General features: G+C 54.3%; 111 protein-coding genes, 5 tRNA genes and 2 pseudogenes (1 of these 118 only partly in view). 59 read left to right on the forward strand and 59 right to left on the reverse strand.

Annotated elements, in window-relative coordinates; translation table 11 throughout:
* Positions 1–221 (reverse strand): flagellin N-terminal helical domain-containing protein (locus AB3U87_RS03385; protein WP_477181473.1); only part of this gene is annotated, 221 nt, incomplete at its 3' end.
* Between the two features lie 361 nt (positions 222–582).
* On the opposite strand from AB3U87_RS03385, the gene fliD reads away from it, so the two are divergent.
* From fliD to amyA, 4 genes are all read left to right on the forward strand, one after another.
* Complete coding sequence (fliD, locus tag AB3U87_RS03390; RefSeq protein ID WP_394148415.1) at positions 583–2028, forward strand: flagellar filament capping protein FliD; 1446 nt, start codon at positions 583–585, stop codon at positions 2026–2028.
* A 16-nt stretch (positions 2029–2044) separates the two neighbouring features.
* Complete coding sequence (gene fliS, locus AB3U87_RS03395) at positions 2045–2452, forward strand: flagellar export chaperone FliS (RefSeq protein ID WP_125287994.1); 408 nt, start codon at positions 2045–2047, stop codon at positions 2450–2452.
* Complete coding sequence (gene fliT / locus AB3U87_RS03400; RefSeq protein WP_369895712.1) at positions 2452–2820, forward strand: flagella biosynthesis regulatory protein FliT; 369 nt, start codon at positions 2452–2454, stop codon at positions 2818–2820. Before fliS ends, fliT begins: the two co-directional genes overlap by 1 nt.
* A 127-nt stretch (positions 2821–2947) precedes the next feature.
* Complete coding sequence (gene amyA, locus AB3U87_RS03405; protein ID WP_253460503.1) at positions 2948–4429, forward strand: alpha-amylase; 1482 nt, start codon at positions 2948–2950, stop codon at positions 4427–4429.
* A gap of 41 nt (positions 4430–4470) precedes the next feature.
* Here the strand turns inward: amyA and yedD are convergent, their stop codons facing one another.
* Complete coding sequence (gene yedD / locus AB3U87_RS03410; RefSeq protein ID WP_253460501.1) at positions 4471–4950, reverse strand: lipoprotein YedD; 480 nt, start codon at positions 4948–4950, stop codon at positions 4471–4473.
* A gap of 155 nt (positions 4951–5105) precedes the next feature.
* On the opposite strand from yedD, the gene AB3U87_RS03415 reads away from it, so the two are divergent.
* Positions 5106–5429: a DUF6388 family protein gene (locus tag AB3U87_RS03415; protein ID WP_253460498.1), complete on the forward strand. Its 324-nt coding sequence runs from the start codon at positions 5106–5108 to the stop codon at positions 5427–5429.
* Positions 5430–5854: 425 nt separating this feature from the next.
* Positions 5855–7234: a GGDEF domain-containing protein gene (locus AB3U87_RS03420; RefSeq protein ID WP_253460495.1), complete on the forward strand. Its 1380-nt coding sequence runs from the start codon at positions 5855–5857 to the stop codon at positions 7232–7234.
* 40 nt (positions 7235–7274) lie between these two features.
* Here the strand turns inward: AB3U87_RS03420 and AB3U87_RS03425 are convergent, their stop codons facing one another.
* The 5 genes from AB3U87_RS03425 to AB3U87_RS03445 all read right to left on the reverse strand — a co-directional run bounded on the left by AB3U87_RS03425 (position 7275) and on the right by AB3U87_RS03445 (position 12245).
* Complete coding sequence (locus AB3U87_RS03425; protein ID WP_253460491.1) at positions 7275–9023, reverse strand: amylovoran biosynthesis protein AmsF; 1749 nt, start codon at positions 9021–9023, stop codon at positions 7275–7277.
* Between the two features lie 257 nt (positions 9024–9280).
* A complete protein-coding gene (locus AB3U87_RS03430) occupies positions 9281–9580 on the reverse strand; it encodes a hypothetical protein (protein WP_253460489.1) in 300 nt (99 codons plus the stop codon).
* Positions 9577–11178, reverse strand: coding sequence for a DUF7940 domain-containing protein (locus tag AB3U87_RS03435; protein ID WP_394148417.1), 1602 nt, complete (start codon positions 11176–11178; stop codon positions 9577–9579). Before AB3U87_RS03435 ends, AB3U87_RS03430 begins: the two co-directional genes overlap by 4 nt.
* Positions 11175–11642, reverse strand: coding sequence for a glycoside hydrolase family protein (locus tag AB3U87_RS03440; protein WP_125288002.1), 468 nt, complete (start codon positions 11640–11642; stop codon positions 11175–11177). The genes AB3U87_RS03435 and AB3U87_RS03440 overlap by 4 nt, the downstream gene beginning before the upstream one ends.
* 237 nt (positions 11643–11879) lie before the next feature.
* Positions 11880–12245: an antiterminator Q family protein gene (locus AB3U87_RS03445; RefSeq protein ID WP_253460486.1), complete on the reverse strand. Its 366-nt coding sequence runs from the start codon at positions 12243–12245 to the stop codon at positions 11880–11882.
* Between the two features lie 287 nt (positions 12246–12532).
* Here AB3U87_RS03445 and AB3U87_RS03450 point away from each other — a divergent pair, with 287 nt between their 5' ends.
* Entirely contained in the window at positions 12533–13171 is a 639-nt protein-coding gene (locus tag AB3U87_RS03450; RefSeq protein ID WP_253460483.1) for a LexA family transcriptional regulator, read from the forward strand.
* Between the two features lie 399 nt (positions 13172–13570).
* Complete coding sequence (locus AB3U87_RS03455; protein ID WP_253460480.1) at positions 13571–13744, forward strand: hypothetical protein; 174 nt, start codon at positions 13571–13573, stop codon at positions 13742–13744.
* A 254-nt stretch (positions 13745–13998) separates the two neighbouring features.
* Here AB3U87_RS03455 and ymcF read toward each other — a convergent pair whose 3' ends face one another.
* Both ymcF and AB3U87_RS03460 read right to left on the reverse strand, forming a co-directional pair.
* Entirely contained in the window at positions 13999–14190 is a 192-nt protein-coding gene (gene ymcF / locus AB3U87_RS22595; RefSeq protein ID WP_367317858.1) for a cold shock small protein YmcF, read from the reverse strand.
* 405 nt (positions 14191–14595) lie between these two features.
* Positions 14596–14793: a hypothetical protein gene (locus tag AB3U87_RS03460; protein WP_394148419.1), complete on the reverse strand. Its 198-nt coding sequence runs from the start codon at positions 14791–14793 to the stop codon at positions 14596–14598.
* Positions 14794–15148: 355 nt separating this feature from the next.
* Between AB3U87_RS03460 and AB3U87_RS03465 the strand changes: the two genes are divergently transcribed.
* Entirely contained in the window at positions 15149–15337 is a 189-nt protein-coding gene (locus AB3U87_RS03465) for a hypothetical protein (protein WP_301730382.1), read from the forward strand.
* Positions 15338–15508: 171 nt separating this feature from the next.
* Here the strand turns inward: AB3U87_RS03465 and fliE are convergent, their stop codons facing one another.
* Positions 15509–15820 carry a flagellar hook-basal body complex protein FliE gene (fliE, locus tag AB3U87_RS03470; RefSeq protein WP_253460474.1) on the reverse strand — a complete coding sequence of 104 codons (312 nt, stop codon included), beginning with the start codon at positions 15818–15820 and terminating at the stop codon, positions 15509–15511.
* A 244-nt stretch (positions 15821–16064) separates the two neighbouring features.
* Between fliE and fliF the strand changes: the two genes are divergently transcribed.
* The 15 genes from fliF to AB3U87_RS03545 all read left to right on the forward strand — a co-directional run bounded on the left by fliF (position 16065) and on the right by AB3U87_RS03545 (position 30083).
* A complete protein-coding gene (gene fliF / locus AB3U87_RS03475; RefSeq protein ID WP_369895703.1) occupies positions 16065–17774 on the forward strand; it encodes a flagellar basal-body MS-ring/collar protein FliF in 1710 nt (569 codons plus the stop codon).
* Entirely contained in the window at positions 17771–18763 is a 993-nt protein-coding gene (fliG, locus tag AB3U87_RS03480; RefSeq protein WP_253460469.1) for a flagellar motor switch protein FliG, read from the forward strand. The genes fliF and fliG overlap by 4 nt, the downstream gene beginning before the upstream one ends.
* Positions 18756–19460 carry a flagellar assembly protein FliH gene (gene fliH, locus AB3U87_RS03485; RefSeq protein ID WP_253460466.1) on the forward strand — a complete coding sequence of 235 codons (705 nt, stop codon included), beginning with the start codon at positions 18756–18758 and terminating at the stop codon, positions 19458–19460. The genes fliG and fliH overlap by 8 nt, the downstream gene beginning before the upstream one ends.
* Complete coding sequence (gene fliI, locus AB3U87_RS03490; RefSeq protein ID WP_125288010.1) at positions 19460–20824, forward strand: flagellar protein export ATPase FliI; 1365 nt, start codon at positions 19460–19462, stop codon at positions 20822–20824. The genes fliH and fliI overlap by 1 nt, the downstream gene beginning before the upstream one ends.
* A gap of 10 nt (positions 20825–20834) precedes the next feature.
* Positions 20835–21281, forward strand: a complete 447-nt coding sequence (fliJ, locus tag AB3U87_RS03495) for a flagellar export protein FliJ (RefSeq protein WP_394148423.1) — start codon at positions 20835–20837, stop codon at positions 21279–21281.
* The gene (locus tag AB3U87_RS03500) at positions 21278–22588 is read left to right on the forward strand and encodes a flagellar hook-length control protein FliK (protein ID WP_394148425.1); all 1311 of its coding nucleotides are present in this window, start codon (positions 21278–21280) and stop codon (positions 22586–22588) included. Before fliJ ends, AB3U87_RS03500 begins: the two co-directional genes overlap by 4 nt.
* 144 nt (positions 22589–22732) lie before the next feature.
* Positions 22733–23212, forward strand: a complete 480-nt coding sequence (gene fliL / locus AB3U87_RS03505; RefSeq protein ID WP_125288013.1) for a flagellar basal body-associated protein FliL — start codon at positions 22733–22735, stop codon at positions 23210–23212.
* 6 nt (positions 23213–23218) lie between these two features.
* Complete coding sequence (gene fliM / locus AB3U87_RS03510; protein ID WP_253460461.1) at positions 23219–24226, forward strand: flagellar motor switch protein FliM; 1008 nt, start codon at positions 23219–23221, stop codon at positions 24224–24226.
* Positions 24219–24626, forward strand: a complete 408-nt coding sequence (gene fliN / locus AB3U87_RS03515) for a flagellar motor switch protein FliN (RefSeq protein WP_125288015.1) — start codon at positions 24219–24221, stop codon at positions 24624–24626. Before fliM ends, fliN begins: the two co-directional genes overlap by 8 nt.
* 38 nt (positions 24627–24664) lie before the next feature.
* Entirely contained in the window at positions 24665–25096 is a 432-nt protein-coding gene (gene fliO, locus AB3U87_RS03520; RefSeq protein WP_125288318.1) for a flagellar biosynthetic protein FliO, read from the forward strand.
* Positions 25093–25827: a flagellar type III secretion system pore protein FliP gene (gene fliP, locus AB3U87_RS03525; RefSeq protein ID WP_125288016.1), complete on the forward strand. Its 735-nt coding sequence runs from the start codon at positions 25093–25095 to the stop codon at positions 25825–25827. The genes fliO and fliP overlap by 4 nt, the downstream gene beginning before the upstream one ends.
* A gap of 83 nt (positions 25828–25910) precedes the next feature.
* Positions 25911–26180 carry a flagellar biosynthesis protein FliQ gene (fliQ, locus tag AB3U87_RS03530; protein WP_125288017.1) on the forward strand — a complete coding sequence of 90 codons (270 nt, stop codon included), beginning with the start codon at positions 25911–25913 and terminating at the stop codon, positions 26178–26180.
* Positions 26181–26966, forward strand: a complete 786-nt coding sequence (fliR, locus tag AB3U87_RS03535) for a flagellar biosynthetic protein FliR (protein WP_253460458.1) — start codon at positions 26181–26183, stop codon at positions 26964–26966.
* A gap of 643 nt (positions 26967–27609) precedes the next feature.
* The gene (gene rcsA / locus AB3U87_RS03540; protein ID WP_253460455.1) at positions 27610–28245 is read left to right on the forward strand and encodes a transcriptional regulator RcsA; all 636 of its coding nucleotides are present in this window, start codon (positions 27610–27612) and stop codon (positions 28243–28245) included.
* A 152-nt stretch (positions 28246–28397) separates the two neighbouring features.
* Positions 28398–30083, forward strand: coding sequence for a methyl-accepting chemotaxis protein (locus tag AB3U87_RS03545; protein ID WP_301730388.1), 1686 nt, complete (start codon positions 28398–28400; stop codon positions 30081–30083).
* A gap of 50 nt (positions 30084–30133) precedes the next feature.
* Here AB3U87_RS03545 and dsrB read toward each other — a convergent pair whose 3' ends face one another.
* Both dsrB and AB3U87_RS03555 read right to left on the reverse strand, forming a co-directional pair.
* Positions 30134–30325, reverse strand: a complete 192-nt coding sequence (gene dsrB / locus AB3U87_RS03550) for a protein DsrB (protein ID WP_253460447.1) — start codon at positions 30323–30325, stop codon at positions 30134–30136.
* Positions 30326–30387: 62 nt separating this feature from the next.
* Positions 30388–30546, reverse strand: coding sequence for a YqaE/Pmp3 family membrane protein (locus AB3U87_RS03555; protein WP_039385165.1), 159 nt, complete (start codon positions 30544–30546; stop codon positions 30388–30390).
* 606 nt (positions 30547–31152) lie between these two features.
* Here AB3U87_RS03555 and AB3U87_RS03560 point away from each other — a divergent pair.
* Both AB3U87_RS03560 and AB3U87_RS03565 read left to right on the forward strand, forming a co-directional pair.
* Positions 31153–31947 carry a mannosyl-3-phosphoglycerate phosphatase-related protein gene (locus AB3U87_RS03560; RefSeq protein ID WP_394148427.1) on the forward strand — a complete coding sequence of 265 codons (795 nt, stop codon included), beginning with the start codon at positions 31153–31155 and terminating at the stop codon, positions 31945–31947.
* A 51-nt stretch (positions 31948–31998) separates the two neighbouring features.
* A complete protein-coding gene (locus AB3U87_RS03565; protein WP_253460442.1) occupies positions 31999–33219 on the forward strand; it encodes a glycosyltransferase family protein in 1221 nt (406 codons plus the stop codon).
* Here the strand turns inward: AB3U87_RS03565 and dgcQ are convergent.
* From dgcQ to AB3U87_RS03590, 5 genes are all read right to left on the reverse strand, one after another.
* Positions 33216–34850: a cellulose biosynthesis regulator diguanylate cyclase DgcQ gene (gene dgcQ, locus AB3U87_RS03570; protein ID WP_394148429.1), complete on the reverse strand. Its 1635-nt coding sequence runs from the start codon at positions 34848–34850 to the stop codon at positions 33216–33218. The two genes, AB3U87_RS03565 and dgcQ, sit on opposite strands and share 4 nt — an antisense overlap.
* Before the next feature lie 126 nt (positions 34851–34976).
* Positions 34977–35156 (reverse strand): YodC family protein, encoded by a 180-nt coding sequence (locus tag AB3U87_RS03575; protein ID WP_125288024.1) that lies wholly within the window; start codon positions 35154–35156, stop codon positions 34977–34979.
* A 168-nt stretch (positions 35157–35324) separates the two neighbouring features.
* Positions 35325–35456, reverse strand: coding sequence for a hypothetical protein (locus tag AB3U87_RS03580; protein WP_255416512.1), 132 nt, complete (start codon positions 35454–35456; stop codon positions 35325–35327).
* 39 nt (positions 35457–35495) lie between these two features.
* Positions 35496–36395, reverse strand: a complete 900-nt coding sequence (locus AB3U87_RS03585; protein ID WP_253460436.1) for a DUF808 family protein — start codon at positions 36393–36395, stop codon at positions 35496–35498.
* A gap of 15 nt (positions 36396–36410) precedes the next feature.
* Positions 36411–36683: a hypothetical protein gene (locus AB3U87_RS03590; protein WP_125288026.1), complete on the reverse strand. Its 273-nt coding sequence runs from the start codon at positions 36681–36683 to the stop codon at positions 36411–36413.
* A 170-nt stretch (positions 36684–36853) separates the two neighbouring features.
* Between AB3U87_RS03590 and yedA the strand changes: the two genes are divergently transcribed.
* The gene (gene yedA, locus AB3U87_RS03595) at positions 36854–37771 is read left to right on the forward strand and encodes a drug/metabolite exporter YedA (protein ID WP_394148430.1); all 918 of its coding nucleotides are present in this window, start codon (positions 36854–36856) and stop codon (positions 37769–37771) included.
* A gap of 59 nt (positions 37772–37830) precedes the next feature.
* On the opposite strand, the gene AB3U87_RS03600 is transcribed toward yedA, so the two are convergent.
* Positions 37831–38313, reverse strand: coding sequence for a very short patch repair endonuclease (locus tag AB3U87_RS03600; protein ID WP_253460429.1), 483 nt, complete (start codon positions 38311–38313; stop codon positions 37831–37833).
* 42 nt (positions 38314–38355) lie between these two features.
* Positions 38356–39732, reverse strand: coding sequence for a DNA cytosine methyltransferase (locus AB3U87_RS03605; protein ID WP_394148432.1), 1377 nt, complete (start codon positions 39730–39732; stop codon positions 38356–38358).
* 146 nt (positions 39733–39878) lie between these two features.
* Here AB3U87_RS03605 and AB3U87_RS03610 point away from each other — a divergent pair, with 146 nt between their 5' ends.
* A complete protein-coding gene (locus AB3U87_RS03610; protein ID WP_301251156.1) occupies positions 39879–40535 on the forward strand; it encodes an epoxyqueuosine reductase QueH in 657 nt (218 codons plus the stop codon).
* A 48-nt stretch (positions 40536–40583) separates the two neighbouring features.
* Here the strand turns inward: AB3U87_RS03610 and AB3U87_RS03615 are convergent, their stop codons facing one another.
* Together AB3U87_RS03615 and AB3U87_RS03620 are read right to left on the reverse strand one after the other, a co-directional pair.
* Positions 40584–40832 (reverse strand): hypothetical protein, encoded by a 249-nt coding sequence (locus tag AB3U87_RS03615; RefSeq protein ID WP_125288030.1) that lies wholly within the window; start codon positions 40830–40832, stop codon positions 40584–40586.
* Positions 40833–40905: 73 nt separating this feature from the next.
* The gene (locus AB3U87_RS03620) at positions 40906–41610 is read right to left on the reverse strand and encodes a phosphohydrolase (protein WP_253460422.1); all 705 of its coding nucleotides are present in this window, start codon (positions 41608–41610) and stop codon (positions 40906–40908) included.
* Positions 41611–42191: 581 nt separating this feature from the next.
* On the opposite strand from AB3U87_RS03620, the gene AB3U87_RS03625 reads away from it, so the two are divergent.
* From AB3U87_RS03625 to AB3U87_RS03640, 4 genes are all read left to right on the forward strand, one after another.
* Entirely contained in the window at positions 42192–42851 is a 660-nt protein-coding gene (locus AB3U87_RS03625; protein ID WP_253460419.1) for a hypothetical protein, read from the forward strand.
* 197 nt (positions 42852–43048) lie between these two features.
* A complete protein-coding gene (mtfA, locus tag AB3U87_RS03630) occupies positions 43049–43816 on the forward strand; it encodes a DgsA anti-repressor MtfA (RefSeq protein ID WP_253460415.1) in 768 nt (255 codons plus the stop codon).
* A 101-nt stretch (positions 43817–43917) separates the two neighbouring features.
* A tRNA-Asn gene (locus AB3U87_RS03635) sits at positions 43918–43993 on the forward strand.
* Positions 43994–44382: 389 nt separating this feature from the next.
* Positions 44383–44937 (forward strand): UPF0149 family protein, encoded by a 555-nt coding sequence (locus AB3U87_RS03640; RefSeq protein ID WP_253460397.1) that lies wholly within the window; start codon positions 44383–44385, stop codon positions 44935–44937.
* 90 nt (positions 44938–45027) lie between these two features.
* On the opposite strand, the gene AB3U87_RS03645 is transcribed toward AB3U87_RS03640, so the two are convergent.
* Positions 45028–45198, reverse strand: a complete 171-nt coding sequence (locus AB3U87_RS03645) for a hypothetical protein (protein WP_253460394.1) — start codon at positions 45196–45198, stop codon at positions 45028–45030.
* Between the two features lie 171 nt (positions 45199–45369).
* Here AB3U87_RS03645 and AB3U87_RS03650 point away from each other — a divergent pair, with 171 nt between their 5' ends.
* The 3 genes from AB3U87_RS03650 (at position 45370) to AB3U87_RS03660 (ending at position 48368) form a co-directional block, all read left to right on the forward strand.
* Entirely contained in the window at positions 45370–46011 is a 642-nt protein-coding gene (locus tag AB3U87_RS03650) for a TetR/AcrR family transcriptional regulator (protein ID WP_253460391.1), read from the forward strand.
* 146 nt (positions 46012–46157) lie between these two features.
* Positions 46158–47534, forward strand: a complete 1377-nt coding sequence (locus tag AB3U87_RS03655; RefSeq protein ID WP_301730398.1) for a D-arabinono-1,4-lactone oxidase — start codon at positions 46158–46160, stop codon at positions 47532–47534.
* Between the two features lie 15 nt (positions 47535–47549).
* Positions 47550–48368 carry a glycosyltransferase family 8 protein gene (locus tag AB3U87_RS03660; protein WP_301251006.1) on the forward strand — a complete coding sequence of 273 codons (819 nt, stop codon included), beginning with the start codon at positions 47550–47552 and terminating at the stop codon, positions 48366–48368.
* Here the strand turns inward: AB3U87_RS03660 and phnH are convergent.
* The 4 genes from phnH to AB3U87_RS03680 all read right to left on the reverse strand — a co-directional run bounded on the left by phnH (position 48365) and on the right by AB3U87_RS03680 (position 54655).
* Positions 48365–48922, reverse strand: coding sequence for a phosphonate C-P lyase system protein PhnH (phnH, locus tag AB3U87_RS03665; RefSeq protein WP_253460383.1), 558 nt, complete (start codon positions 48920–48922; stop codon positions 48365–48367). The two genes, AB3U87_RS03660 and phnH, sit on opposite strands and share 4 nt — an antisense overlap.
* Positions 48923–49079: 157 nt before the next feature.
* Positions 49080–49532 carry a lysozyme gene (locus AB3U87_RS03670; RefSeq protein WP_253460380.1) on the reverse strand — a complete coding sequence of 151 codons (453 nt, stop codon included), beginning with the start codon at positions 49530–49532 and terminating at the stop codon, positions 49080–49082.
* 226 nt (positions 49533–49758) lie between these two features.
* Positions 49759–52410, reverse strand: a complete 2652-nt coding sequence (locus tag AB3U87_RS03675; protein WP_394148434.1) for a lytic polysaccharide monooxygenase — start codon at positions 52408–52410, stop codon at positions 49759–49761.
* Between the two features lie 505 nt (positions 52411–52915).
* The gene (locus AB3U87_RS03680; RefSeq protein WP_394148435.1) at positions 52916–54655 is read right to left on the reverse strand and encodes a hypothetical protein; all 1740 of its coding nucleotides are present in this window, start codon (positions 54653–54655) and stop codon (positions 52916–52918) included.
* A 497-nt stretch (positions 54656–55152) separates the two neighbouring features.
* On the opposite strand from AB3U87_RS03680, the gene AB3U87_RS03685 reads away from it, so the two are divergent.
* Positions 55153–56031 carry a LysR family transcriptional regulator gene (locus AB3U87_RS03685; protein WP_253460371.1) on the forward strand — a complete coding sequence of 293 codons (879 nt, stop codon included), beginning with the start codon at positions 55153–55155 and terminating at the stop codon, positions 56029–56031.
* Positions 56032–56265: 234 nt separating this feature from the next.
* On the opposite strand, the gene AB3U87_RS03690 is transcribed toward AB3U87_RS03685, so the two are convergent.
* From AB3U87_RS03690 to AB3U87_RS03730, 9 genes are all read right to left on the reverse strand, one after another.
* The gene (locus AB3U87_RS03690; protein ID WP_253460368.1) at positions 56266–56775 is read right to left on the reverse strand and encodes an Lrp/AsnC family transcriptional regulator; all 510 of its coding nucleotides are present in this window, start codon (positions 56773–56775) and stop codon (positions 56266–56268) included.
* Between the two features lie 74 nt (positions 56776–56849).
* A complete protein-coding gene (locus AB3U87_RS03695; protein ID WP_301730401.1) occupies positions 56850–57683 on the reverse strand; it encodes a GNAT family N-acetyltransferase in 834 nt (277 codons plus the stop codon).
* Between the two features lie 10 nt (positions 57684–57693).
* The gene (locus AB3U87_RS03700) at positions 57694–57879 is read right to left on the reverse strand and encodes a hypothetical protein (protein ID WP_370734470.1); all 186 of its coding nucleotides are present in this window, start codon (positions 57877–57879) and stop codon (positions 57694–57696) included.
* Between the two features lie 418 nt (positions 57880–58297).
* Complete coding sequence (locus AB3U87_RS03705) at positions 58298–58957, reverse strand: DUF3313 domain-containing protein (protein WP_253460361.1); 660 nt, start codon at positions 58955–58957, stop codon at positions 58298–58300.
* A 309-nt stretch (positions 58958–59266) separates the two neighbouring features.
* Positions 59267–60226 carry an HTH-type transcriptional regulator Cbl gene (cbl, locus tag AB3U87_RS03710; RefSeq protein WP_253460357.1) on the reverse strand — a complete coding sequence of 320 codons (960 nt, stop codon included), beginning with the start codon at positions 60224–60226 and terminating at the stop codon, positions 59267–59269.
* Positions 60227–60366: 140 nt separating this feature from the next.
* Positions 60367–61284 (reverse strand): nitrogen assimilation transcriptional regulator NAC, encoded by a 918-nt coding sequence (nac, locus tag AB3U87_RS03715; protein WP_394148437.1) that lies wholly within the window; start codon positions 61282–61284, stop codon positions 60367–60369.
* Positions 61285–61601: 317 nt separating this feature from the next.
* Positions 61602–62615 (reverse strand): ABC transporter permease, encoded by a 1014-nt coding sequence (locus tag AB3U87_RS03720; RefSeq protein WP_370734459.1) that lies wholly within the window; start codon positions 62613–62615, stop codon positions 61602–61604.
* A gap of 26 nt (positions 62616–62641) precedes the next feature.
* Positions 62642–64126 (reverse strand): sugar ABC transporter ATP-binding protein, encoded by a 1485-nt coding sequence (locus AB3U87_RS03725; protein WP_301251014.1) that lies wholly within the window; start codon positions 64124–64126, stop codon positions 62642–62644.
* A gap of 12 nt (positions 64127–64138) precedes the next feature.
* Positions 64139–65056, reverse strand: coding sequence for a sugar ABC transporter substrate-binding protein (locus AB3U87_RS03730; RefSeq protein ID WP_253460345.1), 918 nt, complete (start codon positions 65054–65056; stop codon positions 64139–64141).
* A 497-nt stretch (positions 65057–65553) separates the two neighbouring features.
* Between AB3U87_RS03730 and AB3U87_RS03735 the strand changes: the two genes are divergently transcribed.
* Positions 65554–65629: transfer RNA gene (locus tag AB3U87_RS03735), tRNA-Asn, on the forward strand.
* A 381-nt stretch (positions 65630–66010) separates the two neighbouring features.
* Here the strand turns inward: AB3U87_RS03735 and AB3U87_RS03740 are convergent.
* From AB3U87_RS03740 to AB3U87_RS03755, 4 genes and pseudogenes are all read right to left on the reverse strand, one after another.
* Entirely contained in the window at positions 66011–66343 is a 333-nt protein-coding gene (locus AB3U87_RS03740; RefSeq protein ID WP_301251018.1) for a type II toxin-antitoxin system PemK/MazF family toxin, read from the reverse strand.
* Positions 66344–66601 (reverse strand): AbrB/MazE/SpoVT family DNA-binding domain-containing protein, encoded by a 258-nt coding sequence (locus tag AB3U87_RS03745; protein ID WP_253460339.1) that lies wholly within the window; start codon positions 66599–66601, stop codon positions 66344–66346. It abuts the gene before it with no gap.
* Positions 66602–66937: 336 nt separating this feature from the next.
* Positions 66938–67110, reverse strand: a pseudogene (locus AB3U87_RS03750) (helix-turn-helix domain-containing protein).
* Positions 67111–67324: 214 nt separating this feature from the next.
* Positions 67325–67945, reverse strand: coding sequence for a hypothetical protein (locus AB3U87_RS03755; protein ID WP_253460336.1), 621 nt, complete (start codon positions 67943–67945; stop codon positions 67325–67327).
* A gap of 288 nt (positions 67946–68233) precedes the next feature.
* Between AB3U87_RS03755 and AB3U87_RS03760 the strand changes: the two genes are divergently transcribed.
* From AB3U87_RS03760 to AB3U87_RS03810, 11 genes are all read left to right on the forward strand, one after another.
* A tRNA-Asn gene (locus AB3U87_RS03760) sits at positions 68234–68309 on the forward strand.
* Positions 68310–68736: 427 nt separating this feature from the next.
* A complete protein-coding gene (locus AB3U87_RS03765) occupies positions 68737–69171 on the forward strand; it encodes a CesT family type III secretion system chaperone (RefSeq protein ID WP_394148439.1) in 435 nt (144 codons plus the stop codon).
* On the forward strand, positions 69168–70127 hold the full coding sequence (locus AB3U87_RS03770) for a hypothetical protein (RefSeq protein ID WP_301730409.1): 960 nt from the start codon (positions 69168–69170) through the stop codon (positions 70125–70127). The genes AB3U87_RS03765 and AB3U87_RS03770 overlap by 4 nt, the downstream gene beginning before the upstream one ends.
* A gap of 692 nt (positions 70128–70819) precedes the next feature.
* Positions 70820–70966, forward strand: a complete 147-nt coding sequence (locus tag AB3U87_RS03775) for a hypothetical protein (protein ID WP_153810780.1) — start codon at positions 70820–70822, stop codon at positions 70964–70966.
* 65 nt (positions 70967–71031) lie between these two features.
* Entirely contained in the window at positions 71032–71967 is a 936-nt protein-coding gene (locus AB3U87_RS03780) for a cupin-like domain-containing protein (RefSeq protein WP_253460326.1), read from the forward strand.
* Between the two features lie 18 nt (positions 71968–71985).
* A complete protein-coding gene (locus AB3U87_RS03785; RefSeq protein WP_370734259.1) occupies positions 71986–73326 on the forward strand; it encodes an ABC transporter substrate-binding protein in 1341 nt (446 codons plus the stop codon).
* Entirely contained in the window at positions 73316–74284 is a 969-nt protein-coding gene (locus tag AB3U87_RS03790) for a ThiF family adenylyltransferase (RefSeq protein WP_253460320.1), read from the forward strand. Before AB3U87_RS03785 ends, AB3U87_RS03790 begins: the two co-directional genes overlap by 11 nt.
* Positions 74271–75107, forward strand: a complete 837-nt coding sequence (locus AB3U87_RS03795) for an aKG-HExxH-type peptide beta-hydroxylase (protein WP_253460317.1) — start codon at positions 74271–74273, stop codon at positions 75105–75107. Before AB3U87_RS03790 ends, AB3U87_RS03795 begins: the two co-directional genes overlap by 14 nt.
* Complete coding sequence (locus AB3U87_RS03800; RefSeq protein WP_253460314.1) at positions 75094–75900, forward strand: JmjC domain-containing protein; 807 nt, start codon at positions 75094–75096, stop codon at positions 75898–75900. The genes AB3U87_RS03795 and AB3U87_RS03800 overlap by 14 nt, the downstream gene beginning before the upstream one ends.
* The gene (locus AB3U87_RS03805) at positions 75878–77125 is read left to right on the forward strand and encodes an MFS transporter (RefSeq protein ID WP_253460311.1); all 1248 of its coding nucleotides are present in this window, start codon (positions 75878–75880) and stop codon (positions 77123–77125) included. The genes AB3U87_RS03800 and AB3U87_RS03805 overlap by 23 nt, the downstream gene beginning before the upstream one ends.
* On the forward strand, positions 77115–78686 hold the full coding sequence (locus AB3U87_RS03810; protein ID WP_253460308.1) for an ABC-F family ATP-binding cassette domain-containing protein: 1572 nt from the start codon (positions 77115–77117) through the stop codon (positions 78684–78686). Before AB3U87_RS03805 ends, AB3U87_RS03810 begins: the two co-directional genes overlap by 11 nt.
* Positions 78687–78787: 101 nt before the next feature.
* Here the strand turns inward: AB3U87_RS03810 and AB3U87_RS03815 are convergent.
* Positions 78788–79162: pseudogene (locus AB3U87_RS03815) on the reverse strand (Gfo/Idh/MocA family protein); the annotation flags it as partial.
* A 290-nt stretch (positions 79163–79452) separates the two neighbouring features.
* Between AB3U87_RS03815 and AB3U87_RS03820 the strand changes: the two are divergent.
* Positions 79453–79528 (forward strand) — tRNA-Asn (locus AB3U87_RS03820).
* A 104-nt stretch (positions 79529–79632) separates the two neighbouring features.
* On the opposite strand, the gene AB3U87_RS03825 is transcribed toward AB3U87_RS03820, so the two are convergent.
* Positions 79633–80667: an NADP-dependent oxidoreductase gene (locus tag AB3U87_RS03825; RefSeq protein WP_394148563.1), complete on the reverse strand. Its 1035-nt coding sequence runs from the start codon at positions 80665–80667 to the stop codon at positions 79633–79635.
* A gap of 189 nt (positions 80668–80856) precedes the next feature.
* On the reverse strand, positions 80857–81639 hold the full coding sequence (locus tag AB3U87_RS03830; protein ID WP_394148442.1) for an SDR family NAD(P)-dependent oxidoreductase: 783 nt from the start codon (positions 81637–81639) through the stop codon (positions 80857–80859).
* Positions 81640–81897: 258 nt separating this feature from the next.
* On the opposite strand from AB3U87_RS03830, the gene AB3U87_RS03835 reads away from it, so the two are divergent.
* Positions 81898–82458 (forward strand): TetR/AcrR family transcriptional regulator, encoded by a 561-nt coding sequence (locus AB3U87_RS03835; RefSeq protein ID WP_394148565.1) that lies wholly within the window; start codon positions 81898–81900, stop codon positions 82456–82458.
* Between the two features lie 70 nt (positions 82459–82528).
* On the opposite strand, the gene AB3U87_RS03840 is transcribed toward AB3U87_RS03835, so the two are convergent.
* The 4 genes from AB3U87_RS03840 to xylA form a co-directional block, all read right to left on the reverse strand.
* Positions 82529–84322 (reverse strand): DNA/RNA non-specific endonuclease, encoded by a 1794-nt coding sequence (locus AB3U87_RS03840; RefSeq protein ID WP_301251030.1) that lies wholly within the window; start codon positions 84320–84322, stop codon positions 82529–82531.
* A gap of 72 nt (positions 84323–84394) precedes the next feature.
* Positions 84395–85591 (reverse strand): XylR family transcriptional regulator, encoded by a 1197-nt coding sequence (locus AB3U87_RS03845; RefSeq protein WP_301251031.1) that lies wholly within the window; start codon positions 85589–85591, stop codon positions 84395–84397.
* A gap of 217 nt (positions 85592–85808) precedes the next feature.
* On the reverse strand, positions 85809–87260 hold the full coding sequence (gene xylB, locus AB3U87_RS03850; RefSeq protein ID WP_394148444.1) for a xylulokinase: 1452 nt from the start codon (positions 87258–87260) through the stop codon (positions 85809–85811).
* A 33-nt stretch (positions 87261–87293) separates the two neighbouring features.
* A complete protein-coding gene (gene xylA, locus AB3U87_RS03855; RefSeq protein ID WP_394148446.1) occupies positions 87294–88613 on the reverse strand; it encodes a xylose isomerase in 1320 nt (439 codons plus the stop codon).
* Between the two features lie 360 nt (positions 88614–88973).
* Between xylA and xylE the strand changes: the two genes are divergently transcribed.
* Positions 88974–90464: a D-xylose transporter XylE gene (gene xylE, locus AB3U87_RS03860; RefSeq protein WP_253460290.1), complete on the forward strand. Its 1491-nt coding sequence runs from the start codon at positions 88974–88976 to the stop codon at positions 90462–90464.
* 198 nt (positions 90465–90662) lie between these two features.
* On the opposite strand, the gene AB3U87_RS03865 is transcribed toward xylE, so the two are convergent.
* The 3 genes from AB3U87_RS03865 to AB3U87_RS03875 form a co-directional block, all read right to left on the reverse strand.
* Positions 90663–91895, reverse strand: coding sequence for an MFS transporter (locus AB3U87_RS03865; protein WP_394148448.1), 1233 nt, complete (start codon positions 91893–91895; stop codon positions 90663–90665).
* Positions 91896–92132: 237 nt separating this feature from the next.
* Positions 92133–92432 (reverse strand): helix-turn-helix domain-containing protein, encoded by a 300-nt coding sequence (locus AB3U87_RS03870; RefSeq protein WP_253460284.1) that lies wholly within the window; start codon positions 92430–92432, stop codon positions 92133–92135.
* Complete coding sequence (locus AB3U87_RS03875; protein ID WP_253460281.1) at positions 92420–92782, reverse strand: type II toxin-antitoxin system RelE/ParE family toxin; 363 nt, start codon at positions 92780–92782, stop codon at positions 92420–92422. The genes AB3U87_RS03870 and AB3U87_RS03875 overlap by 13 nt, the downstream gene beginning before the upstream one ends.
* A gap of 302 nt (positions 92783–93084) precedes the next feature.
* On the opposite strand from AB3U87_RS03875, the gene AB3U87_RS03880 reads away from it, so the two are divergent.
* The 4 genes from AB3U87_RS03880 to AB3U87_RS03895 all read left to right on the forward strand — a co-directional run bounded on the left by AB3U87_RS03880 (position 93085) and on the right by AB3U87_RS03895 (position 97497).
* On the forward strand, positions 93085–93528 hold the full coding sequence (locus tag AB3U87_RS03880; RefSeq protein WP_253460278.1) for a type II toxin-antitoxin system RatA family toxin: 444 nt from the start codon (positions 93085–93087) through the stop codon (positions 93526–93528).
* 203 nt (positions 93529–93731) lie between these two features.
* Positions 93732–94223 (forward strand): (2Fe-2S)-binding protein, encoded by a 492-nt coding sequence (locus AB3U87_RS03885; protein WP_369895666.1) that lies wholly within the window; start codon positions 93732–93734, stop codon positions 94221–94223.
* Positions 94220–95218, forward strand: coding sequence for an FAD binding domain-containing protein (locus AB3U87_RS03890; RefSeq protein ID WP_253460275.1), 999 nt, complete (start codon positions 94220–94222; stop codon positions 95216–95218). Before AB3U87_RS03885 ends, AB3U87_RS03890 begins: the two co-directional genes overlap by 4 nt.
* A complete protein-coding gene (locus tag AB3U87_RS03895; RefSeq protein ID WP_394148449.1) occupies positions 95215–97497 on the forward strand; it encodes a xanthine dehydrogenase family protein molybdopterin-binding subunit in 2283 nt (760 codons plus the stop codon). The genes AB3U87_RS03890 and AB3U87_RS03895 overlap by 4 nt, the downstream gene beginning before the upstream one ends.
* A 32-nt stretch (positions 97498–97529) precedes the next feature.
* Here the strand turns inward: AB3U87_RS03895 and AB3U87_RS03900 are convergent, their stop codons facing one another.
* Positions 97530–97715, reverse strand: a complete 186-nt coding sequence (locus AB3U87_RS03900) for an XdhC family protein (RefSeq protein WP_253460269.1) — start codon at positions 97713–97715, stop codon at positions 97530–97532.
* Positions 97690–98349 carry a nucleotidyltransferase family protein gene (locus AB3U87_RS03905; protein ID WP_301251039.1) on the reverse strand — a complete coding sequence of 220 codons (660 nt, stop codon included), beginning with the start codon at positions 98347–98349 and terminating at the stop codon, positions 97690–97692. Before AB3U87_RS03905 ends, AB3U87_RS03900 begins: the two co-directional genes overlap by 26 nt.
* 145 nt (positions 98350–98494) lie before the next feature.
* On the opposite strand from AB3U87_RS03905, the gene AB3U87_RS03910 reads away from it, so the two are divergent.
* Positions 98495–99949 carry an AMP nucleosidase gene (locus AB3U87_RS03910; RefSeq protein ID WP_301251040.1) on the forward strand — a complete coding sequence of 485 codons (1455 nt, stop codon included), beginning with the start codon at positions 98495–98497 and terminating at the stop codon, positions 99947–99949.
* A 117-nt stretch (positions 99950–100066) separates the two neighbouring features.
* Here the strand turns inward: AB3U87_RS03910 and AB3U87_RS03915 are convergent, their stop codons facing one another.
* Entirely contained in the window at positions 100067–101206 is a 1140-nt protein-coding gene (locus AB3U87_RS03915; protein WP_394148451.1) for a Gfo/Idh/MocA family protein, read from the reverse strand.
* A 290-nt stretch (positions 101207–101496) separates the two neighbouring features.
* Between AB3U87_RS03915 and AB3U87_RS03920 the strand changes: the two genes are divergently transcribed.
* Positions 101497–101572: transfer RNA gene (locus AB3U87_RS03920), tRNA-Asn, on the forward strand.
* A 64-nt stretch (positions 101573–101636) separates the two neighbouring features.
* On the opposite strand, the gene AB3U87_RS03925 is transcribed toward AB3U87_RS03920, so the two are convergent.
* Positions 101637–104048: a glycoside hydrolase family 31 protein gene (locus AB3U87_RS03925; RefSeq protein ID WP_394148453.1), complete on the reverse strand. Its 2412-nt coding sequence runs from the start codon at positions 104046–104048 to the stop codon at positions 101637–101639.
* 13 nt (positions 104049–104061) lie between these two features.
* The gene (locus tag AB3U87_RS03930; protein ID WP_301251059.1) at positions 104062–105363 is read right to left on the reverse strand and encodes an MFS transporter; all 1302 of its coding nucleotides are present in this window, start codon (positions 105361–105363) and stop codon (positions 104062–104064) included.
* 398 nt (positions 105364–105761) lie between these two features.
* On the opposite strand from AB3U87_RS03930, the gene uxuA reads away from it, so the two are divergent.
* Together uxuA and uxuR are read left to right on the forward strand one after the other, a co-directional pair.
* Positions 105762–106940, forward strand: a complete 1179-nt coding sequence (uxuA, locus tag AB3U87_RS03935) for a mannonate dehydratase (RefSeq protein ID WP_394148455.1) — start codon at positions 105762–105764, stop codon at positions 106938–106940.
* Between the two features lie 231 nt (positions 106941–107171).
* The gene (uxuR, locus tag AB3U87_RS03940; RefSeq protein ID WP_394148567.1) at positions 107172–107960 is read left to right on the forward strand and encodes a Uxu operon transcriptional regulator; all 789 of its coding nucleotides are present in this window, start codon (positions 107172–107174) and stop codon (positions 107958–107960) included.
* Here the strand turns inward: uxuR and AB3U87_RS03945 are convergent.
* From AB3U87_RS03945 to AB3U87_RS03965, 5 genes are all read right to left on the reverse strand, one after another.
* Positions 107953–109386 carry a glycoside hydrolase family 1 protein gene (locus AB3U87_RS03945; protein ID WP_394148457.1) on the reverse strand — a complete coding sequence of 478 codons (1434 nt, stop codon included), beginning with the start codon at positions 109384–109386 and terminating at the stop codon, positions 107953–107955. The two genes, uxuR and AB3U87_RS03945, sit on opposite strands and share 8 nt — an antisense overlap.
* A 108-nt stretch (positions 109387–109494) precedes the next feature.
* A complete protein-coding gene (locus AB3U87_RS03950) occupies positions 109495–110160 on the reverse strand; it encodes an RES family NAD+ phosphorylase (protein ID WP_253460248.1) in 666 nt (221 codons plus the stop codon).
* Entirely contained in the window at positions 110153–110827 is a 675-nt protein-coding gene (locus AB3U87_RS03955; protein ID WP_253460245.1) for an antitoxin Xre/MbcA/ParS toxin-binding domain-containing protein, read from the reverse strand. The genes AB3U87_RS03950 and AB3U87_RS03955 overlap by 8 nt, the downstream gene beginning before the upstream one ends.
* A 120-nt stretch (positions 110828–110947) precedes the next feature.
* Positions 110948–111994 carry a 7-bladed beta-propeller protein YncE gene (gene yncE / locus AB3U87_RS03960; protein WP_301251063.1) on the reverse strand — a complete coding sequence of 349 codons (1047 nt, stop codon included), beginning with the start codon at positions 111992–111994 and terminating at the stop codon, positions 110948–110950.
* Positions 111995–112066: 72 nt separating this feature from the next.
* Positions 112067–112350: the 3' portion of a hotdog fold thioesterase gene (locus tag AB3U87_RS03965; protein WP_253460240.1), read on the reverse strand. Its footprint extends 139 nt past the window's final position; only the last 284 of its 423 coding nucleotides appear in the window; its start codon lies beyond the right edge, outside the window; it ends in the stop codon at positions 112067–112069.

Genomic DNA, 112350 nt, shown 5'->3' on the forward strand with positions numbered 1-112350 from the left:
GTCAGAGAGATACCGTCGTTGGCGTTACGTGCCGCCTGAGTCAGACCTTTGATCTGAGAGTTCATGCGGTTAGCAATAGCTTCACCCGCGGCGTCGTCTTTTGCGCTGTTGATACGCAGACCGGAAGAAAGACGCTCGATAGCGGTGCTCAGAGAAGCCTGTGATTTGTTCAGGTTGTTCTGAGTAGTCAGCGACATGATGTTAGTGTTAATAACGGACATAATAGTTTCCTTCAAAATCAGTTAGTTTGTTAGGCTGAGCTTTTAACGCTCACGGCGTCTGCCACCGTTACTGAAGTTATCGGTTGGGTTAATCTGAACTTTAGAAAAAAAGTGAAAAACCCATTAGCCCGTTGAATCAACATTAAAAATCGTGACTATTCTACCCTTCCCGACCGCCGTTTCACGGCCGATGCGTACTCTGCAACTCTCATTATAGTAACCCCGGCCTGAAGAAACGATCTGGCTAATTACCTGCGGATACCCCTCTTATTCTGCCCATTAAATTTTTTTCTGCGGCGTAAACTTTTTATCTCTGCGGCCGATATGTGTTTTGCACCTATCTCATTCTTAAGGATCTCTCATGGCAAGTGTAAGCTCGCTCGGAGTCGGTACCAGCCTTGATCTGGATACCCTTTACACCAGTTTAGAAACCGCTGAGAAGACAAAACTGACCGCGATTACTAAACAACAGACGACCTATAATTCCCAGCTCAGCTCTTATAGCAAGCTGCAGAGTTCTATGGCCGCGCTGCAAACGGCGGCGGCGGCGCTGACCAAGACGTCTGCTTTCAGCGCGACGGCCGTAACCAGCACCAATACTTCCTTTACCGCTACTACCGACGCAACGGCCTCAACCGGCGATTACAGCGTTGACGTTGATCAAATAGCGAAAGCGCAGACGCTGATGTCCGGCTCGTTTAGCAGCAACAGCACGGCGCTGGGCGGCACCACCAGCGGCAACAGCCGTACGCTGACCATCGCCCAGGGCGGCAGCACTACGCCGCTGACGATTACGCTGACCGACAGCCAGACGTCGCTGTCCGGCATTGCCGACGCCATTAACAAAAGCGCCGGCAACGTCAGCGCCAGCATTATTAAAGCCAGCAGCGGCGATTACCGTCTGATGCTCAGCTCGAAGACCACCGGCACCGACAGTGATATGACCGTCAGCGTGACCGGCGACGATACGCTGCAAAGCGCGATTGGCTATAGCGCCAGCGCGACCGGCACGCAAAATATGTCGGTGCAGACCGCCTCTCAGAACGCCAAACTCAGTATTAACGGCGTGGCGATTGAGCGCAGCAGCAACAATATTACCGATGCGTTAACCGGCGTTACGCTGAACCTGAACGCTGCCAGCACCGACGCCTCCGGCGAGAAGCTGACGGTTTCACGCTCTATTGATGACAGCAAAAAAACCATCAATGCTTTTGTGACGGCCTATAACTCGCTGAAGTCGACTATTGCTTCGGTTACCAAGTATACCGCCGTTTCAGCTGGCGAAACGCAGTCAAGCAGCAACGGCGCGCTGCTGGGCGACAGTACGGTTCGTGCGGTAGAAAACAGCATGAACTCGATCCTGACCACCGTGCAGGGCGGTTCCTACTCGATTCTGGCGCAGCTGGGCATCACTATCGATCCGGCCGTGCAGAGCGACGGTTCTACCGGCGCGCTGACCGTAGACGACACCAAGCTGACCGCCGCGCTGACCAATAACCCGCAGGCTGTCAGCCAGTTCTTTATCGGCGATGGTACCACCACCGGTTTCGCGACCAAGATGAACAGCACCTTAACCGCGATGCTGAGCACCACGGTCGGTAAAGAAGGCATCATCAAGAACGCAGAGGATGGTATCAATACCACGCTGAAGACGCTGAGCGATCGCTATGATCAAATGAGCGATTCGATTGACGCGACGATGGCCCGGTACAAGACGCAGTTTACGAACCTGAGTACGCTCGTAAACTCCCTGACCAACACGTCGACCTACCTGACGTCGCAGTTCACTTCAACTTCATCCAGCTAATTAAGCCGGGGACGATATGTATAAAGATTCAGGAGCACAGCTCTACCGCAAAGTAGGTTTGGAAAGCAGCGTGCTGGGCGCCAGCCAGCAGCAGCTGACCACGCTGTTGTTCGACGGGGCGCTTAGCGCCCTGGTTCGCGCACGGTTGTTTATGCTGGATGGCCAGATTGAAGGCAAAGGCAACGCCATCTCCAAAGCCATCAACATTATTGAAAATGGGTTAAAAGTGGGCCTGGTGGATGAAAGCGGCGACGAGCTGGCTGCCAATCTGCTCGCGCTCTATGACTACATGATAAGACGCCTTCTCCAGGGTAATTTGCAGAATGATGTCGCTGCCGTTCAGGAAGTAGAAGATCTGCTGCGCAACATTGCCGATGCCTGGAAAGAAGTTACTGTTAATACTGTTCTTCAGGACGCCGTTTAATGAATATTGCACCGCATCTGCTCTCGATTTACCAACAGCTTTTAGTGCTTAGCCAGTCAATGTTGCGTCTGGCAACAGAAGGCGAGTGGGATAAATTGATCGAAATGGAAGTCGATTATGTCAGTGCGGTGGGAAAACTGGCGGAGTGTACGCAGCAAACACCCGTCCCGGCTCAGACTCAGGACCAGTTACGTCCTGTACTGCGCCATATCCTTGCCAACGAAGCGGAAGTGAAAAACCTGCTGCAGGCGCGCAAGGCAGAGCTGGCGCAGCTGATTAGCCAGACCAGCCGTCAGAAAACCGTCAATAAAGCCTATGGCGGCATGGCGGGCGTGATCCTGTTCCCGCAAAACGCCCAGGGCGTTTAATTCCACTCGGGCAATCGTCCCGAATGAAGCCAGTAAGCGCAGCGGAAAATATTTCTGCGCTTACCGCGCTTTTCCCGCCGCCTCTTCCATACTTCAGTTTCCCGCTGATGACTATTGGAGCAATGGCATGCGTAACCCCACATTATTACAGTTCTTTCACTGGTATTACCCCGAAGGAAGCAGGCTGTGGCCAGAAGTGGCTGAACGCGCCGAATGGCTGGCGCAGGCGGGGATCACCGATGTCTGGCTGCCACCAGCCTATAAAAGCTCTGAAGGCGCAACAGGCGTAGGCTACGCCACTTACGATCTTTTTGACCTTGGGGAATTTGAACAGAAAGGCAGCCGCGCCACCAAATATGGCGATAAAGAGCAGCTGATCGCGGCGGCAAACGCGCTGAGAGAGCATGAGGTCGGCGTCATTATGGACGTGGTCTTCAACCATAAAATGGGCGCGGACGAAAAAGAGAAGGTGCAGGTCAATCGCGTTAACCCTGAAAACCGGGAAGAGATCGATGACGAGGTGATTGAGGCGGAAGCCTGGACCCGTTTTACGTTTCCGGGCCGTGGCGGCCAGTACTCAAAATTTACCTGGGATTATAAATGCTTTAACGGCGTGGACTGCATTGATAACCCGGAGGAGTACGGCGTCTTTAAGATCATCAATGCCTATACCGGCGACGGCTGGAACGAACAGGTTGACGACGAGCTGGGCAATTTTGATTATCTTATGGGCGCCAATATCGATTTCCGCAATCGCGCGGTTACCGAAGAACTGAAGTTCTGGGCGCGCTGGATGATGCAGCAGCTGCCCTGCACCGGCTTTCGTCTGGATGCCGTCAAGCACATTCCCGCCTGGTTCTATAAGCAGTGGATCGATCATATTCAGGAAGTGGCAGAGCAGCCGATGTTTATCGTGGCGGAATACTGGTCGCACGAGGTCGAGAAGCTGCAAAACTATATTCATCAGGTCGAAGGCAAAACCATGCTGTTCGACGCGCCGCTCCAGATGAGATTCCACAACGCCTCCCGCGAGGGCGCCAACTTCGACCTCAGCCAGATTTTCAGCGGGACGCTGGTCGAACACGATCACTGGCATGCTGTAACTATTGTCGCTAACCATGATACCCAGCCGCTCCAGTCGCTGGAGGCGCCGGTAGAGCCCTGGTTTAAACCGCTGGCCTATGCGCTGATCCTGCTGCGCGAACAGGGCGTACCCTGCGTCTTCTATCCCGACCTGTTTGGTACCAGCTACAAAGACACGGGCGGCGATGGCGAAGAGTATCAGATTGATATGCCGGCAATCCCGGAGCTGCCTGCATTGCTGCGCGCGCGCCAGGAACATGCGCACGGCATCCAGACCGAATGGTTCGATCATCCGAACTGTGTGGCTTTCGCGCGCAGTGGCACGGATGAACACGCGGGCTGCGTGGTGATTATGTCAAACGGCGAACAGGGCGAGAAAACGCTGCCGCTGGGCATGGATTTTGCCGGTAAAACATGGCACGACTACCTGGGCCATCGTGAAGAACAGGTGACCTCGGACGAAGAAGGCAACGCGACCTTCTTCTGCAATGCGGGCAGCGTCAGCGTTTGGGTGCTGGATATTTAAAAAAATGCGCGCGCGGCAGGCCGCGCGCGGCTTGTACAGGATCAGGATTTCCCGTTTTTCATCATCACTTTATGATGCGACCGGCCGTTGCTATGTGCTTTGGCGACTTTTTGCGCCTGCGCCTGCTCTGTAGCCTGTTTTAACGCTTCCTGACACTCGGCGGTTGGCTGCTGCACCTTCTGCATCACCAGCTTGTCGTAGTGCAGCGCCTGTCCTTCCAGCACCAGCGGCATGACGCGCACTTCATTATTTACATTCACCCAGTCGCCGGAGAACAGGGTGATCTTGCCCGGCTTGGCGATAACGCGCTGCCACTGGCGACAGTCCAGCGTATCGCCTTCGGCGGTAACGATCAGGCTGGCTTTTGCCTCTTTGCTGACCAGCCCCTTCTGCGGCCCCATCGTCTGCCAGTTACCAACCAGGTTTGCAGGCGGCGGCGTTTTAATCGCGCTCTGGTAATTAGGTATTTGCGCACAGCCAGTCATCGCGACGGCAGCGGCCGCTAAAATCCACTTTTTCATGTTCAGTTCCTGATTCTTCAGCCAGGCGCTACGTTATAATTTTTTACCCGTACAATTCAAGCTGTCTCGCCCTGCCCTACGCGCTTTTCAACAGCAGATGCTGAAAAGACGCCGGACGTGTAAACTGGCGCATCATTTTTTTGCCGGACCCCGCTATGAAAACCATTGAAGAGTATTACGCCGCCGCCACCGCGCTTTTTCTGGAAGCGCACCCGGAAATCAAAGCCGGTATCGCCGCGCTGAGCCAGCAGGACGCAGAGACGCTCGGCATGTCGTTACCGGCCTTACAGCGTATGCAAACCGATCGCGCCTATGCTGCGTTTACGCGTGAAAAAAAGCTGGATGGCATGTTGTTCGCCATCCAGCTGGCCGAGCCGGATAAAGCCGTAGCGGCTCAGGCTATCGAAGCCTACCTGCGCCAGCACGCCGAAGCGCTCGGCATGAGCTGGGAAGAATTCTGCATCAAAAACGAGCTGTAGCCGTTTATCCTGCTTTTTTCCGGCGTAATCCCTCTGTTGCGCCGGATAAACGCAACTTCAGGACCGACCCCGGTGAGAATGCTCTCAAACAGAAAAGCGCAGTGAATAATAATGCGTAAAGCGCACTTTTTTACGGTATATATAGCCTTAACGCCTGTATCTCGTGATAGATCGCGACAGGATGATTAATTTTTCAGGAGATTGAAAACAGCAAATTATAAGGATATTCTTTACGCGCTTTTCCGCCTGGATAAATAAGCCTGACTTTATTGCCTTGTCGCGACCAGGGGCATTATCTGCTTTACCTGTTTGAATCATAAGAAATTATTAAGAATACTAAAGTCAGAAAACCAACTGTGATAGCTGGAAGTATAAGCGCAGGCCACGTTTGCGGCATTGCCTTAAATAAAATTTGAGCCACCGAAATGCCATTAAGTAAATATAAAATCAACCTGGTTATTCTGCTATTTTTTATCACTCTTTGTATGGCAATGCTGGGGCTTTACTGCCGCACTAACGCCGCGCTTTCTCTTTTCTGGCCCTGCAACGCGATGCTGCTGGGTCTGCTGGTCCGTTTTCCCCAGCTTAGCTCGGCCCTGACTTTTCCGGCTATTTACGTTGGGCTGGTGACTGCGGATATCGCTTTTGGCACGCATGTCGCTGCCTCAATGGGCATGGACGCGGCCAACCTCTCTTTTATCGTCACCGGCCTTGGCGTCCTGCTAACCGGCAGCACTACGTCACGCCGCCTGCAGGCGCTGAACCGCGTTTTTCCGGCTTCTGTCGTGGGCGCAGCGGTATGCGCGGTTATCGGCTCGGTCGCCAGCCAGCACTATTTTCATGACGATTTGGTGCAGGGCTGGATTTCCTGGTTTTGCGAGCAGGTATCCACTTCTATTCTGCTGTTGCCGGTCATGATTACCTTGCCCCGCAGCGATGAAATCAACGAGCTGCTGAGGGAGTGCCGTCAGGTTTCGCCGCTGCCGCTGATTTCGCTGGGCGTATCCATCGCCGCCGGCATTAGCGTGGGCGGCGGCGGCAGCCTGATTTTTCCCCTCCCGGCGCTGATGTGGTGCGCGGTCAGCTATCCGCTTTTTATCACCTGTCTGCTGACGCTTATCACGGGCATCACTGAAATTATCCTGGTCGCCAGCAACGTATTAACGATTCAGGGCAGAGACGATTTCTTTCTGATCGATAGTCTTGCTTCGGCGCGGCTGGGCGTAGCGGCGATGACGGTCAGTCCGCTGATCGTCGCCCTTAGCGCTACCGCCAATAAAAAGCTGGTGGCGCGCATTACCCGACGGGCCGATTACGATCTGCTTACCGGCGCGCTGACCCGCAGCGGTCTGGCCGCCAGGCTCGACGCTTTGATGGCGCGCAGGGATCATAACTTTAACGGCGCGGCTTTTGTGGTGGATATCGATCGCTTTAAAAATATCAACGACACTTTTGGACATGCGGCGGGAGATTATGTGCTGGCGCAAACCGTCGAGCGTATTCGTCAGACGCTACAGCAAACGGCGATTATCAGTCGGATGGGGGGTGAGGAGTTTTTAATTTTAATTGAGGATATTTCGCTGCCTCGCGCTTTTCTGCTCGCCAACCGGCTGCGGCAGAGCATTGAGCAGCATACGATTATTCTTAACGACGACGATTTAAGCGTGACGATCAGCATCGGTATCAGCTCGCTGGAGCGGGTTGATGCTAAAACGCTGGATGAAGCGATTAAGAGCGCGGATAAACAGCTCTATCTGGCCAAAAGCAGCGGCCGCAATCGGGTCTGTCCGGAAGTTGTGCTGTAAAAAAAAAGGCCGCCATCACTGGCGGCCAAAGCCTTAACGGCTAATAGTAAGCAATTTTACGGTCTGTACCGTTAATATTGACCGTGACATAGCCTGCTACTGTCGTGGTCGAAGGTGCTGTAGCGGTAGCGGTAGCTATCGTCAGCACGCCTTTTTCATTGGCGCCAATCCCTGCCAGTCCGTTGTGCAGGCTCATCCTGGCGTTAACCACCGTTGTCCCTACGACGCTGGCATCGGCTTCTGCCAGACTGGGTCGGTAGTAACAGCACTCGCCGGAATCAAAGCGGCTTGGGCCCGTCGCCCGCAGGCTGAACGAGGTATCGCCGCTGTTGGCTTTCACCTTGATAAAGACTTCCGCAACGGTCATCCCAACACGGTTGATTTTGGCCTCCAGCACGGACGGCAAGCCTTTGTGCTGCATATCGCCATAAATACCGTTCCAGCAGCGCGAAATATTCAGCCAGGTCATACAGGAGTTGGTTGAGGTGATCGGATTGCCCAGCGTTTTATCCAACGCTTCCGTACTTAGCTTGCCGATAATCTCAAAAACCCATTGCAGGTTATCTTTCGGGAAGTTAATTAATCCCAGATTGAACCACTTATCGGTGCTGGTATTGTTCGTCACCCGATAGCCGGAGTACCAGCCGGGACGAATCGAACCGTTGAGCGAGATACCGTAGTTTTCATCGCGGCGCCAGCCGTACTCAAAGGCGGACAGCCAGCGGCTTTTATCATCAAAGGTCAGGTCCAGCGCGCTGCCGCTTTGCAGGTTAAGCTGACGCATCTGCACGCGGCTGTTGGTCATATTCAGCTTGTTGGCGCAATCCTCCACGCTCAGCGCATCGACAATCCACTGCCCGTCACTTAAGTTGCCGGGGAAGCGGGTATGTTCGATCCAGACGTTGTTGATCAACCCCTGGGTCACGCGCGGCATCCACAGCGTCGCTTCGCCATAGCCGTACTGGAAGTTCGCATTCGTCAGCTCAATTGCCGTTGAGTGATCCCACGAACCCGCCGCCGTGCCGGAATAGTTGACGTCAAAAATCCGGCCGTAGGTGGTGGTGGTATAAACCTGGTTAAACTTGGTATCCAGGGTATCCAGCAGCTTGATAACCGTACCGCCGCAGTACTGCGCGCGGAAACCGTCAATCAGTACGGATTCGCCCGCCACGATGGTATTTTCAAAGAACGGCTGCGTGTTGGAACACATCGCCGCCGTAATCGCCCCCGTATTGGTTTTAACATCAGCCGCCGTCTGACCATCCCAGCAGATACCTTCAATGGTGACACGCCGCGATTTAACCTTGAATACCGGCGATGATGACTTATCGGAAATAATGGTGGTACGGGGGATGGCGCCGTGCGGGTTATGATCCCCGTAGAGATAGAAGAACGCCGTCTCACTTGCTGAAATATCAATGGGCTTAACCAGAAATTTACCCGCCGGGAAGCGCACGGCGATATCACGCATACTGGTGTTATACGTCTGTGCCCAGTTCAGCATGTTTTTAACCGGCGTAGTATCGTCGTTAGCGCCATCACCGCGTGCGCCGAAATGGAACAGGTTTACCTCATCCGGATCGTCCACCACGCGGCGCCAGTAGAAGCCGTTTCCGACCGCAATGGTACCGCCATTATCTGCCGGCAAAGAGGTGGTAACGTAGCCCACGAAATTACCGCCGCCGCGATAGTAGTTGTCGTTATTATAATAACGACGCAGGATAGCCAGCTCGCCGGTTTTGGATGGCGCAGTTGTTTTCAGTTCAGCAAAAGAGTTAACTTCAATCATAATAACCTCCGCGACAATAAGCAGGTGCAAATTGCCTGTAGTGAATAAAAGAATAGTTAAACAGATTTAGCCTTTATTATTTCCCGCCTGCTCCTTCCCCTGGAGGACGATTAGTGTCCGTTTTATTTGTGCAGAGTTTATTCCACATATCATTGTGCACATTTATTTCCTTCACTGTCCTGATGTCCATGAGTTTCCAGTCTTCCCCGTATGTTTTAATAGGTGAGAAAAACGTACAGGATGAATCCACAATTAGCCTAGGGCTGTTTGTCGTTGTATTGCGACTCGCGCAGCTTGCGACGAGCGTCGTCGTCATTAAGAGCATTATTAGCGGCCTGAACATTTTTGGCTTCCTCGCTATTTTTTGCCTGCTTTTCAGCAACGGCGGAAATTTGCGCGCTTTCAACCTTTGCGGCCTGAACGTCCGCTTTCGCTTTCTCCTGCACCTTGCCGGTTTTTTTACCGCCGAACCAGCTGGCCACGACTGCCGCGATTACTACGCCGATCCCGGCAAGGACATGCCAGCTCCCGTTAAATAAGGCGAGGAAACTTGTCATGATTTCTCTCCCGGTTTAGGCTGCGTTTCCGGTGCCACAGGGGCTGAAGCAGGTGCTGCCGCCGTATGCGAACCGCCTGGCCTGCCGGCTACGGCAGTTTGATCCGACGTTACTACCGAAACTTCAGGCGCTACGGGCGTTGATACCGGCGCTACGGGCGTTGCGTCAGAGTCCGCAGGTGCCGGGTCAGATGGCGTCGTTGCGTCAGAGTCCGCAGGTGCCGGGTCAGATGGCGTCGTTGCGTCAGGTGCCGTCGTTTCCGGCGTGACCGGCCTGCCGGGTACCGCGGTTTGCTCCGACGTCACGACTGACACCTCAGGCGCCACGGGCGTTGATACTGGTGCCGCAGGCGTTGAGTCAGATTCCGCAGGTGTCGGATCGGGCGGCGTTGTCGTTTCTGACATGGTCGGCCTGCCGGGTACCGCGGTTTGCTCTGACGTCACGACCGACACCTCAGGCGCCACGGGCGTTGATACCGGCGCTGCGGGCGTTGAGTCAGATTCCGCAGGCGCTGCGTCAGGCGGCGTCGTTGTGTCAGATTCCGCAGGTGCTGCGTCAGGCGTCGTTGTCGTTTCCGGCGTAACCGGTCTGCCGGGCACCGGAGTTTGCTCCGATGTCACGACTGAAACCTCAGGTGCCACGGGCGTTGATATCGGCGCGGCGGGCGCTGAATCAGAGTCCGCAGGCGCTGCGTCAGGCGGCGTCGTTGCGTCAGGCTGCGTCGTTGCGTCAGGCGGCGTCGTTTCCGGCGTAACCGGCCTGCCGGGCACCGGGGTTTGCTCTGATGTCACGACTGAAACCTCAGGCGCCACGGGCGTTGATACCGGTGCCGCAGGCGTTGAATCAGATTCCGCAGGTGCTGCGTCAGACGGCGTCATTGCGTCAGGCTGCGTCGTTTCCGGCGTAACCGGCCTGCCGGGCACCGGAGTTTGCTCTGATGTCACGACTGACACCTCAGGTGCCACGGGCGTTGATACCGGTGCCGCAGGCGTTGAATCAGATGCCGCAGGTGCTGCGTCAGACGGCGTCGTTGCGTCAGGCGGCATCGTCGTTTCCGGCGTAACCGGCCTGCCGGGCACGGGGGTTTGCTCTGACGTCACGACCGACATCATGGCCGAGGAGGATCCCATCCCCGATGCTGCTGCCATTGGCATTGCTAATATCTCTGGCATCACCGAGCCGGAAGCCATAGCCGGCGCCGTAACCGCGGTTAGCGGGTTAGCGACCGGCACCCGAATTGGCCTTATTTCCGCCGTTGGCCCGGCGGCCAGCTGCCCTTTTTCCGCCGCTAATTTTTTCTGTCTGATAAACTGGGCGATTACCGCCATCGCGACCATAAAAGAGGCCAGGAAGCCCAGAAAATGCTGCGGAATAACCGTTTTTACATCCTCAGGCAGGCCGTTCCACGCGCTGGAAGCGGAATCCGGGAAGGACTGCACCCAGGCGCCGATGGCCGAGCCGGCGGAGGCCAGCCAGACAGACCAGGTTTTGAACAGGAGCTTAGCGTGGGCTACCAGCTGGATGTTGCCGTGTTTACTGCTCCACCAGACGATAAACCCGATCGCCATCACAATAAGAATAAAGAGGATAAATTTCATAACGCCCCCTGCCACGCATCATAAGTTCCGCTGCGCATAGCCTCTGCATGACGCTTCGCTCGGGCAGGCGTCTGTTTTGCCCAGAGGCTGCTCAGCATTCCTTCCGCCGCGCCTGAAAAGTTTTTATTGGAAATCATGACCAGCGTATTTTTAAACGCGGCCAGCCCGTCGATGCCAAGCTGATAAGCCATACTGTAAAGCACATCAGCGCGAGCTTCGTTGCACTCTTTGAGCGCGGCTACTAATACCGGTCTGTTATTCATTTCCTTTATTTTGTCGTTAATTATTTTTTGCATCCATACATCGCCGACCTCACGCGGAACGGTGAATGAATAATATTTCAGCGGCGCCTCTTTGGGGCCAATGAGAATACCGCAACCCACCGTTGGGTAGCCTTCAGTATCGATATATGGCTTCTCTTTATAGCCTTCTTCATAGGCCAAAATTTGAATTATCTTACTCATTTTTCACCCCTTCATCGAATAAGCCGCCGTAGCGGAATGGATAAGGACCTTTCCCCGGTGAAAATGAATTTTATATTTATGCAGGCGGTTTAAATTGCCTTTCTAACACACTAGAACCGAAATTGCGTACGCAACCAATTTTTCTTAAAAAAATTTTCAAGCTATAGGAAAAGATATTTAAAGTTAAAGGAATTTTTTAAAGGAAATAAAATATTTAGGCCCGTAACGAGGCGAAAATTATTTTTCGCACTCCAGCTCTACCTCCAGCGCGCTCAGCACGCCTTCAACAAAGCCCTCGGCGGTTTGCAGCTGTTTACGAATGGTGCCGTCCGCACAGCGACGACGGCGCGCAATAGAGCGCAGTGAGATCCGATAGTGATAGTGCGCCACCAGCAGCGCATGTTCGTCAGGATGATTAATTTTCAGTCTGCTGATGCAGCTATCAAGGATCATGCCGTCGTTATCACTACAGGTAGGACGATCGGAAGGCGCGGCGGTAATCAATCCGCGGAATCCGGCGGCGATGTGTGAATAGCTGACGCCGCTCTGTTCCGTCGCCGCCCAGCCTCCCCATTTTTCCAGCAAGCGTTTCATGTCTCGCATCTTGACCCCCTCAGAGTGAGTAAAGCAGAAGAAAAAATGAAGTTTCCCACACTTTCTCTTAACACCTGCTAATTTCAAAACGGTACTGTTTTTTTGCGTGCGGCGCTGCCGCTTCGCTTGTTTTCCCTGGGTCAAATGGGTTGCCAGCGGTTAGGCTGGACGGCCTGATTGTCAAAGAGCGGGCGTGCTGAAACTGATAGCCTGAAGGAAGAACTTTTATCCGCTTAAGTATCAACACACCTTAATTAATAGCATAGGTTATTAAACCTGCCAATAGCAAAGCGTGTTTGACGAAAAATACGCGTCGCTATAAATTCTGGTATATGAAACCGAATACACTCGCCTACCGACTGAACATGGCTATGACCATGATGGGGATCACCCAGGGTGCTTTAGCTAAAGCATCGGGCGTATCACAACCTACGATCTGGCGTCTGACCAAGGGAGAGGCCGAAGGGTCGCGCAAACTGGTCGATATTGCCAGAGCGCTGGATGTTAATGTGCAATGGCTGGCCAGCGGCGAAGGAGAGATGCGCGGCAACGCTGGGCTGAGCGCTATTGATAAAGTAAAAAGTGGATCGACGATTCCGGTCTGGGGACCGGAAGGGAAAACAGGGGAAATAGTCTCTTCGCCCAATGGAGTAAAGGCGAAGAAGACCTGGCGCGCCTACATTCTTGACAGGAACAGTGGCTGCGCGGAAGCCACTACCGGCAGCATCGTTATTGTCGATACCGACGTACCACCCGAATCTGGAGATTTGGTCATGGCCAGGGTGAGTTCACGCATCTCGGTTTATCGCTATCTGGAAGGCCCCTCCAATGGTTTTTTAACCGTGGACGATCCCCGATTGCCCGCCGTAGAACTCTCCGATGAGTCAGAACTGATTGGCGTAGCGATCTTTCTAATCCGTGATTTAAGGCGATAGTTACTGACATCCTGCCCTGGCAGAATGGTTTCTTTGTAACGCCCCCCAGACACTCTGTGCAGCACAGATATCATCAGCTTATCCTCGCGAAAACCCATCCTCTGTAACAGTTAATCTGCGCAGAGGCTTTGGCGCATTGATTCAACTGAATAGATTAGTAAAGCTTTTAATAACATCGCCAGAATAATACGTAAAAAAAGCGTTAAGAAAATAATTAAGCAAACAAAAACAACAACTTAAGCCAATAACAAAAGTTATACTTGCAATACCTATTGATATTAATAATAACTATGGCTATTGTTTTTTAAGGTGGACAAATTCCCCCCACTTAACATTCCTCATCGCCTTGTTTAAGTCGCTGGGAAATCGACTAATTTGCCCGTAACCGGAGGGTTGTTTATGACCATTATCATCTGGAAAAAGTCCCGTCCTGCCGGCACCAGCAAGAGCCGTTATAAGGCCAGACGTGCCGAGATGCAGAAGGTGTTGGCGCAGGAAGAACAGCTTGCCCGGCGGATAACGCGAACGTTGGCGGGCTGCAGTTTGAGGGTGCTGAAGGCGGTACACAAGTGACACAATGGCCTGCTCCTGTAATTTATACTGGTTTTATATACAGTATTATTTCTTTTACCGGGCAGGCAAGTTTTTTTCATAGCGGCTGGTACGGTTTTAAAGGTCGTTCTCCCCTTCCCACCGTTCCCCCGTACTGTCGCAGGGCGCAACAGTGCAGGTCTGCGCAGTAAAATGCGCGCAGGCCGACGGAAAATCAGGCCCGATCGGCGTTAGCAGCGTGACAGGCCGGAAAAAAACTTTTTTGGGGCGATAGACTAGCTGGCGAAAGCTTTGTAGCTAACCGTCATGGTGGCTTTGCAGAAGATGCAGTTAGCGCCGTGAGGATTTTTAGGCGTGATACTGTGGAGCGAGAAGCGGTACTGACATCCGTGGCATGTCGGACATCTGAATTTGATAGGAGGAATAAGTAGCCTTAGTTTTACGAAATTGAAGCTCCAGCCTAACACTCCCTGCCGTCTCTGTCGAATCTAACACCCGTTCCACATCGATAAATGCGATTATTTATTCCGTCAGACTGCTTCGTTGACGTTGGTTAAGTTCTTAAAGCCTCTCCTGATATGGATATGCCTGCTAAAACGCCATCACAGCGCCGTTACAGCATTTTTATCCATGAACGTCCTGTCACCCTGGTAGCGTGCCGTAACGGTGTCAGTCGCTCGACAGCGGCTCTGAAGCGGGCTGCCGTCATAGCAGCCCGGATCCTGCGGATCCTTGATATATTCACGGCCTTTAAGGCCTTTTGCCGACATTAAGACTAAACTCAAGAGGCATTTACCCCGGTAGACATAATCCGGATAGCGTAGTCGTACCACCCCCTTGTCAAGCCTTACGCCTTTCACACTCAGAAACAGTCAAATCTTGTTTATCAATTCTTTGCGGGGGATTTTACCGTGGTGTTTTTTGCGACCCGTTTCCGGCTGCCGTACGTAACCAGAAGCAGGGTAAAAAAAATCAGAGCTGAGCCAATCAACGTTTCCATTAAAAGCCTGCCTTAATGATTTGATGAAGTCCCTATTTTTGCCCGGCGCCGCTAAACGCTTTGCCAACATGCTGCATAAATGTCCTGTTCTGCCCTTCTGGTAAGCGCTATCTGACGCCGCTATAACGATTTTTTGCTCCCGTTTTGCGAAGGGTTATGCATTCTTCTGCAAGTCGGCTGTAAGAGATTTTATTTTTTGGAATAAACGTCAGATCTGAAAGAAGTTGTCGGTGACAGCCTTTCGGCAACAGGCTTAGGATACAAAACGAAGTCAGAGAAAAGTCAGGACAGACCGTTACAACGGATGCCAAAAGCAGTATGGCAAGGGAGCGTAACTTATGCGAAGGCAAGTAAAGAAAACAGTCAGCTTGCCGTTCCCGGCGTTAAACCAGCCTCATGACGGCCAGATCAGCGGAGAAGAAAGGATGCTTAACCGAATCAAAAAACTGGAAGAAGATATGTACATCGTCCGGACAGACGTGGCGGTCATCAAGGCCAGCTATGCCACACGGACAGACGTCAGCGAAGCGAAACAAAGCATTATTTTATGGGTGGTAAGTGCCATTTTTCTGGTGCAGCTTTTACCTGCTTTTATTCACTACTTCAGCCCTTAAGCCGGCAGGCCACGGCATTCGCCCGGCAAAGCTGCTGCTGGCATCCGTAAGCCAGCCAGATGCGCAATGGCGCGATGGCCCTACCCCAGAAACGTTGGCGCCCAGGCCTGCGTATGGCCCTGGCGCGAAATACGGCGGTAATAAGCGGTTTTAAACCAGAAGGCTGGCGGACTATACCTGCATATTCATCACTTCGGAGTAGGCATTGACCAGCTTGTTGCGCACCTGAATGCCCATCTGCATAGAAAGCGATGCCTTCTGCATATCGATCATAACGTCATTCAGGTTCACGCCGGGTTTACCCAACTCAAAATCCTGCGCCTGCGTACGTGCTTCAGTTTGCGTATCGCTGATTTTGTTCAGCGCAACTTTCATCGCGTCTGCGAAATCTGCGTGGCTGACCGCATCGGTCTGCTTACCGCTTGCCTGAATCGCTGCGGTCTGCAGCTGCTGCATTACGCTCTCAATACCCTGAATTGCCATGACTTACCTCGGTTAGAAAAGGGAGAAGATTTTTGCTGTGTGAAAACTTACCACAATGTCAATAAGACAAAGCCCGTAAATAAGAGCAAAAGTCATAGCTTATCCAGCCATCGAATTTTTCATTTCAGAAAATAATGGCACCCCATAAGAGGTGGATTAATTTGTTTAGCCAGCACATCAGGGAGTCAGATTTGTTACGACACTACACGAAACAGTCCGGTCAACTGTCAGGCGGGAAAGAGTCATGAATGCAACTGTCACGCAGGATCAACCAGAGAAGAAAGGTTTGAACGACCTTTTTGCTCGTTTAAAGGCAAATCCTCGCATCCCGATTATCATCGCTGCGGCGGCTGCCGTTGCCATTGTAATCGCCATGGTGCTGTGGGCCAAACAGCCTGAGTACCGTGTGCTTTACAACAACCTCAGCGATGAAGATGGCGGCGCCATCGTCACTCAGCTGACCCAGATGAACATTCCTTATCAGTTCGATGATAAGGGCGGCGCGCTGATGGTGCCCGCTGAGAAAGTGCACGAGCTGCGTCTGCGCCTGGCCCAACAGGGCCTACCGAAAGGCGGTGCGGTCGGCTTCGAACTGCTGGATCAGGAAAAGTTCGGCATCAGCCAGTTTAGCGAGCAGGTTAACTACCAGCGCGCGCTGGAAGGCGAACTGTCCCGTACTATCGAAACGTTAGGCCCGGTCAAGAACGTACGCGTACATCTTGCCATGCCAAAACCGTCGCTGTTTGTGCGTGAACAGAAAGCGCCAACCGCATCGGTTACCCTGACGCTGCAGCCCGGCCGTGCGCTGGACCAGGGTCAAATCAGCGCCATCGTGCATATGGTATCCAGCAGCGTTGCCGGCCTGCCGCCGGGCAACGTGACCGTGGTCGACCAGGCCGGTCATCTGCTGACGCAGTCCGATAATGCCGACCGCGATCTGAATGACGCGCAGCTGAAATACGCCAGCGATGTGGAAACCCGCTACCAGCAGCGTATCGAAGCGATCCTGAACCCGATTTTGGGTAACGGTAACGTACACGCTCAGGTAACGGCGCAGATTGATTTTAATGCTCGTGAGCAGACCGACGAGAAGTATCAGCCCAACACCGATCCTTCTAAACAGGCGATCCGCTCACGGCAGAGCAGCAACAGCGAGCAGTCCGGCGGTCAGTCCGGCGGCGTGCCCGGCGCACTCTCTAACCAGCCTGCGCCTGCCAACAGCGCGCCGGTGACGACGCCAGCTAATGGCGCAAACGGTGCGAACGGTGCGAACAGCACCACGGCGAACAACGCCACGGCAAACCAGAACAGCAGCACGACAAAAACCGGGCCGTTAAGTAGCCGTAATGATGACACCACGAACTACGAAGTAGACCGCACCATCCTGCATACCAAGATGAATGTAGGTGAAGTACAGCGTCTTTCTGTAGCCGTAGTGGTGAACTACAAAACCGACGCGGCCGGCAAGCCGATAGCGCTGACCGATGCGCAGCTGAAGCAGATTGACAACCTGACGCGTGAAGCGATGGGCTATTCAGAGCAGCGCGGCGATACGCTGAACGTGGTGAACTCCCAGTTCAACGATACGCAGGAAATCGGTGGCGACCTGCCATTCTGGCAGCAGCAGTCCTTTATCGACCAGATAATGGAAGCCGGACGCTGGTTGCTGGTACTGATTGTGGCCTGGATCCTTTACCGCAAGCTGGTTCGTCCACAGCTGCAGCGTAAAGCGCTTCAGGAGAAAGCGATGGTGGATGCCGCGACCCAGGCAAGAGCGGGCAGCGATGACGATGCCGTCTCCGTGAAGCTGTCGAAAGACGAGCTTGATCAAGAACGTAAGTCTCAGCACCGCATGAGTGCTGAGGTAATGAGCCAGCGTATTCGTGAGATGTCGGAAAACGACCCACGCGTGGTGGCTCTGGTCATTCGCCAGTGGATGAAGGACGAACTATGAGTCTCACCGGTACCGAAAAAAGCGCCATTCTGATGATGACGATTGGCGAAGACCGCGCGGCCGAGGTGTTCAAACACCTTGGCGCCCGCGAGGTGCAGCACCTGAGCGCCGCGATTTCAAATATGCGTCAGGTTTCTCACAAGCAGCTGACCGAAGTACTGCATGAGTTTGAAAACGATGCCGAACAGTTTGCGGCGCTGAGCGTTAACTCTAACGACTACCTGCGCTCCGTACTGACTAAAGCGCTGGGTGAAGAGCGCGCAGCCAGCCTGCTGGAAGATATTCTGGAAACCCGCGAAACCACTACGGGCATGGAAACGCTCAACTTTATGGAGCCACAGGCGGCGGCAGACCTGATCCGCGACGAGCATCCGCAGATCATTGCTACCATTATGGTACACCTGAAGCGTTCGCAGGCGGCCGATATCCTGGCCCAGTTCGACGAGCGTCTGCGTCACGACGTGATGCTGCGTATCGCCACCTTCGGCGGCGTGCAGCCAGCGGCGCTGGCCGAGCTGACCGAAGTACTGAACGGCCTGCTCGATGGTCAGAACCTCAAGCGTGCGAAGATGGGCGGCGTGAGAACCGCAGCGGAAATCATCAACCTGATGAAGACGCAGCAGGAAGAAGCGGTTATCGAAGCGGTACGCGACTTCGACGGCGAACTGGCGCAGAAAATTATCGACGAAATGTTCCTGTTCGAAAACCTGGTGGAGGTCGACGACCGCAGCATCCAGCGTCTGTTGCAGGAAGTGGAATCGGAATCGCTGCTGGTGGCGCTGAAAGGCTCCGAACAGCCGCTGCGCGAGAAGTTCCTGCGCAACATGTCGCAGCGTGCGGCAGATATTCTGCGCGACGACCTGGCGAACCGTGGCCCGATGCGTATGTCGGCAGTGGAAAGCGAACAGAAAGCCATCCTGCTTATCGTTCGTCGTCTGGCGGAAAGCGGCGAGATGGTGATTGGCGGCGGCGAGGAACAGTATGTCTGATAAATCTTCACTTCCCTGGCAGCGCTGGCAGCCCAACGATCTTGGGCAGCCGAATAAGCCGCTGATGGCCTCGTTCGACGAGCCGGAAGCGCCGCTGGCGGATCTGACAGACGATCCGTTCAGCCAGCAGCAGTCTGAGCTGGAGCAGATGCAAAACCAGGCGCGCAGCGAAGCGCAGGGCCAGGGCTATGCCGAAGGGCATCAGCAGGGGTTCAGTGAAGGACAGAAAGCAGGCTATGAAGCCGGCTTTCAGCAGGGGCTGGCCGAGGCGCAGCAGCAGCAGGCGCCGCTTCAGGCCCGTATGCAGCAGCTGGTCTCTGAGTTTTCCCACACGCTGGAAGCGTTGGACAGCGTGATCGCCGCCCGTCTGATGCAGCTGGCGCTGGAGGCCGCTCGCCAGGTGATTGGCCAGGCGCCGCACGTCGACGGCACCGCCCTGCTTCGTCAAATCCAGGGCATGATCCAGCAGGAGCCGATGTTCAGCGGTAAACCCACGCTGCGCGTGCATCCGGATGATTTACAGCGTATTGAGCAGTCGCTGGGCGCCACGCTCAGCCTGCACGGCTGGCGCCTGATGGCGGACAGCACTATCCATCCCGGCGGCTGTAAAGTCAGCGCCGAAGATGGCGACCTTGACGCCAGCATCGCTACCCGCTGGCACGAACTCTGCCGCCTTGCCGCGCCGGGAGAACTGTAATGACCACCTCTCGCCTGTCGCGCTGGCTTGGCGCGCTTGACTCTTTCGAACAGCGTCTGGCCAATGTGCCGGACGTTCGCCGCTATGGTCGCCTGACCCGCGCCACCGGCCTGGTGCTGGAGGCGACCGGCCTGCAGCTGCCGCTGGGCGCGACCTGCGTGATCGAGCGCATGGACGGCAACGGCGTCAGCGAAGTCGAGAGCGAAGTCGTCGGTTTTAACGGCCAGAGGCTGTTTTTGATGCCGCTGGAAGAAGTAGAAGGCATTTTGCCCGGCGCGCGCGTGTATGCCCGCGTGGCCGGCGACAGCCAGCACAGCGGCAAACAGCTGATGCTCGGCCCGGAGCTGCTGGGGCGCGTACTCGATGGCAGCGGTCGGCCGCTGGACGGGCTGCCTTCGCCGGAAACCGGCTATCGCGCGCCCTTGATTACGCCGCCGTTTAACCCGCTGCAGCGTACGCCGATTACCGATGTGCTGGACACCGGCGTGCGGGCCATTAACGCCCTGCTGACCGTGGGTCGCGGCCAGCGTATGGGCCTGTTCGCCGGGTCCGGCGTGGGTAAAAGCGTGCTGCTGGGCATGATGGCGCGCTATACCAAAGCCGACGTAATTGTGGTTGGGCTGATTGGCGAGCGTGGCCGTGAAGTAAAAGACTTTATTGAAAATATTCTGGGCGCCGAGGGCCGCGCGCGCTCTGTAGTAATCGCGGCGCCAGCGGATGTTTCTCCGCTGCTGCGTATGCAGGGCGCGGCCTACGCCACGCGCATCGCGGAAGATTTTCGCGATCGCGGCCAGCACGTGCTGTTGATTATGGATTCCCTGACTCGTTACGCCATGGCCCAGCGTGAAATCGCCCTGGCTATCGGTGAGCCGCCTGCCACCAAAGGCTATCCGCCTTCCGTTTTCGCCAAGCTGCCCGCGCTGGTGGAACGTGCCGGTAACGGCATTGACGGCGGCGGCTCCATCACCGCTTTTTATACGGTGCTGACCGAAGGCGATGACCAGCAGGATCCCATTGCGGACTCCGCGCGCGCCATTCTTGACGGTCACATCGTGCTGTCGCGTCGCCTGGCGGAGTCGGGCCACTATCCGGCCATTGATATTGAAGCGTCGATCAGCCGCGTGATGTCGCATCTGATCGACGATACGCACTATGCGCGGGTTCGCCAGTTCAAACAGCTGCTTTCCAGCTATCAGCGCAACCGCGATCTGGTAAGCGTAGGCGCCTATGCCGCCGGCAGCGATCCGACGCTGGATAAAGCGATCAAGCTCTATCCGGAGCTGGAAACCTTCTTACAGCAGGGCATGTTTGAGCGCAGTACGTTTGACGACGCCTGTCTGCATCTGCAGGCAATTTTTGGTTAAGGGCTGACTGATGGCAAAACACGCATCGCCAATTGAAACCTTGTGCGGCCTGGCGCAGAAAGATCTGGAAAAGGCCGCCATCCAGCTGGGCGACGTTCGTCGCGGTCAGAAACAGGCTGATGAGCAGCTACATATGCTGCTGAACTATCAGGACGAATATCGCAAAACGCTGAACACCACCATGACGGAAGGGATTAACAGCACCCGCTGGTACAACTACCACCAGTTTATCGAGACGCTGGAAAAAGCGATCGAACAGCATCGCCAGCAGCTGGCGAACTGGAACGGCCGGGTAGAAAACGCATTGCGCCTGTGGCGCGACAAGCAGCAGCGGCTTCATGCTTATGAAACCCTACAGGCTCGCGCGGCAGCAACCGCACTATTACAGGAAAACCGTCTCGATCAGAAACGGATGGATGAATTTGCCCAACGGGCATCATTGAGGAAAGGCGAATGATGACTTTGCCACTGGTTAACATGGCGGCGAAAACCGCGACCGCTTCCACTAACGGCGCGGCGGCGGATGCTACCGATATCGGCACGGATATTGGCGGTGCGGCTACGGCCGACGGCGCGCAAACCGGCAACGCGGGCTTTCTGTCGCTGCTTGGCAATAAGCTGCTGACGCTGGCGCAGCAGGGGCAAACAGCCCTGCCCGCCTCGGCGACGGCGGCCGTTGCCGCTGCCGACGATAAAAATGCCGCCTCGCCGAAGGCGAAACTGAACGCGCTGCTGGCCGCGCTGGATAAACCGGAAACGCTGAACTCGCTGCTACAGCCCGCGAAAACGCCGTTGGAAGACAACGCGATCGCGCTGACTAAAAGCCAGGACGACAGCGAAACCGCCGCCGCCGCGACGCCCCTGAGCAGCAGCGATATGCAGGCGCTTCAGGCGCTGTTCGCCATGCTGCCGCAGGCGCAGCAGCAGCCGACCGCAGCCCTTGCCAAAGGCGGCGATAGCCTGACCGAAGGCAATATCAAAGGCAGCAACGCTAACGCTACCCTTGCCTCGCTGTTAGCCAGCGCGGGCGGCGCTAAGACGACAGCCGTCGACGGCGATGAAACCGCAAAAGACAGCGACAGCAGCATGCCGCTGAGCAGCACTAACACCCTGAGCGCAGCGGCCGGCACGCAGAAAGGCGATATCGCTACGCTGAACAGCGCCTTCCAGCAGGTGCTGGGCCAGGTGACTAAAGACAGCGATAAAGACAGTGCCGCCAGCCAGACAACGATTACACCTGGTGTTATCAGCGCTGCTTCCGCCGCCGTGACGCCAGCTACAACCTCGCTGGTTAGCGCACCGGCTACGCCGCAGCTGAGCTCTCAGCTGGGCAGCCCGGAATGGCAGCAGGCGCTGGGCCAGCAGATTGTGATGTTCAGCCGCAACGGTCAGCAGACCGCCGAGCTGCATCTGCATCCGCTGGATCTGGGCAGCATCCAGATTAGCCTGAAGCTGGACAGCGATCAGGCGCAGCTGAGCATGGTGTCGAACCACAGCCAGGTGCGCGCCGCGCTGGAGGCCGCCATGCCGCAGCTGAAGGAAGCGCTGGCGCAGAGCGGCATCAACCTTGGGCAGACCAACGTCAGCAGCGACGCCCAGGCGCAGAGCCAGAGCTTTAGCGGCCAGCAGGAGCAGCGTAATAACAGCCGTGGCAACACCTTTAGTCTTGCTGCCGACGCCGACAGCGAGATCACCCCTATCGCCGTTCCTGCCTCCCTCCAGGCGCGCGCTTCGGGCAGTAATGCCGTTGATATCTTCGCCTGACGATCACAAACGCCAAAGCTAACGGCAAAACCCGCGTCTTTTCGCCCTATTGTTTAGCGAGCGATGCGGGATAATCTGCCCATAACGTCGTCAGAGAGCAGGCACTCCCGGCTCTTGAACATACTCACAGGAATTATCGCCCGTATGACTGAGAAGAAAGCCAAAAGCGGCAAACGTAAACTCTTGATTATCCTGATAGCGCTGGTGGTTCTGGCCGCTTGTGGCGCAGGAGGCTATCTGGTCTGGCATAAAATGCACGGGTCTGCCGACACGGCAAAAGCTGAAAAGCCTGCGCCGCCGCCTGCACCGGTATTCCTGGCGCTGGATACGTTTACCGTTAACCTGATCAACCCGGATAACGATCCCGATCGCGTGCTTTACGTTGGCTTCACGCTGCGTCTGCCCGATCAGGAAACGCTGCAGCGCGTAAATGATTATCTGCCGGAAGTTCGCAGCCGCCTGCTGCTGCTGCTCTCTAACCAGAACGCCGCGTCGCTGGGCAACGAACAGGGCAAGCAAGAGCTGGTCAAACAGATTAAAGCCACGCTTGCGCCGCCGCTGGTACCGGGACAACCTCCGCAAAAGGTGACGGACGTTCTGTTCACCGCCTTTATCCTGAGGTAGGGCAAAATGGCCGACAGCATTCTCTCACAAGCGGAAATTGACGCGCTGCTTAACGGCGACAGCGACAGCGCGGCGGAAGAAAACGTCAGCAGCGCGGGCGACAGTGATATTCGTCCTTACGATCCCAATACCCAGCGTCGCATGGTTCGCGAACGTCTGCAGGCGCTGGAGATCATTAACGAACGCTTTGCGCGTTCATACAGGATGGCGCTGTTTAACCTGCTGCGTCGTAGCCCGGATATCACGGTAGGCGCGATTAAAATTCAGCCGTATCATGAATTTGCTCGCAACCTGCCGGTGCCGACGAACCTGAACCTGATCCACCTGAAGCCGCTGCGCGGTACGGCGCTGGTGGTGTTTTCGCCAAGCCTGGTGTTTATCGCCGTGGATAACCTGTTTGGCGGAGACGGTCGCTTCCCTACTAAAGTAGAAGGACGCGAGTTTACGGCAACCGAACAGCGCGTCATTCGCAAGATGCTAAAACTGGCGCTGGAAGGCTACAGCGAAGCGTGGAAACCGATTTATCCGCTGGACGTGGAGTATGTTCGCTCCGAAATGCAGGTAAAGTTTACTAATATTACTACTTCACCTAACGATATCGTGATTACCACGCCGTTCCAGGTGGAGATTGGCAACCTGATTGGCGAGTTCAATATCTGCATTCCGTTCAGCATGATTGAACCGCTGCGTGAAACCCTGGTCAACCCGCCGCTGGAGAACTCGCGTCAGGAAGATCACAACTGGCGCGAGACGCTGGTGAAGCAGGTTCAGCACTCCGAACTGGAGCTGATTGCGAACTTTGCCGACGTCTCGATGCGGATTTCACGCCTGCTGGCCCTGAAGCCCGGCGATGTATTACCGATAGAAAAACCGGATCGCATTATCGCTCATGTCGATGGCGTGCCGGTCTTAACCAGCCAGTACGGCACCCTGAATGGGCAGTACGCGCTGCGTGTGGAACATCTGATTAACCCGATTTTGAACTCGATGAATGAGGAACAGCCCCATGAGTGACACCAATAAGCCGTCCGTTGACGACCTCTCTGCGGACGACCTTTGGGCTGACGCGCTGAACGAGCAGTCAAACTCAACCAGCACCGCGTCCGAAGGGGTGTTTAAATCTCTGGAAAGTAATGATATCGCCGGTTCGCTCCAGGATATCGACCTGATTATGGATATCCCGGTCAAGCTGACCGTGGAACTGGGCCGCACCAAGATGACCATTAAAGAGCTGCTGCGTCTGACGCAGGGTTCCGTGGTGGCGCTGGAAGGCCTGGCCGGCGAGCCGCTGGATATTCTGATCAACGGTTATCTGATTGCCCAGGGCGAAGTCGTGGTGGTTGCCGATAAATACGGCGTGCGCATCACCGACATCATTACGCCATCTGAACGTATGCGTCGACTGAGCCGTTAATGACGACCGCCAGCCAAACGCAGCAGGAGCAAGCGCCAATGAGCACGGGCCAGCAGCAACCGGCGGCGCATTCGCCGGTCAACGTCGGACAAACGCAACAACCGCCAGGCCAGCCGGCCGCTTCCACCGGTTCAGTGTTGACGCAGGTCAGCAGCGTGTTGGCCGTGATTATTCTGTTGATTCTGGCCTGCGCCTGGCTGGCGAAACGATTTGGCTTCGCGCCCAAAACGGGCAAGCGCGGCCAGCGGGATATCTCGATCAGCGCCAGCTGCCAGGTTGGGCAGCGCGAGCGCGTGGTTATCGTTGACGTGCAGGATGCCCGGCTGGTGCTGGGCGTGACCGCACAGCAGATCACCCATCTGCATACCCTGCCGCCCTCACCGGTGCAGGAAAATCCGGAAGAGCCGCAGCCCGCTGGCGATTTCCGTCAGGTGTTAGAGCTTATTAAACGCGCCGGAAAACCAAAATGAAACGCATTCTTCCTTTCTTAGCGCTGCTGCTGCTGCTGGCGCCTGAAGTTCACGCCCAGTTGCCGGGCCTGGTCAGCCGTCCGACGGCTAACGGCGGTCAGAGCTGGTCGCTGCCGGTGCAGACGCTGGTGTTTATCACCTCGCTGACTTTCCTGCCCGCTATTTTGCTGATGATGACCAGCTTTACGCGCATCATCATTGTTTTCGGCCTGCTGCGTAACGCGCTGGGCACGCCGTCCGCGCCGCCAAACCAGGTGCTGCTCGGCCTGGCGCTGTTTCTGACCTTCTTTATTATGAGTCCGGTATTGGACAAGATTTATCAGAACGCCTATCTGCCGTTCAGCGAAGACAAGATCAGTATGCAGGACGCGCTGGATAAAGGCGCGCAGCCGCTGCGTGAATTTATGCTGCGGCAGACTCGCGAAGCGGATCTGGCCCTGTTTGCTCGCCTGGCCAACTCCCCGCCTTTGCAAGGCCCGGAAGCGGTGCCGATGCGCATTCTGCTGCCGGCCTACGTGACCAGCGAGCTGAAAACGGCGTTCCAGATTGGCTTTACCGTGTTTATCCCGTTTCTGATTATCGACCTTGTCGTCGCCAGCGTGCTGATGGCGCTGGGGATGATGATGGTGCCGCCCGCGACCATCGCGCTGCCCTTTAAGCTGATGCTGTTCGTGCTGGTAGACGGCTGGCAGCTGCTGATTAGTTCGCTGGCGCAAAGCTTCTATTCATAATAATCGGGCGACGACGTCGCCCGGCAAAAATCGCGGCGCTGCCTGTCGCGACGATATAGGCCCTCAATTTTCCCGGAGTCGTGATGACACCAGAATCGGTTATGTCAATTGGTCATGATGCGCTGCACGTTGGGCTGATCCTGGCTGCACCTCTGCTGCTGGCGGCGCTGGTCAGCGGTCTACTGATTAGCCTGCTGCAGGCGGCGACGCAAATCAACGAACAAACGCTCTCTTTTATTCCAAAAATCCTCGCCGTCGTTGCGACCATCGTCGTGGCTGGCCCGTGGATGCTGAGCCTGGTGCTGGACTATATGCGCACCCTGTTTACCAACCTGCCTAATATGATCGGTTAAATGATTAACTTCGACAGCAGCCAGCTGATGTTATGGATGGGGCAACTTTTTTGGCCCCTCGCCCGCGTGCTGGCGTTAATCATGACCGCCCCGATCCTCAGTGAAAAATCGATTAGCAAAAAGGTTAAGCTCGGCTTAGGCCTGATGATTACCTGGGTTTTGATCCCCACGCTGCCGCCGGTTAATGTGACCTTATTCTCAATTGGCGGCTTCTGGCTGCTGATTCAGCAGATTCTGATTGGCGTGGCTATCGGTTTTACGATGCAATTTGCCTTTGCGGCAGTCAGAACCGCAGGTGAAGTCATTGGTTTGCAGATGGGTATCTCTTTTGCCACCTTTTTCGATCCTTCAAGCCGACTGAATATGCCGGTGCTGGCCCGCTTTATGGATATGCTGGCCATGCTGCTGTTTTTATCTTTTAACGGTCACCTGTGGTTAATTTCTATGGTCGCCGACAGCTTTCATACGCTGCCTGTTGGCGGAGAGCTGATTAACGGCAACGCGTTTCTGGCGTTAACGAAAGCAGCCAGTCTGATTTTCCTTAATGGAATGCGATTAGCGTTACCCCTGATAACGCTGCTGCTCATCATTAACCTGGCACTGGGTTTGTTAAACCGTGTTTCACCTCAGCTGTCGGTTTTTGCCATCGGCTTTCCTATCACCTTATCAATCGGTCTTATCTTCCTGAGCCTGATGATGCCGCTCCTGGCCCCGTTTTGTGAGCATTTATTCAGCGAAGTATTTGATTTACTCTCACAGATCCTTAGCGAACTTCCTGCCAAATAAACTTAAGTATTCAGAACCACCTTAAGAGAGGCCCTGGGTGCATTGTTAAGCGTGTAGAATGTTTTTGCACATTTTTCAAACCACCGACACCAGAAAATTCTTAAGGAAAATCTGATTAATCGCTTCACCCAATGAAAATTATTCTTATTAAATGCCAGTTAGCGTATTTTGTTTAACGAAACGGATGCAATGTTGCTTAAATGTTAAGCATCGGAGTGAATAAAAACGTCTGTTTTTACTGGAAATTTTATTTTTTGCCGTTATTCTTGTAGCAAATCGTATTTCACAGCAGGTTTAGTGCCCTATACAGCGGCACACATTCGCGTGATGAATGTTTTTTAGGATTCGTCCTATCAGATTTCTCTGCGTTCTGCGCGATAGTGGCGAAGTTCACAAAGCAGTGCGGCAAACTTCTGTCAGATCCTCCATCTGTCTACGGATGTTTTACCGCGTTGGTAGTGGGTGGTTTGCCTAAACTAAACGGTTACATCGAGCATGGACAGGTTTGTTCAGCGTCCGCTAACAGACTTAATGCTGAGTACAAATAATAAAATTGAAAACAGAACATATTACTCTCGTAACTTACACAACGCGTAATTCATCGTTAGTTTAAACGAATAACAATTTGGTGAGGGTCGCAGTTATGCCAACAATTATAATGGATTCATGCAGCTACACACGCTTAGGTCTTACTGATTATATGTCCGTCAAGGGAGTTAAAAAGAAAAACATAACTTCCGTTACCGACATCGATCAGCTTCAAATTAAATGCCAGCAGCTCCAACCGGGCGTTGTATTTATTAACGAAGATTGTTTTATTTATGAAGCAGATGCCAGCCAGCGTATAAGAGACATTATTACGCAGCATCCTGACACGCTGTTTTTCATCTTTATGGCTATCTCTAACATCCATTTTGAGGAATACCTCTACGTTCGTAAGAACCTGATTATTACGTCAAAATCGATTAAGCCTGCTACACTCGATAACTTACTTCTGTCCTATTTCCAGAAGAAACTCAACGTGTCGCCTCGCTATTCCGCTGGCTTCGATGTTCATCCATTGACGCTAAGCCAAACCGAGTCGAACATGCTTAAAATGTGGATGTCCGGTCACGATACCATTCAGATCTCGGACAAAATGCAAATTAAAGCCAAAACGGTTTCTTCGCATAAAGGCAATATTAAACGCAAGATTAAGACTCATAATAAACAGGTCATCTATCATGTTGTGCGCCTGACTGATAACGTCACCAGCGGTATCTACGTCAACGTACGCTAAGCGTTAAAGAAGCCGGCTTATGCCGGCTTTATTTTATCCACTAATGTTAACAGGATCACACTTTTCCGTTAACCTTTCGCCTCTCTCTGCCGATGAGTTGTAAACAAAGCGAAGCCTGTCGCTTCGTTTACCCAGACAGAGAGCACAAGGACATGACACCACTCCCCCAACCCGAAGGTTCTTCTCACTTAAGTTTCTGGCAGCATCTGCGCCTCGTTCCCCTGTTCACCACTATTCTCGGTGCCATCCTGTTTCTGTTCGCCCTGTGCATCGGCCTGGCGAGCTATTATCTGATCCAGAGTAATCAGTCGCTCAAGGACGTTACCGAAGAGATCCAGGTACGTATGGCTATCTCTAACAGCTCCAATCACCTGCGTACGGCCCGGCTGAATATTATTCACGCGGGCGCGGCGGTGCGCATTGGCGATATGGATCTGTTTAACGAGAATCTTAAACAGGCGGAAAAGCGTATTCAGCTGGCTGGCGAGAATTTTAAAGCCTACACGCAACGGCGCATTAAAACCCCGGCGGACGAAGCGCTGGATGGTGAATTGACCACCCGCTTTACGGCCTATGTCAGCGAGGGCCTGCTGCCAATGGTAAAAAGCGCCAAAGACGGCAGCTTTGAAAATGTGATAACGCGAGAAACAGATTTCACGCGCGGCCTGGATAATGACTATAACGCCGTACTGCTGAAAGCCATCGCCATTCGTACCCAGCGCGCCACCGCCATTAACGCGGGCGCGGAGGCGCAAACCCGCATGGGCTTTATTATGATGGCCGGCGCTTTCGCCGCCGCGCTGCTGCTGACGCTGGCTACCTTTATCTTCCTGCGTCGCGTGATCATTGCCCCGCTACGCCAGGCGGTGCAGCGAATTGAGCGTATTTCGCATGGCGATCTGACCGCGCCGCCGCAGGCCTGGGGCCGCAGTGAAATCGGCGCGTTGGGCAGCAATCTGCAAACGATGCAGCAGGCGCTGGTGAAAACGGTCGGCACAGTGCGTGAAGGTGCGGTAGCTATCTATCAGGGCTCGACCGAAATTTCGGCGGGCAATACCGATCTATCCTCCCGTACCGAGCAGCAGGCGGCGGCGCTGGAAGAAACGGCGGCCAGCATGGAACAGCTGACCGCAACCGTGAAGCAGAATGCGGAAAATGCGCACCATGCCAGCCAGCTGGCGGGCGACGCCTCCGGGAAAGCCCGCCAGGGCGGGGATATCGTTTCCGGCGTGATCGGCACCATGAATAATATTTCCGCCAGCTCAAAGAAAATTGCTGAAATTACCACGGTTATCAACAGCATCGCATTCCAGACCAATATTCTGGCGCTGAATGCCGCCGTTGAAGCGGCGCGGGCGGGCGAACAGGGTCGCGGTTTCGCCGTGGTGGCCAGCGAGGTGCGGAATCTGGCGCAGCGCAGTGCGGGCGCGGCGAAGGAAATTGAAGGGTTGATTGCCGAATCGGTCAGCCTGATCGATCGGGGATCGACTCAGGTCAGCCATGCAGGCGAGAGAATGACGGATATCGTCCAGGCCGTACACAGCGTTACGGAGATTATGGCCGAGATTGCTTCTGCTTCTGATGAACAAAGCCGGGGCATCCAGCAGGTGAGCCAGGCCGTATCGGAAATGGATAACGTTACCCAGCAGAACGCCTCGCTGGTGGAACAGGCCTCCGCCGCCGCCTCATCGCTGGAAGAGCAGGCCTCGCGTCTGACGCAGGCCGTAGCGGCCTTTAATCTTAGCGGCACGCCACAGCCGACTGCGCCAGTGCTGAAAACCAAAGCGGCGCCGTTGCGTCCGGCGCTGGCGGACGGCGATAACTGGGAAAAATTTTAGAACGGGCGTAAAAAAGGGCGAATTGCTTCGCCCTTTTTCATCCTGCGCGGCTATTCGGTATGCGGTTCTACAAAAATGCCGTCCCGCTGCCCCAGCTCGTTAAAAAACCAGATCCCCTGCGGATAATCCTCCAGCGAGACCAGATACATGGTGCCTTCGCTAAAGTCCTCTACCGCCAGTACCGTGCCGGCGCGGCGCGGCCCGCCGTCGGTCTTTACCGTGACCCGATCGTTTACCTTCATTTTTTTCTCCTGGTAGGTGCGCTACAAATAAGATAGCGCATCTTACCCGGAAACCGGCGCGCTTAACGACGCGCAATGACCCAAACGGCGTGCACAATACCCGGAATGTAGCCGCAGAGCGTCAGCAGGATATTCAGCCAGAAGGCGCCGCCAAAACCGACCTGCATAAAAACACCCAGCGGGGGCAGAAGAATAGCAATAATAATACGTAAAAGATCCATGTCGCCTCCATAGCGCGGATAACAGCTTGTTTTGTAATCGTTTGTTCAGTATAGCCCGAATCTGCCGTTGCGCCTGCCGCCGCATGTAAAACAACGTAATGAACGTATATTTTTCACTTTTTTAACGTTTTACGGTGAGACTTCTGACAACGGCCCGGCATACACTGTTCCCACTGCACCAACCCCAAAGGCGCAGTCAACCTAAAAAGTAACAAGGATTTTTGCCCGCGCAGCGCGGGCTTTTTTTTGCCTTTTTTTCAGGCATTGCGTCGGTTATGCGCAAAAAAAACCCGGCCAGCGGCCGGGAAAAAATTAAAATTCGCTACAGAGAAAAATCTCTGACCCGCGTAGCCTACCGATTGGCCTTATTAAGAATTTTCTTAACTTCATAGCACATTATTTTTTTTCCTGTGAATTTATCCACCTTTTTTGTCTGAAGCCCTGTCGCCTCGCCTGCTCGCCTGTAAGTAGTTACTTACGTGAGTTATTGCTGTTTTTTAAGAGAATTCCTGGGCGAACCGCTTCGTTTGTTTGCCTGCCTTTTCTGCGCCTTCGATGGATACCGCTATACTTGAGTCACTTGCCTCAGGCTATGGAGAAACAACGATGCCGGCGCTGCATGATCCCCTGATGATAGTTACGGATTTAGATGGTTCCCTGCTGGATCATCATACCTACAGCTGGGAGGCTGCCGAGGCCTGGCTGGCGCGTCTGAAGGCGGCCGATATTCCCATCGTGATCTGTTCAAGCAAGACGGCGGCGGAAATTGAGCCTCTGCAGCGGGCGCTGGATATCGTCGGCGCGCCTTTTATTGCGGAAAACGGGGCCATCGTGAAATGGCAGCAGCAAACGCCTGCCGCTGCCGATCGGCCTTCCGCAAAGGATTATGCGGCGATCTGCAAGACGCTGCGGCAATTGCGTGAGCAGGATGGCTTTAAATTTACCGGGTTCGCCGACGTGACGGAAAAAGAGGTGGCGGACTGGACAGGCCTGACGCCGCGCGACGCCGCCCTGGCGAAAACGCGGGAAGGGTCGGAAAGTTTGATCTGGCGAGATACCAGCGAGCAGTTTACCGCTTTCCAACAGGCGCTGGCGGCGCAACAGCTGGAGCTGGTTCAGGGCGGGCGTTTCTGGCACGTCATGAATCAGGGACGCGGTAAGGGCGCGGCGCTTGACTGGCTGCTGACGCACTACCCGCCTCCCGGCAGCGGCCGCTGGATCACTATCGGTCTGGGCGACGGTCCCAACGATGCGCCCATGCTGGAGAAAGTAGATTATGCCGTCGTGACCAAAGGCTATAGCAAAACCGGCGTGACGCTGAAGCGTCAGCAACATGTTTTTTACAGCGCAGGCTTTGGCCCGGAGGGCTGGAGCGAGGGCCTGACGCACTACATTACCTGATAACAGATTTCCCATGCAGCCCAACTACGGGCCCGGCTTAAGGAACACGCGATGAGTGATTTTTTCCAGAACGGCGTTATCACCAACTTTCATAATCTCACCGCACGTCCAGTTGAGGAACTGGAGCAGGAGCTGGTGCAGTTCGCCACGCGGCGCAAGATGGGACTGATCCTGCCTTCGCTTTTTTCCGAACTGGAAGGCCCGGCGCTCGGCCATATCGTTGACGAGCTGGCTAAGGTGCCCTATCTCGAAGAGATAGTTATCGGCCTGGATCGCGCCGATCGCGAGCAGTTTCTTTACGCCCGCGACTTTTTTTCCCGCCTGCCGCAGCGCCATCGTATTTTGTGGAACGACGGGCCGCGCCTGAAGGCGATTGATGCCGAGCTGGATAAAGAAGGGCTTTCCCCTTCTCAACCGGGCAAGGGTCGTAACGTCTGGTTCTGTACCGGCTATACGCTCTCTTCGGAAAGTACCAGCTGCGTGGCGCTGCACGACTGCGATATCGTAACTTATGAACGCGGCATGCTGGCAAGGCTGCTCTATCCGCTGGCGAACCCGTCTTTTCAGTATGAGTTCTGTAAGGGTTTTTACGCCCGCGTGGCCGACAACAAGCTGAACGGTCGCGTTGGCCGCCTGCTGGTTGGGCCGCTGCTGCGTTCGCTGCAGAAAGTGTACGGCCATTCGGAATACCTGGACTATCTGACCAGCTTCCGCTATCCGCTTTCCGGCGAGTTCGCAATGCGCACGCACGTGCTGAACAATATAAAGATCCCCGGCGACTGGGGGCTGGAAATCGGCGTGCTGTCTGAAATCTATCGCAACTACACCACGCGCCAGAGCTGCCAGGTTGAGATCGCGCATAATTACGATCATAAACACCAGCCGCTGTCGGAAGAGGACGGCACCGGCGGCCTGCGCCGGATGAGTAACGATATCGTCCAGTCTTTGCTGCGCAAGATGGCGACAATGGGCGTGGATTTGACCAGCGACTCGTTCCGCGTGTTGAAAGCGACCTATTACCGCAACGCGCTGGATATGATGGAGATCTACAGCCATGAAGCGGCGATGAACGGGCTGAAGTTCGATCAGCACGCGGAAGAGGCGGCGGTGGAAATGTTTACTCAGTCGATTCTGGAAGCCGGACAATCCTTTATCGAGCGGCCGAACGAAAAACCGTTTATTCCAAGCTGGAGCCGCGTGCAGTCCGCTTTCCCTGACATTATGCAGCGTATCTATCAGGCGGTGGAAGAGGATAACAAGGGCAACGTTTAGTCCCGGTCGCAGACGCGATTGCGTCCTGACGTTTTGGCTATATAGAGCCTGCGGTCGGCAATCGAGCGCAGGCTTTTAAAATGATAGTCGCCCGACGCCTCGCTGGAGGCGACTCCCAGCGAGGCCGTTACCCTCAGCCATGCTGAATTCCCGGCAAACACCTGCTTTTGCGCCAGCGCGACGCGAACTTTCTCCGCTATTGCCACGGCCTCGTCGGCAGTAACGGCCAGCGCAATGCAAAACTCCTCACCGCCAACGCGCCCGGCGATCGCCGACGGGTCAATGGTGTCATCTATCACGGCGGCGGCATAGGCCAGCACGCGATCGCCTGCCTCATGACCATAGCTGTCGTTTACCTGTTTAAAGCGGTCGAGATCCAGCTGGATCACCGAAAAAGGCCTCTGCCTGAGCTGGCTCTCGTACGCCAGCGCGTTAGCCCGTTCGAAAAACGCGCTGCGGTTCAGCATCTTCGTCAGCCCGTCATGGCTGGCGCGCCAGCGGAGTTTTTCCTGCATCGCCAGCAGGCGCCTGACCAGACGAATAATGAGCTGGTGCGACAGCAGCAGCGCCAGCGTAAACAGCAGCCACATCCCCAGCAACGCCAGCGCTACCTGACCGGTGCTGCCAGTCAGGCTCTGCCGCAGCGTATCCACATTAATCAATACGCCTCGGGCATAACGGGTTTTGACCCAGCTGATATAGCGCGTATCAAGCCGCAACGCGCCGCGATCGCTGTGGGCGATGGCCCGTTGCAGCCGGGCGATCTGCTCAGCGGTAAAATGTGCGGTCGCTGGCCCGTCTACGGCGCTGGCCAGCGGCCTCAGGTTGATATCATAAAAAAGTATGCTGCCCATTGGCCGTTCAGGCAGCGACAGCAGAAGCTGTTGGCGAATGTTGGCGGCCGAAAAATCCATTGCCAGCACGCCATACCAGTAGCCGTCCAGATCGACAGGCAGACTGAGCGTCAACGCGCTGCGGCCTGCGGCAGTCGCGTCCGGGCCGCTCCAGCGCGGCTGCCTGGACAGATTGCTTTCAGGCCGCATAGCGGTAAACCAGGGCGCGTTCACCACGCGGGTAAGATAGCGCAGCGTATCCTCGCCCTGCGGCAACGGCGTGGAGCTGAGCCAGAATCCCGCCCGCGAGAGGTACCAGAGCCGCGAATGAAAATCTCTGTTGGCGTCGTTAAGCTGCAAAATCAGGCTCATCATCAGCGTTGCCGCCAGCTCCGGCTTTAGCCTGGCGTCGTCGCGCCTGAGCAGCGGATAGGCGGCAACCGCGTCGTCGGCAATACCGGATAGCGGCAGGCTGTGGGTCATGCTGGCGTAGAGATGCCAGACCGGCTGGCTACGCAGCAGCGAAAAATAGTCCAGCTGTCGCCGCATCTGGCTGTTTTCGGCAGGCGCGCGCATAACCTGTTGCAGCATATTGCGGCAGAACAACAGCTGGTCAAGGCTGAACTGAAACTGGCGATCGAGATCGTCGGCAATATCTTTCAGGCTGGCGCGCTGGCTAAGCTCATAGGTTGCTTTTAACACGCTGCCTTCTCGCCAGGTCAGTACCGAGGAGAAAAGAAAGACCAGCAGAAAACAGACATGAATAACCGCCTCAGGATGGGAATGGGCCAGCTTCACACGGCAACGCTCCTGCCAGCGGGAAAGAGCTTTTCAGTTTAGCTGCGGCAGGAAGGTTGCGCCAGCAGCGGCGCGGCGGGAAGTAAATGATAACAGGACGAAATTTCTCGTCCCGTTCGTTCAACGCTAGCTGGCAAGCCGGTTTTGCCCCGCGCTCAGCGCGCAAAGCTCCTCTTCCCGAAACGCTTCGCGCCGCACGCTGTAGCCGTCATACCAGCGACACTCCACCATACCGCTGGCATAGCCGGTAACCACCATTGCCGGACCGCCTTCTTTAAGCTGCACTGCCTCACTGACCATGATCATGCCGTTTCTCCTGAGCTGGAAACTTCGGGGGAAATTCAGGTATAGCAGGCAATCGCGCGGCGCGCCGTTAACGGTAGGTAAAAGTTTTGTTAAAAAGGAATAAGCAGTTAAAAAGGCGAAAATTAAAAAAAGCGAGTAAGGATTACTCGCTTCAAAGAAGGGTCGAACTCAGATTTTGCAGCCTTCGCAGTCCGCTTCGTCGCTCAGGTCAGTCGGGACTTCGCTGGCTTTTTTCTCGGCGTTGGCTTCTGCCTGTTCCAGCTCGGCATCAATATCAAATTCAAAAATATCGTCTTTCATCGTCGCTCCCGGTTTGGTGAAGGGGTGTCTTTATACTGATTATGCCCGCAGTTTGCCAGCCAGATTTACCCCGCACAGCACGATCGATCCGACGATAAAACCAATCACCAGATTTGCGCCGTTGCTGATAAGCGAGCTGATAAAACCGCTGTGGCCCGCGGCCAGATGCTCAATAAAGTGATGGATGAAGGGCACGCCGTGCGCAATGATGCCGCCGCCGACCAGAAACATCGCTATTGTGCCGACTACCGTCAGCACCTTCATCATTTTTGGCGCCAGGGTCAGCAGCACGCTGCCGATACCTTTGGCCAGCGATGAGGTTTTCTGTTGCAGCCACAGGCCCAGATCGTCGATTTTCACGATACAGGCGACAATGCCGTACACGCCGACGGTAACCAGAATGGCGATACCCGCCAGGATCATCACCTGGCTCAGCAGCGGCGCTTCGGAAACGATACCCAGCGTAATGGCCACAATTTCTGCCGACAGAATAAAGTCCGTGCGCACTGCGCCTTTGACCTTTTTCTTCTCGAAGGCGGCGGCTTCCTGCTGCGAGAGATTGCGCAGCCGCTGTTCTCGCGCCGCATCGCTGTTTTTCTCTTTGCCGTGCAGGCTATGCAGCACCTTTTCCACGCCTTCATAGCTAAGGTAAGCACCGCCCAGCATCAGCAGCGGCGTGATCGCCCAGGGGATCCACGCGCTGATGGCCAGCGCCAGCGGCACCAGGATCAGCTTGTTAAGAAAAGAGCCTTTCGCCACGCCCCAGACCACAGGCAGTTCCCGGTTGGCTTTGACGCCGCTGACCTGCTGCGCGTTCAGCGACAGATCGTCGCCCAGCACGCCGACGGTCTTCTTTGCCGCCACCTTGCCCATGATTGAGATATCGTCCATCAACGTGGCGATATCATCCAGTAAAGTCAGTAAGCTACTACCCGCCAAAATTTCCTTCCTTATTTAATGTTCATCATGCTGACAGCAGGGACAGACGTTGACTTCCGCTACCGTCATATCGGCTATGCCTTCGCAATCCCACTCAACCCTCACCGGCTGGCCCGCGTCCAGGTTGTGATGCACAAATTTGCTGACCGGGCTTTCGGTCATCCCGGCGATCTCCTCCGTCGCCACCAGCTGCTCGCCTACAAAAATGCGCGCGGTAGCCTGCGTGTTGACCATGCGCTCGCCGCTGATTTTGTACAGCCGTCTGACTGTGAGTTTGATACTGGCCATCGTCTGTCCTGCTACAGGATGTTAAAGAGTGTGATCTAAGCAAGTATGCACGAGAGATGCAAATTATGTGGACTGAATCGCTTTCCGGCCGTTAAAAAGACGCTATTTCATCTGGTTGAAATCTTTTTTTAACGGTAACTTAACGACCCCAACCCGCTGTGAGAAACCTTATGTTACGTCGTGCGCCCGCTCTGCTTCCGCTTCTGGCCGCTTTGTTCGCCCTTTACTTTATCTGGGGATCGACCTATTTCGTTATTCGTATTGGGGTAGAAAGCTGGCCGCCGATGATGCTGGCTGGCGTGCGCTTCGTGCTGGCGGGCGTCGTCCTGCTGGTGTTTCTGCTGCTGCGCGGCGAGCGGCTTCCCGGCTGGCGAGCGGCAGGTAACGCCGCGCTGGTGGGGATTATGCTGCTGACCATTGGCAACGGCGCGGTGACGATTGCCGAGCATCAGCAGGTGCCTTCCGGTATCGCTGCCGTGATGGTCGCTACCGTCCCGCTGTTTGCAATGTGCTTCAGCCGCCTGTTCGGCATGGCAACCCGCTGGATAGAGTGGCTGGGCATTGCGGTTGGCCTGGTCGGCATTATTCTGCTGAACAGCGGCGGCCACCTGGGCGGTAATCCCTGGGGCGCATTGATCATTCTGATCGGCTCGATCAGCTGGGCGTTTGGCTCGGTATGGGGATCGCGCATCACGCTCCCGACAGGCATGATGGCGGGCGCAATAGAAATGCTGGCGGCGGGTGTGGTTCTGCTGGCGGTCAGCCAGCTTAGTGGCGAAAAGCTGGCTGCCGCGCCGGGCCTGTCCGGCCTGCTGGCGCTGGGCTACCTGACGCTGTTCGGTTCGATTATCGCCATCAACGCCTATATGTTTTTGATCCGCAACGTCAGCCCGGCGGTCGCCACCAGCTACGCCTACGTTAATCCGGTGGTGGCGGTGCTGCTGGGGATTAGCTTCGCCGGTGAAAGCCTGTCGCCGCGCGAATGGCTGGCGCTGGGGGTGATCCTTTTTGCAGTGGTGCTGGTCACACTGGGCAAATATCTTTTTCCCGGCAGGCCGGTGATTAAATCGGTATCTCGTCCAGACTAAGGCGCTATGCGGGGCTTTTATCCATTAGTGGATGCCCTCAGTCATCAATGGCCAGAGCACTATGCAGGGCGTTCGCGCATCAGGTGAATGCCCTGCCAGTCGATTTCGGCGTTACCCTCGCCGGCAAAAAGCCACTCTTCCAGCCTGGCGCTTATCGCCTCGTCCGCCAGCTTGTGCTTACCGCGCAGCGCGCATTCCCAAACCACCAGCACCCGCCAGCCGCTGGCGCTCAGCTGATCGATAAAACGCTTATCGCGCGTCACGTTGCCGCTGATTTTATTCATCCAGAATTCGGTGCGGGTTGCCGGCACTTTAAACAGATAGCAGTCGTGATGATGCCAGAAGCAGCCGTGCACAAAAATAATGGCCTGAGGGTTCTCCAGCACGAAGTCCGGCTTTCCCGGCAGCGTCTTATCCTGCACGCGATAGCTGAACCCGCGCTCGGCCAACAGCTCGGCCAGGCGGGTTTCAATGGCGGTATCCTGGGTACGGATAGCGCGCATATTTTTACTGCGAATTGCGGAAGTGTGAACATCAGCCATAGCATCCTCCTTGAGGTGGCTTAAGTATAGACGCCTCCGGGCCTACTTCTCCGCCTGCTTAACCGCCTGCGCTATCCAGGGCTGCAACAGTCTGGCGACGGCGGCAAAGGCGGGCACCACCACTGAATTGCCAAACTGGCGATAGGCCTGACTGTCTGAAACCGGAATGCGGAAACGCGTTTCGCCCGGCGCCTCAAAGCCCATCAGGCGGGCGCACTCTCTTGGCGTCAGGCGGCGCGGACGGCGCTGCTGGTTTTGCGGATGGTCGAAATCCACCTCGCCCTGCTCTTTGTCCCAGCCGCGATCGATCAGGATTTCCGAGCCGTCTTTGTAGTAGCGCGCGGAGAGCGTGCGCACCACGCCGTGCTCTTTATCCGGGTCGACCAGCCCGTAGCCAAAGCCGTTGCCCTTCGCCTGATGCTTTTTCGCGTAGTTATAGAGATATTTCCACAGCGACGGCGTCAGAATATATTTGGCCTCGACCTGGCTGTCCAGCAGCTGGCGCAGCGGGATCCTTTGCTGCGGATAGTGCTGAGCGAGCGCGGAAAGCGTGAATTTGGGCAGGTTTAAATCGCGCCGAAACCCGACCAGCACGATACGTTCACGGTGCTGCGGCAGAAAATGCCTGCCGTCGACGATTTTCGGATCGGCGGCGCCGTTGAGATCCGCATCGGCCACGTCGTAGCCCAGCTCGTCCAGCGTTTCCATAATGATGCGGAAGGTTTTGCCTTTGTCGTGGCTCTTCAGGTTTTTGACGTTTTCCAGCACGAAGATCGCCGGTTTCTTCGCGGTGATAATGCGCGCCACGTCGAAAAACAGCGTGCCCTGCGCTTCGCACTCAAAGCCATGAGCGCGGCCCAGCGCATTTTTTTTCGATACGCCCGCCAGCGAAAACGGCTGGCAGGGAAAACCGGCCAGCAGCACGTCGTGCTCCGGTACCTGCTGGTCAATATGCCGATAGGCTTCCTGCTCGCTGACCGGCTGCGCGCTTAGCGTCACGTCGCGGATATCCTGATTGAAAACGTGCGCCTGCGGATCGCAGTACCAGTTCGCCTTATAGGTTCTGACCGAGTATTTATTCCATTCGCTGGTAAACACGCACTGCCCGCCAATCGCCTCAAAGCCGCTGCGGATACCGCCGATACCGGCAAACAGATCGATAAAGCGGAAAGCGTAGTGCGGATGGTGCGCGGGCGGCTGAGGCAGCAGGCGCGCCAGCGCGTCCGCTTCCGCCTGGCTTAACGTCCCGCCCGTGCCTTTCAGCCAGCGGCTTAACGATTCCCGCGTCCACTTAGCGTGACCAACCTGCTGCAGCGTAGCCAGAAGGGTTTTGATATCGTAAACGGCCTGCAGGCGGGCGGCCAGCTGGCGATCTTCCAGTCCAGGCTGCGCCTCTGCAATAGTGTCGAACTCGCTCATAGTCTCTCCGGAAATAAACGCCTGCCAGTCTACCACTTCATCACGCTAAAACCAGGGGCAACCGCCTTTTACTGCGGGCCACGATCCGTGACATCGGGCGGCCATCAGCCTAAACTTGCCGTGTTTAAAACAATGGAGCTGAAATGATGAGCGATATTACGCGACCGCCGTTAACTCTGCCGAACGGCGCGAACAAACTGCTGCTGCACTCCTGCTGCGCGCCCTGCTCTGGCGAGGTTATGGAAGCCATCGCGGCGGCCGGCATCGATTACACCATCTTTTTCTATAACCCCAACATTCATCCACAAAAAGAGTATCTGCTGCGCAAAGAGGAGAATATTCGCTTTGCCGAGAAGCACGGCGTGCCTTTTATCGATGCCGATTACGATACCGATAACTGGTTTGAGCGGGCTAAGGGCATGGAATGGGAGCCGGAGCGCGGCGCGCGCTGCACGATGTGTTTTGATATGCGTTTTGAACGCACCGCGCTTTATGCGCACGAAAACGGCTTTCCCGTTATCACCAGCTGCCTGGGCATCTCGCGCTGGAAAAATATGCAGCAAATTAACGAGTGCGGCGAGCGGGCCGCGGCGCCCTATCCGGGGCTGGTCTATTGGGATTACAACTGGCGGAAAAAAGGCGGATCGGCGCGCATGATTGAAATCAGCAAGCGCGAACGTTTTTATCAGCAGGAATATTGCGGCTGCGTTTATTCACTGCGCGACAGCAACCTGCATCGTAAAAGCCAGGGGCGTCCGTTGATTAAGCTTGGCGTACTCTATTATGGTGATGAAGACGAGTAGCGGCTGACAGGCGTCCCTGACCAGGCAGTCAGGGACGGAAAGGCCTTTTTACTTCTTCTTTTTCGTTTTTTTCAGCAAGGCGCGTACCTGTTTCAGCTCGCTGGCGTTCAGCTGGGGATCGACGTCTTCGAGCACGCTCTGGTTGTCCACGGCCGGATGCTGCTGGGTGGTCAGACTGAGCTGTAAACGCTGGCTGACTTCCTGGCTGAGCGAAATCTGGTTTTCCTGCGCCAGGTTTTTCAGCGTTTCTTTCAAAGCGGGGTCAATTTTTAACGTTAAGCTAACAGCGTCGGTCATGCCTGAATCTCCTGATAAATGTTAGCAACACGGTAGCCTGAAAAGATCTGCTTAACCATACTGTCACAAAAATTTAATATTTCCCCCGCGCCGCGACAAATTCACGCAGCACATCCGGATCCAGCTCGCAAAACTCCCCTTTCAGTTCGGCGCAGAGTTTGGCCATATAGGTAATCAGGAAATCCGCATTATGCTCGGCAAGCCGACGCCCTTCCGCCGTCTGCATGGTTTGCGGCAGCTTAAGCAGCTTCTTCTGGAAGTGATCGAGCGCCCATTCAGCATCATTTAGCGGGCGATCGCGACCCAGCGGATCGGCGCTGTCGAACAGCGAGCGGCCCAGCGCGCCGGAAACATAAAACACCCGAGCCAGCCCGATCGCGCCCAGCGATTCCAACCGGTCGGCGTCCTGAACAATTTTTGCCTCCAGCGTTTCCGCCGTTACGTTGGCGCTAAAGCTGTGGGCATGTACCGCATGCGCTACCGCCTCACGCTTATCGGCAGGAAAATCAGGAAACACTTCCGACAAAATTCGCCGCGTTTCAACCGCCGCCTTTGCTGAAGCCAGGTGTCTTTCGGGATGGTTCTTAGGCAGGTTGACGATATCGTGGAAATAACAGCTGGTGAGCACAACCAGTTCATCCACCGCCATCCCTTTCATAATACGCTGTGCAGTCAGCCAGACGCGCCGTAAATGGGCGATGTCGTGCGCTTTATCATCCTGCGGCCAGGTCTCAAACAGCCAGCTTTCAAAGCGGGTTTGCCAGTGGGTTAGTGTCATAGCCTTCTCCCTGTAATGTAAAATTGCAGAGACGTCAGCGGCCTTGCTTCACCGCGGCGCCACCGGCGATAAAAATGCGATCTACTTCATGTTTATAACGTTTGTCTTAACACTTCCACAACCCCTTTCCCGTTACCTTCGTCGCCCGCCATTATCAGGTGGCGCGTTTTTAACCAAAAAGATAAACGCTTATAATGTTGTTTTTGCAATAAGTTACCAGCATTTTGTTGCACAGTAAGTTAGAATCAATGCCGGTCGGTCGTTGTTTTTAGCTCATGCCATCATCAGAAAGCTCCGATAATACACCCTTGCGGCTACTGTAAGGGATTGTAAAGGCGGCATATGTCAAATTTATGATGGCCCGGATAATCCGGCGCTAACCGGCCTTCCGAACCCGATCCTGGCCACCCGTCGCACACAGAAAGCGAGAGCGCAGAACGGGTTCAAAAATAAACAAGCACGGCTAATGATTGCATACTTTTTGTATACACTTTTCACTACAGGCTAACAGCATATGCCGGATCCCTTTTCGCCTGACGGCGGCGAGCGGGTCTTAACTAATAAGAAACAGGGGTCAAACCATGAAAGAACGCCCGATTTTGTTTAGCGATCAACGGGTGCGAGCACTGCTCTCAGGCCAGCAGCGCCAGACCCGACGCATTATGAAGTCACAACTTTTTGGTCCAGGCCAGGATAACCATGAAGGATGCTACGGGATTGATGTTCTGAACAATCACTTGCAGGGCAACCGCGTGATGGGCATGGAGAACTTGAGCTACCACTGCCCTTACGGTCAGCCTGGCGATCGCCTGTGGGTAAGAGAGACCTGGCGCGGCCCGGTGGTTCCCGTAGAAGAGATGGCTAACTACGAGCGCAATCCGGCCCAGTTTAAATCTTCCGCCTGGTGCCGCTATCGTGCCGATACCAGCGAGTTCTCCAGCGCAGGCGAAGAAGACGAGCATTTTGGCTGGCAGGCCGGCATCCATATGCCACGCTGGGCAAGCCGCATTGATTTAATGGTGACCGCCGTTCGGGCAGAGAAAATTCAGGATATCAGCGACGATGATGTGCTGGCCGAAGGCGTGCAGACAGACTCCCATTTTCTGAATAACTTCTTCACCATGCATAACGAGGTCGTTTCGCCTAAGGATGCCTACCGCAAGCAGTGGGCATTGCAGTATGGCGGCACCAGCTGGGAAGTGAACCCCTGGGTGTGGGTTATTGAATTCGAGCGTATATAACGCTGCCCGCAGGCTCCGGCTGGTCTGGGCCGCCGGGGCCTGAATATCTCGCTTCGTCACAGAAAATCGCTGAAAAGCTTGCTTAAGTTCGCTCTGCTGTTCCATGCTGCTGTGCCCTTTTATATGGCCTGCTCGCCGGAGACTGCGCCAAGCGATCCGCCGAGGCAGGGTGAGGTTTTTCTGCTGTGGGTTGCATCATGATTAAATGGTTCCGGAAATCCAACGATGCTGTGTTCGACGCGCTGCCCTGGCAGCAGGCGTTAGCTATTCCGCTGCTTGGCGCGCTGAATGACGCCGAGCGGCAACAGCTTATCCAGCTGGCCACGCGCTTCCTACAGCAGAAACGGCTGGTGGCGCTACAGGATTTCGCGCTGGATGAGCTGAAGTCGGCCCGGCTGGCCCTGCTGTTCTGTCTGCCGGTACTTAATCTGGGTTACGACTGGCTGGACGGGTTTCACGAGGTGCTAATCTATCCCGCGCCTTTTATCGTTGACGACGAATGGCAGGATGAGTTTGGCCTGGTGCATCGCGAGAGTATGGTGCAGTCGGGCCAAAGCTGGCAGCAGGGTCCGGTGGTGCTCAACTGGCTGGACGTGCAGGATTCGTTCGATCTTTCCGGCTATAACCTGATCGTTCACGAGGTTGCCCACAAGCTCGACAGCCGGGGCAGCGACCATGCCAACGGCGTGCCGGCTATGCCGCTGCGTCACGTCGCGGCGTGGGAGCACGAGCTGAATGCCGCGATGACCAGTATTGCAGAAGAAATCGAACTGGTCGGCGAAAATGCCGCAACGATTGATGCCTATGCGGCCAGCGATCCGGCGGAGTGCTTTGCGGTCCTGTCGGAATATTTCTTCAGCGCTCCTGAGCTGCTGAACGATCGCTTTCCTGCGCTTTATCCGCATTTTTGCCGCTTCTATCGCCAGGATCCGCTTTTGCGCAACGGCGCGGGCGCAGTACATTAGCTGCGCGCCCTGTTTTAAAGATAGCCAGTTGAAAGGGCTGGACTTTTTTCCTGTTGACACGCCGGTCCGCCCTCGCTACTATGCGCCCCATCGAAACCGATTCCTCTGTAGTTCAGTCGGTAGAACGGCGGACTGTTAATCCGTATGTCACTGGTTCGAGTCCAGTCAGAGGAGCCATATTAAAGAAGCCCGCTCAAGGAAACTTGAGCGGGCTTTTTGCTTTTTGGCCCAGGCTGCTTTTAGCATTACGCCTGTCCCCACCCGTTTTAAGCGTATAGTCAGCCCTCATTTTATTTTGCTATGCCATAAAATTACACCAGGCACGGGGTAGCGACATTGCCAGGTCTCTACCATCTGAACACCTGCTATTTGCTGCTTTAACCATTGAGCAGGTAATAAATTCAGCCACGCATACTCAGCAAAAGAGCCATAATTGCTGTCAGAGCACGGCCAGCTTCACCAGCCGCCGTTTTTTTAGCGGCAGCGGGCTGACAGGATGGCTTTTTGCGCCCCTGGCATCGAGAATAGCGCCCACGCGGTAATCCACGGAAAAAAGAGGTTATAACATGCAACAAGGACCCTTAACGGCTGAAGAGCTGGAATGGCTCGATAATATTCTGGCGCAGTACGGCACCGATGACGCGGTGCTTGATGCCTCAGAACTGGATGGATTGTTAACCGCCCTGCTCTCTTCGCCGGAACCTGTCTCCGACGAGCGTTTGCAGGCCATTATTTGGGGCGGCGAAAACAATCTTCCGCTTTGGAATGAAACAGACCAGCAGCGTTTCACCGAACTGGTGACGCAGCATCAGAACGATATCGCCGAGCGGCTGAAAGAGTATCCCGAGCAGTTCGAGCCGCTGTTCGGCACCAGCAGCGAGGAAGATCTGGAAGTCACTATCGTGGAAGAGTGGTGCATTGGCTATATGAAAGGCGTAGCGTTAAGCGACTGGTCGGCGCTGCCGGATCACCTTAAGCCTGCGCTCCATGCCATTGCGCTACATGGCAAGGAAGAGCACTTTAGCGAGCTGGAAAAAATGACGGCGGAAGAGTTTGAGCAAAGCGTGGAGGCTATTAGTCACGCCGCGCTGGAGCTGGCCGGCAACTGGCCGCTGCACTAAAAGCGAAGACGTGCCGCGTTGCTGAAGACGCGGCACGCTAAAGCGCACAGTTCATTCCAGTAGCTGTAGCGCAGCGTCAGGCGGTAGCGATTATTTTTCACCGTAGCCCCTTGCGCGCAGCCAGCTCATCTCAAAGCCGTACAGCTGGCCGATCGGCAGCAGCGATTCACTCAGCCTTGACGGATCGATGCTCTCTTCGGGTGTAACCGATGGCGTAAACCAGCCGGAAAAGGCGGCAAAATACTTTTTCAGACGAGACATAAATTTCTCCTGCAAAGCGGATAGATGCGTTAAGCGGATTTAACCGCAGGTGCGCCTGGCAGGGAAATATCCACTTCTTCCAACCTTTCCCAAAAATCAGCTTAGGGTTTTTATGGTATTCTTGTCCGCTTCAGCCGCTAAGGCTCTGGATCACGGATTAACTGATTTGCTATGCCCGCACTTGCCAAACGAAAAAACGACCCGGAAGGGTTAAAGAAACGTATTCTTGCCGGCGCGCTGGCTACTTTTGCCGAATTTGGTTTACAGGGCGCGCGCATGGAGCAGATCGCCGACCACGCCGACACCACTAAACGTATGGTGGTCTACCACTTTACCAATAAAGAAAACCTGTACATGGCGGTGCTGGAACAGGTCTACCAGGCTATTCGCCAGCACGAAACCGAGCTGAACCTGACCGAACTGCCGCCGCAGCTGGCGATGCAAAGGCTGGCGGAAGCGAGTTTTGACTATCATCTCTCCCATCCCGACTTTATGCGCCTGGTATGCAGCGAGAACCTGATGCGCGGCCGCTATATCAGCCAGTCTGCGCGCATTAAGACGTTAAATCAGAGCGCGCTTAACGTGCTGGAAGAGATCTTAACGCGGGGCAAAGCCGACGGCGTTTTCGACCCCAACGTCAATACGGTGGACGTGCACCGCCTGATTAGCAGCATCTGTACGCATAATGTCTCTAACCGCTACACCTTCAATACGCTGTTTGGCGATAACGAAAGCGAACAGCAAAGTATTGCCCGCAATCGCCAGCTGGTAGTGGATGCCACGCTGCGCTATCTGCGGCCCGGTGCCGCATAAGGTTGTACAACTTACAAATATGTTGTACAACTTTTTTACCCTGAACCGCTGTTGTTCCAGGGTGATTCAGCTACGCTTACTGAGGTTAACCCCTTTAGTTCGTCCCGCATTTTATCTTTTGAAAGGCCTCACGCCAGGAGTTGCCAATGGCAAGCGAAAATTCCGGTTACCCACGCCGTAAGCCGGATGCCGAAGAAGGCAAAATAATGAACTGGGCGCAGAACGCGACGCTGGCAGACAGCCACGCCGTCAGCGCCCCCAAAACGGAAGAAGAGCTGTGCCGCCTGATTGCTGCCAGCCGCGGTAAAATCCGCGTAATGGGCAATAAAATGTCGCCTGGCCGCGTGCTGAAACTGGCCGCCGCAGGCGATACGCTGCTGGATCTGCGTCATCTGCGAGGATTAATCGCGATGGATGAGCACAGCGCGACCTTTGCGGGCAGCACGCCTATGCATGAGATTTATGAAATACTGAGCGCCGAAGGTAAAATGCTGCCCGCGTCCCCTGGCGTTATCGCCGCGCAAACGCTGGCGGGCGCACTGGCGACCGGTACGCACGGTCAGGGTCTGCAGCAAAGCTCTATCGCCGACGAGGCGCTGAGCATCCGCATGGTGCTGGCCGACGGCACGGTGGCGGATTTCGATCGCGATCATCCTTTCTTTCACGCCGTGCAGCTGGGCGTGGGCGCGCTGGGCATTGTGACCCAGGTAACGTTGCGCACGCGATCTTCGCTGATCTACACCTGTTATAAAAATGCGGTCAGCGGCGATACCCTGGAGCAGGATATCTATGACTGGAACCATAACTATGCGCTGAGCAAAGCCTGGTGGTTCCCTAACGAAAATCAGGTGCACGTCTGGACGGCTCGCGAAGCCGATAGCGAAGAGATTGCGCAGTATCGCGCCAATAATAACGATCTGGTGAAGCAGGAACAAACCAGCGATGCGATGAATGAAACCATCGACCAGACGCTGGAACATATGCGCAGCGATACCAAAATCGTGGATGAAAACGGCAAGCCGTTCCGCACCGTCACGCGTTTTAAAGATTTCTCCGACGTAACCGGCGACGTTTACCAGGTGTTCTGTCGCGGTATCGCTACGCCGCAGATCAACGTTGAAATCGGTATTCCCATGTCGCGCGTGGGCGAGGTCATCCGTAAGATTAAAGACTGGCACAGCGAAACGCAGCCGCATATGCACTACCCGATTATCTTGCGCTGTACCGGCCCTTCCGCCAGCTGGCTCAGCCCGGCTTACGGCGTAGATACCTGTTTCTTTGGCTTTGTGGTTTATTACGCCGAAGACGGCTCGCTTTCTGAAGAGGGCGTCAGCTTTTTGCAGGCCATCGAGCGGGTGCTGGCGGCGGAAGGCGGCAGACCGCACTGGGGCAAATACTTTGACGAGTCGCTTTACCACTGGCCGGAAATTTACCCGCAGTGGCAGGCGTTTCGGCAGGTTCGCGAGACGCTGGATCCGCAGCATAAATTTGATAATGCGTTTACCGCAGCACTGTTTGATTAATTAAGGAGAATGCCAATGAAGGCATGGGCAACCCTGCTGACGCAGCCGGGCTATCTGGTGGGCGTCAGCGCGTTGAATCGCTCGCTGAAAAAAAGCGGCAGCCGCTATCCGCTGGTGGTAATGGTCACGGAAAATATCGACGCCCAAAGCCGGCAGATCCTGGAGCAGGAAGGCTGCCTGGTGCGGGAAGTGCAGCCGATCAGCCCCGACAGCAGCCTGGCGCAGCACTACGCCAACGCGCGCTTCTCCGAAGTGTGGACCAAGCTGGCCGCCTGGCAGCTGACGGAATTTAAGCGTATCGTTTTCTTAGATGCGGACATGCTGGTGGTGCAGAACATGGATGAACTCTTTGCCCTGACGCTGGCAAAAGAGAGTATCGCCGCGTGCCACGCCTGCCGCTGCAATCCTAACAAGATCCCGAGCTACCCGAAAAACTGGACGCCGGAAAACTGCTTCTATAGCTACTGCCGGGGCGTGGATCATACGGAGCAGCCTGACGAAGTGGATAATTATCTGAACGGGGGTTTTCTGGTGCTGACGCCGGATCGCGCCGTCTATGACGATATGCTGCAAAAGCTGGCGGAGGTGAAGGATTTGTCGCGCTATCTGTTTGCCGAGCAGGATTTTCTTAACGACTACTATCATCAACGCTGGCGGCCGCTGCCCTATATCTATAATGCGCTGAAAACCCTTCCCTTCCAGCACAGCGCCATGTGGCACCTGCCTGAAGTGAAGAATATTCATTACATTATCGATAAGCCGTGGGAGCGTCAGCCTAATCCTGACGATCGCTACTACTCGCTGAATAAAATGTGGTGGGAGATTGCCGGTTAACAGACCACAACGTTGGTGGTGTGCGGCAGCGCCATCATCTGATCGCCGCAGGTAAAAATCAGGTCGATCGGCTGAGGGAAAGAGTGTACCCGCTCACGCAGGTAATGCAGAACCGCTTTCGGCAGCTTTGGCGCAACGGCGCGAGACTCACGCAGGGCCGGGCCGCTTAAGCGCAGCGTCAGGCCGCCGCTTAGCGCAGGCACCTCAATAATCACGGTGGCGGGCGCGTCGCCTGGCGAAAATTCCGCAATGGCCATGTCGGAAGCGGCATGAAGCAGCGCCACCGACGCTTCCGCTTTGGCCGTGGTTCTGGCGCCAAAACGCTGTAGATTTTCCAGCATCGCCTCGTCGCCGAGCGAGCTGTCCAGCCAGAACGGCGTTTCCCGATCCACCAGCGTCATTAAAATAGCCGTTGCCGCAGGCGAAGCGTTGCCCCATACCGGGATTTGCGGCAGCGTCACTTTTACGCCGGGTTCGCTTATCGCTTTCAGAATAAGACGGAAGGCGCGCTGCGAATCGGCAAAAGAGTGGCTGAAGCTGGCAATCAAAGTCATAAATTTTCCTGTGAGATAATAGGCTGCCTGGTCGGCCCGCAGAACGGACGGCAACGGAATAGCCGTTAAGTTTTTAAGCATGGCAGAAAAAAATGACAGCGACGTTAAAAATGCGTGGCGTTCTGATGAAAATCAGACTGGGCCGTCCCGTCAGCCTTCAGCGCTGCGCATCCGGCGTCAAAAACAGCATTCTTTCGCGCTTTCTGCGCGGCAGCAGGAGATTGACCAGTTTGCCCGCTCTTTTCCACAGCAGAAAAGCCTCTGCGGCTTCCTGATAGTGTTTTTCATTCAGTTTTTTTCTGACCGTGGAATTAACGAAAGCCGTTACGCCAATATTAAAAATCAGGCTGCAAAGCGCGTCATATTGATTCTGGCTAAGCGGTACGGCGACATGCTTTGCAATAGCCTGCTCGACGACCGCTAAATCTTTGCGCAGCAGCTCGGTGGATTTTTCCGCGCTGATCATCATCTCTTTGCTGACGGCAACGCCATCGACGTGGCCGGTATGCCCTACGCCAATCGTCGCTATCCCCACCGAATCCAGATAGCCGCTCAGCTTCTCGCCCTCTTCCTCTTTAATAAAGCGGATACCTTTTTCGCTAATGTTCATTCTGCTTTCCGTTCTCTGTTTGCTGATTAACGCTGTTGCCCATATGCAGCGCTCGGCTGGCTGATTAATGACGGACAAACCGACGTGATTTTTAATACGCGCGGCTGTTAAACGGCGAAGGCGTATTAAAAATCACGCTGTAGTAGCCGTTAACGACTTAACAACGTGATTTGATTTAATTTATGTCAGGCGAACGGGCCGCGTCCCTTTGGCCCGCAAGGATAAATTAACGTGCCTGACGCCACAGGGTTTCTGCCAGACCCGGCGCCCAGTCAACGGCGTGGGCAACATGCGTCTGGATACAAACCCAGTTTTTACCTTGATGGGTAACGATATCGCCAGCGGTGTAAGATCCGCCCAGCACCCATGCCGGATACTGGCCGTTGTCGTCGTTGTCGTCGTTGCCGTTGTCGTCGTTGCAGTTAGCCAGAGTGGTGATGCTCAGTACGTTGCTCGGAACGGAAAGCAGATCCTGAGAATCCACAGCGGCAACGAAGTAACGGTAAGTGGTTTCTGCACGCAGGCCGCTGTCGGTATAGCTGAGCTGAGAAGCCGCCACGCGAGCGATTTCATCACCTTCGCGGTAAACGATGTAGCCGGCAATGGCGTTGCTGCCTTGAGAAGAACCCCACATCAGCGCAACGCTGTCTGCGGTCACGCCCATGCTGTGCAGCTGTGCTGGCGCAGTTGGTGGCGTGGTGGAGGCGGCAGGATTTTTAGTGGTCACGATAACAGCTTCGCTGCGAACGGATTCTCTGCCTGTAGCGCTGACCGCGCTGATGGTGTAGCGGTAAGCGGTGTTTGCCTCCAGGCCGTTATCCACAAAGCTCAGCTGGGTACCGTTGAAGATCATGTTGTTGTCACGATACAGACGGTAAGAAACGCCTGCGGTTGAAGAAGCGTTCCACGCCAGCGCAATGCTGCTGGTGGTGATATCGGTCGCGTGCAGGCTGGCTGGCACCGCAGGCGCAGTTTCGCCGCCGTTGCCGTTGCCCACGAAATCCAGATCGATAACCTGGTAGAACGCGTTACCGGTATCGGCAACTTCCCATACCGCCAGCAGCACATGGTAGCCGCGACGCTGTGGCAGCTGGATTTCATGCGTGGTTGGGCCGGTCGGACGCAGCGTGGCGCCGTGGCTCCAGTAAGGCTGCTCGGTAAATTCCGCTTTAAAGAACGGCGTGGATTCAAACTGCGCGCGGCTCAGCGGCTGGTTTGGATTCCAGTCTTCGCGGGTAATAAAGTAGTTATAGCGACGAGTGGTGTGGGCTGCGGTATAGGTCCAGACGAATTTCATGATTTCGCCTGGGGTTACCGTGTGTTTTTTCCAGTGGGTGCCTGGCTCATCCAGGAAGCGACCGTCGCCCTGGTTGGCGCTGGCGATTTCGCCGTCGCGTGGTGGCACAGCATTCGGGCTGTCGTCCGGCGCTACAGCGTCACGCAGACCGCTCTGCGCAGCCGGGAAGAATTTACCCGCTTCGCGCTGGTTCAGCTGACCGGCGTTCAGTTTGCCTTCCTGCCATGCAAAGAAAGCACGTGAAGCTGGCGTGGCGATATGACCGTGGCGCAGTGCCGGACCGATGTTATTTGACATTGTTTTAAATTCCGTAGTGGTTTTGTTGGTGGAAATTGGCTGCCAGAGCGATGTAGCCAGCTCAGGCGTCCAGAAAAGGTTAGAGTCATGCTGCATGACGCAGATATAGTTACGTGACTGCCAGCTCACGCGGGCACCATCGATATAACGCACACCCGCGCGCCACTGTTCAAACTGCGGTTCAGGCGTTGGCTCTGGGGTTGGTTCCGGTGTTGGCTCAGGCGTTGGTTCCGGGGTTGGTTCCGGAGTAGGCTCAGGCGTTGGTTCCGGAGTTGGCGTCGGCCCAGGCACTACACCATCACCGGCCAGGTAGCCGTAGCGACGGATAAATTCCCAGTTGTAAGGCACGTTATCGCTGGTAAAACCGGCATCCCAGTTAACGGACCAGGTCATCAGACCCGCAACAGGCAGACCAGCGGCCTCAAGGCGAGCCAGGGCATTTTTCACATCCTGTGGATTAATGACATAACCGGTCGCTGCCGCATCGTTATTGGTTGGCAGGCCGATAATGAATTTTTCGCTTGGGATCTTCAGGAAATTACGGGTACCGGTGACCAGGCTTTCAGTCAGGTAATAGAGAAAATCTTCTTTAATCGCGTCGTTGCTTTGCGACACCCATTGGTTAATTTCATCAACCCAGACGCCGTCGCCGCCCTGGTTATAGAACTGTGGCGCAACGTAATCGTAGTAGCCTTCCAGGCCGATGATATAAGGGCTGTAATGGCCGCCATTGGTCAGGTAAGGGAATTCTGGCGCCATGCTGATGATGAAGTTCTTACCGAACTTGCGGTAGTGATCTTTCACCACGCGCAGCGCAGCAGGGATCACCGTCTGGTTATCGGCAGCGGTAATCGCAGACTGCTCCAGATCGATATCCAGGCCGTCAAAGCCATATTTATCGCTCAGCGCGATAATACGCTCGGCCAGCGCCACTTCGTCCCCGGCGTGCATTTCGATATGCGCATCGGCACCGCCCATGGAAATCAGAACTTTACGGCCCTGAGCCTGCACTTTCGCGATTTCGCTGCGGAATTCAGCATCCGTTCCTTTATACGGTTTGAAATCAGGGATGCGGTCGCTGTCATCCAGCACTTTCATAAAAGCGACGGCGATAATGTTATATTGCACAGGAATTTCGGACAGGGTCATTTCCGTGAAGCGGCCCTGTTTATAACCCTGAGCGCCTACGGCTGGCCAGTTGTGCCAGAAGCCCATAACGATTTTATTTTGCGCGAAGCGTTTTCCGGCAATCTGACCTGCCGATAAATTTTTAGAAGCTGGCATAATTCCTCCATATGCATCTGCCATGATGCATATTCCATTATGTAAAATGTTCTTTTTGTTATGCAGCCAGCAAGCAAAATAATGCGCTTGCTGCATGCGTTCTATTTTATTCAGCCAGGAAAAACAGACAAACTCAATAATTGCATTTAGCTATTAATAATTGAAAAGCCTTTGTTTTATATGAATTATCTATAGAAGCGCCTCGTCATTTAATTTTATTTAAACCCTGAATAAACACCTTTGATTATTCTATTTACTTTTTAAATTACAGTATAAGAATTTATATGTTTAGCTGTTATTTAATTTTATAACATTGTGCAAACACCAGCAAAGGCATTCCATTACATCGTCATTTCATTTGGGTAATTAATCAGGGAAAGGAGCAGTAAATGCGGACAGAGATTCAGGTGGGTAAATAAAATAAAAATGAATATTGCGTTATTTTATGCAAGGGTAACATGAAAAAAAACCGGCCATATCAAGGCCGGTTTTTCACTAATGGGCATTAGCTGTTTATGGGTTTTAGTTCAATCGCGTAATCAAGACCGTTTACCCTTACCCGCAGGCATTCTCTGGCCGTACCAACCGACGCGGTGCTGACCACGCGGCCACGCATAATCAGGTCGTTATTATTGTTGTAACCATAGCCGACCCGATCCGTTCCTTCCCAGTGCTGCAAAAATGCCGTTACCGGCTCGGCATCCAGCACGGCCGCTTCCGCAGCAGAAACCTGCGTATAAGACTTGATAAAGCGGAAATGAACGCCGCGCGAGAAACGATCGTGGCAGTTAGTGGTGATCAGAGCGATACAGAAGCCGGTATATTTAGCCAGCTTAACAAATATTTCCCCTCTGCTGCTGCCCAGCGATCTCACCCTGACCCGCGTCACCGGGCACGATCCTTCCGCTGCCCAGGAGGCGTTAAAGCTGCCGTTCACGTTCTGAATAGAGATTATCGCTTCGCCTTCCGGCGTGCGTGACGTGAAGTCGATTTGCGTTTCCGGCATCGCATTAAACTGAGAGGAACCGATAATGCGCATCTGCATCTGCGTGGTCCATTCCGGCATCTCAATCTCGCCCACTTTAAACCAGGTTTCCCGATCCTGACGGTTATCCATACGTTCCTGGGAAGTGATGTACTCGTAGTTCAGCGAACCTTCAATACGCGCGCCGTGGTTTTCAAGGAATATCTGCCCTTCTTCATATACAGGCAGCCAGCGCTCGCCGCTGTCAGAGAGATCCAGCCCCTCGCCGTTATGCACATTCAGCATGGTAGAAATAAGGCGCGTATGATGGCACTTGAGCGGATTTTTATTGCCTTCCAGATTCAGCGCATTGACCTTCCACTGGCCGTTGGAAAGGTCGCCGGGGAATTCGGTATGCTCAATCCAGCCGTTATGCAGCACGCACTGCGTCGCGCGCGGCAGATCGATCATTTCAGACTTCACGCCGTACTGGATATTAAAGTTGCTGAGCTCGATAGCGGTAAGGTGATCCCAGGAGCCAGCGGCGCGATCGGACCAGCGGCCATAGATAACGCTGCCGGCGCAGCGGGTGGCGTACCACTGATCGATCTTACAATCCAGCGTATCGAGCAGATCCAGCGCGCGGCCGCCCAAATCCTGGAAATGCACCCCGGTCACGCGCAGATACTGACCGCCGGGGATGATATTTTTAAAGAAACCTTTGGTTTTAGTGTTGTCCTGCCCGTTAACGATAATGCCGCTGATATAGGTCCAACGGGCGTTGACGGTAAACATGTATTCGCCGTCTTTCTGGTCAGAGAAAAGACGGGTGTTAGGGAAGTAGCCGAAGTTGACGTGGGCGCCAGAGAGACGGAAACGGTTTACCTCCTGGCCGGAGAAATCAAATTTAGAGATAAAGAAGTTACCTGCCGGAAAGCGGATGCCGACGTTTTCATGGGTACGTACATTGTTTTGACGATCCATGATGCGTGACCAGTGCCACATACGGGTAACGGCTTCCAGACAGTCCGTTTTGCCATCCGGGATAGCGCCGAAATCGACCACGGTTACGCCCGCGTTATCGGTAATATAACGTTTCCAGCGCATATTTCGGGGAGTAACGACAGTCATGCCGCCATCTTCCGGCGCCGTCTTGTCGTTAAAGTCACTGATAAAAATACCGCCGCCGTAGCCGGTTCCTGCACTATAAGAAAGCACAATAGCCAGTTCGCCGTGGGCGGCAGGCTCGTGCGCCCGTAATTCATCAATAGAGTTCAGCATAGAAAAGTTATTTTCTTCATTAGCTGAATGCGCAAGATATACAATTCTGTCGAAGTCAATAGCTTTGCCATCTTTATCAAGTACGTTTAAGTTCCTGACCATTTCATTTAACTTAACCTGTTGTGATGTTAAATTATCCTGGTTGTTGTCACCAATGACACTCATTTAAAGCCTCTTTATTAAATATATATTATACGATGGTTGCATTTTCTGATGGGTTGCAGGCTTGCATTTAATGTTGGTTTAGGTTTCCACCAAAAAACACGGTTTAAACCATATTTCTTGCTTTAGTTTTTAGAATTGACAGGATAATAATTGAAGGTCATTCATACAATTTTAAAAAATGATGCTCACGCGTAGAAATTAGCATCTCTATGATTAGCAAAATAAAAACAGTCTTATTTTGTAAATACCCCCCATCCAGAGCTTTCGTAAGTATGCTATATTTTTCATAAATTTACGCTAAGTTAACAGTTGTTAAACGATCTGGAGGTTTTATGTTTCTGTCATCTAATCTGAAATGCTTTATTGTGCTGGCGAAAGAGAAGTCATTAAAGAAGGCTTCTGAGATATTATTCGTTACCTCTTCCCCTATTTCTCGCCGGATAAAAATATTAGAAGACGAGCTGGGATTTAAATTATTTTCACGCACGGACCATGATTTCACCCTGACCAAAAAAGGGCTGGAACTCTACGATAAAATAATGCCGCATTACGATAAGATGACGGAACTGGAAGACTATTTTTCACGAAAAAGAACCAACGTTAATATTCGCCGTGGCCTGATGATTGGTGTAGAAAACCTCAATCCCTTTTTATTCAACCTGCTGGTAAAAACCCGCAAGAAGACCGAAAGCGTCTCTTATTGTTCCTGCGATACCAAAACTTCGGTGGAATCGCTGCTTTCCGGCGAGATCCACGGCGTTATTTCCCATCGGGAAATCAACGATAACGGGATCCTGTCGATGAATTTTTTCAGCGAGCCCGCCTGCTATCTCTATTCTAAAAAGTTCCCCGATTCGCAGCTTAGCGATATAAAAAACACGCCCGTCATCATTCCTACCAATGGCTTTTACGAACACTATGTGAAAAACGCGCACGCCAAAATCCTGACTATGTGTCCTACGGCGCAGGTTATTATCGTGGATGATATTTATGATTATATTTCGCTGATTGCCAATGGCGAAGCCGTTGGGCTAATCAGTGAATCAATGGTGTCATTTTATCAAAGCAAAATAAGCAATTTCAGTGAGTTAAGTTACAGAGTCGAAAAATCATTCCCGGAGCTTAAAACCTATATCTACTATCTGAAAGAACGTGAGTTCTCTTTGAAATATGCGTTAGACACCGTTGACGCCGCACAGGTAAATGCGTGATAACAGAGACAGGATGTCTCTTTTTTAACATTCTTACAGGCTGAGGGACAACGGGAAACGCATCGGGAAAAAACTTTTTCCTGATCTGGCGGGTAAAGCATGGCGCCAGAATTAATGACTGGTATCATCCGCGACGGTGAAAAGCGAACTATCCCTGGCGTATCGCCAACCAGGGAAAATAAGAAAGGATAACGCCCTTCATAACATTTTTGCCGTCATTATGTCCGACAGCCATCAGAACTCCATCGTTTGACGAAAGATAAGCGAACGCAGCGGCACGCTGCTTTTCAGGATCGGCGATTTAATAACAATGTAGCTAAAGTATTTATCTATCCCGATTTTAGCGTCCAGAACGCTTTCAATGACTTCCTGGTAATGTTCGATGCTGCGGGTAATAAAACGCAGCAGATAATCGTATCCACCGGTAATCAAATGACACGCCATCAGTTCGTCCACCTCCCGGAGCGCGTTTTCAAAACGCATAAAGTCTTCGCGCCGGTGTCCGGCCAGCGTAACCCCGGTGAAGACGGTAACGGAATCGGTAATTTTAGGTAAATTAACGTGCGCCTCGTAACCGGTAATAAACCCTGCCGTTTCCAGACGTTTTACCCGCTGTAGACAGGGACTGGGTGAAAGCCCGACAGCGTTGGCAAGGTTTACATGACTGATGCGACCGGCCTTTTGCAGCTGTACCAGAGCAGGGATATGTAACGCCTCGCCGATATCCGGCCACTGGCGAAACACCGCTTACGCCGCCGGCTCCGCCACCAATGCCGCCCGGATAAGGCCGCGCTCCGGCTCTGATTGCTGGAGGATATTTATGCCATTGCCTGGCTCACCAGCGCGAACGCCCGCACGTCCTGCGGCTGCCAGGGGGTGCCTTTATACATGGTGATGGGCTCGTCAACCTGAACCATACCCAGGGCGACGAGCCATTCGCCCAGCCCGCAGGCGCTGTCGGTATCGATACGGACGAAGGCGCCTTCCAGACCGGCAAGCAGTTCGCTGACCAGTACTTTCGCCTGCTGTAGACTGGCACAGATAATAGGGCCGATAGCGAAGCCGTGCCCGAAGCGGCGCAGGCAGGCGAATCCCGCCGTTTGATCCTGCTCTTCCAGTACCAGAAAGCGGTCTGCGCTGGCAAAAAGCTCGGCGATCAGTGCCGGACGATGCTGCCCGTGAGCCCTGGTTTCCAGCTTGCTCAGCGCCGTCAGCTCTTCGCGGCGAGCGGGGCGCAAGCTTTGCGACGCCTGCGGTAGAACGCGTTCGCCCGGTGCCAGCGCGCGACATTGATGCTGAGCGATCGTTCCCGTGACCACAAACCCCAGCTTTTCATACAGCCCTTTGCCCATTTCCGTGGCGTGCAGGCGCAGCTGATGCCCTTCCAGCGCGGCCAGCGCCGTCTGCATAAGCTGTTTACCGATACCTTTGCCCTGCGCGCTGCCGGCGACGTTCACCAGACCAAGGGTGGCGTAGTCGCCCCAGCGCCAGTAAAGCACGGTGCCAATCAGCTCGCCGTTTTCCATCGCCGCCAGGCCTTCACCCAGCGCCAGCGCCTGCTGCCAGTCTTCACGGCGGTGCGGCCAATGTAACCGCTGCGTCAGGGCATAAGCGGCATCAAGATGCTGCTCGTTCATCGTTACTATGTTCATCCTTTTCTCCTTAAATCATGCCTGGCTGTTGCTGGCCGCTGCCGTCTGTCAGCCTGCCATAGCGGGACGGCGTGGGATCAACCACCGGCGCAGAATCGGTCGCTAAATTAGCGGCCAGCCGCCCGGCACCCGGTTCTCGCAGGAAAGGCATCAGGCCCCGTTCCAGCCTGAGGTTTTTGCGCCTGGTTTTCAACATGGGATAAAACTACCGCGCATAGCGCAGCCTTTGTACGGCACAGGTTAGGACGCTCAGCCATGTGCAACAGGAATTTATACTGTGGACGCGCAGCCATGTACAACAGAGGTTTATATTGTGGACGCGCGGCCATGTGCAACAGAGGTTTATACTGTGGACGCGCAGCCGTGCGCGGCGCAGGTTTATGCTGCGGGCGGAGATAACAGGGCTTAAGCGAGCCCAGAAAAATTATGATGTGGCCGGATAATGTCAGATATTGCACAACTACATTTTATGCGCTGAATAAGGGAAAGCTTATTTGGGGGCGATTATCGGGCCGCATCATGGCCCGATAATTTTCTCCGTTCATTTTTATAAATTTTCAAACATACTTTCCGACAGCGGTCAGGCCGTTGGCGCTTTACCGCCGCAAGCCTGGCTATGGCGTTGAGAACGTCGCCACATCCTTCACCATATCGTCAATAGCGCCCTTCACGTCCGCCGGGGTAATTGGCACAGTGCCGTTCGCCACGCTTTTACCGTATCCTTTACGGATAATTTTAATAACCGGCTTGCCGGTAGCAATATCAATCGCTTCCGCCTCGATAAATAGCTCGGCGTTCTGGCTGCGATGCCCGGTGGCGGCCATCGTGCCTGCTACCACGGCGGCGACCGGCACCACCTCATAAAACTGGAGATCTTTGTTTTCAGCGGTTACGGCAGTAATGGCCGTTTTCACTATCAGACCGCCAGGCTGAGGGGTGTCGACAATCTTCTTACGCCCGGCCAGCGCGCTTTTAAGACTGGATTCGGTATAGCTACGGATTTGCTCCAGCGTGGCGGCAGAGACCCGACTGTTGGGTAACGCGCGAGGATAATAAGTAACAGGCGCAAAATAGAGGCTGGTATAACGATCTGACTGATAATCGGGCGCAATCCAGCGCAGCGTTTCATGCCCGCTTGCTGTTTTTACCGGTTTCATCTCGGCATAATTTCCTAAAAAGCCGGAATATTGCGACTGCTCGGCGGTTTTGCTGGCACAGCCGGTCAATAAAATAGCGAGGAGAGCAAAAGGCAGCGTTCTTTTAGCAACAACCATACAACCCCCTGGTGGATAAACCTGCTTTACAGCATAGTCGTTCGCCGTTGATTTACTTGCTGGCAGTGTTAACTGTGCGATCGCCCCGCCGCTTTGCTTTCAATAACATGCTGTACGGCGATAGCGCGCCTGGCCAGGCGCGCTAAAGGCTATTACCACTATGGATCGCATCCAATGAATAAAACCCCACCATAAAAAATTTTTGCTGCACGACACCGAACGCAAGCTACCCAAGCCCAGGGGCAAAAACAAGGCAATATTGCCGGGCGAACGGCTTTCTTTGCTGTTCTTCGGGACGCCTCTGAAATTTTAAATCTGAAAATCCAGCACCGGTTCTACCGCGTCATGCGTGGAAAGCGCCTTGCGCTTGATCTCTTCCAGCGACAGGTTGGCGTTGCACAGTTCCAGAAACTGCCAGACGTAGTTGCGCTGTAGCTGCCCACGCTTCAGGCCCAGCCAGACGGTATTGGATTCAAACAGGTGTTTGGCTTCCAGCCGGGTCAGCGCGGCCTGCGCATCCAGCTGGCAGGCCTGATCCGCCAGCACGCCCACGCCCAGCCCAAGTTCGACATAGGTTTTTACCACGTCGGAATCCTGCGCGCTGAGCACGATATCCGGCGTCAGCCCGGCGGCATGAAAGGCGCGGTCAACGCGGGAACGGCCGGTAATGCCCTGGCGATAGGTAATTAAGGGATAGCGGCTGAGCGCCGCCAGCGAAACCGGCTGCTCCTGCTCCAGCGGATGCCCCTTTGGCACCAGCAGCGCATGATGCCAGCTGAACCAGGGAAAAGCCGCCAGCGACGGATTATTGACGACCTGTTCGCTGGCAATACCGATATCGGCTTCGCCCGCCATCAGCATGGCGACAATCTCCTGCGGCGTGCCCTGATTTAACTCCAGGCGAACACCGGGATAGAGCGCGCGAAACGCTTTGATCACCTTTGGCAGACTATAGCGCGCCTGGGTATGCGTGGTGGCGATGGTCAGCACGCCGCTGGATTCGTTGGTAAAGACATCGGCCAGACGGCGCACCTTTCCGGCTTCATCCAGGATGCGTTCGGCAATAGTCAGCAACGCTTTGCCTGGCTCGGTCATGCCGAGCAGTCGCTTGCCGCGACGGATAAAGATCTCCACGCCCAGCTCATCTTCCAGATCGCGTATATGGCGGCTGACCCCTGACTGGGAGGTAAAGAGCGCATTAGCCACTTCGGTCAGGTTAAACTCGCAGCGTGCCGCTTCCCGGATGATTTTAAGTTGCTGAAAATTCACGTGCGCCTCTCCCTCTGTTATCTGTTGGTTTCAGCTATGTTAATAAGGCACATTGATAGCAACAAATAATAAAAAGAGGTTTTATATGCTTTTTAGCGATATAGGAGTGAGGCGCGCCGACGCGCGCCCGCAGAAAGGCATTAGCTCACCAGCATCAGTTCACGCTCTTCAATCGTCGGTTTGTTGAGCAGCGACAGCAGGATATTTTTTACCGCCTGCGCAGAAGGAGAAAGCGGCGAGCGCGCCGAAACGTTCAGCGACAGCGGCAGGTTCAGCGTTGGGCTGTTGATGCGCGCCATCCAGGCATCGGTGGAGCTGACCAGCGCGCGCGCTGCGGATTCCGGCAGTACGGTCACACCCATGCCGCTGGAGACGGCGGCGGTCAGCGTGGCGATCGATTCAATTTCGCCGATAATGCGGGCGCTCAGGCGGCGCAGCGAAAACGCTTCGTCAACGCGTTTGCGCACGGCGCTGTAGTCGCGCGGCAGAAACAGGTTCATTTTGGCCACGTCGGCTAAATCGATGTTTTGTCCAGGGCAGTCGGTTGCGCCAACCAGATAAAGTTCTTCTTTCATCAACGGCAGGCTGGTGATGCCGGCGGACGGCGCGCGGTCGTAAAGTACGGCCATATCAAGCTGCCCATCTATCACTTTTTCGTTTAGCGATGCGCCGCTGTTTTCGTGCAGGTAAACCAGCACTTCCGGAAACTGTTCGCGCACGGTTTGCAATAAAGGCATGGTCAGCGAAGAGGCGGCGGTGCCCGGCGCCAGACCGATCGAAACCTGGCCGGTCAGCGTCTGCCCGGCGTTGATCACCGCCGTTTGCGCCTGTTCGCACTGCCGTAAAATGGTACGGGCGTGGGCGTATAAAATCTTCCCGGCTTCCGTAGGCGTCACGCCGCGCTTGGTACGGATAAGCAGCTGCTGGTCCAGCTCGTTCTCCAGCGTGGCAACCTGCTGACTGAGCGCAGGCTGCGCAATATGCAGCACCTCTGCGGCCTGGGTCAGGCTGCCAATATCGACGATTTTTACAAAATATTTCAGTCGTCTTAAGTTCATTTTGCCTCCGTCACGGGACGCCATTGTTACTGGCGCTAAAAAATAAGTTTTCACTCTGGTGCGGGTTAAGAATTGCAAGTGACGTGCCAGAAACTTCCGGCTGCGCTTTCAGCCCATTTGTTTCAGGCTAAGCGCCGGTAAAATAAGAGAATCTGATTACCTTTAAAGGAGTAACGCTTTTTTTTAATGCTTTCACCAACCGCTTGCCTGCACCGATGAGGTGCAAAATATGCTGTCAGGCTGTGCATGGTAACGTTTACATGGCATAAAAAAGCGGCGGCTGAGAGGAATACAGGGGCCGGCCTGGCCCCTGCCCGCTAGCGCTTTTTACGATTGCGGTACATATCCACTGAAACGGCGCTGACGATAATAATGCCTTTGATAATGTCCTGAACGTAGGCGTCCACGCCAACAAAGGTAAAGCCGCTCTTAATCAGCCCTAAAATCACCGCGCCGATCAGCGTACCTGTAATCCTCCCTACGCCACCCATCAGGCTGCTGCCGCCGATGACGGCGGCGGCAATCGCATCCAGCTCATAGGACATGCCCATGCTGGACTGGCCGCTGCTGACGCGCGCCGCCAGGACTACGCCAGCCAGGCCGGAAAGCCCGCCCGCGATGGTATAAACAATCACCAGGTATTTATTGACGTTAATCCCGGAAACTTTCGCCGAGGTCATATTGCCGCCAATGGCGTAAACGTACTTGCCGTAACGGGTGTGTTTCAGCGCGATATGGAAAATGACCGCGACGACCAGGAAGATGACTACCGGCATTGCGCCCTGGCCGATGGCGGTAAAACTGTCGGAAAGGAAGCTGATCGGGTTGCCCTGCGTGTAGTATTGCGCCAGCCCGCGCGCGGAAACCATCATGCCCAGCGTGGCGATAAAGGGCGGAATACCGGTTTTAGTGATCAGCACGCCATTCACCACCCCGCAAAGCAACCCCACGCCGACCCCGGCTACGATCGGCACCGCCGCAGGCATGTTGACCAGCGACGGGAACATCGGGGAAAGGCTGTCGGAGGTTTGCGCCAGGCTGGCCGCCACCACGGCGGTTAAAGCAATCACCGAGCCGGATGAGAGATCAATCCCCGTGGTAATAATCACCTGGGTCACGCCGACCGCAATAATGCCGATAATGGCAACCTGCAAAATAATCAGCACCAGCCGGTTTGGATTAAGCAAAAACGATTGATCGCGCACGTACCAGCCTGCCGCTTCAAAAATCAGCGCGATGGCGACCATCACGATAAAAATGCCGGTATCCTTCGGCATCTTTCCCTTAAAACTGCTTAAAAACGTTGCCGAAGACGGCTGTTGGCCACTCATTTTTACGTCGCTCATGGTTTCAGCCCTTATTCAGACGCCAGTGACAAAATGGATTCCTGATCGGCCTCTTCTTTATTGAGGATGCCGGTGATGCGGCCGCCGTGCATGACCATCACCCGATCGCTCATGCCGAGTATTTCCGGCAGTTCAGAAGAAACCATGATGATGGCGACGCCGCGATTCGCCAGTTCGCTGATTAGCCGGTAAATTTCCGCTTTCGCGCCCACGTCGATGCCGCGCGTCGGCTCGTCCAGGATCAGGACTTTGGGCTGTGCCAGCAGCCAGCGGGCGATCAGCACCTTTTGCTGGTTGCCGCCGCTGAGGTTATTGATGATTTGATCCATAGTGGGCGTTTTGATGTTCAGCCGACGGATCTGCTCCATGCAGTCCTTCGCCATCTGGATATGACTGACAAAGCCCGCGCGGCTGCTGTATTCCGGCATGTTGACGATGCTCATGTTTTCCATCACCGACAGCACCAGAAACAGCCCGGACTTTTTCCGATCTTCAGTAAGAAAAGCCAGCCCCTTTTCTATCGCCGTGGCAGGCGAATCTATTTTTACCGGCACGCCGTCTATCAGAATTTCGCCGCCGTCGGGGCTGGTCATGCCAAACAGGCTTTCCATCACCTCGCTGCGGCCCGCGCCGACCAGCCCCGCCACGCCCAGAATTTCACCACGGCGCACGCCGAAGCTGATGTCATCAAACACGCCTTTACGCTGTAAATGACGTACCGTCAGCACCTCTTCGCCAATGGCCGTGTTGAACTTGGGAAAAAGCTGGGTCAGCTCGCGCCCGACCATCTGGGTAATCAGCGACTGCCGCGTATAGTCCGCCGTCGCGCTGCTACCGACCCAGGCACCGTCGCGAAATACGCTGACCTCATCGGTAATCGTAAAGATTTCATCCATTTTGTGGCTGATATAGATGATGGCTTTACCCTGCTCTCTGAGATCGCGAATGATAGCGAAAAGATGCGAAACCTCGGTTTCAGTCAGCGCGGAGGTTGGCTCATCCATGATCACCACATCCGCATTCCAGGATACGGCTTTAGCGATCTCTACCATTTGCTGCGAGGCGATGCTCAAATCGCCCACCAGATCGTCCGGCGCAAGGCGAATGTTCAGCTTGTTTAACAACTCGCGGGTCTGGCGATGAAGGCTGCCGTGATCGACAAAGCCATATTTCATCGGCTCGCGGCCCAGCCAGATGTTTTCCGCCACCGTCATATGAGGCACCAGGTTAAGCTCCTGGTGGATCATCGAAATGCCTGCGCGCAGCGCGTCCAGCGTGTCCTGAAACGCTACCGCCTCGCCCCTGACGCGGATTAAGCCTTCATCCGGGCGATAAATTCCTATCAGGCATTTCATCAGCGTGGATTTTCCCGCGCCGTTTTCGCCCATCAGCGCGTGTACGCTGCCGGGCCTGACCCGTAAAGAGACGTTGTTCAGTGCCTTTACGCCAGGAAAAAACTTGCTGATGCCTTCGGCTTCAAGCGCATATGCGGTCATGATGCACCCCGGCTATTTCTGGTTCAGGCTGGTAAACTTCGCCATGTTTTCTTTGGTGATCAGCTGGAAAGGGATATCGACGTTCGATTCCACGTTTTCACCTTTTGCCAGCTTCACCGCCGCCTGTACCGCCCCCTCGCCCTGGCCTTTTGCGTCCTGAAAAACGGTAGCGACCATTTTGCCGTTTTTGATCATTTGCAGCGCGTCCGGCGTGCCGTCAACCCCCGCCACCAGCACGTGGTCGCTGTTTTTTCCCAGCGCCTGAAGCGCGCCAATCGCCATTTCGTCATTATTGGCAGCGATCGCCTGAATATCGTCGCCAGCGGTGAGCCAGTTACTGACCACATCTACCGCATCGTTACGCATAAACTTCGCGGTCTGCTCCTGAACGATTTTTAAACCAGGATATTTCGCAACAATCTCCTTCACGCCTTTGGTACGTTCACGCGTCGATTCATTGGCCAGATCGCCTAACAGGATGGCGACGTTGCCTTTGTAATTCATTTGTTTAGCCAGCGCTTCCATCTGCAAACGCCCCGCCAGCTGCGAGTTGGAGCCAACATAGGCCATTTTGCCCGTCAGTTCGGCTGCGGGACGGCGGTTAATAAAAATCAGCGGGATGCCCGCCTTGCTGGCCTGATCCATAATCGGTTTAACCGCGTTGGTGTCGACCGGATTGACGATAATGGCGTCCACGCCCTGCCCGATAAAGTTCTGCACCTGCTGTAGCTGCTGGGAAACATCGTTTTTGGCATCTTCTACCTGCCCTTTAACGTTTTCTTTTTGAAGTTCTTTTTGCATAGAATTGCGAACGATGGTGAGGAAGTTGTCGTCAAACAGCGCCATTGAGACACCCATCTGGAGATCTTTTGCCAGCGCGACAGCAGGCAGCGAACAGACTAACAGTAACCCTGCAACGAATTTTTTCATGATAGAGCCCTTATGTGATTAGCTTGTGCGGCTGGCTGGACCTCGAATGAAAGATATTTTTTACATTCACACAACTTCACCGGTGCCTGGATAACATTTTTAAGCGGTGAAAAAGCAATGTCTTAGTCAGATTGCTCCTGGTTATTAACAATATTTATCAAAAGCTTAATTTAGTTTTTCAGTCTTTATCGCTTCGACATATAGCGGCCGACTGACTGATCAGTGCAATTATTCCATAATTAACATTTTTGAAACTTTTTACATAAAAGCACCGAAACGCACGTTTTAAAAACGGCAAACAACAAAATTTTGACACACCTCTAACATCAGCAAGGCATTCGCCGTAAAGTGCGATCTGGCGCAAGAGATTGAATTTTGCCCGAACGGGCGAGAAACAGAGCGGGTTGCTGATTTTGCGGCCGAACGCGCGGCAAAATGGCATTCGACCTTTGACACGCCCGGACGCGGCCGTTACTATGCGCCCCATCGAAACCGATTCCTCTGTAGTTCAGTCGGTAGAACGGCGGACTGTTAATCCGTATGTCACTGGTTCGAGTCCAGTCAGAGGAGCCATATTTATGTTGTCATGCATCTTCACGAATCTTTATATTATTAAGATTCAACAAGCTAGCGTGAAAACCTACCCAATGCATTTTCATTCCCCCTCTGCATTGGGCAAGATTTGGGGTCATTTCAGTTTTACTATGGAGTGACCGCCCAGTGTTTCTGAACGTCACTAAAATCCACAGCTTTAAGCCTTCTGAAAATCCCTTTACGCTGACCGATTCTCATCTCCTGTATTTGCTTGTCGATTCAGGCGGTTAAAACCTCTGGTATTTCAAATATCGCTTTAACCGAAAGGATCTTCCCTTGCTCTGGATGCATATTCGCAAGCCTCGCAAAAACGAGGGCGCTGTATGTGACAGCGCCCTCGTTCAGGTGGCCTAAAAAACATTAGCTCAACATGGCCTCCAGGCGGGCCAGCACTTCATTCACAACGACGTCAGGTATACGTTCCAGTCGCTTACCATTTCGGGCCGCCATATCAATGGTTCTGGGCTGGTCGCAGCGGATCACGCCCGTCGTTTTTGTTCCCGCCTCGTCCAGTGAAACGGTAAAACCGGCTGTTCGGGCAACGTTTCCGCCGTGGGTAACGGGAACAATAACGGGTAGCCGGGTCAGCTTGTTAAACGATGCCTTCGATACGATCAGTACCGGACGTTGTCCACTTTGCTCGTGGCCGGCAATCGGATCCAGTGAAACAAGCCAGATTTCCCCTCTGTCCATTTACAGGATCTCCTTGCCCATCGCAGGCGCATCAATCCATTCACGATCCTCTTCGCTCATTTCGGCGTGCGGATCGCACTGCGCCAGCAGCTCCTCAAGCGAATAACGGGGCCGTTTTTGGGGTTCAATAATCAGGCAGCCATTATCAATGGTCATACCTACTTCGCTGTCCGTCGACAGCGCCAGCGTTTTCAACACGGCAGGAGGAACCGCCAACATGACGGATCCGCCGACCTTTTTCAGGCGAGTGGTATACATAGAGCACCTCCGGATATTATATTTTAATATAACATCCAGGGCAGACGATGCACAATTATTCATCAGATTCATTGTGATTTCCTTAGCGTAAGAAAGCCTTAACCCATCGAAGGACAGAGCCGGTAGTCTTCAAAGCGGCATTGCCGGTAAAACGGCAAGCATCCTGATACATCAGGCGTTTCTTTCAGATCCTAAAGCATGCCATGCAGAGAGGAGCTTAATGCGCGACAAAGAGGGCCGATAATAGAAAACTGTTTTTTCGGTGCAAAGATTTATTACGAATCGGATAAACAAAATGCGGCATATCTTCCGTATTCAGGCTGCGCCGGAGGGTTATCAGTGATAGCGCGAAGGCCCGTTTTTTCAGGCGCAGGCCCAGCACTTCCGCTATCAGCTTTTCGCCGTGGGCCAGCGCTGGTTAAGAGCGTTGGACAGCGTGGAGGACGCCAGCCCAGCGTTACGGGAAACGGCCGCCAGCGACCTCTCCCTTTTTTCAGCGACGCAATAATGTCGGCAGGATAGCAGTCGGTTGCGTCATGCGGTCACCTTATTGATAAACATCACACCGTCGGCAATGCGTATCTAACGCGTTGATTTAAGTTCGGCGGCAAAAAACCAAAGCAGCTCACCGAAAACTCGTTCTGCTACATAGTAATTTATCAATTTTAGACAACCCTGAGGTTGGCACCTTAGCTGCGCCGTCTTTTTACGCGCTGCGTTTTTTCAGCAAGGTCTGATAATTAAACATGCGGCACCCCAGGCGCCCTCGCTGCCTTCATCATGGATATCGGAAATAATCTGTTCGACCCGATAACGATCGGAGATATTCTCGCTGACATAGGTTTCTACGCGTTCGAATTTATTAAGCACTTTCTGCGCCCCGCTGAGCAATTCGCCATCCGCTGCCGAATAATAGTAAGCAAATACGCCAAATTTTATGGATGAGGCGTCGCGGTTAATAGAAAGCACTGAGGTTATCCTTTCAATATCGTGATACCAGCCCGACGGGCCGCCCGGCTGGTTTTTGACTTCGATTACCGCTCGCGGCTGGGCTTTCCCCCACCACAGCAGGAGATCGAAACGGCCGCTCAAACGCGCCTTAACCGGCTTTGGCCCCGGCGCTATCGCGCCCGCGTGATCCATTGAGCTAAGCCCATTGCTTTCAAGCGTCACGAATTTAGCGCCCGGCATGTCGCTTAGCGCTTTGGCAATATAGGTAGTGAGCATATATTCCGCAGCCGTCCAGACCCAGTATCCGCCGGACATTTGACGATAATCTTTATGCGCTTTTTCTATACCTGAAATGATAGCGCCACTAATTGTTTCAGTTGAAACGGCAGCCATTTGGTGATCCTTATAAAAAAAGGATAAGCCTATACCGCAGGGCCGTTTTCTATGGCCTTAATAACGTTAATTATTAACCTTATTTCGGAGCTTAAAGATAAACCTTCACAGGGAATTTTGTCATAACGCTTGTTCTTTAGCCAGGCGCTGTGTTTTTTTATTCATTTTTGGCGCCCCAAGTGGTGAACTTATTTTTTTGCCTATATTTGAATCAGTCGCATCCAAAAATCACATTTCCCCTTTGATAGTCTGCTGCGTCCTCGTTATAATTCGCCCCGTTTCAACAATTCCTCTGTAGTTCAGTCGGTAGAACGGCGGACTGTTAATCCGTATGTCACTGGTTCGAGTCCAGTCAGAGGAGCCATATTAGAGAAGCCCGCTTAAGGAAACTTAAGCGGGCTTCTTGCTTATCGACCTTGTTCTGCCTTTTACTCTTTATCTGTCGGCGTTGCGTTTTCATCGATCCTGGTCTCGCCCTGATTACGCAGTGCTTCGGATAAACACTCTGCGCCCTGGCTCAGCAGGGTGCCGTGCCAAAAGGGTGCCGGTAAAGTGCTGACTGCATGGCGCTGCCGCCCAAGGTTAAGCATTCTCTCGTTAGCCGATTGGTGTCATGCCCCTTTATCAACGCTACTCTTTTAACCTCATCACATCTGCTCGCTATTGTTCCACAGCTTAAGGAACCAGGCGGTTTTTCTGTTCACTTACTCTTTCTTACTTTGCAGTGAAGTCGGATCGGGCTGCCCTTGCCGTGCCGGTTTGCTACCTGAGACAAATAAAAAGGAGGATTTATGTCAACAACCTTTAATAGTGCTCTTATTCCCTTGTTCAATTACCTCAAGCTAACGCCTGAGATGCGGGGCGATGAAGAAGCCTTTGAGTTAGTGATGTGGTCAGATTTATCGCTGCGGCTTTTGCATTATCCCGGTAACCACATCACCTTTAGCTGCCTGCTTCCTTTCAGGACGGCTAATGACATTACCACTGAGCTTCTCTGGGAACTCCTGCAGGCAAATTTGATGAACGAAGAGTTCCCTCCCATTGTGCTGGCGGCTTCGGCAAACAGTGACGAACTAGTGATATGGTCGCGTTTGCCGATGAACACGGCAGATCCTCAGGCCCTGATTGCCCTGTACGAAAATATGGCTTTTTATACTCATACGCTGGGACAGCGTCTGGGCATCATCAGCCAGCACCTTCCTGATGAAGTCGGAGTCGGATTATGATGCGTATATTTTCTTCTGGCAGCAGCCGCCAAACTCAGCAGAGCCAGCCCGCTCATCAGAGCCTCAGCGCGACACAAATGCAGGCATCCGGCCCCTTTCAGCATCAGGTCAGGGTGGTTTCACCACAGACGCTGCAAAGCATGGATCTGGCGGCGCAAGTCCAACAGGAAGTGCGTACGCAATTAGGGCGTGGTGGTAATCAGTGGTTGCCGCTTGTGGCCGATAAGGGAGAGAGTGCGATGCGCGGTATCATGGCCGTGCGCGCTGCGGACCGCTTTAGTCATGAAGCCAGTGAACGCTTTACACAACGGTTTCCTGACGCGGCGACCGGCCTGGATCGTGCTTATGCGAGTGGACACAGCGCCCTGAGAGTGCAAGGAGGACATTGTCAGGAATTTGCCGATCTGGCCTACACGCAAGTGGCGGCCAGAGGAGCCAATAAGCCCGTGTTTAATACTCTCTACAATAATGACCACGTCCTGGTGCTGTTAGGAGACAAACGTCAGGAAGATCCGGTAGTGCTTGATGCCTGGCAACATCTGCCGATTGTGACCACGCTGGAGAACAGCAAACTCGATCCAGGCAGGCTTGACGTTATCCAGCAGCGAAACGATCCCCGCCCCGATCCGCACGCCCAGTGGGCGCTGCGCCATGTACGTACCATGCCAATGGCGGAGATCGAGGATATATTAACCTCGACTACCTATCCGCCAGTGGGGAAAAAATTTGTCAAACATATGGTAGAAAGTGCGCGGGCGAAGGAACCTGGACGTTATGACGTACGCTCGCTGGCGAAAGATCCCAGTACCCGCTTCACTGACGATCCCGCCCGGGCGGCGAAACCTTTTGACGTCATGTCTGCCTCATCCCTATCCAGTACCCGACGAACTATTGAGAAATATGAACAGGCTGCAGCCGCCGATCCCGGGGGCTATGGCAAGGCAAAGCGTTTCTGAATACGGCATCGGTGACCGGCGCTTTGCGCCTGCGTAAGTGCGCCTGAACCCAACCTCTTCTGAGTAAAAAATTTACTGGTCAGCCAATAGATTACGACACAGGTTGGGCTCATTCCTGTAACAGGCGGAGTGTGCAACCGGCTAAGGGTTGCAGCAATCTTACGCAGGATCATTCGTGCTTTTGCAAGATTGGGTGTATGCCGATCCAGGGTGGACGCTGCAATAGTTTTCGCTGCAAGCTATGGGCCTTTTCTTTCTCTCGCTCAGGTTTCATACCTGAACGCCATCGCTTTTTCTTATGGAAAATCGTCAATAATCGAGATGAAAATCTCAAAAAGGTTAATATATAACCATAAGAAATTATGAACTGTAACAATTCAACATTTCTACACCTTTAGCAGTTCAGAAGAAAAATAAAATCCTGACCAACAAAAAACAACATAATTATCAATTAGTTGAAAAGAGCACATTCTCTCCATAAAAGATACACACCAGTTTTACTAATCAATAATCAATGATTTATTGTGATAACACTCACACTTACATAAAAATGTATTAACATAAAATTATCAAATTACATTACTTTTAAATCTCCGGTGACATTTACTTAATTTTCCTTACATTAATTAAAGATCACTGCGTTTACATTTTTGTTTAACAACAATCCAAGTCAAATTACAGGAGCAATAACCATGAATGATTTCGAAAGCAAAGAGTTTCGTTCTTATGTATCTCCAACTGAGACTCAAGATTTTGATGTTGAATTCAAAATTGAAAATGTACAGCTGGCTGAGATTGAACTGGATAACGAACTGTTATTAGCAACTCACCGCTGCTAATAAGATCGTCGGGTTCTGGGGGCAACCCCAGAACTTAAATTTATAACTTATCGTGAGAATTCTCTATGAGCGTATTCCGGCCACATGTTGAAGATGTCGCAAGTGTTGAAAACCACCAGTTTGAAGAAACATTTTTCAATAAGACCCAGCCCGTGCAGTATGCAAATTTGAACAGCGACATGCCTGCCTATAAAAAATGGAGTTTTGAATTTTTTAAAGCGCGCTGTAGCGAGATATTATGTCAGGTAAGTGATAACTTAGAGGATCCGGCAAACATCACCAGAAAGATTTCAATATCAGAATACATTGATCTGATGAAAAATGGCGAGCAATGCCCCTATATGACAGGCTGGAGTTATCAAAAAAGCTTGCCTGAGCTGGACGAAGATATCTTTTTTCCAAAATTCCACCCGGATGATTTCATCGATCGTTTGCCAAAAAGAATGCAATTCCGCAGACGATGGGTGTTTTTTGGAAAAAAAGGAATAAATTGCGATCTTCACATTGACTGTTTTTCAACCAGCGCATGGTTAATGATGATTGAAGGTCAAAAAACATTCCGCGCTATATCTCCACTTCATCGTCACCATATTGAAATGGGGACTTCATTATTTAATGAGGAAGTCGTAGCACATCTGGATGAATTGAACGTTGAGATCGTTGAATTCACTCTTACTCCCGGGACTATTCTCTACGTGCCGACTGGATGGGTACATGAAATCCGTAATGACACGGATAATATCATGGTGACAGGTGGTTTTACCTCCAGACAGCATGCCATAAGATTTTATAAAAATTATCACTCCTATATCTCCCGAGATTCAAATGAGAGTGACATTGCTTTCAATGATTACCTCGAAGTGCTTACAGAAAATAAATTAAAAATATCGGATGAAGTCAGGAATTCTATTATAGAGGAGGTCTCTTACACTAAAGAAAAAATAGAGATCTTGCTTAGAAAACAAAAAATGTATGAAGAGATGATTAAGACAACCGCTTAGGTAAACGGCCTGAATATCATGAATAATTTAAATATCGCTGTTGATGTTTTCCCTTATAAAGAAGATATCTGGTCGATCTGTGATTACAGCGGAGAGCAAATTTACAGCAAGCTTGCGCTCCCGTTGTTCTCTTTGGAAAAGGGCGAAGTCGAGCTCTTAGGTGCCGAATCCTTCCAACAGACGGCTGACTCCCTCAGAATAACTATCAGAAAAGATTTATTCTGGAGTAATGGCGATAACGTGAAAGCTGCGGATTATGTGCGGGCGATCAGACATATCTGTTATGATGAGAATAATCGTTATAATAAGATCCTTGCATCTGTAGCGAAACTGGGTTCAGAAACAGAAATCCATAATGACCACAGCTTCACTATTCAAACCTCATGGTATGACCCCTTTATTATTCAGTATTTATCTTTATTGAATTTCTCTCCCAAACACGAGCATAGTGATGACGTTTCTGCCGGACCTTATGTTCTTTTGAAAAAACAGGATAACGTTTATCAGCTGGTTGCTAATAAATATTTTACACTTGATAAGCACCTGCCTAATGTGGAAAAAATCAATTATCTTCTGGTTGAAAAAGATCCGAACGGCGAGGCCTTTTTTGACGGTAAAGTGCATGTCAGTTGCAACACTGCCGTTAACCTGAAAAATTACCGTACCTTCACGGCTAAGCAAAATTTTGTGGCTGCTGAAGGGAACTTAATGATGATACTTTCTCCCGGAAGAAAATTTGATAAACTGCCAGACTACGTCAAAGAAATTTTAACTTGTAAAATTAATCGCAGCTCAATTGCAGCACGTTACGACAATATATTAAAGCCGGTTACGTCATGGATGTCTGTGTATTTTGATGGTTCTTATCATCCGCTCAGGGATACTATCACCTACTCAAAAAACAGCTTTGTTATCGACATATCTTACGAAGATTTCTATCCAAATGATGAAATTCTTGAAGATATTGCTGAACAACTCTCTTGCTTTAATATTGAGGTCCGCAAACATCAGGACAAATATGGCTACTGGCGTTCCGAATCCCATTTACGCTTTGAAATTCGTAAAATTCCTCAGCGAAATCCTGTACAAATCATTCGATCTGATTTGAGTCATGTATCTACGAGTCATGTAAAATTTGAGAAAATAAAAAAGCTGTATTCCTTGCTTTTTACTGAAGCGCTATCATCTCAACAACCAGAAATATTCAAAGCTATTGATTTTTATTTGCGGGAGCAGTGTCTTAGCCTTCCGTTATTTATCTTTCCCACTGGTTTTTTTTGTCACAGTTCAATTCTGGAAAACACCTTATATGCTCCGGGACGTAAGGTTCTCATAAAGGAAACCGTGAGTGAAAATTAAACTGAATGCCTCGATCATAAGATCCGATGATAAAATCATATTTTTGGGTAAAAAAAATTACCAGATGACCGACATTATTGGGCCTGAGGTGGAATATTTTTTAACCAGGCTTGAAACAGGCCTGGACGAGACAGAATTACAGTCGTGGCTTAAAGATGATTGCTGCTATGCACTTTATAAAACAATGTGCAGCTTGAATTTGCTGGTACTGTCGGAAAATAAATATAGTGGCACCGTTTTAGAGAAAACCTATGATTTCCTTAATTTTCATTTAGGAACGTTACACTCACCGTTTAGCTTCAAGAATGATATCCATATAGCCCTGATTGGATGCGGTGGAACAGGATCAAATGTAGGGCTGTGTCTGGCCTCATCGGGGATCAAAAAATTCACGCTGATCGACTATGATAAAGTTCAGATAAGTAATCTGAACCGCCAGTTTGCTTATGATTCTGCCGATATTGGCAAAAGCAAGGTGCAGTGCTTAAAAGATAAATTGCTCAGAATAAATGCTGAGGTCAACGTTTCTTTATACGAGCGTAAAATTACCTGCTCAGAAGATCTGCATTGTCTCCCTGATGATGTTAATTTACTGGTATCCGCTATCGATACGCCTGCCATTAAGTCATCCCTCTACATCGTTGAATATGCTATGCGCCACAAAGTCCCGGTTATCTTTGGATCTGCAGGATACGATACTATTACAGCAGGCCCTCTGTTAACCACTGAAGCGGCCAAAACCGAATTCCTTAGCCTTTTGCAGAAGAGTTCACACGCAGTAACAAAACCTATAACAGGATCTATCGCATCCACTAATTTACTGCTGAGTGCAATATTGGCTAACAATATTACCAGCCTTTTTTATCCTTTTAGCAAACCCGACTTGATTAATGTGAGAAAAATATATAATCCTGTCAGCATGATTACAATGGGGGAAATAAGCTATGACAATAACTAAAAGAGATATTTTTTCCATATATTTAAACCGGGAAGTTGTTGAACAAGAGTGTACACTCTGGCGTCAATTTGTTGCCTGTAATAAAAAACAAACCATTCTTAATTTCCTTACAGAAAACCACGCCTACGCTCCCTGGCCCGAAAAGGTTGTTTGCTATCAGGCAGCCAATCGTGACGATTATCAGGCAGTTCTGAAATCAGTTGCTGCGGAAATGCAACGTCAAAATGAAAAATTCTCGGCAATACATTACTCTGCAATGAACAGTTACAGAGAAAATATTCTGGCAGCGATTGAATTGCTCTCTACCAACAGTGCCGTGATGGATTATACCTTGAGGAATCTTATTGGTCGTGTTGTTGTTGTCAGTTGCGACTCACTTGTAGCAACCAGTTCCGTGCTTTTTTTAGGTCTTATTGTTATCTCGCCTAAAGAAGACTGGACGCTATCTGATTATGTCGAAAATATTATTCACGAGATGTCTCATATTGAACTCTATATTAAGCAACTGCTCGATCCCCTTGTATCGACAGGAACTTACCTGAAAAGTCCTTTTCGTGATCAACCCCGTCCTGCCAACGGGGTCTTTCATGCTGCATTTGTTTTAACTCGCATTATTTTTTATATGCGAAACCTTACCTTCCCAGGAGCACATAAGCAGTCTGCCGCCGTCAATATTAACAAAGCATCGCTGTTATTGCAGGAGACACTGGCGCAGTTTGACCATAAGAATTTCCTTACGGCACAAGGCAGTAGCATAGCAGAAGAAATGTGTTTGGTCTTATCTCAATTTCAGAAAGAGGATGCAGCCAGTGCAATTATTTAAAAATGAGCAAGCATTTTTGGAAAACTGCCGCATTAATGATTTGACAGGTACATGTTTTCTTATTCATGAGTATTGTTTTCACTGGCCATTGTTTACGCAGGGCAATTTTTCTTTTATTGAGAAAAATTACGGTAGCGATAAGATATTTATTGAGGAAGGAATAAATAAATCGGGCAGAGTGGAAATTACGGTAAGTGATTATATCAAGCGTATTCAATCTGGCGTTAAAGGCATGGGTAACTGGTCATGGCAGCCACATCTTTCCCACGCAAAATCACTTAACGACAGTTTCACCGTGCCCAAAGCCATTACATTAAATAATATTGAGAAATCGTTAGTAGGCGAGCTGGTTCTTGCACCCTGGATTTTGATGTCTGCGCCTGAAACAGTCACCAGCATGCATCAGGATATGCTCAGCGTGAACGGCATTGTCGGACAGTTGCAGGGCGTAAAAGAATTTACGTTAGTGGCACCGCAGTATGCGCTTGAAGAGGGTAAATTTTACAGCACATACGAGCTCGAAGCGTTGGGTATTCCTTTTGAGTGCGTAGTGCTTCATCCCGGTGATTTTCTTTACTTTCCTGCGCACTGGTGGCATCAGGCAAAAACGATTGAATGCTCGGTGACCTTCATTCATAGTACAGTAAATCTGTACAATATGACCGCCTTTTTGGATGATGCCATCTCTCAAATGCCGGCCTTGATACAAAGAGTGCAGTCAGCAGCGAAAAAACGTGGCTATTTCGGCGACAGAATTAACTGGTTGTGTAATGGATTCCGGTCATTGGGGTAAGAGAATGTTTAGAGCAGAAGTAAAGGAACGGCTGGCACTGTTTGAAAACAAGAATTTTTTGTTTTTCACCGTGAGCGGCCTTTTTGCCACTTTTGGCAACGGATTAAATTATATTGCGCTTTCCTGGCTGGCCTATAACAAAACCAACTCTGTTAAAGGCGTGGCGATAATGATGTTTTGCATCTGGATGCCCAGTATCCTTTTCGCCCCTTTATTTGGCCTGCTTGCCGATCGTTACAATCGTAAAGCACAAATCATTATCTCAAATCTGGTCAGGGGGATGGTTATCGTTGCATGGGTCCTGATGTGGGAAATGAATATTGAGCCAGATCTGATGATTTTGTGCTCTCTGCTTGGGGTGTTTATCTCATTTTACATGCCTTCCGCGGTGCCTTTTATTCAAAGTATCGTGCCTGAAAAGGAGCTTGTTAGCGCTAATGCGACCATTGATATGGTTTACGAATTCGGCACTATTATGGGAATGGGTTTAAGTGGCTTCATACTGGCTGTAGCAGGCATCAAAGGCACGCTGCTTATCGGTGGTATACTTTTTATTATCGCTGGCCTTTTCAACCTTGCCATGCGTACGGTAGCAACGGCAGAAAGCGCAAATAAACAAAGTGAAGGCTGGTGGTATAGCTATACCTCTTCGCTGAGATACTTTAAAAGTAAGCCTGCGCTTTTTATGCCTTATATGAGCCAGATGATAATAATGGTTCTTTTGATGACTATTCCTATTATTTTAGTTCCTTATACTCGTGAAGTGCTGCATGCGAGCACACGAGTATTTGCCCTTTATGAAGCGCTCTATTCGCTGGGAGTTTTGGCCGGCGGCTTTTTATCACCTGTGCTTTGTAAAAAAACCAGCATCAGGAAAACGCTGGCCTTGCTTTTATTGGTCATGGCTGGCGGTTTATATATTCTCTCTGTAAATGATGCTGTTATTTTGGTATTCCCGGTTTATTTCCTTATTGGTTTTGGGATTTCCAGCTGGGCCCTGTCGATATCTCTTTCACAACTTCACTGTGAGCCTGAGTATCAGGGGAGACTTCAGGCTACTTTTAACGGTCTGTCGGGAATACTTATTCTTGCCATGTATCTTCTTATGGCAAAAGAAGGGAATGGCTTATCCTCGCAGGGGGTTTACCTGACTCAGTCGGTTCTTGCGCTAGCGGGCATTGTGATTGTGCTTTTTTATCGTAAAGGGGATCTTCGTGAATCGTAAAGAACAAGTTTTCCTCTCAACTAATCAGTTGAGTTACCATAATACAACCCATCTGTTGTTTAGCGATGTCTCTCTTTCATTAAACTCCGCTGAAAAGGTGGGCTTAGTTGGATTCAACGGTGCCGGTAAGTCTACCCTGCTACAGCTGTTGACTAAGAAGCTGGAGCCGAGTTCAGGCCAGGTTACTCACGCCAAATCGTTACGTTATTATCTGGTGGAACAGCGTTTTCCAGAGCACTTATTATCTTTGACGCCAGAAGAGGCTCTTCTTGATGTTTTAGAAACTGATGAGCGCATAAGTGAAAGCTGGCGCGCTGAAGTTATTCTTGAAAATATTGGTATGGGGCTTACCCAGCGTGACACGCCGTGTTCAGAACTTAGCGGTGGCCAGCAGACGCGCCTGTTACTGGGTAGAGCGCAGCTCTCTGCTCCCAATGTTCTTTTACTTGATGAGCCTTCAAACCATCTTGATTTGCCGACGTTAATCTGGCTTGAAACCTTTTTAGCAGACTGGCGTGGAAGCTTAATTCTGGTTTCCCATGATACCCGCATGCTTGATACTGTCACCAACAGTACCTGGATTATTGCTAATGGCGGCGTGCATCAATATCGACTCCCCTGCACGCAAGCTTTAGTGCAGCACGAACAAAGCGATCTTGCCTGCCAGCAGCAATATCAGGATCAGGCAAACGAAATTGAGCGCATTGAAGCCAGCGCGCGTCAGCTGGCGGTGTGGGGTAAAGAGCAGCACAGTAAAAGCTCGGCAAGAAAAGCGCAGTCCATGTTCAAACGTGTCGACAAACTCAAGCTTGAGCAAAATACTTTACCAGAGCCTTATCCCTGGAATCTCTCCTTTCCCGGACAAATGCTGCCGGCAAAACGACTCCTGTTTTGCAATGAGGTCATGGTCAGAGCGCCAGGGCAGACTACAATCCTGTACGCAATAGATGAGCTGTTGATTCAGCCAGGAGAAAAAATTGCTTTAATCGGTGCCAATGGCATGGGTAAGTCGACTCTGCTGCAGCTTATCTGGAAGAGTTATCTGGAACGGGATCGGGCCATTACGCTGCATGACTCGACGGTGATGGCCTATTACGATCAGCTGCAAAATGGCGTGGATAGCGAGCTGGATATGATGAATGCATTATTCAGTTTCTGCAGTACGTCGCGCGTGAATGCCAATAATGAGCAGCTGAAGCAGGCGTTACTTAAAGCCGGATTCCCCTGGGAACGTCTGCAGAGTAAAGTCAGAACATTGAGTGGGGGAGAAAGAGCAAGATTATTATTTGCAGGTATATCCCTTATCAACAGTCATCTGCTTTTGCTGGATGAGCCCACTAACCATCTGGATATTTCAGGTAAAGAGGCCCTTGAACGTCAGTTAGCAGAGTTTAACGGCACTGTGCTTCTGGTCTCGCACGATCGTAGTCTTATTGAAAAGGTCTGCAAACGCTTTTTAGTGATAAGCGATGGAAAGCTGCACTCTTTCAACGACTACCACAAGGCTTACAGCGCCTCACAAATGACAGTTGAAGGTTATCTACTGAGTAATGCGTCATGATCTGTTGCTGAACAGAGCCTGTCTCATTCGATATTGGGGCTTTACCCGCCCCTCGTCTGTAAAGATCATATTTCACCCGGTATTGTGGCTTTACCTGTCCCTCCCACCAGCATTTTTACTCCTGCCGCCTCTGCTGCCCGGGTCATCTCTTCGGCATCAGCCACATCAGCGCCAGCGGTTTTTCTGAGAAGACGTGCTTACCGTGGCGAATCGCTTCCAGCGCCATCTCCTTGTGCAGGCAGTTGGGCGCGCAAATATCCACCCCATCTCTCTCAGGCTCGGCAACCCGTTCACGCCAGTCGCCTGTTGACCGTTTGAACCCCAGCAATGCAGCCCGCGGTTTCGCCACCTCAAGGTTCACTTCCGCCACCATTTCCCCCCTTTAACGAAAAAACGGTGGAAACCTGTGCATAAGCAATTGCGTGGCAGCGTCCGATATAGCCGCTACCAATCAGTCCAACTCTGACCTTTTCCATTCTTGTTCCTTGCCGGTGAGCGAAGCGCGTGCATGGAATGCATATTTCAAAATAAGAGGCGGCAACCACGAAATGAAATAAACGTAATTATTCTGACGTAAACGGCTGTTATGCTTGTTGCCATTTGTCAGAGACCTGCGGAGCATTCCGCAAAGAACAGAGATGAGGAACACCTTCTAACCTGAGGAAATCTCAACAAAATGCTGATTTATTCAGCAGCCGGTTAAAAAGGTGCAATCAGGCTTTGACATCCCTCTGCCCTCTGGATATTATGCGCCCGTTCCAACAATTCCTCTGTAGTTCAGTCGGTAGAACGGCGGACTGTTAATCCGTATGTCACTGGTTCGAGTCCAGTCAGAGGAGCCAGATTAGAGAAGCCCGCTTAAAGAAATTTAAGCGGGCTTTTTGCGTTTGTGCCGTCAGGTATTCTGCGCGAAGGGAATGGACTGGCGGCTGCCCTTGTTCATTCTTTAACGGCCGGCCGCTGGCTCGATATCTGAAGGCGCCTGCATCGTAACCACCACCTTCCCTTTTGCATGTCCCTGGCCAAGCCAGGCCAGCGCCTCCTTTGTTTCAGCAAAGGAAAACACTTTGTCGATCGTTGGTTTGATTTGTTCAGCCTCTATTAGCTTGCCAATTTGGGTCAGCTGCTCCCCCTCCGGGCGAACAAAAAGAAAAGAATAGGTCAGACGTCGTTTTTTGCTGAGGCGCGTGATTTTTCGGCTCATCATTTTCATCACAAAAGTCAGAAAAAAGTTTACCCCTCTGTCCCGTGCGAAGGCGGCATCTAAAGGCCCGACAAGAGAAATAATCTGTCCTCCAGGCTTAAGGATCTGTACGGATTTTTCAATCGTATCGCCTTTGAGGGTGCCCAGAACGATATCGTAGCTGCTTAAAACGTTTTCAAACTTTTCTTGTTTATAATCTATCACTTTATCGGAGCCAAGCTGACTAACCCACCCGACGTTAGCCGTGCTGGTAGTCGTGGCCGTCGTGGCGCCCAGGTGCTTAGCCAGCTGGATAGCAAAGGTGCCAATGCCTCCCGAGCCTGCCGGAATGAAAATCTTCTGGCCCGGCCGCAGTCTGCCCCGCTCCGTCAGCGCCTGCCAGGCCGTGAGGCTTACCATCGGCAGCGACGCCGCCTGCACGAAATCGAGATTTGCGGGTTTTAAGGCGGCTGCACTTTCAGGCACGGCTGCAAATTCGGCAAGAGAGCCTGTTCCACTGTCGAACAGGCTGGCAAAAACTTCATCGCCTGGCCTGAAGCGAGTGACCTGCTTGCCCACCGCAATAACTACGCCAGACAAGTCGCTCCCCAATACTCCCGGAAGTTTAAAATGCAGAACCGGCTTAAATATTCCAGTGGGGATCATATTATCAATGGGGTTCAGCCCCACCGCGTAAATTTTTACCAGAATTTCATTGGCGTTGATCGCTGGATAATCGACTTTTTCGAACCCCAGCTCAGGATGTTTGCCATAGCGTTTAAACGTGAAGGCTTTCATCGTTTTATTCATTTATTATTTACCTGCAACGGCCGGTTGCGAAAATATTCTTTCTTATCAAGCTAAGGCTATTTCGGCTTCGCCGGATAATTTCGCCGGCGCACGGCTTTTCCGTGAAAAGAGAAAGGCCCTGCGCCGACAAGAAAACTCAAGGGATATTGCCTCGTCCTGCTGGCTCCCTCGCTTTGGCTAAAGCGCTTTATATCGCTCCGCCGCTTCCGCCTGTCTGATATCCGCCATCAAAGCCTGACGGGTAGCATCAAGGGCATCCCAGCGTGCCGCATTATGTAAAGGCGGAATGGTGACAAGTTCCCGACGGTCAAAGCCAACCAGCGCGGCATCGACCAGCTCGCCCACTTCCATCATTTGGGGCAAAGTGCGGGTATCAATGCCTGTCCGCTGCCAGATTTCCGTATAGGTTCCGGCAGGAAGCACCGCCTGCACGTAAATGCCTTTGGAAGAGAGCTCGTGATCCATCCCCTGCGATAAAAAGAGAACAAAGGCTTTGGTCGCGCCATAAACCGACATGCCAAATTCAGGGGCCAGGCCGACAACGGAGCCGATGTTGACGATCGCGCCTTCACCAGCTTCAACAAAGCGTGCCGCTGCCGCCCTCGCCAGTCGCGTCAGCGCCGTTATGTTAAGCGCGATAAGCCGCTCGATCGCATCAGGCTGCTGGCCGATAAAGTTACCCGACTGGCCGACGCCCGCGTTATTGATAAGAATACCGATCCGCGCGTCATCACGCAGACGAGCTTCGACAGCCGTTAAATCCTCTGCCTGGGTGAGATCGGCAGGCAGAACGTCGACGGAAATCCCCCTTTCATGACGCAAACGTTCTGCAAGGCTATCCAGTTTTGTCTTGTCGCGAGCGACCAGCACAAGGTTGTGGCCCCGTGAGGCGAACCGTTCCGCGTATACAGCACCAATCCCTGTAGAAGCGCCGGTAATAAGAACTGTCGATTGGGTCATAAGTTATTCTTCTCTGTTAAAAAATAAATGAGAGCGGCGCCAGGCGATACAGACAGAATCGGGCGCTGGCAAGGTTATGCGTTAACGGCGCCATCGAGGCCCACAGGGGGGAAACAGGTGCTGGCGCTTCCCCTGCCAATGAACGTCCGATGACGCAAATTAATGATGGTGATCGTAATCTAAAAAGTCAATCAGTTTGATTACGATCGTCATCAATGTATACTGAGCGTGGAAATGACAGGTGGAAAGGGTAAACCGATGAAGGTGTCGAAAGAGCAGGTTCGTGAAAACCGCAGGCGCATTGTCGAAACGGCTTCGGAGCTGTTTCGCGAGCGGGGCTACGACGGTGTGGGCGTTGCAGAGCTGATGTCAGCCGCCGGTTTAACCCACGGTGGGTTCTACAAGCACTTTGGTTCCAAAGCTGATTTGATGGCAGAGGCGCTGGGCTGCGGTTTTGCGCGCTCCGCCGAGAATGCTTCAGGCGTCGGTCGGGAACAATTTGTTGAACACTATCTGTCACGGCAGCATCGGGATGCGATGGGAAAAGGGTGTGCGATTTCGGCGCTGGCGGCCGATACGGCGCGTCAGCCTGAATCAATTAAGGCAGTATTTGCGGCAGGTATTGAAAACCATCTGGCCCGTTTAGCGCATGAAGAGCAGGCAAGCGCCGAAACCCGTGCCGACCTGCTTACTACCCTTGCACAGCTTGTCGGCGCGCTGGTGCTGTCACGTGCCTGCCCTGATGATTCTGCTCTGGCCGATGAGATTCTGGCTGTTAGCCGCTCGCGTATTCTCGGTCAGGAAGACGAGGCGAAATAAGGTTTCGATTTAAAAAAGCCCGCTTTTACAGCGGGCTTTTTGCTCTTCCCCTTGCGGCAAGTGGCATCAGCTACAGTAGATCCCGCCACGTCATAATCAGCTTCGCCGGTAACGGCTCCGCCAGCAGCGCCGCGTCCGGCTGCCAGCTGTCCCAGGCGCGGAAAGCGCTGAAATCAAGCCCGGTCAGGGTTTCCAGCGCGCTGACGGCAACCCGGTATTCATCCACATTGGGCACCGCTTCCGGCTGCGCCTGCGGCAATACGCGGCGCGGTTCGTCCAGCAATTTATCCTGGCTCACCAGCAGTGCCGTAGCCTGTGGCTTGCCCTGCGGCCCGATGCGCAAAACGACCTTCCAGAACATCAGCGGCACCGCTAAATCCGCATATTGCCTGCTTTGCTCGTTAAGCACCGGCCCGGTCAGCACGCTGATCCGCTGCTTTGACTGCAGGACGCCAGACTCAAGGATGTAGCGCTCAACGCCCTGCCAGTACTGCAAACTCTGATTAAAGCGGAAATGCTGCGGTGAGCAGTTGGTAAAGTGAAAAGTATCTTTATTGGCGCGCACCGCTTCGGCCGCGCTGCCCCAGGTGGGATCGCTGCGGCGGGTCAGATGGCCCCGATCGAACCAGCGGCTGAACTCGCTGTAAAACGCCTGACCGGTGACGAAACGGCTGTCGATGCGGCTGTCTTCATACCAGCGGTCGCCCTCCGGCAGCAGCGAAGGCTGTCCGCTGTCGCGATCGATATTGATATAGCTCGCGCCATCAATGTTGGTGGCGGTAAAAAAGGCCAGCCGCCGCTCACCGCTCATCAGCAGAGAAAAGTGCTGATAGTCGAGCCTGGCCTCTGCGCCTTTGCTGCCGTCGCGCAATGGGGCGACTTCCGCCGCGCGCGGAGCGATAATCTCCGCCATATCAATATGCGTACCGGCAAGAAAGTCGGCCTGATAACCATCACGATTACCATAATTGCTCTCCGGCGCGGCGGCGCTGGCGACGGGACGCAGCGGCGTAGCGTCCGAAGTTAACGCCTGCATCAGCTGTGCCTGCATATCGGCGGACAGCTGCGGCAGCTCGCCTTTCAGCCAGTCGGTTAAGGCGCTGAGGCGTATGCCTTCATTAACCCATTTTTCGCCGTCCTCAACGGCACCGTGGTGCAGCGCCACCAGCTGCCAGCCGTCGTTGAACACGGGCGCGCCGGACGATCCGCCCTCGCTGTCGGCTTCGTAATGCAGAAACTGCTCGTGCCGCGCCAGCAGCGCATTATTACGCAGCGTGAGCTGCTGTGGCGCGCCGCCCGGATGATGGATAAGGTTCAGGCTGATACCCAGCGCATGTTTATCGTTGCGATCGTTAAGCGCCAGCGGCAACGGCGTTTCCCCGCTGCCGCTAAGGGCCTCGCCCAGCGCAATCAGCGTGCAGTCGAACGCCTCTGTCGGGCTGGTCAGCCAGAAACGCTCTGCATCCAGCGTGTAAAGCCGCCCGTCGCTAATTTCGCCAGTCTCGCTCTGACGGAAGCCGAACTGTACCGTCACCGTGCCTGAAGCAGGCGGTTCAGGCAGCACGTGATGGTTGGTGATAAACAGGCCGCCGTGGGTCAGAAAGCCGCTGCCCTCAGGAATGCCGTCTTTGCGGATCAGCCCTACCGCCCGCGCCGAACTCAGGCCCTGCTGCAAAAAAGAAACCGGCAGCAGATCGCGCTCGCCAATAATCAGGCTCTGCCGGGTTCGCTGCTGAAAAGCATAGCGCTGCGCGCGTCGCCGATCCGGCTCGGCCTGCTCACCCTGCGCCAGGGCCGCGCGGGTTTGTTCTCGTTGCTCTGCGGTCAGCGCCAGTCTTGCAGCAATCAGCTCGTTAATTTTCATTCGCCTCTCCATGCCAGGGATATGTGCCTTTTAACCATAGCTGCTGCCTGTGACGGAACAAGCGCTACGCTGTTACGCCCTCGTCATGCCGTTCCGGCTGCTGCGATATTTTATCGGCGTCATAGCCAGGTTTTGCCGTGAAACGGTGCAAAAATATTGCGGCGTGCTGTAACCGCACAGACGGCTGATTTCGGCCACCGGCAGCGAGGTGGTTTCCAGCAGCTCCTTCGCTCTGGCAAATTTCTCATCCTGGATCACCTTATGGATCGTGGTGCCCAGCTCGGTCATAAATTTTTTATCCAGATTGGAACGAGAGGTGCCGACCGCTTCCAGAACCTGTTCAACGGTGGCGCCCCGGCAGGCGTTTTTACGGATAAACCCCATCGCCTTCACCACCATAGCGTCGATAATCGATCGGTAATCGGTAGACTGCCGGGCAATTACGCTTTCCGGGGCGATTATCACCGGTTCGCTACTTACGCGACGGCCTGAAAGCAGATTGTCCAGCAGCCTGGCCGCTTCGAATCCCATTCTGCGCGTGCCCTGCACTACCGAAGAGAGCGAAATTCGCGACAGATATCGAGTTAATTCTTCATTATCAATGCCGATCACGCACAGGCTTTCCGGCACCGCAATGCCGATATGCTCACAGGTTTGCAGGATGTGCCTGGCGCGGGCATCCGTGACGGCGACGATGCCGGTATGGGCGGGCAGCGAATGCAGCCATTCGGCCAGCTTCTGCTGGGCCGTTTCCCAGGTGTTGCTGTCCGTGACCATGCCTTCATAAAGCATGCCGGGAAAGGCCATATCGCAGGTCAAACGCCGGAACGCCGCGGCCCGCTCCTGCGCCCAGCGTTTTCCTGCCTCGGCGGGCAGGCCGAAAAAAGCGAAGCGCTCAATGCCTTTCTCGGTAAGATGATGCAAAGCCGCAGCCACCAGCGCCTCGTTGTCCGTGGCGACATAGCTGACGCCGGGATAGTCTTCCCGATTACTGTAGGAGCCGCCCACGCCCACAACAGGCATAGCGATCTGGCTAAGCTGTGCGGCCAGCTGCGCGTCGTCAAAGTCCGCAATAATACCGCTGCCGGAAAGAATGTTCTCGTTCAGGTGATGAACGCTGAAATCTTCTTCTATATAGATATCCCAGTCGCACTGCGAGGCGTAAAAATACTCGCCTATCCCCTCAATGATCTGGCGGTCATAGGCTTTGTTAGCGTTGAACAGCAGCGAAATCCTGGCGTGCCTGGCGGGAGCCTCATTTTTCTTCATATTCAGACCCTGAAACTAAAGCGACCGCTTCAATATGAAGAGTTTTTTTGTAAAGACAAGGGATTGGGGGGAGCAACCGTCAGGTCTGCTCGGGCGATCAAAAAAATGCGGCGCGGCTTCCTCCCGTTACCGCGAAGAAGCCGCTGACTGCCGCTTAACGCAAAGCGGTGGCGTTGCTGCCAGAACGCCAGGCTTGTCGATAAACTGTGGCCGCGCCTTAAAGCGAGGCGGTTTGTTGATAAAGCGCGCTGAACAGCCTTTGTCGCTGGCGGTAGAAGTCATGGCGATCGGCACGGGGCGTATAGTGGGACTCCAGCGGCAGCACCGGCAACAGCTCCGCTGGCGAAACGCCCGGATGACAGCTCATGCGGGCAAGCCTGGCGGCACCCAGCGCCGGGCCGACATCGCCGCCCGTGCGGTATTCCATGGTTACGCCGGAGATATCGGCCAGCAGCTGCCGCCAGAACGCGCTGCGCGCCCCGCCGCCAATCAGCGTGACGGCCGCCGGCCTGACGCCCGTCGCCTGTAGCGCGGCCATTCCTTCCGCCAGCCCCAGGCTGACGCCTTCCAGCACCGCCATCGCCAGATCTTCCGGACCGTGCTGATGGGTGAAGCCCCAGAACACGCCGGTAGCATCAGGATTATTATGCGGCGTGCGCTCACCGGACAGATAAGGCAGAAAACAGGGCGATTTATCTCCCGGTTGCGCCTTTTCGGCCAGCGCCAGTAGCGCCGCTACCGAAGGCTGCCCGGTCAGCCGCGCCGCCCAGTCCAGACAGGAAGCGGCGCTGAGCATCACCGACATCAGGTGCCAGGTGTCGGGCAACGCATGGCAGAAGCTGTGCACCGCCTGGTCGGGATTGCTGAGAAAGCGCTCGCTGACCGCAAAACAGACGCCGGAAGTGCCCAGCGACAGCATCGCCTGGCCCGGCTGCCAGATCCCGGCACCAATCGCGCCGGCGGCGTTATCTCCCCCGCCCGCCACCACCGGCAGCTCAGAGGGCAGCGACCAGCGCTGACTCAGCTCTGCGGTTATCTGTCCCGTGACTTCGTTGCCTTCAAACAGCGTCGGCATCTGGTCGCGCGTCAGTCCACAGGCGGCCAGCAGCTTATCGCTCCAGACGCGCTTGCCGACATCCAGCCACATCGTGCCCGCCGCGTCGGACATATCGCTGGCGAAATCGCCGGTCATCCGCCAACGTAGATAATCCTTCGGCAGCAGAACATGCGCTATCTGATTAAAGATCGCCGGCTCATGCTCTTTTACCCATAGCAGCTTTGGCGCGGTGAAGCCCGGCATCATCAGATTGCCCGTGATCTTTCGCGCATCCGGCACGCTTGCCTCCAGCTGCTGGCAGGCCCGCGCGCTGCGGCCGTCATTCCACAAAATAGCGGGCCGCAGTACCTCATGCTGTCGTCCCATCAGCACGGCGCCGTGCATTTGCCCGGTCAGCCCGACAGCCCGAACCGCCTTCAGCGACCGCTGTGCGGCCAGCGCCAGCATCACCCGATCGGTGGCCTGCCACCATGCCTGCGGATCCTGCTCCGACCACAAAGGATACGGCCGTGAGACGGTCAGCTTCTCCGTGTGGCTGGCTAATACCGCGTTGTTTTCGTCCAGCAATACGGCTTTTACGCCGGACGTACCCAGATCGATTCCTATATACATGCGTCGCTTCCTCTGGCGTGAGGCTAAAAGACACTAGCGGTAGAGCGCCTGGTTGACAATATTTTCCAGCCGCTCCTGATGGCCGCTGCGGTGTTCCGGAAAGAACGCTGATTTTTCCGTATAGCGCGCCAGCTCCTGCAAAGAGTATTTCCCGGCAAGAATGTCCTGGCCCAGCGGGCCCTTCCAGCCCGCGTAGCGTGCTTCGCGAGCCTGTTCAAGCCGTCCTTCTTCGATCAGACGAGCGGCAATCCGCAGGCCCTGTGCCATCACATCCATCCCGCCAATATGGCCGTAGAACAGATCGTAAGGATCGGTGCTCTGCCGACGAACTTTGGCATCGAAATTCAGTCCGCCGGTGGTGAAGCCGCCCGCTTTCAGGATCTCATACATAATCAGCGCGTTTTCCTCCACGCTGTTCGGGAACTGATCGGTATCCCAGCCCAGCTGCAAATCACCCCGATTGGCATCCACAGAGCCAAAAATGCCCAGCGCTGCCGCTGTGGCAATTTCATGCTGGAAGGAGTGCCCGGCCAGCGTCGCGTGGTTAGCCTCTACGTTGACCTTGATTTCGTTTTCCAGCCCGAACTCCTTCAGGAAGCCATAAACGGTTGCCACATCATAATCATACTGGTGTTTGGTTGGCTCCTGCGGCTTTGGCTCGATGAGCAAAGTGCCGGTAAAACCGATGCGGTGCTTGTTCTCCACCACCATCTGCATAAACCGGCCAATCTGCGCACGTTCCTGTTTAAGATCGGTATTTAACAGGGTTTCATACCCTTCACGACCGCCCCACAACACATAATTTTCACCGCCCAGCTTTTGCGTGGCGGCCATTGCCGCATTAACCTGCAAAGCGGCCCAGGCAAAGATTTCCGGGTCCGGGCTGGTCGCCGCGCCCGCACCGTAGCGTGGATGGGTAAAACAGTTCGCCGTGCCCCACAGCAATTTCACCCCGGTCTGCTGCTGTTTTTCCGCCAGGATATCCGTCATCACCGCAAAGTTATGCAGGTAGTCTTTGACGGAGTGGCCCTGAGGCGCCACGTCGGCATCGTGAAAGCAGTAAAACGGCACGTTGAGCTTATCGAAAAACTCAAAGGCGATATCCGCTTTCGCTTTCGCCTGTTCCAGCTCGTCACCGCCCTTAAACCAGGGCCGATCGAAAGCGCCCGTGCCGAACATATCGGTGCCGGCCCAGCAGAAAGTGTGCCAGTAGCAGGCGGCAAACCGCAGGTGTTCTTTCATGGTTTTACCCAGAATGACTTCATCCGGATTATAAAAATGAAAGGCCAGATCGTTCTGGCTGTCGCTGCCTTCATAAGCAATTTTGGTAATACGATCGAAATAGTCTGCCATGGTCATTATCCTTAAAGATATGTTCAGGAATTAGCGGGAACCCCATCACTATGCAAACAACAAAGCGCGACACTCAATTATAAAATTTCACAAAGCGGCGCTGTAATATCCCAACCATGACCTTAGTCACAAAGTTGCTACCGGCGTGAACGAAGACACCCGTGATCCCTCTCATAAAAAGCAAAACGGGCATAGCGATTACAAAAAATTGTAATTTCTTTGGCGAGTCAGGGAGATTATGTTTACCTCGCGACATTGGGAGTTCAAAAAATAAACGCGTGAAAGTTTATAAAAAGCATCCGTCTTACCTCCAAATATAAACGTGTTTTATCCTGTTTCTTTCTACCCAAGAGGTTTGTTATGGCAATAGCATCCGAGATGAAGGCCAACAATCGTTATATAATCTCTGTCACGCTGGTGGCAACATTAGGCGGGTTATTATTTGGTTATGATACGGCGGTGATCTCCGGCACCGTTTCCTCCCTGGATAAAGTTTTTATTTCGCCCAGAGGATTAAGCGAGTCGGCGGCCAATTCCCTGCTGGGCTTTTGCGTCGCCAGCGCGCTGATCGGCTGTATTATCGGCGGCGTGCTGGGCGGCCCGTTAAGCGCCCGCTTTGGCAGAAAGAAAACGCTGCTGGTGGCTGCCGTGCTGTTCTTTTTATCGGCGCTGGGTTCAGCTTTCCCTGAAATCGGCCACCGCGCCGTCGGTACTGACAGCGGCGTGCCTTATTACCTGTCGGGCTATCTCAGCGAATTTGTGATCTACCGTATCGTCGGCGGGATTGGCGTAGGCCTGGCCTCTATGGTTTCCCCTATGTATATCGCGGAAATTACGCCGGCGAAAATTCGTGGCCGTATGGTTGCCTGTAATCAGTTCGCTATTATTTTAGGGCAGCTGTTAGTTTATTGCGTGAATTACAGCATTGCGCTGTCCGGCAATGCCGACTGGCTGGATACGATGGGATGGCGGCTAATGTTTCTTTCCGGCGCCATTCCTTCTTTATTATTTTTCATTTTATTGTTTGCCGTCCCGGAAAGTCCGCGCTGGCTGGCAGCCAAAGGTATGAATGATAAAGCCGCCGCCATTCTGGAGAAGCTTTTTGGTAAAGCGCAAAGCCAGAAAGAGCTACAGAATATTTTACAGTCGGTTAATACCCGTACCAGCAAAAGCGCTCCGCTGTTTTCTTTTGGCGCTGGCGTCATTGTTATTGGCATTATGCTTTCCGTTTTTCAGCAGTTCGTTGGTATTAATGTGGTTTTATATTATGCGCCGGAGGTCTTTCGCTCTGTTGGCTCCAGTACGGATGTCGCTCTGTTACAAACTATCATTGTGGGCGTCATTAATTTAATTTTTACCACTATTGCCATTATGACGGTGGATAATTTTGGCCGTAAGCCGCTGCAAATTATCGGCGCGCTGGGCATGGCGATCGGCATGTTTACGCTCGGCACCGCTTTCTACAGCAAAATGTCCGGCGTGGTGGCGCTGGGCGCAATGCTGTTTTACGTGGCGTCCTTTGCCATCTCGTGGGGGCCGGTCTGCTGGGTGCTGCTGGCGGAAATTTTCCCCAACCGCATCCGCAGTAAAGCGATGTCGCTGGCCGTGGCGGCGCAGTGGGTGGCAAACTATCTGGTTTCCTGGACCTTCCCGATGATGGATAAAAACAGCACGCTCAATGCGCATTTCAACAACGGTTTCGCCTACTGGCTGTATGGCGTGATGGGGCTGCTGGCGGCGCTGTTTATGTGGAAGTTCGTGCCGGAAACCAAAGGCAAATCGCTGGAAGAGCTGGAATCCCAATGGAAAAAACCCGCTTCAGCCGGACTGAGTGAGAAACTGGCGGACTGACCGGTTCGTGCACGGGAGGCGGCCCATCTTCCCGGGCGGAGTGATTACGACAGCCAGCCCTGGCTAAAAAAATATCAGCTTTGCCATAAAAAACTGCACCTTACTCAGTTGGGTGACCAACTTTTAGGGTGCAGCCCATTTACAACGGGTCTGTGGTTTTTCTTACCGGCGTTTTGTCAAAGGCACAGGCATCGGCTGCTATTTAACCGATGCATTACTTTTCAGCTGCCTTATTGCCGGAACCAGGCTGGTTGCAACGGTAGCGATAACCACGGCAGCAGCGCAACACAGCAGCACGGCGCTATTGCCGTAGCGGATCGCCAGCGGCCCGGCGGCCAGCTCGCCTACGGGAATAGCAACAAAAGACCCCATAGCGTCATAAGCGTAAACGCGCGCCAGCCTGTCACGGGGAATATGCGTTTGTAGCGCATGCGCCCAGACCACGCCAAACTGCCCGAATCCTGCGCCCGCCAGGCAAAACCCGCCCATCAGTGCCAGCGCCGTCGCGCCGGTCGCCAGCTGCAAAACAGGAACGGCACAAAGCGCCACCAGCATGACGCCGATAAACATCGCGCGCTGCGGTCGCCAGCGCAGCGCGACGCACGAGCCGAGGATCAGTCCGATGCTTTGCGCGGCAATCATCATGCCCCAGCGGGTGCGGCCAAAAGAGGCATCGGCGATCACCGGCCCTAACACCATTACCATGCCGGTAAAAGCGGCGTTCACCACTGCAAACTGCACTACCACCGCCCAGACCCAGGCGCGCGCCGTAAACTCGCGCCAGCCGTCGCGCAGATCCAGCCAGAGATTACCCGGCGCATCGACAGGCTGATAGCTAATCCGGATGCACCGATAGAGCGGCGCGGCGGCAGCGAACCCCAGCGCATCAACGGCAAGCCCCCAGCCCGGCCCAACCGCGCTGGTCAACACGCCGCCGAACGACGCGCCAAACACCGTCCCGATATAGATGCCGACCTGAATAAAGGCGTTAGCCTGACGCAGCGTTGGCGAGGGGACGGTTTGCGGTACAAGCGCTGAGGAGGCAGGCAGCGCAATACCGGCCGCTGCGCCGTTCACCGTGCCGAGCAGAACCAGCAGCGGGATAGTCGCCATCCCTTCCAGCACCAGCCATGCCACCACGCCCTGCGACAAAGCAGCCACGGCGGAGGAGGAAAAAAGCACCAGGCTGCGCGAATAGCGATCCGCCAGCACGCCGCCGAACAGCAGAAAGGCAACGTTGAAAATGGAGCGCGCCGCCACCACCAGCCCCAAATCCGCTGCGGATCCGCCCATATCCAGCACGGCGAAAGCCAGCGCAACGGGCGCAATGCTGTTGCCCAGCACCGTAAGGAAACGGGCCAGAAAAAGATTTCTGAACGGCGCATAGCGGAACGCATGTTGTCGGTGCGGGAGTGCGGCTTTAGCGTTCAAACCTGCCTCCCTGCGCACCGCCTTGAGAGCGATTTCGGCTCAGGCAGGGACTGGTGCGATCCCCGCCTCCCCGTGCGCAGCCTTGATACGGGCTGTGGTTTGACGCCGCGCGCCCTGTAATTTTTCTGCTCATGCCGCCAGCTATCGCCTCCCTGCTTTTGCCTTTAACCCTGAAAAAAAGAGGGTGAAATAATAACGGCTGGCTGGCCCGTTGCCTATGCCCTTTTGCCTGCGCTTTTACACCTTGAATCCATAGTGCGAGCCGTCCGGCAGCTCAATATTCAACTGCAGCTTGCCGCCCGCCGCTTCGATATAGCGTTTTAGCGTGGAAAGTTTGATATCGCGCCCCGGCTTTTCCATGCCCGCCACGGTAGGCTGTTTTACCCCCAGCGCCTGCGCCATCTCGCTCTGGGTTTTCTGCACCCGCTCACGCAGTTCAGCAAGCTGAATATCCAGCTGTATCTCTGCGGCCAGCTTTTCCGCTTCTGCCACGACATGCGGTGCTTCTTCCGCCAGCATCTGTTCTAATGTACGCATACGTTACCTCTGGTCCTGTTCAGATAGTCAGTAAACTCCCGATCGGCTATCGGGATCATCACGCGATAAAAACGTTTTTCATTGCCTGTTTTGCCGCCTGCGCAAAGCAGCACGCCGGTTCTCTGTGGGTCAAAAGCGAAAAAGATCCGTATCGGTTTGCCACGGCACTGCACGCGAAGCTCTTTCATATTGCTGTAGCGCGAACCCTGAATGCTGTCGGCCCTGGGACGTGGCAGCTCCGGCCCTCTTGCGCGCAGTACCAGCAGCGAACCCAGCACGGCTGCCCGTTCGTGATCCTGAAGCGTGCTGAACCACCAGTCAAACCTGTCCGTTGTTTTGAGCAACCACATATGCGGCCTCCGTTAATATAGCTCCAGACCTATATAGGTGTAAAACTATAATGACGGCTTTTTTTGTAAGATGCCGCTGCCTGTTTGCTAAAACCAGAAGCGCTTTCCTGAGAAAGCGTGCACGTATGCCTTGCTTGCAGTGTGAATGCAGCGCCGCTCGCAAAACTGCGCCTCGGAAAGCGCAGTTTTCTGCCTGTAACGAATTCTTTTGCGGCCGATCAATAAGCGTTAGAAAGTAACTTATTAGCCTTGAGCAGCGGCTATGTTGGCTGCGCGCGATGCCAAACAGGCTAAGGGTTAAGATGACAACTTTTGAAAAACGCATTCAGGTTAATTTCAGCCAGAGCCAGATGTATAACCTTGTCGCCGACGTCGCCGCTTATCCCGACTTCTTGCCCTGGTGTCGGCAGGTCGAGATCCTTGCCAGCCAACCGGAAGCAAAAATGGTGCGCATCGGTTTGCGCTTTCAGCAGTTTCCTGAACTTAGCCTGACAACCCGCGCCACTTTCCATCCCCCCTCCTCGCTGCATCTGCGGCTGGTAAGCGGTTCCTTTCTGTCGCAGTTTGAGGGCGACTGGTTTTTTGAGGCTACAGGAGAAAAAACCTGTACCGTGACTTTCGCGGTGAAATATCGCTTCGCTAACGGCCTGCTGCGATTGACCCTCGCCCCTTTTTTCAGCCTGATGGTCAGAATGCTGCCGGGCGTATTTATTCAGCGGGCGGAGGAAATTTATTCGCACGCCTGAAGCCAGGATACGGCATCTGCGCCTGCAAACTGCCGCGCCCCTTTTTCCCAATTCTGACTATCCTTATCTTTCCGATACGCTCCTCTGAGAAGAGCGATCGCATTCACCTTTTCAGGCTTGCCTGTATTCAGAGCAATGAGGCAGTGTCGACATGAGTAAGCGCTGCGCACACTGTCAGTGACCTCCCCAATCTGGAGACGACAATGACTCAACTTTATCCTTTGCAGCTCACCGTCAACGGTGAAAGCTGTCAGCTGATGGTCGATCCGCGCACTACCCTGCTGGATGCGCTGCGGGAGCACATTGGTTTAACCGGCTCGAAAAAGGGCTGCGACCAGGGGCAGTGCGGCGCCTGTACCGTGCATATCGACGGCGAACGCGTGCTGAGCTGCCTGACGCTGGCGGCCCAGGCGGCGGGCAGAGATATTACCACCATTGAAGGTCTGGCCGCGCCGGACGGGACGCTGCATGCGGTGCAGGCCGCTTTCCTGCGCCACGATGCCTTCCAGTGCGGTTATTGTACCTCCGGCCAAATCATGTCGGCCGTCGCCTGCATCAAAGAAGGCCATGCCCGTTCCGATGACGAAATCCGCGAATATATGAGCGGGAATTTATGCCGCTGCGGCGCCTATCCCAATATCGTCAAAGCCGTGAAGGACGCGGCGGCCAGCCTGAGCCAGGAGGCCATATCATGAGATCGTTCAACTATCAACGCGCGACCGACGTCAGCCAGGCCACGACGCTGGCCAGCCAGCCAGAGGCGCGTATTCTCGCCGGCGGCACGACGCAGCTGGATCTGATGAAGTGCGGCGTCGAGCGTCCCGCCACGCTGGTGGATATTACGCATTTGCAGGATCTGCATGATATTACGCTCAGCGACGGTGAGCTGACGCTCGGCACCCTGGTAAAGATGAGCCAGGCAGCCGACAGCAAAACGGTAAAAACTTTTGCGCCCGCGCTGGCGGAAAGCCTTTCGCTCGCCGCCTCGGCGCAGCTGCGCAATATGGCCTCGCTGGGCGGCAATATCCTACAGCGCACCCGCTGCAGCTATTTTCGCGATCCGCTGGCCTGGTCCGCCTGCAACAAGCGCAACCCCGGTTCCGGCTGCGCCGCGCTGAACGGCCTGAATCATAATCATGCGGTGCTGGGCACCAGCGACAGCTGCATCGCGCTCTATCCCGGCGATTTTGCGGTGGCGCTGACCGCTTTCGACGCGGTGCTGAACCTGCAAAACAGCGCGGGCGAATTGCGTTCCGTTCCCGTTACCGATTTTTTCCGCCTGCCGTCCGATCGTCCCGATCTTGAACACCAGCTCGCGCCTGGCGAGATGATCGTCAGCCTGACGGTGCCGCGTAGCGCCGCGCTGGCCCGCTCGCACTACCTTAAAGTGCGCGATCGTAGCTCCTACGAATTCGCCGCTGCCAGCGCGGCCGTAGGGCTGGAGATGGAAGAAGATAACCTGACCATCAAAGAGGTACGCGTCGCGCTGGGCGGCGTGGCAACCAAACCCTGGCGCGCTTACCAGGTAGAGCAGGCGCTGAAAGGCCAGCGGCTGGAGGAGAAAACGCTGCGCAAAGCGGCGGAAAAAGTGACGGAAGGCGCCATTGCCCGCCAGCATAACGGACACAAAATTATTCTTGCGCCTCGCGTTATCGCCAGGGCTTTGATGACCGTGGGAGGTCTGGTATGAGCACGCTCGAAACGTCATCGATCGGTCGTCAGCAGGCTTTAGGCAGCCCGCTGGATCGCGCCGACGGCAGGCTGAAAATTCAGGGGCTGGCGACCTACGCTGTCGAAAAATCGCTGGATAATCTCGCTTACGCGGTAGTGGTTCAGTCAACTATCGCCTATGGACGTATTACCGCGATGCATACCGAGCGAGCGCGCCAGTCGCCCGGCGTGTTGGCGGTGTATAACCACGAAAGCGGATTAACCATTCATTCAGCCAAAACCTTTGGCGAAGGCGGCGCGGCGGCGCAGGCTTTTCTGCCGTTGCAGGACGATAAGGTTTTGTGGAACGGTCAGCATATTGCGCTGGTCGTGGCCGAAACGCTGGAGCAGGCCACCGAGGCCGCCGCGCTAATCGAGACGGAGTATGAACAACAGCCGCCTGTGGTGCATCCGACCCACCCCAACGCTAAACCAGAAACGGTGGATGCGTTAACGATTGACTGGGGCGACGCCATCCCCGCGCTGGCCCAGGCGGAGGTGCAGGTAGGCGGCATCTATACCACGCCCAGAGAATATAACTCGCCCATTGAGCCGCACGGCTGTATCGCGCACTGGCAAAACGGCAGCCTGACGCTGTGGGAACCGAGCCAGTGGCCGGGCGGCGCGCGTCAGGTAGTATCGGAATGGCTGGCGATAGATCACGACAAGGTGCGCGTGATTTCACCCTTTGTCGGCGGCGGCTTCGGTTGCAAAGGCGGGATACAGCCGCATAGCGCGCTGGCCTGCGTGGCCTCGCGCGAGCTTAACCGGCCGATTAAACTGGCGCTGACCCGGCCGCAGACCTTTACCGCTTTCGGCGGCAGGCCGCGCACGCATCAGCAGCTGGCGCTGGGCGCCAACCGTGACGGGCTGTTACAGGCTATCGTGCACGACAGCTGGAACGAAACCGCGCTGAACGATGTGCACAAGGAGCCTTGTAATTCCGTAACGGCGCTGATGTACGCCTCGCCAAACTTTTTATCGCACCACAAGCTGATCCACCTGAATACCGTCAATCCAAGCTGGATGCGCGCGCCGGGCGAAAACCCGAGCGCCTTTGCGCTGGAAGTGGCAATGGACGAGCTGGCGTGGGCGCTAAAAATGGATCCGCTGGCGCTGCGCCTGAAAAACTATGCGGAGCAGGATCCGCAGGCCAGGATCCCCTGGAGCTCTCGCCAGCTGCGCGAGGCTTATCAACAGGGCGCCGACGCATTTGGCTGGAGTAAACGTCCTCTTGAGCCGCGCAGCCTGCGCGAAGGCCGCCAGCTGATCGGTTGGGGAATGGCTTCCGGTACCTATCCGGTACGCCGTACGCCCGGCGAGGCGCAGATTGTTTTGTCCGCTGACGGCAGTATTGAGGTGCAGAGCAGCGGGGTGGATATCGGCACGGGCACCTACACTATTCTGGCGCAGACGGCGGCGGACGTGCTGCTGGTTGCGCCGGAAAGCATCACCGTGTCGCTTGGCGATACGCTGCTGCCCCGTGCGCCGGTTGCGGGCGGTTCGCAGCTGGCGAATTTGCTGACTGGCGCGGTGCATAAGACCGCGCAGGCGCTGCGCGATATGCTGATAACGCTGGCGACTGCCACGGAGAAATCGCCGCTGTGGCAGCAGCCGCCTTCCGCTCTCTCGCTGGCCGACGGTTATCTCTGGCTGAGCAACAGCCCGGGATTACGGATTAGCTTTGCCGAGCTGCTGAAGCTTAGCGGCCGCGAAAAGCTGGTAGCGCATCAGGACACTTTCGATAAAACCGCCAGCGAGGAAGATCGCAACAAAGCGGATCGTACTTCCACTATGATGCTGCCGCCTACCGATGGCGGCGTGTCGGCTCACAGCTGGAGCGCTATCTTTGTCGAAGTCGCGGTAGATGAAGACTTCGGCACGGTGCGGGTCAAAAGGATGGTCGGCGCCTTTGATTCCGGCCGGGTTTACAATCCTAAGCTGGCAGAAAGCCAGTGGATTGGCGGCATGGTAATGGGCATTGGCCAGGCGCTGCTGGAGCAGGGACAGATAGACGATCGCGACGGCTGGATAGCCAACGCCAACCTGGCCGACTATCTGATAGCGGTCAACGCGGATATCCCTGAACTGACCACGATTGACGTTGGCAAGCCGGATTACCTGGCTACCGTGCTGGGCGGCAAAGCGGTCGGCGAGCTGGGGATCGTCGGCGTGGCGGCCGCCATATCCAATGCGGTCTGGCACGCCACCGGCAAACGCATCCGCGATTTACCCATCACTCAGGACAAGCTGTTATAACCGCAGGCGGGCTGGCAAACGGCCCGCGATTTTTATGCGGCGCCAGCGCTGTTTCGGCTGGCGTTTTGCTGCCGATCGCCAGCCCTACCGGCGCAAACCGCACCGCCCCCGTCAACGATCGGCAGCGATCCCACTGCCCAAGGCGACGATCCCCAGGTTTTGATGACGATACAGAGCCAGACGGGCCGATCTTTAGTCCAGCTCAGCGCCTGGCGCATAACCCGATCGTTGAGCGACAGCAGGGCTCTCTCCTGCTGGCAGCTGTGAAGGCAGATCGATATCCTGCAAAATTGACGCATCCTGTAGCTCAATCGTATACAGGGGAAACTGCACCAGCAGGCTGCGTGCGCCCTGCTCATCGGTCAAGGCGCTGAGCGCCCTGAAAGCGCAGCGGCCAAACCCCACCGGATGCCCCGGACTGGCGCGAAAAACGGGACGCACGATCCCCTCCTCAACCACTTTACTGGCTACCAGCCGCAGCGTGGCCGCAGAAATAAAGGGCATATCGGCCAGATGGATCAGCCAGCCGTCCCATGCCGCCGTCTGGCGAACGCCGGCGGCGATCGATTCGCCCATGCGGGTATTTTCCACCAGCACCGTCGGAATGCCCTGCTGCTCGCAGTAGTCCCGGATGGCCTGCTGCGCGGGCCGCGTCACCACGCATACCGGCAGGCCGCTCTGCTGCGCCGCCTGGCAGCTGTGAACAAACACCGATTTTACCTGCCCTGACGCATCGGCGAACGCCGCCTGGAGCTTATCGGTTGCGCCACCCGCTTCGGTAAACCGCTGTCCCTGACCGGCCGCGATAACCAGAACGCCGATCGTTTTTTCCCTGTGCTCATGCTTATCCATATCCCATTCCCCTTATTAACGTTCGGGGCTACCAGCGTAGCGCAAATTATCCCCTGTGGGGATGAATTCAGACTGCGCCTGAGCGCGCACGCTTTATTTCAGCTAACATGCTGTTAAGAAAACAATAACCGCCCAGGAGAGACTTATGACGCGGCCACCATCAGGATTAACCGTAGACGAGGCGCTGGATAAGCTGGATGCCCTGTACGAAGCAGCGGTCAGCGCGCTGCGCCAGGCGATTACCACCTATGTCAGCGAAGGCACCTTGCCGGATGCGGCCAGCCGCGCCGCCGGCCTGTTTGTTTACCCGGAGCTGCGCGTCAGCTGGCAGGGTGATGCGGCGGGCCACAAGCTGTCGCGCGCCTTTGGCCGTTTTACCCGCCCCGGCAGCTATGCCACCACCATCACCCGCCCCGCGCTGTTTCGCCACTATCTTTCCGAACAGCTTTCCATGCTTTGCAGCGAGTATCCGGTAACGCTGGAAGTCAGGCCTTCGCAGCAGGAGATCCCTTTCCCTTACGTTATCGACGGCTCCAACCTGGGGCTGGATCGCAGCATGAGCGCCGGGCTGGCGCAGCATTTTCCGACTACCGAGCTGGCGCAAATTGGCGATGAGAACGCGGACGGCCTTTACCAGCCGGGCGAAAAGTTCCCTTTGTCGCATTTTGACGCGCTGCGCACCGACTTTTCACTGGCGCGACTGCGTCACTATACCGGCACGCCGGTCGAGCATTTTCAGTCGTGGGTGCTGTTTACCAACTACACCCGCTACGTTGACGAATTCGTGCGCTGGAGCTGCGAGCAGATAGCAGATCCGGATTCGCCTTACGAAGCGCTTTCCTGCGCGGGCAATATCTGCGTGACTGCCGAAACGCCGGATCCCCAGACCACTATTTCCGGCCTGGCGTGGAAAAACCACCAAATGCCGGCCTGGCATTTAATTGCCAAAGAGGGCCAGGGCATTACGCTGATTAATATCGGTGTTGGCCCCTCCAATGCGAAAACCATCTGCGATCATCTGGCGGTGCTGCGTCCGCATGCCTGGCTGATGATTGGCCACTGCGGCGGCCTGCGTGAAAGCCAGACGATTGGCGACTACGTTCTGGCTCACGCTTACCTGCGCGACGATCACGTGCTGGACGCGGTACTGCCGCCCGATATTCCGGTACCGAGCATTGCCGAAGTGCAGCGCGCCCTGTTTGACGCCACCAAACAGGTTAGCGGCATGCCGGGCGAAGAAGTTAAACAGCGCCTGCGTACCGGCACGGTGGTGACGACGGACGATCGCAACTGGGAGCTGCGCTATTCCGCCTCCGCTCTGCGGTTTAACCTCAGCCGCGCGGTAGCGGTGGATATGGAAAGCGCCACCATCGCGGCCCAGGGCTATCGCTTTCGAGTGCCTTACGGCACGCTGCTCTGCGTCTCCGATAAGCCGATCCACGGTGAGATCAAGCTGCCCGGCCAGGCTAACCGTTTTTACGAAGGCGCGATCTCTGAACATCTACAGATTGGCATCTGCGCGATAGATCTGCTGCGCGCGGAGGGCGATAAGCTGCATTCGCGTAAGCTTCGCACCTTTAACGAGCCGCCGTTCCGCTGAGCAACAGGGCGGAGGTAGAAGCCTCCGCCTGTCAGAGACTGATGTCGCCAAAGCCAGCAGCTGGTATCGCTAAAGTGGTCATTCTTATCTCCGGCGAAAAAGCATAAAAACGCCGCATTAAAACCGGGACGTGCCCTGCACCTCGATCCAGCGACGCTCCAGCGCAGAAACGGCTATCGCCTCCAGCACTTTCGATACCTGTAGCCCTTCGGCAAAGTCTGGCCACATCGGATCGCCCGCCGCGATACCGTTGATTAGATCCCGGATTTCCACCGTTTTTTGATCGTTAAAGCCGATGCCGTGTCCGGCAGAAATGCAAAAGGCAGCATAATCAGGATGCGCCGGGCCGGTCAGAATGGTTTTAAACCCCTGTCGTCCGGCGGCGTCCTCATGCTGATAAAGCGCCAGTTCCGCCATTCTCTCCTGGCTGTAGCGGATCGCTCCTTTCGTGCCGGTCACCACGTAGGTCAGCCCCATTTTGCTGCCGCAGGCGATACGCGACGTTTCAATCACGCCGTGCGCGCCGTTGGCAAAGCGCAGCAGCGCGCTGGCCTGATCTTCGTTTTCTACCTCGCGCAGCACGGCGGGATTTTTTGCATCGGGACGTTGCCCGATCACCGTCTGCATATCGCCAGAAACCTCGCGGATTTCGCCTGCCAGATAATGCGCCATATTAACGATATGCGCGCCCAGGTCGCCAAGCGCGCCCAGCCCGGCCAGCGCCTTCTGACAGTGCCAGTCCAGCGGTGCCTGCGGGCTGGCGAGATAATCTTCATTATGCGTGCCGTAAAAATGCACCACCTCGCCTATCTCGCCGCTGGCGATAATCTCTTTCGCCAGCTGGCTGGTAGGGTTTTTCATATAATTAAAGCCCACCAGCGTTTTCACCCCGGCCTGCGCGGCGGCCCGCGTCATCTCCTCGGCATCCGCCACGCTCAGCGCCAGCGGCTTTTCAGAATAGACATGCTTGCCGTGGCGGATAGCCTCCAGCGCCATTTCTTTGTGCAGAAAATTGGGCGCGCAGATATCCACCACGTCGATCGCCGGGTCTGCCGCCAGCTCGCGCCAGTCCCCTGTCCAGCGGGCAAAACCCAGCGCTGCGGCCTGCGCTTTGGCGACCGCCGGGCTGACCTCCGCCACCATCTCGCGCACGATCTCGCCTTTCAGCGCAAAGACGGTGGCCGCCTGCGCATAAGCAATCGCGTGGCAGCGTCCGATATAGCCGGTGCCGATCAAACCTATCCTGACCTTTTTCATTGGGGTTCCTTACGGGTGAACGAGGCGCGTCGATGGAATGTATATTTCAAAATCCGTCTGAACAATGTGAAAATGAAATAAACGTGATCATGCTGACGAAAATTGCTGCGTTATTCAGCGGTTACATTCACGGATTGCGAGGCGCTACGCAAAGCCTGGCCGACGGCGTTTTTCGCGTCGGGCGATGCCCGCCGCTTAATTGCCGATTAATGCAGCAGTCAGCGAAAAAAGTGCAAACAGGCTTTGACATCGCAAATCGCTATAGATATTATGCGCCCCGTTCCAACAATTCCTCTGTAGTTCAGTCGGTAGAACGGCGGACTGTTAATCCGTATGTCACTGGTTCGAGTCCAGTCAGAGGAGCCAGATTTGAAAAGCCCGCTCAGGGTTACCTGAGCGGGATTTTTGCTTTTTGCCGGGCCAGCGCCGGTTAGCGCGCCGGCCCCTGCCACGCCTCTTGCGCTATATCAGCCACCGCTATTCCGCCCCCATCGGCCTGTTCAACCTCATTAATAAACAGGCGGCGGCGTTCGCCTGCGGGCAGCGAGACAGCCAGCCGCCGCCATGCCGGTTTAAACTGTCCCTGGCGGGAAAAGCTTACCCGTACAGCATCCGCCTCGCAGCGCATCTCCCAGTGCAGCAACAGCGCCCGGCCTTCTTTATAACCCCATGATTCGCCATCATCTTCAAAAAGGCAGCCGTTGGCAGTGCCGATCCCTCTGAGCGGAAACAGAAGCAGCTCACGGCGATCGTCGGCGCGGGCGTCAACATGCTGTAAACGCTCGCTTATCGGCAGCCCCGCTCCGGCACGTACCAGCAGCGGCAGCTTTTCCAGCGGCGCGGCGAGCGTGATCCACTGGCCGCCGCTGTACCACTGGTGCGTGTAAAAGTCGTACCAGCCGTTCGGGTTATCCGGCAGCCACAGGCGCCGCTCGCGCTGCCCCGGCTCTACCACGCTGGCCACCAGCAGGTCGCGACCCAGCATAAACTCGTCGCATTCCGCAAAGGTCTGCGCATCATGCTCATGGTCGAGGAAGGTCGGCCGCAGCATTGGCTCGTCTTCGCTATAAGCCTGCCAGAGCAACGTGTAGAGATAAGGCAGCAGGCGATAACGCAAGGCGATGGCTTCACGCACGGCTGGCGTGACGGCCGGATACATCCAGGGTTCGTTGACGGTGCCGTCATCGTTCCAGGAGTGAATTGTAAACCGAGGATGCATCACGCCGTTTTGCACCCAGCGCACAAAGAGTTCCGCGTCGGGCCTGTCGCCAGCGAAACCGCCCACGTCATGCCCCACGTTATACAGGCCGGAAAGGCTCATCCCCAGGCCCATTCGGATGTTGTAACGAAGCGACTGCCAGCTGGTGCGGTTATCGCCGCTCCAGGTCTGCACATAGCGCTGCATCCCGGCGCAGCCCGAACGAGAGATCAGAAAAGGCCGTTGATCCGGCGCGAAGCGCTGCTGCGCCTCCATTGAGGCCCGCATCATTAACAGCGGCATGACCGGACGAAGATGTTTAATGGCTATCGCTTTTCCAAAGCCGTAACAACGCGCCTCGCCATCCCAGATTTCATATTCATTGTTGTCGTTCCAGCTGGCATCAATGCCTTTTGCCAGCAGCTGACCGGTAAGATTTTCCTGCCACCAGGCGATGGCGCCAGGATGCGTGAAATCGAGGTGGGAACCTTCATCGTCCCAGAACACGGAGCGTTCCGGCGCGTCGCTTTCTGAATCACGAATAAAGAAGCCCTTTTCCGCCACCTCCTGATAGCGAGGGTGATCCTGTAGCAGACAGGGTTTGATATTGGCCGCCAGCCGCAGGCCTGCCCGGTGAAAAGCCCCGGTCATCGCTTCCGGCTGCGGCACCTTGTCATGATTCCAGTGAAAGACATAGCGCTTGTTGTTAATCGAGGTATAGCCGGAAGAGAGCTGGAAAGAGTCGCAGGGGATCGCATGCTGTTGGCACAGCCGGATAAAATTTAACAGCTGGGCCTGCGCATCCGGCGCGTCCGTGTAGTGCATGGTAGAGCCGCTGTAGCCCAGGCTCCATTTCGGCCCGAAGCAGGTTTTTCCGGTCAGCCGGACAAAAGCTTTAGTGACGTCGACCAGCCGCGCGGCGGCAAAAAAGTAGTAATCGATATCGCCGCTTTCCGCCTGCCAGCGCCGATAGGGCGCATGATAATTATCCAGCTCGTTCCCCAAATCAAACCAGCTGCTGCTCAGGTTGTCGTAAAACAGCCCAAAACTGGCCCCGCTCCGATGGGTCAGCGTAAACGGCACGTGCTTATAAAGCGGATCGGTCGAGGCGGCGTTATAGCCCATAGCGTCCAGATTGCGCATCTCAAAACGCCTGCCGTTACGTTGCAGATCGCCCGCTTTTTCTCCCAGCCCATAATAGCGATCGTCGCTCATCCGCCGCTGATAGTGCGCCACGCCGTCGCCATGAGCGTTAAGCAGGTAAGCGCCGCTGGGGCGATCGCTGGCCAGAAACACCCACTCTCCGCCGCTATTCCGATAGTGCCATTCCAGCCACAGCGGCTGATGAACCGTCACCCGCAGCTGCTCCGTCGCGATAATCAGCCTGTCATCCTGCTCCGTCAGCGCGTAGCCCGGCAGGGAGAAACCCGCCAGGCTTTCACGCGGCCGCCCTTCCCAGGGCACATCCTCCTGCGGCGCAATGCTCCAGGTACGCTCCAAAGCAAACTGCCCATGCCGTTTGAGCGTGACCCGGATTAGCGCCTGTTCCAGTACCGACAGGCACAGCAGATGGCGGTTATCCACCCTGAGCTCAATACTATTTTTGTCCGAGGCGTTCAGGCTCCAGTGCTTAAGCGTTTTCATCGTTATCTTCCCTTCAGGCGCGTGCGGCGCGGCGTTCAGCAATAAAAGCGATCAGAAACAGTGCGCCGATCAGATCGAAAAATCCCATCGCGATAAACAGCGGATTGAAGCCGATTTTGTCCGCCGTCAGGCCAATGAGCAGAGAAAAGAGAAAGCTGGCGATCCACGCGCAAGAGCCTCGCATGCCGTTTACGGTTGCCATTTCGCCTTTATCGAACTTTTCCACCACCAGCGCGCTCAGCATGCAGGAGATAATCTGATGCCCGAAGCCGCCCACGGAAATCAAGGCAATCGCGATATAGGGATCTTTGGTAACGGCTACCAGCGCCAGCGATACCATCAGAAACGCGCCGGTGATCGAGCTGGCGACCACGCCGTTGACCTGCGTAAAGCCAAACAGGCGCGTATAGAGGCGCGTCAGATAGCCGCTGGCTATGCTGCCCAGATCGGCGGCCAGAAACGGCAGCCAGGCGAATAAGGCGATCTGCTTTAAATCCATACCCAGATCGTTTGCCAGATAGAGCGGCACCCAAAAACTTAATACGCCCCAGGCCGGTTCGGCCATAAAGGCCGGAATGGCTATCCCGTAGAATCGCTTGTTTTTGCCTACCGAACGCAGCGCGCGAAACAAGCTCTGTTTCACGGCGGGCGGTTCATTATCCTGCTGGATAAGGGCCAGCTCTTTTGCGCTCAGATTGGGATGGTCGGCCGGATTGTGATAAAAAAGCGCCCATAATCCAACCCACGCCATCGCCAGAAAACCGGTAAACAGAAAAGCGCCCTGCCAGCCGAAGGCGGCGTGCGCAAAATAGATAATGGGTGGCGCCAGCATCGCGCCGATGGAAAAGCCCACGCCAGCCCAGCCGGCCGCAATCGGCCGCTCTTTTTTAGGAAACCACTCGCCCAGTACTTTGGCATTGGCGGGCGTGGCCGCCGCCTCTGCGCCGCCCATAACAAAACGCAGGATCGCCAGCTGTAGCCAGCCGCCTGCGCCAGCATGGAGCAAACAGGTCAACGCCCAGACGGTGGCGCAAATCAGGAAACCGATTTTCAGCCCGATAACGTCAATAAGCCAGCCGCAAACCGGCTGAAACAGGGTGTAGGCCAGTTGAAAAGCGCCCACGATCCAGGAATAGTGTTCCGTCGTGATGCCCAGGCTGGTTTTCAGCTCGGGTGCCAGAATAGCTAATGAATTGCGGGTGATATAGTTAACCGTGACGCCGGTTAAAAACAGGATCAGCACCCACCATCGCAGATTGGGGAAGGTACGTTTGCTGCCTGCTGCGCTTATTTGTCGCTCTAAACTGCGGTTCATCTGCTTCTCCCTTTCAATGACACCGCCCTGGCTTTGCGCCTGGCCACAATACTGGTCAACCAATTAAAGGCGAGGTCGTCCTGATTATCAATCGATCTGATACCGTAAAAGCATCAGCTCAGATGCGCCCACAGCCCGCAAGGGCAAGCTGCCGCAGGGACTTACTTCAGCAAAGCAGCACTGGCATCCGAGCTGGAGTGAAGCACAGTTCCTGTCAAGGGTCGCCAGGGTGATAATATATTTGTGATGAGGTTAACCAAATAATCCATTTTGGTTGACTTATTTATGCGGATAACTAATTCTGCCCGTAACAGAGCGGGACACCGTGCGGCCAGCCCGCGCTGTCCGTTAACGTGTGGCGGCACGCGTCGCGTTTAGCTAAGAGCATGGAGGTGAAAATGGAACAAACCTGGCGCTGGTATGGCCCCGAGGATCCCGTCTCGCTGGCAGATGCGAGACAGGCTGGCGCAACGGGCATCGTCACCGCCCTGCACGCTATTCCCAACGGCGAGGTGTGGCCACAAGAGGCGATCCGCGAGCGAAAGACGCTGATCGAAGCTGCCGGGCTGGTCTGGTCAGTGGTGGAAAGCGTCCCCGTTCATGAAGAGATCAAAACCCGTAGCGGGCAGTGCGAGCGGTGGATAGAAAATTATCAGCAAACGCTTCGCAACCTGGCCGCGTGCGGCATCACTACTGTTTGCTACAACTTTATGCCCGTGCTGGACTGGACGCGCACCGATCTGGGCTGGACTTTACCTGACGGGGCAAAGGCGCTGCGTTTCGATCAGATCGCCTTTGCCGTTTTCGATCTGCATCTTTTACAGCGGCCCGGTGCAGAACAGGATTACAGCGCCGGGGAGATTGCCGAGGCCAGAGAGCGGTTTATAACCATGAGCGAGGAAAGCAAGGCTCGTCTGGTGCGTAATATTATTGCCGGACTGCCGGGCGCGGAAGAAGGCTATACCCTGGATCGGCTGCGCGCGCAGCTTCGGCGCTATGCCGCTATCGATAAAGCCCGGCTGCGCGAAAATTTCAGCCACTTTTTACGCCATATTATTCCGGTAGCGGAAGCCGTCGGCGTGCGGATGGCGGTGCACCCGGACGATCCGCCGCGCCCTATTCTCGGTCTGCCGCGCATTGTCTCTGACGCTGAGGACTGGCAGTGGATGGTCGACACGGTCAGCAGCATGGCTAACGGCTTTACCTTCTGTACCGGGTCGCTGGGCGTGCGGGCCGATAACGATCTGGTCGCCATATTTGAACAGTTCGCCCCGCGTATCTATTTTGCCCATCTGCGCGCCACCCGACGCGAAGAAAATCCCGCCAGCTTCCACGAGGCCCCTCACCTGGCGGGCGATGTCGATATGTATGCGGTGGTCAAAGCGATCGCCCACGAGGAACATCGGCGTAAAACGGCTGGCAAAGAAGATCTTATTCCGATGCGGCCCGATCATGGCCATCAGATGCTGGACGATTTGCACAAACAAACCAACCCCGGCTATTCGGCGATTGGCCGCCTGAAAGGCCTGGCGGAAGTGCGTGGCGTGGAGCTTGCAGTTCATCGCGCCTTTTTTTAGTGCCTGCTGAGTGAGCATCATTGTTTAAGGATAATGATTTATGGGCTGCCGGGCGGCATGGCGCGGGCTATTTGCATCAACAATGCAGCGCGCTGTTTCGCGCCGTAGTCTTTGTCGTCCGGCCTGGTCAATTGCTGCCCACAGCTGGCCCGCCCGCTGCCATCAATATGCTATAGTCAGCCGCTCACGGCGGTGATAACACCGGTCAGCCCAGCAACTTAAAAGAACATGATGAAATTAACTCCCTCTCAACAGCGGCCCTACCAGGAAGTCGGCGAAATGCTTCGTAAGCTGATCGCGCAAAAGCCTTACGCCGTCGGCGAGCGTCTGCCGCCTGAACGTGAAATCGCCGAAAAGCTGAACGTGACCCGAACTCTGGTGCGAGAAGCGCTGATCATGCTGGAGCTGGAAAGACTGGTTGAAGTCCGGCGCGGCGCGGGGATTTTCGTACTGGCCGATCGCGCTACGCCGCAGGCGCCTGCGGCGGCGGAAAGCGCCTGTAACGACGCCGGCCCGTTTGAAATGCTGCAGGCGCGGCAGCTGCTGGAAAGCAATATCGCCGGGTTCGCGGCCATCCAGGCCACGCGCGACGATATCCGCAAAATGCGCCAGGCGCTGGAGCTGGAGGAGCAGGAGCTGGCTTCCGGCGCGGTCAATGAAACCGAAAACGGCGACATGAACTTTCATCTGGCGATAGCCCAGGCGACGCACAACAGTATGCTGGTCGAACTGTTTAAGCAGTCCTGGCAGTGGCGCGAAAACAATACCATGTGGAGCCAGCTACACCGCCACCTCGATAACACCCACTACCGTAAAGAGTGGCTGAGCGATCATAAAAAGATCCTCGTGGCGCTGATTAAAAAGGATGCCCGCGCGGCGAAGCTGGCCATGTGGCAGCATCTGGAAAACGTAAAGCACCGCCTGCTGCAGTTCTCCGACGTGGACGATCTCGATTTTGACGGCTATCTGTTTGATTCCTGGCCGCTGGATACGGCCAACGGCCAGGCCGATCTTAGCTGAGATCGCTGCCGTTGCTGGCAATCACCTTCTGATACCAGTAGAACGATTTTTTCTTATAGCGGTTGCCGGTGCCGGAGATAGTGTCGTCCAGATCGACATAGATAAAGCCGTAGCGCTTACTCATTTCGCCGGTGGACATGCTGACCAGGTCGATGCAGCCCCACGGCGTATAGCCCATCAGCTCGACGCCGTCGTCAATCGCTTCCGCCATCGCTTCAATATGCTGGCGCAGATAGTTGATGCGGTAGTCGTCTTCCACCCGGAAGTTTTCATCCGGCTTATCAATGGCGCCCAGGCCGTTTTCGACAATAAACAGCGGCTTCTGGTAGCGATCGTAGAGCTGATTCAGCCCGATGCGCAGGCCGACAGGATCGATTTCCCAGCCCCAGTCGCTGGCCTCCAGGAACGGGTTGCGCGCGCCGCCCAGCAGATTGCCCTGAGCGGACTCCGCTTCCGCAGTTTTATTGATGGTGGTGGACATGTAGTAGCTGAAGCCGATGTAATCCACGGTATGCGCTTTGATTAACGCCATGTCGCCCGGCTGGATATCCAGCGTCACGCCCAGCGATTTCCACAGGCTTTTGGCGTAATAAGGGTAGTCGCCCTTTGCCTGCACGTCGGCGCAGTAGAAGTTAAACGACTGCATCTCTTTCAGCGTGGCCAGCTGGTTAAGCGGGTTACAGTCAAAGGCATAGGCGGTAGCGTAGATAATCATGCAGCCAATCTGAATGGCGGGATTGGTTTCGTGCGCGATTTTCACCGCCATGCTGCTGGCGACAAACTGGTTATGCCACGCCTGGAACTTCGCCTGCGGATCCAGCGCGCCGGTTTTTACCGTCAGGCTCTGGCTCATCATCGGGAAATGTACCGCGCTGTTGATCTCGTTAAAGGTCATCCAGTACTTTACTTTCTGGCCGTAGCGTTCCAGCACCGTCCGGGCAAAGCGTTCAAAATGCTCAATGACTTCACGATTTTTCCAGCCGCCGAATTCGGTGGCGAGATGCAGCGGCATTTCATAATGGGAAAGGGTGATAACCGGCTCGATGCCGTGCGCAAGACAGGTAGCAATCACCTCATCATAATGACGCAGGCCCGCTTCGTTGGGCTGCTTCTCAACGCCGTTTGGATAGATGCGGGTCCAGGCAATGGAGAAGCGATAGCACTTAAAACCCATCTCCTTAAACAGCGCGATATCCTCGCGGAAGCGGTGATAGTGATCGATGCCTTTATGGTTGGGATAGGTGTAGCGGGAAGGGTCCAGGGTGAAATCAAAATCAGGCGAGGAAACGATAGCCAGGCGGGACTTGCCGCCGGGAATGGCGTCCACGATGGAAAGCCCTTTGCCATCCTCGTTGTAGGCGCCTTCTACCTGATTCGCGGCGGTCGCGCCGCCCCACATAAAGCCTTGCGGAAATCTTTCTTTCATTGCATTCATCCTTTTTAAAACGGCAAGTTTTAACGGCAATTGATGACAAGATTTGTACCAGCGACGATTTTAAAGCAAAAGCAGGATGGCAGACAGGAAAGAAGCCGATTAATGCCGTGCGGGCACAATGGTCAGCGCTATGCGTTCTGCCAGCTCCAGCACTTTAAACCAGGTGCCGTGATCCTGTAGCAGAGAACGGGAAACGCCCGTGGGCCGTAGCGTTTTTACGCCGAGGCGATCGCCAAAAAGCACGATGGCGCGCGCCGCGTCATCCTGTCTGGATATCCAGAGCAATCCCTGCGCCTGCGGACACTGGCAATAAATAGCTTCGGCCCATTTTCGGGTGGCCGGATAGCAATCTTTTTCGGTATCGATTAGCTGGCTACGCTTCAGGCCGAGCTTGTGTAAAGCCAGGCTGCGTAAATCCACCAGCCTCAGCGCTTCCGTTACCTCAATAACCGAGTGCTGCTGGCCGGTAAACTTTGCCTTGTCCATGCTTTTGAACCCGGCGGTATGCGGAACGTCGTGAAACAGCGTTTCCATCAGCGCGCAGGAAAACGTCGTACCGGCATACAGCGTGGGAATAGCGCGATCTTTCTCATCTTTAATGGGGCTGAATCGCGCGTTGCCTTTAAGGCCCGGATTAAACTGCGTCGCTTGATATTTATCCAGATGGATACGGTGTAGCTTTTCACCGGCGTTAAGGAGCGTCAGGGTAACAGCAAGCTCTGCCGTGGGAGCGGGAAGCAGTAAAGCATCGGCAGAGCTAGCCATGTTCAACACCTTCTACCTCATCTTTCGCTGCTTCTATTACCTGCTCCGGGCTGCTGAGCAGCAAATCCTGCGGACGCCTGCCGCCCAGGGCGCTGTTGTCGGCCCGAAACCAGTAGGCCATTCCCCAACCGTCCTTGCTATCGGTGAAGATTTTTATGATTTCCGCCAGCGCCTTACAGGGCCGGAACCCGGTGTCCGCCGCCAGAGCCCAGGCAGGATAGTAATCAATACCGTGATGCTGAATGGTAAAAATCTGCTGCTGTTTTTTCCACTTATGCGGCTGCGCGCTGGGGTTGCGCGCGCTGAACCCGGCCAGCCCGGCCACTTCTGCCGCCGTCAGCCAGTCTCCGCTTTCCAGTACGGCCTTACGGGCCTGGATCAGCATAGCGGCTTCTTTCAGCAGCGTTGGCGAGACCGGCGCCGACGGCAACATGATTTCCGCCAGCCGCTCCAGCGATGACTGCTCCTGACGCTCCCGCAGCACCTCAAGCAAAGAAACGGTCATGTTCATAATGTTTTCCGTTAACGTCTCGACCACGCCCGGCTGCTGATGAACAAAGGTCATGGCCAATACGCGATCGGCCTGAGACTTATTTAAACGGGCCTGGATCTCTTTCGGAGTGCCTACCAGCGTGGCGATACCTGAAGAAACCGGAATGGCGCTCATAGCTTTATCCTTGGTGATGGTAGTTATGATCAATATAACATAACCATCATTACTGACAAGGTCGCTTTTTGAACGGAAACGTAAAGATAAAGCCCCGACGTCAGCGATCGGGGCAACGGATTACAGCGCGACGCGCATCACCTCGTCAGGCGCGGCGGCTTCCTGTTTGCGGGAAGAAGCCTGCTTAACGGAGATATACAACGTCTGACCATCCGGCGACAGCGCAAGGCTGTTTGGATGGGTCGGCGCCTTAAGGGTTTTGACAACTTTATAGGTTTTGCCGTCAATAATGCTGACTTCGCCCGCCTCACGGTGGGTCACATAAATTTCATTGCGCTGCGGATTAAACAGCACCGCCAGCGATTTTGGCACGGCGACCTTCTGTATGACCTTGCCGTCTTCGGTGTTCACCACCAGCAGCTCAGGCTGCTTAGAGTCGGTGATAAAGGCGCGATGCGTGGCCGGATCCAGGCTGATATTCAGAAAGAAGTGCTCGCCCTCTGCCAGCTTCACTTTGCCAAGCAGCCTGTTGCTGGCGGTGTCGAAAGTGAAGAGTTCGTTATCGCCGCCGGTGGCGTAAAGGCGGTGCGCGGCGGTGTCCAGCGTCAGGCCGGTAGCGTGCTTGCCTAAGCCCTCCAGCGTATGGCGCAGCGTCAGCTTATCGCCATCCACCACCCAGATGCGGCTCTCTTCGCCCACGCCGCCGATATAAACCGTATTGGTATTTTCATCTACCGCCAGCTCACGCGGCGCCAGCGGACGGAAATTTTCGCTGCGCGGACGCGCATCCAGCACCAGACGTCCTTTTACCTGACCGCTTTTTACATCGATCGCGGTGACCGTGCTGTCCAGCGTGTTGCCGACAAAAAGCGTGTCGGTTTTATTGTTGATTGCCGTACCAAAGGGCTTGAGGTCGTTGTGGATCGCCTGAGTAATGGCCAGGGTCTGCGGATCGAGGCGGTAAACCACGCCGCCCTTATCCAGCTGGCGGCTGCCGGAGGTTGCCACATACAGCGCCTGCTGCGACGGGCTGTAAGCCATTTCATAAGCGCCTTTGGCAACGGGCTGGCGCAGCGGTTCAGCGGTTTCACTGTGGGCGGGGATCGCGGCGGCAAACAGCGCCAGCGTTAACAGGTAGCCTTTTCCACGGCTGAAGGTAGCGTTCATATTCTCTCCATGTAACTGAATGATCAGAGGTAAAGCGGCCCGACGCGCTGTCTTGCGGCGGCGGGCCAAAAATTAGCCCAGCAGCGCCGTGGTCAATCTTGCGGTACAGCAGCGCCTGTCCCTGTCGTCATAGATAGCGATTTCCCAGACCTGCTGGCTTCTGCCCAGATGCAGCGGCTGACACACGCCGCGCACCAGGCCGCCGGTCACGGCGCGATGGTGGCTGGCGTTAATCTCCGTGCCGACCACGCACTGCCCTTCCTGGCTGGTCAAAAAGCCGGCCATCGATCCTAACGTTTCCGCCAGCGCGACCGACGCGCCGCCGTGCAGCAGGCCAAAAGGCTGCTGCGTACGGG

The sequence above is a fragment of the Erwinia plantamica genome (assembly GCF_043420595.1).
Taxonomy (GTDB): domain Bacteria; phylum Pseudomonadota; class Gammaproteobacteria; order Enterobacterales; family Enterobacteriaceae; genus Erwinia; species Erwinia aeris.

What these genes read in the sequence shown, in the direction of transcription:
- AB3U87_RS03430 (WP_253460489.1), bottom strand. Translation starts at nt 9,580, where the DNA reads ATGACAAGTTTCCTCGCCTTATTTAACGGGAGCTGGCATGTCCTTGCC.
- AB3U87_RS03895 (WP_394148449.1), top strand. Translation starts at nt 95,215, where the DNA reads ATGAGCACGCTCGAAACGTCATCGATCGGTCGTCAGCAGGCTTTAGGC.
- AB3U87_RS03875 (WP_253460281.1), bottom strand. Translation starts at nt 92,782, where the DNA reads ATGTGGTTGCTCAAAACAACGGACAGGTTTGACTGGTGGTTCAGCACG.
- AB3U87_RS03930 (WP_301251059.1), bottom strand. Translation starts at nt 105,363, where the DNA reads ATGAACCGCAGTTTAGAGCGACAAATAAGCGCAGCAGGCAGCAAACGT.
- AB3U87_RS03620 (WP_253460422.1), bottom strand. Translation starts at nt 41,610, where the DNA reads ATGACACTAACCCACTGGCAAACCCGCTTTGAAAGCTGGCTGTTTGAG.
- yedA (WP_394148430.1), top strand. Translation starts at nt 36,854, where the DNA reads ATGTTACGTCGTGCGCCCGCTCTGCTTCCGCTTCTGGCCGCTTTGTTC.
- AB3U87_RS03625 (WP_253460419.1), top strand. Translation starts at nt 42,192, where the DNA reads ATGAAAGAACGCCCGATTTTGTTTAGCGATCAACGGGTGCGAGCACTG.
- AB3U87_RS03730 (WP_253460345.1), bottom strand. Translation starts at nt 65,056, where the DNA reads ATGAAAAAATTCGTTGCAGGGTTACTGTTAGTCTGTTCGCTGCCTGCT.
- AB3U87_RS03910 (WP_301251040.1), top strand. Translation starts at nt 98,495, where the DNA reads ATGACGCGGCCACCATCAGGATTAACCGTAGACGAGGCGCTGGATAAG.
- AB3U87_RS03720 (WP_370734459.1), bottom strand. Translation starts at nt 62,615, where the DNA reads ATGAGTGGCCAACAGCCGTCTTCGGCAACGTTTTTAAGCAGTTTTAAG.
- AB3U87_RS03805 (WP_253460311.1), top strand. Translation starts at nt 75,878, where the DNA reads ATGGATTCCGGTCATTGGGGTAAGAGAATGTTTAGAGCAGAAGTAAAG.
- AB3U87_RS03655 (WP_301730398.1), top strand. Translation starts at nt 46,158, where the DNA reads ATGGCAAGCGAAAATTCCGGTTACCCACGCCGTAAGCCGGATGCCGAA.
- fliL (WP_125288013.1), top strand. Translation starts at nt 22,733, where the DNA reads ATGACTGAGAAGAAAGCCAAAAGCGGCAAACGTAAACTCTTGATTATC.
- AB3U87_RS03615 (WP_125288030.1), bottom strand. Translation starts at nt 40,832, where the DNA reads ATGACCGACGCTGTTAGCTTAACGTTAAAAATTGACCCCGCTTTGAAA.
- fliQ (WP_125288017.1), top strand. Translation starts at nt 25,911, where the DNA reads ATGACACCAGAATCGGTTATGTCAATTGGTCATGATGCGCTGCACGTT.
- AB3U87_RS03565 (WP_253460442.1), top strand. Translation starts at nt 31,999, where the DNA reads ATGAGTGATTTTTTCCAGAACGGCGTTATCACCAACTTTCATAATCTC.
- AB3U87_RS03460 (WP_394148419.1), bottom strand. Translation starts at nt 14,793, where the DNA reads ATGTTGGCAAAGCGTTTAGCGGCGCCGGGCAAAAATAGGGACTTCATC.
- AB3U87_RS03915 (WP_394148451.1), bottom strand. Translation starts at nt 101,206, where the DNA reads ATGAAAAAGGTCAGGATAGGTTTGATCGGCACCGGCTATATCGGACGC.
- AB3U87_RS03885 (WP_369895666.1), top strand. Translation starts at nt 93,732, where the DNA reads ATGACTCAACTTTATCCTTTGCAGCTCACCGTCAACGGTGAAAGCTGT.
- AB3U87_RS03685 (WP_253460371.1), top strand. Translation starts at nt 55,153, where the DNA reads ATGTTTCTGTCATCTAATCTGAAATGCTTTATTGTGCTGGCGAAAGAG.
- rcsA (WP_253460455.1), top strand. Translation starts at nt 27,610, where the DNA reads ATGCCAACAATTATAATGGATTCATGCAGCTACACACGCTTAGGTCTT.
- AB3U87_RS03695 (WP_301730401.1), bottom strand. Translation starts at nt 57,683, where the DNA reads ATGAACATAGTAACGATGAACGAGCAGCATCTTGATGCCGCTTATGCC.
- AB3U87_RS03445 (WP_253460486.1), bottom strand. Translation starts at nt 12,245, where the DNA reads ATGCGAGACATGAAACGCTTGCTGGAAAAATGGGGAGGCTGGGCGGCG.
- AB3U87_RS03740 (WP_301251018.1), bottom strand. Translation starts at nt 66,343, where the DNA reads ATGGACAGAGGGGAAATCTGGCTTGTTTCACTGGATCCGATTGCCGGC.
- fliE (WP_253460474.1), bottom strand. Translation starts at nt 15,820, where the DNA reads ATGGCAATTCAGGGTATTGAGAGCGTAATGCAGCAGCTGCAGACCGCA.
- fliS (WP_125287994.1), top strand. Translation starts at nt 2,045, where the DNA reads ATGTATAAAGATTCAGGAGCACAGCTCTACCGCAAAGTAGGTTTGGAA.
- AB3U87_RS03925 (WP_394148453.1), bottom strand. Translation starts at nt 104,048, where the DNA reads ATGAAAACGCTTAAGCACTGGAGCCTGAACGCCTCGGACAAAAATAGT.
- fliO (WP_125288318.1), top strand. Translation starts at nt 24,665, where the DNA reads ATGAGCACGGGCCAGCAGCAACCGGCGGCGCATTCGCCGGTCAACGTC.
- AB3U87_RS03835 (WP_394148565.1), top strand. Translation starts at nt 81,898, where the DNA reads ATGAAGGTGTCGAAAGAGCAGGTTCGTGAAAACCGCAGGCGCATTGTC.
- AB3U87_RS03670 (WP_253460380.1), bottom strand. Translation starts at nt 49,532, where the DNA reads ATGAACATTAGCGAAAAAGGTATCCGCTTTATTAAAGAGGAAGAGGGC.
- AB3U87_RS03675 (WP_394148434.1), bottom strand. Translation starts at nt 52,410, where the DNA reads ATGCCAGCTTCTAAAAATTTATCGGCAGGTCAGATTGCCGGAAAACGC.
- AB3U87_RS03590 (WP_125288026.1), bottom strand. Translation starts at nt 36,683, where the DNA reads ATGGCCAGTATCAAACTCACAGTCAGACGGCTGTACAAAATCAGCGGC.
- AB3U87_RS03755 (WP_253460336.1), bottom strand. Translation starts at nt 67,945, where the DNA reads ATGGCTGCCGTTTCAACTGAAACAATTAGTGGCGCTATCATTTCAGGT.
- AB3U87_RS03745 (WP_253460339.1), bottom strand. Translation starts at nt 66,601, where the DNA reads ATGTATACCACTCGCCTGAAAAAGGTCGGCGGATCCGTCATGTTGGCG.
- fliT (WP_369895712.1), top strand. Translation starts at nt 2,452, where the DNA reads ATGAATATTGCACCGCATCTGCTCTCGATTTACCAACAGCTTTTAGTG.
- mtfA (WP_253460415.1), top strand. Translation starts at nt 43,049, where the DNA reads ATGATTAAATGGTTCCGGAAATCCAACGATGCTGTGTTCGACGCGCTG.
- uxuR (WP_394148567.1), top strand. Translation starts at nt 107,172, where the DNA reads ATGAAATTAACTCCCTCTCAACAGCGGCCCTACCAGGAAGTCGGCGAA.
- AB3U87_RS03660 (WP_301251006.1), top strand. Translation starts at nt 47,550, where the DNA reads ATGAAGGCATGGGCAACCCTGCTGACGCAGCCGGGCTATCTGGTGGGC.
- AB3U87_RS03415 (WP_253460498.1), top strand. Translation starts at nt 5,106, where the DNA reads ATGAAAACCATTGAAGAGTATTACGCCGCCGCCACCGCGCTTTTTCTG.
- fliG (WP_253460469.1), top strand. Translation starts at nt 17,771, where the DNA reads ATGAGTCTCACCGGTACCGAAAAAAGCGCCATTCTGATGATGACGATT.
- AB3U87_RS03545 (WP_301730388.1), top strand. Translation starts at nt 28,398, where the DNA reads ATGACACCACTCCCCCAACCCGAAGGTTCTTCTCACTTAAGTTTCTGG.
- AB3U87_RS03680 (WP_394148435.1), bottom strand. Translation starts at nt 54,655, where the DNA reads ATGCTGAACTCTATTGATGAATTACGGGCGCACGAGCCTGCCGCCCAC.
- AB3U87_RS03900 (WP_253460269.1), bottom strand. Translation starts at nt 97,715, where the DNA reads ATGCGCCAGGCGCTGAGCTGGACTAAAGATCGGCCCGTCTGGCTCTGT.
- AB3U87_RS03650 (WP_253460391.1), top strand. Translation starts at nt 45,370, where the DNA reads ATGCCCGCACTTGCCAAACGAAAAAACGACCCGGAAGGGTTAAAGAAA.
- uxuA (WP_394148455.1), top strand. Translation starts at nt 105,762, where the DNA reads ATGGAACAAACCTGGCGCTGGTATGGCCCCGAGGATCCCGTCTCGCTG.
- AB3U87_RS03840 (WP_301251030.1), bottom strand. Translation starts at nt 84,322, where the DNA reads ATGAAAATTAACGAGCTGATTGCTGCAAGACTGGCGCTGACCGCAGAG.
- AB3U87_RS03575 (WP_125288024.1), bottom strand. Translation starts at nt 35,156, where the DNA reads ATGATCATGGTCAGTGAGGCAGTGCAGCTTAAAGAAGGCGGTCCGGCA.
- AB3U87_RS03435 (WP_394148417.1), bottom strand. Translation starts at nt 11,178, where the DNA reads ATGAAATTTATCCTCTTTATTCTTATTGTGATGGCGATCGGGTTTATC.
- AB3U87_RS03945 (WP_394148457.1), bottom strand. Translation starts at nt 109,386, where the DNA reads ATGAAAGAAAGATTTCCGCAAGGCTTTATGTGGGGCGGCGCGACCGCC.
- fliN (WP_125288015.1), top strand. Translation starts at nt 24,219, where the DNA reads ATGAGTGACACCAATAAGCCGTCCGTTGACGACCTCTCTGCGGACGAC.
- xylB (WP_394148444.1), bottom strand. Translation starts at nt 87,260, where the DNA reads ATGTATATAGGAATCGATCTGGGTACGTCCGGCGTAAAAGCCGTATTG.
- AB3U87_RS03705 (WP_253460361.1), bottom strand. Translation starts at nt 58,957, where the DNA reads ATGGTTGTTGCTAAAAGAACGCTGCCTTTTGCTCTCCTCGCTATTTTA.
- AB3U87_RS03890 (WP_253460275.1), top strand. Translation starts at nt 94,220, where the DNA reads ATGAGATCGTTCAACTATCAACGCGCGACCGACGTCAGCCAGGCCACG.
- yncE (WP_301251063.1), bottom strand. Translation starts at nt 111,994, where the DNA reads ATGAACGCTACCTTCAGCCGTGGAAAAGGCTACCTGTTAACGCTGGCG.
- AB3U87_RS03830 (WP_394148442.1), bottom strand. Translation starts at nt 81,639, where the DNA reads ATGACCCAATCGACAGTTCTTATTACCGGCGCTTCTACAGGGATTGGT.
- AB3U87_RS03440 (WP_125288002.1), bottom strand. Translation starts at nt 11,642, where the DNA reads ATGAGTAAGATAATTCAAATTTTGGCCTATGAAGAAGGCTATAAAGAG.
- AB3U87_RS03845 (WP_301251031.1), bottom strand. Translation starts at nt 85,591, where the DNA reads ATGAAGAAAAATGAGGCTCCCGCCAGGCACGCCAGGATTTCGCTGCTG.
- AB3U87_RS03700 (WP_370734470.1), bottom strand. Translation starts at nt 57,879, where the DNA reads ATGTTGAAAACCAGGCGCAAAAACCTCAGGCTGGAACGGGGCCTGATG.
- fliP (WP_125288016.1), top strand. Translation starts at nt 25,093, where the DNA reads ATGAAACGCATTCTTCCTTTCTTAGCGCTGCTGCTGCTGCTGGCGCCT.
- AB3U87_RS03725 (WP_301251014.1), bottom strand. Translation starts at nt 64,126, where the DNA reads ATGACCGCATATGCGCTTGAAGCCGAAGGCATCAGCAAGTTTTTTCCT.
- xylE (WP_253460290.1), top strand. Translation starts at nt 88,974, where the DNA reads ATGGCAATAGCATCCGAGATGAAGGCCAACAATCGTTATATAATCTCT.
- fliM (WP_253460461.1), top strand. Translation starts at nt 23,219, where the DNA reads ATGGCCGACAGCATTCTCTCACAAGCGGAAATTGACGCGCTGCTTAAC.
- AB3U87_RS03770 (WP_301730409.1), top strand. Translation starts at nt 69,168, where the DNA reads ATGATGCGTATATTTTCTTCTGGCAGCAGCCGCCAAACTCAGCAGAGC.
- fliD (WP_394148415.1), top strand. Translation starts at nt 583, where the DNA reads ATGGCAAGTGTAAGCTCGCTCGGAGTCGGTACCAGCCTTGATCTGGAT.
- AB3U87_RS03880 (WP_253460278.1), top strand. Translation starts at nt 93,085, where the DNA reads ATGACAACTTTTGAAAAACGCATTCAGGTTAATTTCAGCCAGAGCCAG.
- AB3U87_RS03555 (WP_039385165.1), bottom strand. Translation starts at nt 30,546, where the DNA reads ATGGATCTTTTACGTATTATTATTGCTATTCTTCTGCCCCCGCTGGGT.
- AB3U87_RS03605 (WP_394148432.1), bottom strand. Translation starts at nt 39,732, where the DNA reads ATGAGCGAGTTCGACACTATTGCAGAGGCGCAGCCTGGACTGGAAGAT.
- dsrB (WP_253460447.1), bottom strand. Translation starts at nt 30,325, where the DNA reads ATGAAGGTAAACGATCGGGTCACGGTAAAGACCGACGGCGGGCCGCGC.
- nac (WP_394148437.1), bottom strand. Translation starts at nt 61,284, where the DNA reads ATGAACTTAAGACGACTGAAATATTTTGTAAAAATCGTCGATATTGGC.
- AB3U87_RS03795 (WP_253460317.1), top strand. Translation starts at nt 74,271, where the DNA reads ATGACAATAACTAAAAGAGATATTTTTTCCATATATTTAAACCGGGAA.
- fliJ (WP_394148423.1), top strand. Translation starts at nt 20,835, where the DNA reads ATGGCAAAACACGCATCGCCAATTGAAACCTTGTGCGGCCTGGCGCAG.
- AB3U87_RS03765 (WP_394148439.1), top strand. Translation starts at nt 68,737, where the DNA reads ATGTCAACAACCTTTAATAGTGCTCTTATTCCCTTGTTCAATTACCTC.
- AB3U87_RS03580 (WP_255416512.1), bottom strand. Translation starts at nt 35,456, where the DNA reads ATGAAAGACGATATTTTTGAATTTGATATTGATGCCGAGCTGGAACAG.
- AB3U87_RS03950 (WP_253460248.1), bottom strand. Translation starts at nt 110,160, where the DNA reads ATGGCTAGCTCTGCCGATGCTTTACTGCTTCCCGCTCCCACGGCAGAG.
- AB3U87_RS03640 (WP_253460397.1), top strand. Translation starts at nt 44,383, where the DNA reads ATGCAACAAGGACCCTTAACGGCTGAAGAGCTGGAATGGCTCGATAAT.
- AB3U87_RS03425 (WP_253460491.1), bottom strand. Translation starts at nt 9,023, where the DNA reads ATGATTGAAGTTAACTCTTTTGCTGAACTGAAAACAACTGCGCCATCC.
- AB3U87_RS03825 (WP_394148563.1), bottom strand. Translation starts at nt 80,667, where the DNA reads ATGAAAGCCTTCACGTTTAAACGCTATGGCAAACATCCTGAGCTGGGG.
- yedD (WP_253460501.1), bottom strand. Translation starts at nt 4,950, where the DNA reads ATGAAAAAGTGGATTTTAGCGGCCGCTGCCGTCGCGATGACTGGCTGT.
- phnH (WP_253460383.1), bottom strand. Translation starts at nt 48,922, where the DNA reads ATGACTTTGATTGCCAGCTTCAGCCACTCTTTTGCCGATTCGCAGCGC.
- AB3U87_RS03645 (WP_253460394.1), bottom strand. Translation starts at nt 45,198, where the DNA reads ATGTCTCGTCTGAAAAAGTATTTTGCCGCCTTTTCCGGCTGGTTTACG.
- AB3U87_RS03610 (WP_301251156.1), top strand. Translation starts at nt 39,879, where the DNA reads ATGAGCGATATTACGCGACCGCCGTTAACTCTGCCGAACGGCGCGAAC.
- AB3U87_RS03465 (WP_301730382.1), top strand. Translation starts at nt 15,149, where the DNA reads ATGCTTAACCGAATCAAAAAACTGGAAGAAGATATGTACATCGTCCGG.
- fliH (WP_253460466.1), top strand. Translation starts at nt 18,756, where the DNA reads ATGTCTGATAAATCTTCACTTCCCTGGCAGCGCTGGCAGCCCAACGAT.
- AB3U87_RS03455 (WP_253460480.1), top strand. Translation starts at nt 13,571, where the DNA reads ATGACCATTATCATCTGGAAAAAGTCCCGTCCTGCCGGCACCAGCAAG.
- AB3U87_RS03420 (WP_253460495.1), top strand. Translation starts at nt 5,855, where the DNA reads ATGCCATTAAGTAAATATAAAATCAACCTGGTTATTCTGCTATTTTTT.
- AB3U87_RS03500 (WP_394148425.1), top strand. Translation starts at nt 21,278, where the DNA reads ATGATGACTTTGCCACTGGTTAACATGGCGGCGAAAACCGCGACCGCT.
- AB3U87_RS03775 (WP_153810780.1), top strand. Translation starts at nt 70,820, where the DNA reads ATGAATGATTTCGAAAGCAAAGAGTTTCGTTCTTATGTATCTCCAACT.
- xylA (WP_394148446.1), bottom strand. Translation starts at nt 88,613, where the DNA reads ATGGCAGACTATTTCGATCGTATTACCAAAATTGCTTATGAAGGCAGC.
- AB3U87_RS03780 (WP_253460326.1), top strand. Translation starts at nt 71,032, where the DNA reads ATGAGCGTATTCCGGCCACATGTTGAAGATGTCGCAAGTGTTGAAAAC.
- fliR (WP_253460458.1), top strand. Translation starts at nt 26,181, where the DNA reads ATGATTAACTTCGACAGCAGCCAGCTGATGTTATGGATGGGGCAACTT.
- fliF (WP_369895703.1), top strand. Translation starts at nt 16,065, where the DNA reads ATGAATGCAACTGTCACGCAGGATCAACCAGAGAAGAAAGGTTTGAAC.
- amyA (WP_253460503.1), top strand. Translation starts at nt 2,948, where the DNA reads ATGCGTAACCCCACATTATTACAGTTCTTTCACTGGTATTACCCCGAA.
- AB3U87_RS03870 (WP_253460284.1), bottom strand. Translation starts at nt 92,432, where the DNA reads ATGCGTACATTAGAACAGATGCTGGCGGAAGAAGCACCGCATGTCGTG.
- AB3U87_RS03785 (WP_370734259.1), top strand. Translation starts at nt 71,986, where the DNA reads ATGAATAATTTAAATATCGCTGTTGATGTTTTCCCTTATAAAGAAGAT.
- AB3U87_RS03905 (WP_301251039.1), bottom strand. Translation starts at nt 98,349, where the DNA reads ATGGATAAGCATGAGCACAGGGAAAAAACGATCGGCGTTCTGGTTATC.
- fliI (WP_125288010.1), top strand. Translation starts at nt 19,460, where the DNA reads ATGACCACCTCTCGCCTGTCGCGCTGGCTTGGCGCGCTTGACTCTTTC.
- AB3U87_RS03600 (WP_253460429.1), bottom strand. Translation starts at nt 38,313, where the DNA reads ATGGCTGATGTTCACACTTCCGCAATTCGCAGTAAAAATATGCGCGCT.
- AB3U87_RS03560 (WP_394148427.1), top strand. Translation starts at nt 31,153, where the DNA reads ATGCCGGCGCTGCATGATCCCCTGATGATAGTTACGGATTTAGATGGT.
- AB3U87_RS03955 (WP_253460245.1), bottom strand. Translation starts at nt 110,827, where the DNA reads ATGAGCGCCATTCCGGTTTCTTCAGGTATCGCCACGCTGGTAGGCACT.